At 60.5% G+C, this 113,719-nt stretch carries 103 protein-coding genes and 1 riboswitch (1 of these 104 cut by a window edge); of the genes, 45 read left to right on the top strand and 58 right to left on the bottom strand.

The window, feature by feature from the left end:
- Both ACIQWP_RS26715 and ACIQWP_RS26710 read right to left on the bottom strand, forming a co-directional pair.
- Positions 1-541: the 5' portion of an aspartate/glutamate racemase family protein gene (locus ACIQWP_RS26715; RefSeq protein ID WP_402794010.1), read on the bottom strand. Its footprint begins 182 nt before the window's first position; 541 of the gene's 723 nt are visible here — the first part of the coding sequence; the start codon lies at positions 539-541; its stop codon lies off the left edge, out of view.
- A gap of 14 nt (positions 542-555) precedes the next feature.
- The gene (locus tag ACIQWP_RS26710; protein ID WP_402794008.1) at positions 556-1,191 is read right to left on the bottom strand and encodes a flavin reductase family protein; all 636 of its coding nucleotides are present in this window, start codon (positions 1,189-1,191) and stop codon (positions 556-558) included.
- 136 nt (positions 1,192-1,327) lie between these two features.
- Between ACIQWP_RS26710 and ACIQWP_RS26705 the strand changes: the two genes are divergently transcribed.
- Positions 1,328-2,005 (top strand): GntR family transcriptional regulator, encoded by a 678-nt coding sequence (locus tag ACIQWP_RS26705; RefSeq protein WP_402794006.1) that lies wholly within the window; start codon positions 1,328-1,330, stop codon positions 2,003-2,005.
- A gap of 21 nt (positions 2,006-2,026) precedes the next feature.
- On the opposite strand, the gene ACIQWP_RS26700 is transcribed toward ACIQWP_RS26705, so the two are convergent.
- From ACIQWP_RS26700 to ACIQWP_RS26670, 7 genes are all read right to left on the bottom strand, one after another.
- The gene (locus ACIQWP_RS26700; RefSeq protein ID WP_402794004.1) at positions 2,027-3,004 is read right to left on the bottom strand and encodes an ABC transporter ATP-binding protein; all 978 of its coding nucleotides are present in this window, start codon (positions 3,002-3,004) and stop codon (positions 2,027-2,029) included.
- Entirely contained in the window at positions 3,001-3,984 is a 984-nt protein-coding gene (locus ACIQWP_RS26695) for an ABC transporter ATP-binding protein (protein ID WP_402794002.1), read from the bottom strand. Before ACIQWP_RS26695 ends, ACIQWP_RS26700 begins: the two co-directional genes overlap by 4 nt.
- The gene (locus ACIQWP_RS26690) at positions 3,977-5,467 is read right to left on the bottom strand and encodes an amidohydrolase family protein (protein WP_402794138.1); all 1,491 of its coding nucleotides are present in this window, start codon (positions 5,465-5,467) and stop codon (positions 3,977-3,979) included. Before ACIQWP_RS26690 ends, ACIQWP_RS26695 begins: the two co-directional genes overlap by 8 nt.
- Positions 5,467-6,660 (bottom strand): amidohydrolase family protein, encoded by a 1,194-nt coding sequence (locus ACIQWP_RS26685; RefSeq protein ID WP_402794000.1) that lies wholly within the window; start codon positions 6,658-6,660, stop codon positions 5,467-5,469. The genes ACIQWP_RS26690 and ACIQWP_RS26685 overlap by 1 nt, the downstream gene beginning before the upstream one ends.
- 4 nt (positions 6,661-6,664) lie before the next feature.
- Entirely contained in the window at positions 6,665-7,618 is a 954-nt protein-coding gene (locus ACIQWP_RS26680) for an ABC transporter permease (RefSeq protein ID WP_402794135.1), read from the bottom strand.
- Between the two features lie 26 nt (positions 7,619-7,644).
- Positions 7,645-8,613 (bottom strand): ABC transporter permease, encoded by a 969-nt coding sequence (locus ACIQWP_RS26675; protein ID WP_402793998.1) that lies wholly within the window; start codon positions 8,611-8,613, stop codon positions 7,645-7,647.
- Positions 8,614-9,083: 470 nt separating this feature from the next.
- The gene (locus ACIQWP_RS26670) at positions 9,084-10,649 is read right to left on the bottom strand and encodes an ABC transporter substrate-binding protein (protein WP_402793996.1); all 1,566 of its coding nucleotides are present in this window, start codon (positions 10,647-10,649) and stop codon (positions 9,084-9,086) included.
- 183 nt (positions 10,650-10,832) lie between these two features.
- On the opposite strand from ACIQWP_RS26670, the gene ACIQWP_RS26665 reads away from it, so the two are divergent.
- Entirely contained in the window at positions 10,833-12,308 is a 1,476-nt protein-coding gene (locus ACIQWP_RS26665; RefSeq protein WP_402793994.1) for an amidohydrolase family protein, read from the top strand.
- A gap of 24 nt (positions 12,309-12,332) precedes the next feature.
- Here ACIQWP_RS26665 and ACIQWP_RS26660 read toward each other — a convergent pair whose 3' ends face one another.
- On the bottom strand, positions 12,333-13,031 hold the full coding sequence (locus tag ACIQWP_RS26660) for a GntR family transcriptional regulator (RefSeq protein WP_402793992.1): 699 nt from the start codon (positions 13,029-13,031) through the stop codon (positions 12,333-12,335).
- Between the two features lie 183 nt (positions 13,032-13,214).
- Between ACIQWP_RS26660 and ACIQWP_RS26655 the strand changes: the two genes are divergently transcribed.
- From ACIQWP_RS26655 to ACIQWP_RS26625, 7 genes are all read left to right on the top strand, one after another.
- Positions 13,215-14,249: a 4-hydroxythreonine-4-phosphate dehydrogenase PdxA gene (locus ACIQWP_RS26655; RefSeq protein ID WP_402793990.1), complete on the top strand. Its 1,035-nt coding sequence runs from the start codon at positions 13,215-13,217 to the stop codon at positions 14,247-14,249.
- A gap of 190 nt (positions 14,250-14,439) precedes the next feature.
- A complete protein-coding gene (locus tag ACIQWP_RS26650) occupies positions 14,440-15,477 on the top strand; it encodes a LacI family DNA-binding transcriptional regulator (protein ID WP_402793988.1) in 1,038 nt (345 codons plus the stop codon).
- 20 nt (positions 15,478-15,497) lie between these two features.
- The gene (locus tag ACIQWP_RS26645) at positions 15,498-16,448 is read left to right on the top strand and encodes a substrate-binding domain-containing protein (RefSeq protein ID WP_402793986.1); all 951 of its coding nucleotides are present in this window, start codon (positions 15,498-15,500) and stop codon (positions 16,446-16,448) included.
- Positions 16,445-17,254 (top strand): ATP-binding cassette domain-containing protein, encoded by an 810-nt coding sequence (locus tag ACIQWP_RS26640; protein WP_402793985.1) that lies wholly within the window; start codon positions 16,445-16,447, stop codon positions 17,252-17,254. The genes ACIQWP_RS26645 and ACIQWP_RS26640 overlap by 4 nt, the downstream gene beginning before the upstream one ends.
- Positions 17,251-18,255 (top strand): ABC transporter permease, encoded by a 1,005-nt coding sequence (locus ACIQWP_RS26635; protein ID WP_402793983.1) that lies wholly within the window; start codon positions 17,251-17,253, stop codon positions 18,253-18,255. Before ACIQWP_RS26640 ends, ACIQWP_RS26635 begins: the two co-directional genes overlap by 4 nt.
- The gene (locus tag ACIQWP_RS26630; protein WP_402793981.1) at positions 18,255-19,331 is read left to right on the top strand and encodes a phosphotriesterase; all 1,077 of its coding nucleotides are present in this window, start codon (positions 18,255-18,257) and stop codon (positions 19,329-19,331) included. The genes ACIQWP_RS26635 and ACIQWP_RS26630 overlap by 1 nt, the downstream gene beginning before the upstream one ends.
- 19 nt (positions 19,332-19,350) lie before the next feature.
- Positions 19,351-20,121, top strand: a complete 771-nt coding sequence (locus tag ACIQWP_RS26625; RefSeq protein WP_402793979.1) for a glutamine amidotransferase — start codon at positions 19,351-19,353, stop codon at positions 20,119-20,121.
- A gap of 3 nt (positions 20,122-20,124) precedes the next feature.
- On the opposite strand, the gene ACIQWP_RS26620 is transcribed toward ACIQWP_RS26625, so the two are convergent.
- Positions 20,125-21,027 carry a PfkB family carbohydrate kinase gene (locus ACIQWP_RS26620; RefSeq protein ID WP_402793978.1) on the bottom strand — a complete coding sequence of 301 codons (903 nt, stop codon included), beginning with the start codon at positions 21,025-21,027 and terminating at the stop codon, positions 20,125-20,127.
- Between the two features lie 26 nt (positions 21,028-21,053).
- Between ACIQWP_RS26620 and ACIQWP_RS26615 the strand changes: the two genes are divergently transcribed.
- The 3 genes from ACIQWP_RS26615 (at position 21,054) to ACIQWP_RS26605 (ending at position 23,215) form a co-directional block, all read left to right on the top strand.
- The gene (locus ACIQWP_RS26615; protein WP_402793976.1) at positions 21,054-21,896 is read left to right on the top strand and encodes a BtpA/SgcQ family protein; all 843 of its coding nucleotides are present in this window, start codon (positions 21,054-21,056) and stop codon (positions 21,894-21,896) included.
- 5 nt (positions 21,897-21,901) lie between these two features.
- Positions 21,902-22,546, top strand: coding sequence for a TenA family protein (locus ACIQWP_RS26610; protein ID WP_402794132.1), 645 nt, complete (start codon positions 21,902-21,904; stop codon positions 22,544-22,546).
- A gap of 180 nt (positions 22,547-22,726) precedes the next feature.
- Entirely contained in the window at positions 22,727-23,215 is a 489-nt protein-coding gene (locus tag ACIQWP_RS26605; RefSeq protein ID WP_402793974.1) for an RrF2 family transcriptional regulator, read from the top strand.
- On the opposite strand, the gene ACIQWP_RS26600 is transcribed toward ACIQWP_RS26605, so the two are convergent.
- The 5 genes from ACIQWP_RS26600 to ACIQWP_RS26580 form a co-directional block, all read right to left on the bottom strand.
- Positions 23,198-24,223 carry a mechanosensitive ion channel family protein gene (locus tag ACIQWP_RS26600; protein WP_402793972.1) on the bottom strand — a complete coding sequence of 342 codons (1,026 nt, stop codon included), beginning with the start codon at positions 24,221-24,223 and terminating at the stop codon, positions 23,198-23,200. The two genes, ACIQWP_RS26605 and ACIQWP_RS26600, sit on opposite strands and share 18 nt — an antisense overlap.
- A gap of 74 nt (positions 24,224-24,297) precedes the next feature.
- Positions 24,298-24,714, bottom strand: coding sequence for a cupin domain-containing protein (locus tag ACIQWP_RS26595; protein WP_402793970.1), 417 nt, complete (start codon positions 24,712-24,714; stop codon positions 24,298-24,300).
- 63 nt (positions 24,715-24,777) lie between these two features.
- Positions 24,778-25,530: an SDR family oxidoreductase gene (locus ACIQWP_RS26590; RefSeq protein WP_402793968.1), complete on the bottom strand. Its 753-nt coding sequence runs from the start codon at positions 25,528-25,530 to the stop codon at positions 24,778-24,780.
- A gap of 121 nt (positions 25,531-25,651) precedes the next feature.
- Positions 25,652-26,569: an MBL fold metallo-hydrolase gene (locus tag ACIQWP_RS26585; protein ID WP_402793966.1), complete on the bottom strand. Its 918-nt coding sequence runs from the start codon at positions 26,567-26,569 to the stop codon at positions 25,652-25,654.
- 135 nt (positions 26,570-26,704) lie between these two features.
- Positions 26,705-27,184 carry a carboxymuconolactone decarboxylase family protein gene (locus ACIQWP_RS26580; RefSeq protein WP_402793964.1) on the bottom strand — a complete coding sequence of 160 codons (480 nt, stop codon included), beginning with the start codon at positions 27,182-27,184 and terminating at the stop codon, positions 26,705-26,707.
- 129 nt (positions 27,185-27,313) lie between these two features.
- On the opposite strand from ACIQWP_RS26580, the gene ACIQWP_RS26575 reads away from it, so the two are divergent.
- A complete protein-coding gene (locus tag ACIQWP_RS26575) occupies positions 27,314-28,225 on the top strand; it encodes a LysR family transcriptional regulator (protein ID WP_402793962.1) in 912 nt (303 codons plus the stop codon).
- Between the two features lie 72 nt (positions 28,226-28,297).
- Here the strand turns inward: ACIQWP_RS26575 and ACIQWP_RS26570 are convergent, their stop codons facing one another.
- From ACIQWP_RS26570 to ACIQWP_RS26525, 10 genes are all read right to left on the bottom strand, one after another.
- Positions 28,298-29,101: a hypothetical protein gene (locus tag ACIQWP_RS26570; protein ID WP_402793960.1), complete on the bottom strand. Its 804-nt coding sequence runs from the start codon at positions 29,099-29,101 to the stop codon at positions 28,298-28,300.
- Positions 29,102-29,315: 214 nt separating this feature from the next.
- Positions 29,316-29,642, bottom strand: a complete 327-nt coding sequence (locus tag ACIQWP_RS26565; protein ID WP_402793959.1) for a hypothetical protein — start codon at positions 29,640-29,642, stop codon at positions 29,316-29,318.
- Between the two features lie 314 nt (positions 29,643-29,956).
- Positions 29,957-31,768: an allophanate hydrolase gene (atzF, locus tag ACIQWP_RS26560; RefSeq protein WP_402793957.1), complete on the bottom strand. Its 1,812-nt coding sequence runs from the start codon at positions 31,766-31,768 to the stop codon at positions 29,957-29,959.
- Positions 31,768-35,304, bottom strand: coding sequence for an urea carboxylase (gene uca / locus ACIQWP_RS26555; protein ID WP_402793955.1), 3,537 nt, complete (start codon positions 35,302-35,304; stop codon positions 31,768-31,770). Before uca ends, atzF begins: the two co-directional genes overlap by 1 nt.
- A gap of 1 nt (position 35,305) precedes the next feature.
- A complete protein-coding gene (locus ACIQWP_RS26550) occupies positions 35,306-35,956 on the bottom strand; it encodes an urea amidolyase associated protein UAAP2 (RefSeq protein WP_402793953.1) in 651 nt (216 codons plus the stop codon).
- Positions 35,957-35,971: 15 nt separating this feature from the next.
- Complete coding sequence (locus ACIQWP_RS26545) at positions 35,972-36,790, bottom strand: urea amidolyase associated protein UAAP1 (protein WP_402793951.1); 819 nt, start codon at positions 36,788-36,790, stop codon at positions 35,972-35,974.
- A gap of 2 nt (positions 36,791-36,792) precedes the next feature.
- A complete protein-coding gene (locus tag ACIQWP_RS26540) occupies positions 36,793-37,614 on the bottom strand; it encodes an ABC transporter ATP-binding protein (RefSeq protein WP_402793949.1) in 822 nt (273 codons plus the stop codon).
- The gene (locus ACIQWP_RS26535; RefSeq protein WP_402793948.1) at positions 37,611-38,429 is read right to left on the bottom strand and encodes an ABC transporter permease; all 819 of its coding nucleotides are present in this window, start codon (positions 38,427-38,429) and stop codon (positions 37,611-37,613) included. Before ACIQWP_RS26535 ends, ACIQWP_RS26540 begins: the two co-directional genes overlap by 4 nt.
- A 61-nt stretch (positions 38,430-38,490) precedes the next feature.
- On the bottom strand, positions 38,491-39,564 hold the full coding sequence (locus ACIQWP_RS26530) for a putative urea ABC transporter substrate-binding protein (protein WP_402793946.1): 1,074 nt from the start codon (positions 39,562-39,564) through the stop codon (positions 38,491-38,493).
- Between the two features lie 74 nt (positions 39,565-39,638).
- Positions 39,639-39,752: riboswitch (guanidine-I (ykkC/yxkD leader) on the bottom strand.
- Between the two features lie 175 nt (positions 39,753-39,927).
- Positions 39,928-40,947, bottom strand: coding sequence for a 1-aminocyclopropane-1-carboxylate deaminase (locus tag ACIQWP_RS26525; protein WP_402793944.1), 1,020 nt, complete (start codon positions 40,945-40,947; stop codon positions 39,928-39,930).
- A gap of 143 nt (positions 40,948-41,090) precedes the next feature.
- On the opposite strand from ACIQWP_RS26525, the gene ACIQWP_RS26520 reads away from it, so the two are divergent.
- Positions 41,091-41,567, top strand: coding sequence for an Lrp/AsnC family transcriptional regulator (locus tag ACIQWP_RS26520; RefSeq protein WP_402793942.1), 477 nt, complete (start codon positions 41,091-41,093; stop codon positions 41,565-41,567).
- 167 nt (positions 41,568-41,734) lie between these two features.
- On the opposite strand, the gene ACIQWP_RS26515 is transcribed toward ACIQWP_RS26520, so the two are convergent.
- Positions 41,735-42,472, bottom strand: coding sequence for a L,D-transpeptidase (locus ACIQWP_RS26515; protein ID WP_402793940.1), 738 nt, complete (start codon positions 42,470-42,472; stop codon positions 41,735-41,737).
- A gap of 427 nt (positions 42,473-42,899) precedes the next feature.
- Between ACIQWP_RS26515 and ACIQWP_RS26510 the strand changes: the two genes are divergently transcribed.
- The 5 genes from ACIQWP_RS26510 to ACIQWP_RS26490 all read left to right on the top strand — a co-directional run bounded on the left by ACIQWP_RS26510 (position 42,900) and on the right by ACIQWP_RS26490 (position 46,383).
- Complete coding sequence (locus ACIQWP_RS26510) at positions 42,900-43,355, top strand: ester cyclase (protein ID WP_402793938.1); 456 nt, start codon at positions 42,900-42,902, stop codon at positions 43,353-43,355.
- A 427-nt stretch (positions 43,356-43,782) separates the two neighbouring features.
- Complete coding sequence (gene ada, locus ACIQWP_RS26505; protein WP_402794129.1) at positions 43,783-44,871, top strand: bifunctional DNA-binding transcriptional regulator/O6-methylguanine-DNA methyltransferase Ada; 1,089 nt, start codon at positions 43,783-43,785, stop codon at positions 44,869-44,871.
- A complete protein-coding gene (locus tag ACIQWP_RS26500; RefSeq protein WP_402793936.1) occupies positions 44,864-44,998 on the top strand; it encodes a hypothetical protein in 135 nt (44 codons plus the stop codon). The genes ada and ACIQWP_RS26500 overlap by 8 nt, the downstream gene beginning before the upstream one ends.
- Complete coding sequence (locus ACIQWP_RS26495; protein ID WP_402793934.1) at positions 44,995-45,636, top strand: DNA-3-methyladenine glycosylase family protein; 642 nt, start codon at positions 44,995-44,997, stop codon at positions 45,634-45,636. Before ACIQWP_RS26500 ends, ACIQWP_RS26495 begins: the two co-directional genes overlap by 4 nt.
- Positions 45,637-45,756: 120 nt before the next feature.
- Positions 45,757-46,383: a hypothetical protein gene (locus ACIQWP_RS26490; RefSeq protein WP_402793933.1), complete on the top strand. Its 627-nt coding sequence runs from the start codon at positions 45,757-45,759 to the stop codon at positions 46,381-46,383.
- Positions 46,384-46,636: 253 nt separating this feature from the next.
- Here ACIQWP_RS26490 and ACIQWP_RS26485 read toward each other — a convergent pair whose 3' ends face one another.
- The 3 genes from ACIQWP_RS26485 to ACIQWP_RS26475 all read right to left on the bottom strand — a co-directional run bounded on the left by ACIQWP_RS26485 (position 46,637) and on the right by ACIQWP_RS26475 (position 48,424).
- Positions 46,637-46,921 (bottom strand): hypothetical protein, encoded by a 285-nt coding sequence (locus tag ACIQWP_RS26485; RefSeq protein WP_402793931.1) that lies wholly within the window; start codon positions 46,919-46,921, stop codon positions 46,637-46,639.
- 356 nt (positions 46,922-47,277) lie between these two features.
- A complete protein-coding gene (locus ACIQWP_RS26480) occupies positions 47,278-47,913 on the bottom strand; it encodes a hypothetical protein (RefSeq protein WP_402793930.1) in 636 nt (211 codons plus the stop codon).
- 1 nt (position 47,914) lies between these two features.
- Entirely contained in the window at positions 47,915-48,424 is a 510-nt protein-coding gene (locus ACIQWP_RS26475) for a methylated-DNA--[protein]-cysteine S-methyltransferase (protein WP_402793928.1), read from the bottom strand.
- A gap of 261 nt (positions 48,425-48,685) precedes the next feature.
- Here ACIQWP_RS26475 and ACIQWP_RS26470 point away from each other — a divergent pair, with 261 nt between their 5' ends.
- Positions 48,686-48,928, top strand: a complete 243-nt coding sequence (locus tag ACIQWP_RS26470; protein WP_402793926.1) for a hypothetical protein — start codon at positions 48,686-48,688, stop codon at positions 48,926-48,928.
- Between the two features lie 109 nt (positions 48,929-49,037).
- Here the strand turns inward: ACIQWP_RS26470 and serA are convergent, their stop codons facing one another.
- A complete protein-coding gene (gene serA / locus ACIQWP_RS26465; protein WP_402793924.1) occupies positions 49,038-50,276 on the bottom strand; it encodes a phosphoglycerate dehydrogenase in 1,239 nt (412 codons plus the stop codon).
- Positions 50,277-50,895: 619 nt separating this feature from the next.
- Positions 50,896-51,309 carry a hypothetical protein gene (locus tag ACIQWP_RS26460; protein ID WP_402793922.1) on the bottom strand — a complete coding sequence of 138 codons (414 nt, stop codon included), beginning with the start codon at positions 51,307-51,309 and terminating at the stop codon, positions 50,896-50,898.
- A 368-nt stretch (positions 51,310-51,677) separates the two neighbouring features.
- Here ACIQWP_RS26460 and ACIQWP_RS26455 point away from each other — a divergent pair, with 368 nt between their 5' ends.
- From ACIQWP_RS26455 to ACIQWP_RS26415, 9 genes are all read left to right on the top strand, one after another.
- Positions 51,678-52,583, top strand: coding sequence for a LysR family transcriptional regulator (locus ACIQWP_RS26455; protein ID WP_402793920.1), 906 nt, complete (start codon positions 51,678-51,680; stop codon positions 52,581-52,583).
- Between the two features lie 172 nt (positions 52,584-52,755).
- Positions 52,756-53,700 (top strand): ABC transporter permease, encoded by a 945-nt coding sequence (locus tag ACIQWP_RS26450; protein ID WP_402793918.1) that lies wholly within the window; start codon positions 52,756-52,758, stop codon positions 53,698-53,700.
- On the top strand, positions 53,697-54,515 hold the full coding sequence (locus ACIQWP_RS26445) for an ABC transporter permease (protein ID WP_402793916.1): 819 nt from the start codon (positions 53,697-53,699) through the stop codon (positions 54,513-54,515). Before ACIQWP_RS26450 ends, ACIQWP_RS26445 begins: the two co-directional genes overlap by 4 nt.
- Entirely contained in the window at positions 54,512-56,152 is a 1,641-nt protein-coding gene (locus ACIQWP_RS26440) for an ABC transporter ATP-binding protein (RefSeq protein WP_402793914.1), read from the top strand. The genes ACIQWP_RS26445 and ACIQWP_RS26440 overlap by 4 nt, the downstream gene beginning before the upstream one ends.
- Position 56,153: 1 nt before the next feature.
- Positions 56,154-57,017, top strand: coding sequence for a serine hydrolase (locus ACIQWP_RS26435; protein ID WP_402793912.1), 864 nt, complete (start codon positions 56,154-56,156; stop codon positions 57,015-57,017).
- 29 nt (positions 57,018-57,046) lie between these two features.
- A complete protein-coding gene (locus ACIQWP_RS26430) occupies positions 57,047-58,588 on the top strand; it encodes an ABC transporter substrate-binding protein (protein ID WP_402793910.1) in 1,542 nt (513 codons plus the stop codon).
- Positions 58,589-58,721: 133 nt separating this feature from the next.
- Positions 58,722-60,164: a M20 family metallopeptidase gene (locus tag ACIQWP_RS26425; RefSeq protein WP_402793908.1), complete on the top strand. Its 1,443-nt coding sequence runs from the start codon at positions 58,722-58,724 to the stop codon at positions 60,162-60,164.
- Between the two features lie 77 nt (positions 60,165-60,241).
- Positions 60,242-60,505, top strand: coding sequence for a DUF982 domain-containing protein (locus tag ACIQWP_RS26420; RefSeq protein WP_402793906.1), 264 nt, complete (start codon positions 60,242-60,244; stop codon positions 60,503-60,505).
- 74 nt (positions 60,506-60,579) lie between these two features.
- Positions 60,580-60,831 (top strand): DUF982 domain-containing protein, encoded by a 252-nt coding sequence (locus ACIQWP_RS26415; protein WP_402793904.1) that lies wholly within the window; start codon positions 60,580-60,582, stop codon positions 60,829-60,831.
- A gap of 29 nt (positions 60,832-60,860) precedes the next feature.
- On the opposite strand, the gene ACIQWP_RS26410 is transcribed toward ACIQWP_RS26415, so the two are convergent.
- Complete coding sequence (locus tag ACIQWP_RS26410) at positions 60,861-61,871, bottom strand: LacI family DNA-binding transcriptional regulator (RefSeq protein WP_402793902.1); 1,011 nt, start codon at positions 61,869-61,871, stop codon at positions 60,861-60,863.
- A gap of 171 nt (positions 61,872-62,042) precedes the next feature.
- Between ACIQWP_RS26410 and ACIQWP_RS26405 the strand changes: the two genes are divergently transcribed.
- The 4 genes from ACIQWP_RS26405 to ACIQWP_RS26390 all read left to right on the top strand — a co-directional run bounded on the left by ACIQWP_RS26405 (position 62,043) and on the right by ACIQWP_RS26390 (position 68,149).
- Positions 62,043-64,784 carry a glycoside hydrolase family 2 protein gene (locus tag ACIQWP_RS26405; protein ID WP_402793900.1) on the top strand — a complete coding sequence of 914 codons (2,742 nt, stop codon included), beginning with the start codon at positions 62,043-62,045 and terminating at the stop codon, positions 64,782-64,784.
- Between the two features lie 267 nt (positions 64,785-65,051).
- On the top strand, positions 65,052-66,311 hold the full coding sequence (locus tag ACIQWP_RS26400; RefSeq protein ID WP_402793898.1) for a hypothetical protein: 1,260 nt from the start codon (positions 65,052-65,054) through the stop codon (positions 66,309-66,311).
- 66 nt (positions 66,312-66,377) lie between these two features.
- Positions 66,378-67,271: a carbohydrate ABC transporter permease gene (locus ACIQWP_RS26395; RefSeq protein ID WP_402793896.1), complete on the top strand. Its 894-nt coding sequence runs from the start codon at positions 66,378-66,380 to the stop codon at positions 67,269-67,271.
- Between the two features lie 140 nt (positions 67,272-67,411).
- Positions 67,412-68,149 carry a carbohydrate ABC transporter permease gene (locus ACIQWP_RS26390; RefSeq protein WP_402794126.1) on the top strand — a complete coding sequence of 246 codons (738 nt, stop codon included), beginning with the start codon at positions 67,412-67,414 and terminating at the stop codon, positions 68,147-68,149.
- A gap of 227 nt (positions 68,150-68,376) precedes the next feature.
- On the opposite strand, the gene ACIQWP_RS26385 is transcribed toward ACIQWP_RS26390, so the two are convergent.
- The 3 genes from ACIQWP_RS26385 to ACIQWP_RS26375 form a co-directional block, all read right to left on the bottom strand.
- Positions 68,377-69,621, bottom strand: a complete 1,245-nt coding sequence (locus tag ACIQWP_RS26385; protein ID WP_402793894.1) for an amidohydrolase family protein — start codon at positions 69,619-69,621, stop codon at positions 68,377-68,379.
- Positions 69,618-71,189, bottom strand: a complete 1,572-nt coding sequence (locus ACIQWP_RS26380; RefSeq protein WP_402793892.1) for a gamma-glutamyltransferase family protein — start codon at positions 71,187-71,189, stop codon at positions 69,618-69,620. Before ACIQWP_RS26380 ends, ACIQWP_RS26385 begins: the two co-directional genes overlap by 4 nt.
- Before the next feature lie 447 nt (positions 71,190-71,636).
- Positions 71,637-72,719 (bottom strand): LacI family DNA-binding transcriptional regulator, encoded by a 1,083-nt coding sequence (locus ACIQWP_RS26375; RefSeq protein WP_402793890.1) that lies wholly within the window; start codon positions 72,717-72,719, stop codon positions 71,637-71,639.
- A gap of 187 nt (positions 72,720-72,906) precedes the next feature.
- Between ACIQWP_RS26375 and ACIQWP_RS26370 the strand changes: the two genes are divergently transcribed.
- The 3 genes from ACIQWP_RS26370 to ACIQWP_RS26360 all read left to right on the top strand — a co-directional run bounded on the left by ACIQWP_RS26370 (position 72,907) and on the right by ACIQWP_RS26360 (position 76,529).
- On the top strand, positions 72,907-73,734 hold the full coding sequence (locus ACIQWP_RS26370) for an ABC transporter substrate-binding protein (protein ID WP_402793888.1): 828 nt from the start codon (positions 72,907-72,909) through the stop codon (positions 73,732-73,734).
- Between the two features lie 68 nt (positions 73,735-73,802).
- Positions 73,803-75,332 carry an amino acid ABC transporter permease/ATP-binding protein gene (locus tag ACIQWP_RS26365; RefSeq protein WP_402793886.1) on the top strand — a complete coding sequence of 510 codons (1,530 nt, stop codon included), beginning with the start codon at positions 73,803-73,805 and terminating at the stop codon, positions 75,330-75,332.
- Between the two features lie 69 nt (positions 75,333-75,401).
- Positions 75,402-76,529, top strand: a complete 1,128-nt coding sequence (locus tag ACIQWP_RS26360) for an NAD(P)/FAD-dependent oxidoreductase (protein ID WP_402793884.1) — start codon at positions 75,402-75,404, stop codon at positions 76,527-76,529.
- Positions 76,530-76,618: 89 nt separating this feature from the next.
- Here the strand turns inward: ACIQWP_RS26360 and ACIQWP_RS26355 are convergent, their stop codons facing one another.
- The 15 genes from ACIQWP_RS26355 to ACIQWP_RS26285 form a co-directional block, all read right to left on the bottom strand.
- Positions 76,619-77,941 (bottom strand): NAD(P)/FAD-dependent oxidoreductase, encoded by a 1,323-nt coding sequence (locus tag ACIQWP_RS26355; protein WP_402793882.1) that lies wholly within the window; start codon positions 77,939-77,941, stop codon positions 76,619-76,621.
- A gap of 9 nt (positions 77,942-77,950) precedes the next feature.
- The gene (locus ACIQWP_RS26350; protein WP_402793880.1) at positions 77,951-78,850 is read right to left on the bottom strand and encodes an ABC transporter permease; all 900 of its coding nucleotides are present in this window, start codon (positions 78,848-78,850) and stop codon (positions 77,951-77,953) included.
- Positions 78,851-78,860: 10 nt separating this feature from the next.
- On the bottom strand, positions 78,861-79,811 hold the full coding sequence (locus tag ACIQWP_RS26345) for an ABC transporter permease (RefSeq protein ID WP_402793878.1): 951 nt from the start codon (positions 79,809-79,811) through the stop codon (positions 78,861-78,863).
- Between the two features lie 81 nt (positions 79,812-79,892).
- The gene (locus tag ACIQWP_RS26340) at positions 79,893-81,566 is read right to left on the bottom strand and encodes a peptide ABC transporter substrate-binding protein (RefSeq protein WP_402793876.1); all 1,674 of its coding nucleotides are present in this window, start codon (positions 81,564-81,566) and stop codon (positions 79,893-79,895) included.
- 76 nt (positions 81,567-81,642) lie between these two features.
- Positions 81,643-82,974 (bottom strand): NAD(P)/FAD-dependent oxidoreductase, encoded by a 1,332-nt coding sequence (locus tag ACIQWP_RS26335; RefSeq protein WP_402793874.1) that lies wholly within the window; start codon positions 82,972-82,974, stop codon positions 81,643-81,645.
- Positions 82,975-82,976: 2 nt separating this feature from the next.
- The gene (locus ACIQWP_RS26330) at positions 82,977-83,675 is read right to left on the bottom strand and encodes an SDR family NAD(P)-dependent oxidoreductase (RefSeq protein WP_402794124.1); all 699 of its coding nucleotides are present in this window, start codon (positions 83,673-83,675) and stop codon (positions 82,977-82,979) included.
- Between the two features lie 30 nt (positions 83,676-83,705).
- Positions 83,706-84,188: a MarR family winged helix-turn-helix transcriptional regulator gene (locus tag ACIQWP_RS26325; protein ID WP_402793872.1), complete on the bottom strand. Its 483-nt coding sequence runs from the start codon at positions 84,186-84,188 to the stop codon at positions 83,706-83,708.
- Positions 84,189-84,481: 293 nt separating this feature from the next.
- The gene (locus tag ACIQWP_RS26320) at positions 84,482-86,128 is read right to left on the bottom strand and encodes an ABC transporter ATP-binding protein (protein ID WP_402793870.1); all 1,647 of its coding nucleotides are present in this window, start codon (positions 86,126-86,128) and stop codon (positions 84,482-84,484) included.
- A gap of 231 nt (positions 86,129-86,359) precedes the next feature.
- On the bottom strand, positions 86,360-87,484 hold the full coding sequence (locus ACIQWP_RS26315) for a M24 family metallopeptidase (RefSeq protein WP_402793868.1): 1,125 nt from the start codon (positions 87,482-87,484) through the stop codon (positions 86,360-86,362).
- A 6-nt stretch (positions 87,485-87,490) separates the two neighbouring features.
- Positions 87,491-88,711: a M20 family metallopeptidase gene (locus ACIQWP_RS26310; RefSeq protein ID WP_402793866.1), complete on the bottom strand. Its 1,221-nt coding sequence runs from the start codon at positions 88,709-88,711 to the stop codon at positions 87,491-87,493.
- Between the two features lie 11 nt (positions 88,712-88,722).
- On the bottom strand, positions 88,723-90,366 hold the full coding sequence (locus ACIQWP_RS26305) for a dipeptide ABC transporter ATP-binding protein (RefSeq protein ID WP_402793864.1): 1,644 nt from the start codon (positions 90,364-90,366) through the stop codon (positions 88,723-88,725).
- A gap of 1 nt (position 90,367) precedes the next feature.
- Positions 90,368-91,198, bottom strand: a complete 831-nt coding sequence (locus ACIQWP_RS26300; protein ID WP_402793862.1) for an ABC transporter permease — start codon at positions 91,196-91,198, stop codon at positions 90,368-90,370.
- A complete protein-coding gene (locus ACIQWP_RS26295) occupies positions 91,191-92,138 on the bottom strand; it encodes an ABC transporter permease (protein WP_402793860.1) in 948 nt (315 codons plus the stop codon). Before ACIQWP_RS26295 ends, ACIQWP_RS26300 begins: the two co-directional genes overlap by 8 nt.
- Positions 92,139-92,258: 120 nt before the next feature.
- The gene (locus ACIQWP_RS26290; protein WP_402793858.1) at positions 92,259-93,809 is read right to left on the bottom strand and encodes an ABC transporter substrate-binding protein; all 1,551 of its coding nucleotides are present in this window, start codon (positions 93,807-93,809) and stop codon (positions 92,259-92,261) included.
- Between the two features lie 12 nt (positions 93,810-93,821).
- Complete coding sequence (locus ACIQWP_RS26285; RefSeq protein ID WP_402793856.1) at positions 93,822-95,144, bottom strand: M20 family metallopeptidase; 1,323 nt, start codon at positions 95,142-95,144, stop codon at positions 93,822-93,824.
- Between the two features lie 121 nt (positions 95,145-95,265).
- Here ACIQWP_RS26285 and ACIQWP_RS26280 point away from each other — a divergent pair, with 121 nt between their 5' ends.
- On the top strand, positions 95,266-96,030 hold the full coding sequence (locus ACIQWP_RS26280) for a GntR family transcriptional regulator (RefSeq protein WP_402793854.1): 765 nt from the start codon (positions 95,266-95,268) through the stop codon (positions 96,028-96,030).
- 204 nt (positions 96,031-96,234) lie between these two features.
- Here ACIQWP_RS26280 and ACIQWP_RS26275 read toward each other — a convergent pair whose 3' ends face one another.
- Both ACIQWP_RS26275 and ACIQWP_RS26270 read right to left on the bottom strand, forming a co-directional pair.
- Positions 96,235-96,666, bottom strand: coding sequence for a hypothetical protein (locus ACIQWP_RS26275; protein WP_402793852.1), 432 nt, complete (start codon positions 96,664-96,666; stop codon positions 96,235-96,237).
- A 498-nt stretch (positions 96,667-97,164) separates the two neighbouring features.
- Positions 97,165-98,109: a LysR family transcriptional regulator gene (locus tag ACIQWP_RS26270; RefSeq protein ID WP_402793850.1), complete on the bottom strand. Its 945-nt coding sequence runs from the start codon at positions 98,107-98,109 to the stop codon at positions 97,165-97,167.
- A 131-nt stretch (positions 98,110-98,240) separates the two neighbouring features.
- Between ACIQWP_RS26270 and ACIQWP_RS26265 the strand changes: the two genes are divergently transcribed.
- From ACIQWP_RS26265 to ACIQWP_RS26245, 5 genes are all read left to right on the top strand, one after another.
- Positions 98,241-98,945: a phosphoribosyltransferase family protein gene (locus ACIQWP_RS26265; protein ID WP_402793848.1), complete on the top strand. Its 705-nt coding sequence runs from the start codon at positions 98,241-98,243 to the stop codon at positions 98,943-98,945.
- A gap of 351 nt (positions 98,946-99,296) precedes the next feature.
- On the top strand, positions 99,297-99,869 hold the full coding sequence (locus tag ACIQWP_RS26260; protein ID WP_402793846.1) for an aminotriazole resistance protein: 573 nt from the start codon (positions 99,297-99,299) through the stop codon (positions 99,867-99,869).
- A gap of 19 nt (positions 99,870-99,888) precedes the next feature.
- On the top strand, positions 99,889-101,412 hold the full coding sequence (locus ACIQWP_RS26255) for an ABC transporter ATP-binding protein (RefSeq protein ID WP_402793845.1): 1,524 nt from the start codon (positions 99,889-99,891) through the stop codon (positions 101,410-101,412).
- Positions 101,409-102,089 (top strand): energy-coupling factor transporter transmembrane component T family protein, encoded by a 681-nt coding sequence (locus ACIQWP_RS26250; RefSeq protein ID WP_402793843.1) that lies wholly within the window; start codon positions 101,409-101,411, stop codon positions 102,087-102,089. Before ACIQWP_RS26255 ends, ACIQWP_RS26250 begins: the two co-directional genes overlap by 4 nt.
- A complete protein-coding gene (locus ACIQWP_RS26245) occupies positions 102,079-102,711 on the top strand; it encodes a phosphoribosyltransferase family protein (protein WP_402793841.1) in 633 nt (210 codons plus the stop codon). Before ACIQWP_RS26250 ends, ACIQWP_RS26245 begins: the two co-directional genes overlap by 11 nt.
- A gap of 2 nt (positions 102,712-102,713) precedes the next feature.
- On the opposite strand, the gene ACIQWP_RS26240 is transcribed toward ACIQWP_RS26245, so the two are convergent.
- A complete protein-coding gene (locus tag ACIQWP_RS26240; RefSeq protein WP_402793839.1) occupies positions 102,714-103,184 on the bottom strand; it encodes a hypothetical protein in 471 nt (156 codons plus the stop codon).
- Between the two features lie 178 nt (positions 103,185-103,362).
- On the opposite strand from ACIQWP_RS26240, the gene ACIQWP_RS26235 reads away from it, so the two are divergent.
- On the top strand, positions 103,363-103,809 hold the full coding sequence (locus tag ACIQWP_RS26235) for an HIT family protein (protein ID WP_402793837.1): 447 nt from the start codon (positions 103,363-103,365) through the stop codon (positions 103,807-103,809).
- Positions 103,810-104,045: 236 nt separating this feature from the next.
- On the opposite strand, the gene ACIQWP_RS26230 is transcribed toward ACIQWP_RS26235, so the two are convergent.
- From ACIQWP_RS26230 to ACIQWP_RS26220, 3 genes are read right to left on the bottom strand one after another with little or no spacing between them, the layout of a single operon-like run.
- Positions 104,046-106,331, bottom strand: a complete 2,286-nt coding sequence (locus ACIQWP_RS26230; RefSeq protein WP_402793835.1) for a molybdopterin cofactor-binding domain-containing protein — start codon at positions 106,329-106,331, stop codon at positions 104,046-104,048.
- Positions 106,324-107,691, bottom strand: coding sequence for a cytochrome c (locus ACIQWP_RS26225; RefSeq protein ID WP_402793833.1), 1,368 nt, complete (start codon positions 107,689-107,691; stop codon positions 106,324-106,326). The genes ACIQWP_RS26230 and ACIQWP_RS26225 overlap by 8 nt, the downstream gene beginning before the upstream one ends.
- A gap of 2 nt (positions 107,692-107,693) precedes the next feature.
- Positions 107,694-108,152, bottom strand: coding sequence for a (2Fe-2S)-binding protein (locus tag ACIQWP_RS26220; RefSeq protein WP_402793831.1), 459 nt, complete (start codon positions 108,150-108,152; stop codon positions 107,694-107,696).
- An 897-nt stretch (positions 108,153-109,049) separates the two neighbouring features.
- Between ACIQWP_RS26220 and ACIQWP_RS26215 the strand changes: the two genes are divergently transcribed.
- Together ACIQWP_RS26215 and ACIQWP_RS26210 are read left to right on the top strand one after the other, a co-directional pair.
- Positions 109,050-111,059 (top strand): methyl-accepting chemotaxis protein, encoded by a 2,010-nt coding sequence (locus ACIQWP_RS26215; RefSeq protein WP_402793829.1) that lies wholly within the window; start codon positions 109,050-109,052, stop codon positions 111,057-111,059.
- On the top strand, positions 111,059-111,529 hold the full coding sequence (locus tag ACIQWP_RS26210; protein ID WP_402793827.1) for a chemotaxis protein CheW: 471 nt from the start codon (positions 111,059-111,061) through the stop codon (positions 111,527-111,529). The genes ACIQWP_RS26215 and ACIQWP_RS26210 overlap by 1 nt, the downstream gene beginning before the upstream one ends.
- 927 nt (positions 111,530-112,456) lie before the next feature.
- On the opposite strand, the gene ACIQWP_RS26205 is transcribed toward ACIQWP_RS26210, so the two are convergent.
- Positions 112,457-113,422 (bottom strand): magnesium transporter CorA family protein, encoded by a 966-nt coding sequence (locus tag ACIQWP_RS26205; protein WP_402793825.1) that lies wholly within the window; start codon positions 113,420-113,422, stop codon positions 112,457-112,459.
- Positions 113,423-113,719: the final 297 nt, after the last annotated feature.

The raw sequence follows: 113,719 nt of genomic DNA, 5'->3' as shown, positions 1-113,719 counted from the left end.
AGCCGAGAATGATGGCTTCGGCGCGATCTTCCTTCTTGGCCTTCTCGATTTCATCGACCAGCAGACGCTCAGCCTCGACGGGATCTTCCTCCAAGCCGAGGACCGGCAGGTCGATGGCGCGAACGTTGCGGCAATGGCGTTCGGCACCGTAGTCGCTGACGAGATCCTCGATGATCGGAATGGAGCGGGGCAGGGTGGTGATGATCGAGAACCGGCGGCTGATGGTCATGGCGACCTGGACGGCCGCCTGGCAAATGCCGATGACCGGCCCGCGCGCCACTTCGCGGGCGGCATGCAGCCCCGGATCGTCGAAGCAGGCGACGACATAGGCATCGACGCCAAGGGCTTCCCCCTTGCGGATTTCGGCCAGCATTCCCGGCATGGCGGCCGCCTCGTCGGCGCTGCCTTCGATGCTGACGGGCGTGTCGGTCGGATTGACCGCTGAGACTTGCGTGCCGACCTGCTTGACGCGAAGGGCGCTGTCGAGCGCCTGCGCCGTCATGGATGCGGTCGAATTCGGATTGATGAGACGTATGTGCATTGCGGCGGGACCTTTCATCCATCCTTGTCTTGCGGCGGGAGGAAATCGGCGATCGGCGGGGCCTTGAGGACGAACTGACGATCCGAGACGATGTAGTTGTCTGCGTGCAGGCGGGCGATCGGCTGGTAATTTTCGGGGTCGACGTAGTGCCCCGCGGCATCGAGGCAGTTGCGCCGCACATGCATATGGACGACCTCGCCGAGAACGAGCGTGCGGCGCGGATAGTCGATGAGGCGTTCGACCTTGCATTCGAAGACGCATGGGGATTCCGCGGCGTAGGCTGCGTCGATCTTGCGGCAAGGGGTTGCCGTGAGGCCGGCCATGGCCAACTCGTCGATCTCGCTGTCGAAGCCGAGGCCACAGACCAGCATCTGCTGCGCGATCGCCATGTCCACCATGTTGATCGAAAATTCCCGGGTCCGGCGGATATTGGCGACCGTATCCTTTTCCTCGCCGCTCAGCCGTGGTTGTATGCCCAGGACGACGATCGGCGGATCGTGCGAGAAGACATTGAAGAAGCTCATCGGCGCCGCATTGTTGTGGCCGGCCGGTGAACGCGTCGTCACCAGAGCGATCGGGCGCGGCCCGACGAAGTTCGTCAAAAGCCGATAACGGCTCTGAGGCTCAAGTTCGGCAAAGTCGAATTCCATCGCGCCATCCATGCGTTGATTTATAATTGACAATATCATTCCATATTGTCGACAATTCTGCAATCAAAATCCAATTGTTGCGATTGACTTTTTCCCACGCATCACGCTTCTCTAGCCTCAACGAGGAGTGCAACTCATGACGGATCAAAACGGGACCTCCGTGGAGCAGATTGTCGAGAAAGTCTGGCTGTCCATCGCGGAGCGAAGGCTCAGACCCGGCGTTCAGCTCAAGGAAGAGCAGATGGCCGCGATCTTCAATGTCAGCCGGGCCCGCATCCGCCAGGCGCTTTCGACGTTGCAACGCGATGGCCTCATTACGATCATTCCCAATCGCGGCGCCTTTGTCTCGAAACCATCGGTCGAAGAGGCCCGGGATGTGTTCTTCGTTCGCCGGACGGTTGAGCGCTGCGTGGTCGAGCGGCTCTGCAAGGGGATCTCCAAGGCCGAGGTGAAGCGCCTGCGCGAGCATGTTGCCAAGGAGCGCATCGCCAACGCTGACGATGTCACGACCGATATCATCAAGCTTTCCGGCGGCTTCCATCTGCTGCTGGCAGAGACCGTCGGCTCGGATTTTCTGTTTGCGACAATGCGCGATCTCATAGCCCGTTCCTCCCTGATAACAGCCGTCTACCGCAACACCAACCGCTTCAATTGCGGCCCTGACGAGCACGCCGAGATCGTCGAAGCTATTGTCGGCAATGATGTCAACAAGGCATCTCATCTCATGGCGCATCACCTCGAACATGTCGAATCGGAACTCGATTTGACCGAGATCCGCGATCTTTCCCACGACCTGCGCGCGGCGCTCGCCTGAAGGCGCCGCACGCAGCTTCCGTCAGTCGTCATTGACCAGATGACAGGCGACCCGCGTTCCGTTCGACAATGTCCGGACCGCCGGCACTTCCGCCGAACATCTGGCCGTCGCCAGCGGGCAGCGCGGGTGGAAGGTGCAACCCGAAGGCGGTTTGAGCGGGCTCGGCACCTCGCCACCAGCCAGTTCATGATCGCGTTTTGGCGCATTGATGTTCGGGATGGTGTCCAGCAGCAATTGCGTATAGGGGTGGCGCGGGCGCGCGAACAGAGCCTCGGTATCCCCTTCCTCGACGATGCGGCCGAGATACATCACCGCAATCCGATCCGACATGTGGCGGACCACGCTCATATCGTGGCTGATGAAGAGATAGGTCAGGCCCAGCTCGTCCTGCAGCCGGCGCATGAGGTTCAGGACCTGCGCCTGCACCGAAACGTCGAGCGCGGAGGTGGGCTCGTCGCAGACAAGGAATTCCGGCTCGCTCGCAAGCGCACGAGCAATGGAGATACGCTGGCGTTGACCGCCGGAAAACTCGTGCGGGAATTTGTCGCCGTCAGAAACCGAAAGCCCGACGGTCAGCAATAGTTCCTCGACCCTCTTTTCGATTTCGGCCGAAGTCTTGCGTAGCTTCAGTTCGCGCAGCGGTTCGGCGATGATGTTCTTCACCCGCCAGCGCGGATTAAGGGAAGCATAGGGGTCCTGAAAGATCATTTGGGCCGAGAGTGCCGTGCCGCTGCGCCCGGGCGCGAAGCGGATTTCGCCGCTTGTCGGCTTGTAGAGCCCGGTGACCAGTCGCGCGACGGTGGATTTGCCGCAGCCGCTTTCGCCGACGATGCTGAGACAGCCGCCGGCGGGCACGGCAAAGCTGATCTCGTTGACCGCCTGCAGGAACTGGCGTGGCTTGCGCTCGACCACGCGGTTGAGCCAGGGGGCGGAGACGTCGAAGGTCTTGACCACCCCGTCGACGGCGAGAGCCGGGGTCTTTTCGGAGGAAAAAGTCATGCGGTGCCCCCCGCGTTGAGCCAGCAGGCGCTTGCGCCATCGATGACGGAGATCAGGTCCGGCCGTTCGCGCAGGCAGCGCGGACCGGCGGATTTGCAGCGGGTATTGAAAGCGCAACCATTCGGAATGGCATCCAGCCGCGGCATCGAGCCGTCGATCTGGTTCAGCTTCTCGACGCGTGCGCCAAGCGAGGGAATGGAGGCCATCAGCCCCTGCGTATAGGGGTGGCGCGGCGCATGCAGCACCTGTTCCACCTGGCCGATCTCGATGAGACGGCCCGCATACATGACCGCCACGCGGTCTGCCGCTTCGGCAATGACGCCCATGTCGTGCGTCACGAGCATGACGGCCGCCTGCTTCTCCTTGCACAGCCGGCGCAGCAGCGAGATGATCTGGGCCTGGATCGAGACATCGAGCGCTGTGGTCGGCTCGTCCGCAATGATGAGCTTCGGCGCGGCCGCGAGCGCAAGCGCAATCACGACGCGCTGGCGCATGCCGCCGGAGAATTGGTGCGGATAGTGATTGATCCGCTCGTCGGGAGAGGGGATGCCGACATCGCGCAGCAGCTGGACAGCCCGTGCCCGCGCCTCTGTTTTGCCGAGCGGCAGATGCTGCCGGATCGTCTCCGTCAGCTGCGCGCCGACCGTGAAGAGCGGGTTCAGCGAGGTGAGCGGGTCCTGGAAGATCGCGCCGATCTCGCGGCCGCGAATATGCTCCATCGAGCGGTCATCCAGCGTATCGATCCGCCGGTTGCCGAGCCAGATCTCGCCGCCGGCGATTCGGCCAGGGCGTTCGAGCAGGCCCTGGATGGCAAGCCCGGTCATGGACTTGCCCGCGCCGGATTCGCCGACCACGCCAAGGATTTCGCCTGGGCGGATGGTAAGGCTGACATCCGACAACGCCGTGACCGTGCCGCGGCGGCTCGGAAACTCTACCTTGAGGTTTCGAACCTCGATAACCGGTTGTTGCGCTTCAACCATTGTCTGCCTCGATCGGATAGCTGGGCACGAAGATTTCCGAGACCGGCGGGTGGTTCCAGCTGCGCTCGGGATATTTGGTGATCAGCCCTTCATATTGCGCCTGTGCCTGGTCACGCGCCTTTTCCATGTCGAAGTTTGCCAGTCGGCGGTCGAGCATCGACAGGCGACCATCGACGAAGACGGCACGGGTGACTTTTCCGGAGCCGCCGGTCACCAGCGTCGTGATCGGGTCGACGGACGGGGCCATGATCGTGTCGCTGAGATCAAAGACGGCGATATCCGCGCGCGCGCCCGGCGACAGGTGTCCAAGGTCCGGGCGGCCGAGAGCGTGCGCGCCACCAAGGGTTGCCGCGTCGAACAGATCGGCGCTGCGCACCCTGTCGGGCGCATGATCGTTGATGCGGCAGGTGATGAGGCCGACGAGCAGGTTCATCAGCATATCAGGCGGCGTCGTATCCGTGCCCATGGCGATGTTGATGCCCTGCCGCCGGCATTTGGAAAAGGAGTTGAGCGTCGAGCCGCTGCGAGCCGAAACGAGCGGACAGTGGACGATGGAAACGCCATGCTCCGCATAGAGCCCAAGGTCTTCCTCGGTCGCATTTGTCGCGTGCGGCGCGATCAACCGGTCGCTCAAAAGCCCGTTCTTCGCAAGCCAGACGGGTGCCGTCGAACCATGCAGCATTTCCACGGTGTCGACTTCCATCGTCCCCTGCGCCATATGCAGGCGGAACTTGCAGCCGAGATCGCGGGCGGCGGCATCGGTGCGTTGCAGGAGGGCAAGGGTCGACGTTTCGACCCGATCTGGGGCCAGTATGCCGCGCACCAGGTCTCCATGCGCGCCGTTCTGGCGCTCGATATAGGCAATGGCGTCGCTCAGGCCTCGGAGGCCGCGCTCTTCGTCGAACACAGGCACCATCTTGCCCGGCGCTTCGAGCACCATGCCGCCGGAGCGATAGGCGGGACTCAAATAGACGCGCAGGCCAAGATCGCCAGCAGCATCGGCGGCCGCATCGAACTCGGCGACGGTCTCGCCCCATTCGCGATAAAAGAGCGACGCGATAGGCGCAGCCGTGGTAATGCCGTTCAGCAGCAGCTGGCCGAAGGCGAAGCGCTTCTGGAACGCCAGCTCCTCCGGGCTATACATCTCATAGGGTCCGGCTTCCACATAGGACCGCGGCCAGACGCGGCCCTTGGCCCAGCCGGGATGATTGTCGATGCCGAGGATCGTGCTGTCGAGATCGGAGAGCGCATCGAGATCGATCAGGCCGGGGCTGATGAGCGCATTGCCGAAATCGATGCGGCGGGCCACTTTGCCGGGAAAATTATGCCCGACGAAAAGGATAACGCCATCCTCGAAGACGACCTGACCGTTGCGCAGCAATGTGTGGCCGCCGTCCTTGTGACCGACCACCCAGCTTGAGGTGATCAGGGTGCGCCCCTCCGGCCGATACCCGAGCGAAAGATCTGCGAAATCCGCCGCCATCATGGCATCTCCACCGCGGCCTGCCCTTGGCGCGCGACCACTCGGCCGCGTTTGACGACCAGCGGACGCGGCGCGATGTCGACCACGGCATGGGCAAGCGTCTGACCCGCCAGCAGGGTGAAATCGGCGTCGCAGCCAACCTTCAGACCGTAATTCTCGATCTGCATCACGTCAGCCCCACCCTGCGAGACGATGTGCAGAACATGTTCGAGATCGCGATCGGAACGCAAGCCGTTCTTCATGCCGATGACCTGGGCGCGGTCCAGCATGTCGGGATGGCCCCACGGACCCCAGGTGTCGCGGATGCCGTCGCAACCGCCGCCGACGCGCACGCCCGCTTCCTTGAGGCGCATGATCGACGGCACTGCTGCGGAGGGCGCGCCGGTCGTCAGGATCGCCACGTCGAGCTTGGCGATCTCGTCGATCAGCTTGCCGACGCGCAGATAGTCGTTCATGCCGAGCGCGAAGGCGTGGCTGATGGCGACCTTACCCTGCATGCCGTTGGCGCGGATGCGCTCGAACATCAGTTCCATCGTGAAGGCGCCAAGCTCGCCGGCTTCGTGCAGATGGATGTCGATCGGAACGCCGTGCCTAGTGGCAAGCTCAAACAGAATATCGAGCTGGCCTTTGGGATCACGGTCGATGCCGCAAGGGTCGATGCCGCCAAGCACTTCGCAGCCCTGGCGCAGCGCTTCGTCGAGCAGTTCCACCGTGCCCGGCATCACCATGACGCCGGACTGAGGGAAGGCGACGATCTCGATGTCGATGATGCCTTCAAGCTTTTCCCGGGTTTCCCAGACGCCCTCGACCAGACGCAGGCCGTGGGTCGGATCGATATCGACATGACTGCGAATGTGGCTGGCCCCATGCGCGGCAAGCCCGATCGCATGACGCATGGACTGGCGATGTGGGTCGATGCCGATCTCCAGGCGATGTTCGCGTTCGAAATCGATGCGCTCGCGCAAGATCGCGGCGCGGTTGTTGACATGCCAGGGCATGCCCCAGGTCGTCTTGTCGAGATGGGTATGGGCGTCGATCAGGCCGGGTGCGGCAATGGCGTTGCCGCCATCTTCGACCACCATGCCCGGCTCGGCCTCGAAAGTTCCGAAGCCCGCAATCTTTCCGTCGCGGATCAGGATGTCACAGGTTTCGCCGGCCATGGGCCTGACATTGCGCAGCAGAAGATTGGTCATGAACTTACCTCAGTTTCGGATTGAGCGCGTCGCGCAGCCAGTCGCCGAGCAGGTTGACGGCAACGACGAGCAGGCAGAGTTGGATGACGGGGAAGAGCACGATCCACCAGGCGCCTGAAAACAGGAACTGGTTACCGATGCGGATGAGCGTGCCGAGCGAAGGCTGGGTCGGCGGCATACCGATGCCGAGGAAGGAGAGCGTCGCCTCTGTGAGGATCGCCATGCCGAAATTGAGCGTTGCGGCGACCATGATCGGCGTCAGCGTGTTGGGCAGGATGTGCTTGGCCATGATGCGGCGCGCAGGCACGCCGATCAGCCGTGCCGCCTGCACATAGTCCTTGCCGGCTTCGACGATCGCCTGGGCGCGCACCGTGCGGGCATATTGCACCCAGCTCGAGAGCGCGATGGCAAAGACGAGCACGGCCGAAGCGCCGATCTCGCGCAGGCTTTCCGGCAGCATCTGCCGCACGACTGTCGACACCAGGATCGCAACGAGGATGGTCGGAATGGAGAGCATGACGTCGCCGATCCGCATCAGCAGATTGTCGATGAAGCCGCCGAAGAAGCCGGCAACGAGACCGGCAATCAGGCCGATCGCCAGCGAGAGCACAACGGAAGCAATACCGATGACGATGGAGATGCGCGTCCCGTAGAGGATGGCCGACAGCATGTCCCGGCCTTGCGTATCGGTGCCGAGCAGATAGGGCATTTCGCCGCCATCATGCCAGATCGGCGGCAATTCTGCCTTCCACATGTCGAGCTGCGCGCCGTCATAGGGGTTTTGCGGCGCGATCAGCGGCGCCAGGATCGCGGTCAGGATCAAGATTGCAAGCACGGCCGCCCCGATGATCGCGGCCTTGCTATGGATGAAGGACCACCAGAGGTCGCTGTTGCGCAAGCGCCTGAAAAGCGGGGGACGCGAAGGCTTTTCCGGCTTCGATATGTCTGAGAGTTCCATGGTCATCGACCGGCTCCTGGTTTCGATCAGCGTGCAGTGCGCAGGCGGGGATCGATCACCGCATAGGCGATGTCCACCAACGTGTTGAGAACGACAAAGATGAAGGAGATGATGCAGAGATAGGCGGCCATGACAGGAATATCGAGGAAGGTGACGGCCTGGATGAACAGCATGCCCATGCCCGGCCACTGGAATACCGTCTCGGTGATCAAGGCAAAGGCGATCAAGGCCCCGACATTCATCGCCGTCATGGTGACGACGGGCATTAGACAGTTGCGCAAGGCGTGGCGAAAATAGATGCGCCAGCGCGGAATGCCGCGCGCGCGGGCGAACTTGATATAGTCGGAGCGCAGCACTTCCAGCATTTCGGCGCGTACCAGACGCATGACCAGCGTGATCTGATAGAGCGAGAGCGCGATCGAGGGCAGGATCAGCGCCGCACGGCCCGACGATGTCAGGAAGCCCGTGGACCACCAGCCGATCTGCACGACATCGCCGCGCCCGAAGGCAGGCAGCCAGCCCAAGGTGACCGAGAAGGCGAGAATGAGCAGGATGCCGACGACGAAGCTTGGCAGGGATACGCCGACGATCGACAGGAATTGCAGTCCCTCGGTGTACCATTTGCCGCGTTTGATGGCCGTCAGCACGCCGAGCGGGATGCCGGCTAGCAGCGAAATCAGCGTCGCGACGAAGACGAGTTCCAGCGTGGCGGGAAAACGCTCGGCAATCAGCGGCAACACCTTCTGGCCGTTGCGGTAGGAAACGCCGAAATTACCCTCGGCGGCGTTGACGACGAAGCGAACATATTGCGTCGGCAGGCTGTCGTTGAGGCCGAGCCTCTCGCGCAAAGCCGCGCGGTCCGCTTGCGAGGTCTGTTCGCCCACCATCAATTCGACCGGGTCGCCGGCAAGCCGGAAGATCAGGAATGCCAGGAGAGCGACGGCAAGCATCACCAGGATCGCATTCCCGAGACGCTTGATGATGAAAACCAGCATGAGACCCTCTCGGCTTCGCCTCGTCTTCCGGCAAATCTATGCGCGGAGGAGCTGGCGGAATTCCTTTGGGGGATGAAGAAAGAACGGCTGCAGCGCGCCTGCGCAAATGGCGCATCCCTGTCGCTACAGGCTGCCGAAACCAGCAGCCACTGCAACACGAGCGTCGCTCGCTGCGAAGAAACCTCCCTCACTCCCTATGCGGTCATTAACGCAGATATTTCGAAGTTGTCAACGCGATTGTCGACAATATTGACGGCGCAATGTCGTCGAATTGGCTTTTCCGCCGACTGATCCACCGAGGTTCGGCCATAAGCGGCATCGCTGCCAGATCACTCAATCAAAGCGGGCATCCGCAGGGCGAAGCTGCGCACTGAAGTCTTCCATTCGGTGAGATAGGGCGGCCAATAAAAAGAGCGCTTCGCGATATGCGAAGCGCTCTGTCATCATTCGGTGGAAGGGTATGATGGCGACTATTCGGCCATCTGCGTCAGCCAGAGACGTGGCTTGTTGTCGGCGCGGAAGTCGATGCTCTTCACCTTCTTCAGCACGGCCCAGGCGATGGGCTGCTGGTGAAGCGGAATGAGCATGGCCTGGTCTTTGGCGATCTTCAAGGCCTGTGCTTCGAGCGCCAGACGCTTGTCGTTGTCCGGCTCCTGTGCTGCCTGCGCTACCAGCTTGTCCAGATCCGGATTCGACCAGCCGCCATAGTTGGAGACGCCCATGGCGCCACTGCGCGTCGACAGGACCTGGGAGAGGAGCGAATAGGCGTCGAGCGTCGGCTCGTTTGCCCAGCTCAGATTGAAGACATCGGCCTTGCCATTGCTGCGCTTGGCCGTCTGCACCGCACGCGGTGCGATATCGATGCTCGGCTGGAAACCGCCGCGCTTCAGCATGTTGGCGATGCCGGAGCAGATATCCTCTTCGTTGATGCTCTCGTCGTTCATGCACATGTAGGTGAAGGCAAGGCCCTTCTGGCCGGCGTCCTCCAGAAGCTTCTGTGCGAGCTTCGAATCGGCCTGGTTGTAGGTGTCGAGTTCTTTAGCGTAGCCGGAGATTTCCGGAGCGATCAGCGAACCGGATGGCCGTGCCAGGCCGCGCATCACCTTCTTGTTGATCAGGTCGCGGTCGATGGAGGCTTCAAAGGCCTGACGCACGCGCAAGTCATTAAACGGATTGGGACGTCCGTCCTCCAATTTCTCCTTGCGATTGAAGGCGACGAAGACGGTACGCAGCTCCGTGCGCTTCTTCACGGTAATGTCGGGCGTGGATTCCAGGCGAGGCAGATCCTGGATCGGGGCGGAATCGATGAAGTCGATCTCGCCGGAGAGAAGAGCCGCGACGCGTGTCGCGGCCGAGGTGATCGGCACGAACTCGATGCGGTCGAGATTGTGCTTCTTCTGGTCCCACCAGCCGGCATTGGCGACCAGCACCGTCTTGGCGTCGGGCACGCGGCTTTCGAGCTTGAATGGCCCGGTGCCGTTGGTGTGCATAGTCGTGAAGCCTTCGACCTTCGAGGCGAAGTCGGTCGGCTTCTCGCTATTATTGTCCTTCAGCCACTGGGCGTTGAACATGAAGATATTGGTGATGTCGTTCAGAAACAGCGAGGTCGGCGCCGAGACTTCGATGTCGACCGTGTGATCGTCGACTTTCTGGATGCCGACATAGAGCGGGATGTTGCCGCGCAGCGGCGAGGCCGGATCGGATGCGCGCTTGAACGATGCCACGACATCATCGGCGGTAAAATCCGCACCATTGTGGAACTTCACACCCTGACGCAGCGTGAAGCGCCAGTGCTTGCTGTCGATCTGCTTCCAATCGGTGGCGAGCGCCGGCTCGATCTTGAAGTTCGTATCGTAGCGAACGAGCCCTTCGTAGATATGGTTCAGGAAAGCGAGATTCGATGTGGACGGCACCGAATCCGGGTCCAACGAATAGATGTCTGCCCGGCTGCCCCAGCGCAATGTGGCGGCGTCGGCCGGTGCTGCGATGGCCGCGGCTGCCAACGCGGCAATGATGATCTGTTTGAAACGAAGCATGTGTTCCTCCCTTTGTTATTTCCGGACCCTGATCCCATGAGCCCTGATCCTTTGGGCTGTCCCAATTTGCCCGGGAGTATCGATGCGACATTCAGTATTGTCAATTAAATTGTTGACAATTATCGTATCCAAAAATCACGCAAATCGGCGCCAGGCCGAGTTGCCGAATCACGGGAGGAAAACATGGAAGGCCTGCTTCTGCTGCACGGAACGATCGTCACCGTCGACAAAGAACGCCGCATCATCGAGGATGGTGGGCTGGCGATCTCGGCGGATCGGATCGTCGAGATCGGTGCTGCTGCGGAGCTGATGCCGCGTCATGCGGACAAGAGGGTGATCGACTGCCGCGGGAAGGTGGTCATTCCCGGTCTCATCGATGCCCATGGGCATGCCGGCCATGCGCTGATCCGCAGCATTGCCGCCGACACCAACGCCATCTGGATGCGTGTCGTCACGCCGACCTATTATCATTATGTCACGCGCGACTTCTGGTATGCGGACGGGCTAGTGTCGGGGCTCGAGCGGCTGCACGCCGGTGTGACGACGGGTGCCAGCATCATCACCTCGATGCCGCGCAGCGACGATCCCGTCTTTGCCATCAATCATGCACGCGCCTATGGCGAAATCGGCCTGCGCGAGATCGTCTGCGTCGGTCCGTCGGGCCTGCCCTGGCCGCATCCCGTCACCCGGTGGGAGAGCGGTAGGCCCGAACGCCGGAACGTCAGCTTCGAGGAGATGATCGAAGGCTCGGAAGCGGTGATCGAGGCGCTTGATGGTGGCGCCGGCGGGCGCATTCGCGTCTTCCTGACGCCTTTTACCATCGTCCCCTCGGTCGAGCCTTCCAAAGCCTCGACCCCGGATCAGGCCGTTAGCCTGACGGGGAACGATCGCATGCAAGCCCGCAGAGTTCGGGAAACGGCGCGCAAATGGGGCGTGCGCATCCACTCCGACGCCTTTGCCGGGCAGATCCGCATGGCATTCCAGGACAAGGAAAATGCTCTCCTCGGCCCCGATATCCATCTACAGCATTGCTGGGGCATTTCGCATGAGGAGATGGATATTCTGGCCGAGACCGGCACGAACGTCACTCACGCGCCGCCCGGCCGTTCCACGCCGGCCCTTGAGATGATGGCCAGAGGCATCCCACTGGCGATCACCTCGGACGGCGCCGCCCCAAGCCGCCATTTCGACATGTTCCAGACCGCCAGACTGGCCCAATCGACACAGCATATCCTGCACAACCACGATCGCTATCTGCTGCCGCCGGGCAAGATCTTCGAAATGATCACCATCGATGCCGCCAAGGTCATCGGCATGGATCATGAAATCGGATCGCTCGAAGTTGGCAAGAAGGCCGATATTGCCATCATCGACATGCGCAAGCCGCATCTGATGCCCAACTGGATGCCGGTTCACCGCCTTGTCCATCAGGTGCTCGGAAGCGATGTCGATACCGTGATCGTCGACGGGAAGGTGCTGATGGAAGCCGGCAAGGTGCTGACGGTCGACACCGAAGCGGCCCTCGATTTCGGTCAGCGGGAGGCGCTTGCCCTCGTCGAGCGGGCCGGCCTGCAGGCCCATATGCACGATCCCGGCTGGGGAAAACTGCAGCGCACGTTCACCGAGCCGGTGTTGCCGCCGCTGGCGCCTGACTGCTGAGAGAAATCATATCGCCGGGCGTCCTCAAACGAAGGCTTCGACCCGCTCCCAGGCGGCCGACAGATGTTGTTCGATGATCTTCGCCAGACGATCGGCGTCGCGCGCTTCGAGAGCTGCGATCATGCGTTCATGCTCTTCGATCGCCTTGGCCCAATTCTCTTCGCCCTCGTGCCCAACGAACCGCACCCGTTTCAGACGGCCCTGCAGCATGGCATGGGTATAGGCCAGCGGTTCATTGTCGGAAAGTGTAACGATGGCCGAGTGAATGCTCTGGTTCAGCTTGTAGTATTCCATACGCTTGCGCTCACGGTAATGGCCAAGCATTTGGTCGTGCAGGGACCGGATGCCGGCAATCTGCGCGTCGGTCGCGCGCTCGCAGGCGAGGCGGCCCGCCAGAACCTCAAGGGTCCGGAGGACAAGCAGCATGTCCTTGATGTCCTTGGCGCTGAACTGGCGCACGACCGCGCCGCGACTCGGGACAAGCTCGACCAAACCCTCGCTGGCGAGGAACTTTATCGCTTCGCGTAACGGTGTGCGCGAGACGCCGAGACGTTGGCCGATCTGAGTTTCATGAATGCGGGAGCCCGGCGGCAGTTCACCCTCGATGATCATGTCGCGCAGCCGATTGACGACTGCATCGTGAAGCGACACGCGCGCAATCGGGCCGGAGCCGCTGGCCGATGCAGCCGGTTCGCTCGGAAGCGGGTCGGAGCCTGCAACCATGTCCATCCCCCAGTCTTCAAAAGTGACGACGTCGTTCTGGACGTATCTTTTCCACCCATGGCTGTCCAGTCCAGGATCGCCAATGTGTCGTTTTTTACATTTTGTATTCTGTATACAGAATGCTTGACGCTGCCCCGTCGCTCCGATAGCGTCGCCTCATCAACTCCGGATCGAGTAGCCAAAATGGATGACACGCGCATGGCTCAGCGTCCCCTCATTGCCCTTGCCATGGGCGATCCTGCCGGCATCAGCCCGGAATTGGCGGCCCGGCTGCTTGTCTCCAAGCGGGTGAACGAGGCGGCGCGGCTGGTGGTTATCGGCGATCGTCGGATTCTGAACGATGGCGCGACGGCTGCGGGTGTAATTCCAGAGCTGCAGTCGGTGTCCTTGAGCGATGTCGGCCTGCAGACGGTGACGGCGCACGCCTTCCTGGATCTCGGCAACCTGTCGCCTGCCGATGTGCGCAAGGGCGAGGCGGCTCTGATCGGCGGTCGCTTTGCCGTTGAAAACTTCCGCAATGCCCTCGAGCTTGGCCGTGACGGCAAGGTGGATGCGGTATGCTTCACGCCCTTCAACAAGAAGGCCATGCGCCTTGCCTATCCGGGATATGACGACGAGATACGCTTCATCGCCGACGTCTTGCAGTTTCGGCAGAAGATGCGGGAATTCAATGTGTTGGAGCAGATCTGGAATGCGCGCGTGACGTCGCATATTCCGCTTTCCGCCGTTGCCTCCCACATTTCCGAGGAAGCCATTCTCGCCGAGCTCGATCTGACACGGACATGCCTAATCCAGGCGGGGATCACCGAACCCAAGATCGCCGTTGCCGGGCTCAATCCACATGCGGGTGATGGCGGCAGCTTCGGGATGGAGGAAATCGACATCATCGAGCCGGCCGTTGCCAGAGCCATCGACAAGGGCTGGCAGGTCGAGGGGCCGTTTCCTGCCGATACCGTATTCCTGACGGCATTGAAGCGCGGCTTCCACGCCGTGCTGACCATGTATCACGACCAGGGCCAGATCGCGATGAAGATGATGGGTTTCGATCGCGGCGTGACGATGCTCGGGGGCTTGCCGTTTCCTGTCTGCACGCCAGCGCATGGAACGGCCTACGATATTGCCGGCAAGGGCATCGCCAATGTCGGCGCCAGCGAAGAGGCCGTCCTGCTGGCGGCGCGCATGGCGGCGCAGGGCAAGGCGGCATCCGCCCGGCTTTGATCGATCAAGGCGGGATATGGTATCGGCCACTGACGATCTTTGCCAAACACGTCACGACGTCCCTGGCGTGTTCGCGGACGCTGTTTTCCATCACTGAGTGAATCATGCGGCGTCGCCTCTGCGATGCTTGACAGATTTTGGATTGTCGATCACGATCGGTAAAGCGGTTTACTAAAGCGGTTTACAAAACATGGTGAACGAACGGACTTCGGGTTTGAAGGATGTGGCGAAAGCCGCCGGCGTATCGGTGGCGACTGTCTCGCGCATGCTGAACGGTTCGCTCGATCTGCCGGCCGCCACCAAGCAACGCATCGACGAGGCGATTGCATCCCTCAAATATCAGCCGAACCCGCATGCGCGGCGCCTGAGCCGCGGTCGTTCCGACACGATCGGTCTGGTGGTGCCCGATATCGCCAACCCGTTCTTTGCGACGATGGTTGCCGCCATCGAAGAGGAGGCCAACGACCGGGGGCTGGTCGTGTCGCTCTATGCGACGCTCAACCGCACCGGCCGCGAAGTCGCATATCTCAGATTGATCGAACACAATCACGTCGACGGCCTGGTCTTCGTCACCAACCACCCCGACGACGGCGAGCTTGCGGCGCTCATCAATCGTACGGGCAAGGTCATCGTCGTCGATGAAGACGTACCGCTCGCCGCCGTCCCAAAACTCTTCTGCGACAATTTCCAGGGCGGCCAGCTCGCCGGCCGGCATCTGGCGGAATTCGGGCATCGGCATGTGCTCTACGTCGGTGGCCCCGATGCCATGATCAGCACGCAGCGGCGCTTCAACGGACTGTGCGAGGGGCTGCGGGAACGCTTCGGCGACGACGCTACGGTCCGCCGCTATAGCGGCGAATATACCATTGCCTGCGGACGAGACATGGCGCGGCGCTTCCTTGAGGAGGGTATGCCCGCAACGGCGATCTTCGCGAGCTCCGACGAAATCGCAATCGGCATGATCGAGGTCCTGCGGGAAAAGGGGATTTCGATCCCCGAGGACCTTTCCCTCATTGGCTTCGATGACGTCAGCCCTCTCCACCTTTTTGCGCCGCCTGTGACGGCGATCCGGCAGCCGGTGCGCACCATCGGGCAGCGCGCCCTATCCCTTCTTCTTGAGACCAACTGGCAGGAAAGCGAGGCGCTCGCCACCGAGGAACTCGTGCCAGTCGAAATCGTCGTGCGGAAATCCGTTGCACCGCCTTCGACATATAACAAGCAACGATAACCAAACCAGAGGATGAGAACATGAAGCAGATCAGACGTCGGGCGTTTAACGCCGCCCTTGCCTTTACCGCGCTTGCGGGCATGACCTTGGCAGCGCCGCTCGCGCATGCGGCCGGCAAGACCTATGCACTGGTGCAGATCAACCAGCAGGCCCTTTTCTTCAACCAGATCAATGAGGGTGCTCAGAAGGCCGCAGATGCCTCGGGCGACAAGCTCGTCATCTTCAACGCCAACAATGACGCCAGCGCGCAGAACAGCGCCATCGAGACCTATATCCAGCAAAAGGTCGACGGCCTGATCGTCGTAGCCATCGACGTCAATGGCATCATGCCGGCCGTCAAGCAGGCCTCGGACGCCGGCATTCCGGTTGTCGCCATCGATGCCGTTCTGCCTGAAGGCCCGCAGAAGTCGCAGATCGGTGTCGACAATGGCAAGGCCGGCGCCGATATCGGCGCCTATTACCTCGACTACGTGAAGAAGAACATGGGCGGCAAGGCCAAGGTCGGCATCGTCGGCGCCTTGAACTCCTATATTCAGAATCTCCGCCAGAAGGGCTTCGAGGACGCAATCAAAGGTGGCGGCATTGAAACGGTCGGCGTTGTCGATGGCCAGAATATCCAGGACAATGCCCTTTCCGCTGCAGAAAATCTCATCACCGGCAATCCTGACATGACGACGATCTATGCGACTGGCGAGCCGGCGCTGCTCGGCGCAATCGCCGCTGTGCAGAGCCAGGGCAAGCAGGACAGCATCAAGGTCTTCGGCTGGGATCTGACCGCACAGGCGATCGCAGGCCTCGATCAGGGTTATGTCGTCGCCGTCGTCCAGCAGGACCCGTCCGGCGAGGGCAAGGCAGCCGTCGAAACCTTGGCGAAACTCAGTGCCGGACAAAGCGTCGAGAAGAGCATCTCCGTGCCGATTACGATCGTGACGAAGCAGAACGTCGACCCGTACCGGGCCGTCTTCAAATGATGACGGAAAACCGGCCTGTTTATGCCGGAGCCGGGGAGGCGCAAGCCTCCCGGCATTCCTCCGGCACGTCCGCTCCGACGCCAGCCGTATCGCTGCGCGGCATTCGCAAGACCTTCGGCTCGCATCAGGCGCTGCGCGGCGTCGATCTCGATCTTTTCCCCGGCGAGTGCCTCGGCCTCGTTGGCGACAATGCCGCCGGTAAGTCTACGCTTACAAAAATCATCTCCGGCACCTATCTGCCGGATGAGGGCACCATTTCGCTGAATGGCGAGGAGATCCGCTTCTCCGGCCCGGCGGATGCGCGTGATCGCCACATCGAAATGGTCTTCCAGGATCTGAGCCTCTGCGACCATGTCGACGTCGTCGGCAATCTCTTCCTCGGGCGCGAAATCACCAGGGGCCCCTTCCTAGATCGTCAGAAAATGCTGACCGAGGCCCGCAAGATGCTGGATGCGCTGGAGATCCGCATTCCGCGTCTCTCGGCCAAGGTCGAGAAGCTTTCAGGCGGCCAGCGCCAGGCGATCGCGATTGCGCGAGCCGCCTCGTTCAGCCCCAAGGTGCTGATCATGGACGAGCCGACATCGGCGCTTGCCGTCGCCGAAGTGGAGGCCGTCCTGTCGCTCATCAACCGGGTCAAGGCAACCGGCGTATCGGTCGTTCTCATCACCCATCGCCTGCAGGATCTCTTCAGGGTCTGTGACCGGATCGCCGTCATGTATGAAGGCACCAAGGTTGCGGAGCGCGACATCGGCAAGACCAATCTTGAGGATCTCGTCAAGCTCATCGTCGGGGGAGAAAGACATTGACCGTCTATACCGAACGCAACAAGGGCTCGCCGATCGCGGATTTCCTGGGTGAAAACGCCCAGGTCCTGTCGATCGCCTTCTTTTTCCTGGCGTGCCTGGTCTTCTTTTCGCTGACGACCACGACCTTCATGACGATGGGCAACATCCTCAACATCGTGCGTCAGGCCGCTCCCATCCTCGTCGTGGCGATTGCCATGACGCTGGTGATCGTAACAGGCGGGATAGATCTTTCTGTCGGCTCCATGCTGGCTCTTATCAATGCGGTCGCTGCCATCACATTGGCGACAGGTATACCCTGGCCGATCGTGTCGATTGGCATGCTCGCCTTCGGCGGCATCATTGGCCTGTTGCAGGGTTGGTTCATCGCCTATCAGAACATTCCTGCCTTCATCGTCACCCTTGCTGGTCTTTCCATATTGCGCGGCGTGGCACTCTACCTGACCCAGGGCTATTCCATTCCGATCAACGATGTACCTGGCTTCTTCTATCTGGGGCGCGGCGAACTGGCCGGCTTTCCTGTTCCGGCGCTGATTGCCATCCTGGTGGCGATTGTGGGTTACGTCATCATGGCCGTGACCAAATACGGACGGCAGATCGTGGCGGTGGGATCGAACATGGAAGCGGCGCGTCGCGTCGGCATGCCTGCCAAATGGATCGTCGCTTCCGTCTATCTGGTCTCGGGCGTTGCATCGGCACTGGCCGGTCTTCTGATTGCCGCGCGTCTCGGCTCCGGTTCGTCGAATGCGGCCGTCGGCTTCGAGCTTCAGGTCATTGCCGCCGTCGTTCTTGGCGGCACGTCGTTGATGGGCGGTCGTGGGACGATGATCGGGACAGTGCTTGGCACCATGACCATCGCCGTCATCGGCAATGGCCTCATCCTGATGCATATCTCGCCCTTCTTCACCCAGATCGTCACGGGGGCAATCATCCTGATCGCCATCTGGCTGAACACGCGCATCTTCACCACCAACTTCCGGCTGGCGGGCAGGAGGAAGAGCTGATGGCAACAGATGAGCTTTCTCCCGGTCACGTTCGGTCCGGACAAGTGATGACCGTCTCGGGACCGATACCGGTCTCCGACATCGGCATCACCCTGATGCACGAGCATATTCTCAATGATTGCCGTTGCTGGTGGCATGCGCCGAAGACGCCCGAACGCCAATATCTTGCGGAAAGCTTCGTCTGCATGGAGATCCTTGGCGAGCTGCGGCAGGACCCTTTCGTCAACAAGCACAACATCACGCTGGATGACGAAAAGCTTGCGGTGACGGAGCTCAAGGACTTTGCCGGGCTCGGCGGCCGCACAGTCGTCGAACCCACATGCCAGGGCATTGGCCGTGATCCTCTGGCTCTGCGGCGGATCTCCAAGGCGACGGGGCTGAACATCGTCATGGGAGCCGGCTTCTACCTCGGCTCGTCGCATCCCGAAAGGGTTGCGGGGATGTCGGCGGCTCAGATCGCCGACGAGATCGTGTCCGAGGCAACCGTCGGCGCCGACGGTACGGATGTGAAGATCGGCCTCATCGGCGAGATCGGCGTCTCCTCCGATTTTACCGACGAGGAAGAGAAATCGCTGCGGGGCGCCACTGAAGCGCATGTGCGCACCGGCCTGCCGCTGATGGTTCACCTTCCGGGCTGGTATCGCCTTGGCCACAAGGTTCTCGATGTCGTGGCGTCGGAAGGCGGCGATCTCAGGCATACGGTGCTTTGCCACATGAACCCGTCGCATGACGATCTCACCTATCAGTCGGAACTTGCCGCACGCGGTGCCTTCCTCGAATACGACATGATCGGCATGGACCTCTTCTATGCCGATCAGCAGGTGCAATGCCCAAGCGACGAAGAGGCAGCGCGCGCGCTCGTCAAGCTCGTCGAAATGGGACATCGCGACCGGCTGCTTCTATCCCACGACGTGTTTTTGAAGATGATGCTCAAGCACTATGGGGGCAATGGCTACGCCTATGTCCTGCGTCATTTCCTGCCGCGCCTGAAGCGCCACGGACTGGACGATACAACGCTCGACATCCTCATGCGCGCCAATCCGAGGTCGGTCTTCGAGGCCGCCACAACTCCATAAAATAAGAAATGGAAACATCATGACAAAGAAGGTTCTTCTCGTCGGCGAGAGCTGGGTCAGTTCCGCCACGCACTATAAGGGCTTCGACCAGTTTGGAAGCGTCACCTTTCACCTTGGCGCCGAGCCGCTCGTCAAGGCGCTTGCCGGCAGTGAGTACGAGCTCACTTACATGCCGGCCCATGAAGCCGTCGAACAATTGCCCTTCGACATGGCGGGGCTCGACGCCTATGACGCCATCATTCTTTCCGATATCGGCGCCAATTCGCTGCTGCTTCCGCCGGCGGTCTGGCTGCATTCGAAGACTGTCCCGAACCGATTGAAACTCTTGAAGGCCTGGGTCGAAAAGGGCGGTGGCCTGTTGATGGTCGGCGGCTATTTTTCCTTCCAGGGGATCGATGGCAAGGCTCGGTGGCGCCGCACCGCTGTCGAGGACGTGTTGCCGGTGACGTGCCTGCCCTATGACGACCGTGTCGAAATCCCCGAGGGAACGACACCTGTGATCGTCAAATCCGATCACGCCACCGTCGCCGGTATCCCAAGCGAATGGCCCTTGCTTCTCGGCGTCAACGAAGTCGAAGTACGCAAGCGCGACGACGTCGAAGTCGTCGCCCGCCTGCCGGATGACGAAGGCGGACATCCGCTCCTGGTGACCGGCCGGTTCGGCAAGGGCCGGACAGCCGCCTGGACGTCCGATATCGGTCCTCACTGGCTGTCGCCGGCCTTTTGCGAATGGGAAGGCTACGGGCGTCTTTGGAAGAACATTCTCGGTTGGCTGACGGAGGAGAAATAGCCTTTATTCGCCAGCCAGGATGCGGGCGAGGTCACTGCTGCTGGGGAAGGCCGAGCGCGTCCCCCGGCGGCTGACGGTGATGGCGGCGGCCGCGGTCGCGTGACGGATGGCCCGCGGGTCGAGTGGCGTGCCTCTCAGCGCGGCCGAGGCGAGTGCGACGGCCATGAAGGTGTCGCCGGCGCCCGTGGTGTCGATGACCTCGGTGGAGAGCGCCGGAACCGTCGCAAGCACCCGGTTGCCGTTGGCAAGGATCGCGCCATTGCCGCCAAGGGTCAGGACGATCTGCGCGACGCCGGCTTCGGCCAGGCGGTGAATGGCGGCCTCGCCGGAGGAACCGGTCAGGCTTTCGGCCTCGCCCTTGTTGAGAAAGGCGATGTCGATCAAGGGCCAGAGCTCGGCGAAGTAGGGCCGCAGTGGGGACGGGTTGAAGGCGGTCGTCAGGCGGCGGCGTCTGGCCTCGGCAAGAATGCCGCGGGTGACGTTTTCGCTGAGATTGCCCTGCAGCACCACCAGGTCGCCGGTCGCGGCGTCCTCAAGCGGTGCAAGCGCCTCGGCAAGCGTCATTGCCTCGGCGGAGGCTGTCGTGGTCACGATGGCGTTTTCGCCGTCTGGCGTCGTGAAGATGATGGAGAAGTCGCTGGAGCGGTCGGGATGCCCCAAAAGGCGCGCATCGACCGCTTCTCCGGCAAGCTGGCCGCGGATCGTCTCGGCGCGAAAATCCTCGCCGACGGCCGTGACGAGCGTCGTGGGAAGGCCCGTTCGGCTCATCACGACGGCCTGATTGGCGCCTTTGCCGCCGAGGTCGCGGGTTTCCTCCCGGCCAAGGATCGAGGCGCCCGCTTCGGGCATGGACAAGACGGATATGGTTTCGTCGATGGCGACGTTACCGATGACATAGGCACGCATGGCAGACTTTCAGAAAGGAAAGAGAAATGCAGCAAATATCGGATAGGGCTTCAAGCGCCATACGGGAAATCTTCGGTACTGACAAGGCGCTGATCGGCATGATCCATTGCCCGCCTTTCCCTGGTGCTCCGCGCTATCGTGGTGCGGCGATGGATTCCATTTACGACACCTGTATTCGTGACGCGGAAGCGCTCGTCAAGGGCGGAATTCACGGCCTGATCATCGAAAACCACGGGGATATTCCCTTTTCGAAACCTGAGGATATCGGCCATGAAACCGCGGCCTTCATGTCGGTCGTGACCGACCGTATTGCCCGCGCCGTCGACGTGCCGCTCGGCATCAATGTCCTTGCCAACGCGCCGATCCCGGCTTTTGCCATCGCCATGGCGGGCAATGCGCGCTTCATCCGCGTCAATCAATGGGCAAACGCCTATGTCGCCAATGAAGGCTTCATGGAGGGACGTGCTGCCGAGGCCATGCGCTATCGCTCGCTGCTGCGCGCCGAGCACATCAGGGTCTTCGCCGACAGCCATGTGAAGCACGGCGCACATGCGATTACCGCCGACCGGACGATCGACGAGCTGACGCGGGACCTCGCGTTCTTTGATGCCGATGTGGTGATCGCCACCGGCCAGAGAACGGGCAATAGCGCGACCATCGAGGAGATCGAGGAGATCGGGGCCGCCACGCATCTGCCATTGCTCGTCGGCTCGGGCGTCACCAAGGACAATATCGTCGAGATCCTCAAGCGCACGAATGGCGTCATTGTCGCCTCCTCGCTGAAGGAAGGCGGCGTCTGGTGGAACCCGGTGGACCCGGCCCGTGTAACAGCCTTCGTCGAAGCGGCAAAGCCTGGCCTGGAGGCGTGATGGTTATGGTGCAAACCCTGTCCGAACAGATGCTCGACGAGAACCGCGACGTCTTCGACGCGATGGTTCGCCATCGCTTCGTCGAGGACATCAAGGCCGACCGTCTTCCAAACGACGCGTTCGAGCGTTACCTCGTCTTTGAAGGCGCCTTCGTCGATACCGCGATTGCGATCTTTTCCTACGCCACTGCCAAGGCCGATACGATCGAGCAGAAGCGCTGGCTGATCGGCGTTCTCGATGCGCTCGCCAATCAGCAGATCGCTTATTTCGAAAAGACCTTTGCGGCACGCGACATTGATCCCACTCGATACGACACGGCGCGTGAGGATGTCGCCGCGTTCCGCGAGGGAATGCTGGCAATTGCGCGCGATGGCGGCTTTCTCGATACGATTGCGGCCATGTTTGCCGCCGAATGGATGTACTGGACCTGGTCGACAGAGGCGAACCGGACTGTGATCAGCGATCCCCTGCTCAAGGAATGGGTCGGGCTGCATGCCGAGCCCGATTTCGAGGCCCAGGCGCGCTGGCTGAAGGCGGTGCTGGATGAGGCCGGCAGCAGCATGGTTGCTACCGAGCGCAAGCGGCTGAGCGCGATCTTCGGTCGGGCGCAGCGCCTGGAGATCGATTTTCACGAGGCGGCGTATTCCTAGACACGCAGGGGAGCAGAAGTGCGTATTTGGCCGCTGTCGTCGGCGTCATCGGTCGGGCTGTCGGGGAGCTCCGGTGGCGGAACTGACCCGCCCCTCGGCCTTTGTTTACATTGAGATCGAATAAGGATATTTATTATCCTTGATAGATGTGTCGCAGCCGCCGGCTTCTGGAATGAATTTATGATCTTGAAAAGCCAAGTCGAATGGGCGCTGCATTGTTGCGCCATTCTTGCCGGTCTGCCCGACGGTCGCTATCTCTCCACCAAGGCGCTCGCTGAATTCCACGGCCTTCCCAAGGAATACCTTTCCAAGGCCCTGCAGGGGCTATCCCAGGCGGGGCTGGTCCACACAACGCTCGGCCCATCGGGAGGCTATCGATTGGCCAGGCCGCCGGCCGAAATTACCTTTCTCGAGATCGTCGAGGCGGTCGAGGGTCGGCAACGGACCTTCGTCTGCACCAATATACGCGCGAACAATCCATGCCGCCCCAAGGATTATTGTGAAAGCAGCCCATGCGCGGTTGCCCGCATCATGTGGGAGGCCGATGAGGCTTGGCGCATGAAATTGCGCGATGTCAAACTATCCGATCTGGTTGGTATCCTGTCGCAGGAGATTCCGCCGGAGCTATGGAAGAGCTCGTTTGAATGGGTGCTAGAGCGCGCCGGATGAACGCGGCTTGACGAGGACGACCTCCTCATCGGTTTCCGTGGGTGGCATGCAGACAAGACTTTCGGCCGGCATTGCCAAAGCGAGGCTGTTTGCCCTGCAATGTTCATAGACGAGATCGATGATCTCGTTTTGGGCGGCCATGCGGCTGGCTGCGCTTGCCACGCGAAACAAAAGCTCGACCTCGATGGCGATGGCATCGATCGTCTTCAGTGCGACGGCCGGCGGCGGATTGCCGACGATCCTCTCGCAACTCGACAGGACCCCCAGCATGATTTCCTCGACAAGACGCGGCTTGTGGGTCGCGGCAATGCGCATCGTCAGCGTGATCAGATGTGACTCGTCGGGGCGGCTGCGATTGGTCACCCCCTGCTTTGCAAGCACGCTATTCGGCAGCACGACGACGTTGTGGCTGCCGGTCAAAAGATTGGTGGAGCGCCAGTTCGTTTCCGAAACACGTCCCTCCGTGCCGTCGGCGAGCTGGACCCAGTCACCGATGACATAGGCGCGGCCAAGTGCCAACGCGATCCCGGAAAACACGTCGGCAAGCGTGTTTTGCAAGGCTAGGCCGATGATGACGACGACGACGCCGGAGGTGGCAATCAGCGGGCCGATCGGTGCGCCGAAGACGAAGCCGATGACCGATAGTGCGACACCGAGATAGACGACACCGACAATCAGGTCCTGCAGGAGATGCGCCTCGTGTGGCCGGCGATTGAGGGTGAGGTAGATATGGACGAAGCCTATCAGCGTCCATGCGAGATGAAGCCACCATAGAATTCTCGCGGATTTGGCAAGGAAGATGCCGGCATCCCGAAGTTCGCTGTCGTCGAGATGATAGGGCGAAATTCCGGCAAGCCAGAGCACCAGGCTCATGCCGAGGAAGAACGAGATCTGCACGATCAGGCGCGCGGTCGGACGGCGGCGCCCTTGAAGGTGCCAAATGAGAATGCCGGCAAACCCCAGGAGATTGATGAGGACAAGCGGCAGGACATGATGTTCACCGAACATGGCGGACTTTACCGGCGGGGAGTTGCAACGGAACATAGGAGGGCCGGGCGCCAACGGCACCCGGCTCCGCCCAGCTATTTCTTGAGCGGGAAGGTCAGTTCCTTCTGAGCGCTGTCGACGACGAAGACGGCCAGGAGCTTTGCCGGCTTGGTCTTGCTGGCATTTGCGCTGACTCCGTGGCGATCGCCCGGCATCTCGGAGAAGCTTTCGCCGGCCTTGTAGACCTTTACCGGACCGTCATTGACCTGGCTGCTGATTGCGCCCTCCAGAACCGTCGCATAGATGAAGGCCGAGCTGGGGTGCGTGTGACCCGCAGAGAAGCCGCCCGGGCCATACTCGACCAGGACGCCCTTGATGCTCTTGCCGGGGACGTTCGGCAATTCGTGTTCGTAGACAAGGGTGACCTTGGCGTCTCTTTCGTCGGCGGCGTGGGCCGCCCCGGTAACGGACAAGAGTGCGGTCATGGCAAGGGCAAGGATTGGCTTGGTCATGTGGAAATTTCCTTTCTCTAGGGTTGGGCGACGCGCCACTTGCAGCGGCACATCGTCATCCGGTCACTTGCGTGCGGAGGTCGCAAACCACTGTTCGAAGGTGATGCGGCCCAGGCGGGGATTTTTGTCGGAGACGAGCGAACCATCTTCCAGCTTCGTGCCGAAATACTGGGCGTTGGGGTCCCCTTCGACGTTACGAGCATCGCCCATGGCCTTCAGGTAGCGCGCCACGAGTTCGTTCATCCGCATGCGTTCCGGGCCGGAGATTTCGATCACGCCATTGATGGGCGCCGCCGTTGCGACGGCAGCCATGGCATCGGCGACGTCGTCAGAGGCGATCGGCTGCACATAGCCCACGGGCAACCGTACCGTGTTCCCGCTCGTGCCGGACTGGGCGATCCCGCCGATGAATTCCATGAACTGAGCAGAATGGACGATCGTGTAGGGAATGCCGGATTTCCGGATGATCTCTTCCTGGGCGGCCTTGGCGCGCATGTAGCCGCTGTCAGGCAAACGATCGACGCCGATGATCGACAGCGCGATATGATGCTTGACGCCGGCAGCCTTTTCCGCCGCGATCAGATTGCGGCCCGACGTCTGGAAGAATTCGAGCACCGCCTTGTCCTCGAATGAGGGTGAGTTTGCGAGGTCGATGACGACGGAGGCGCCGGCGAGCGCTTCGGCGAGACCTTGGCCGGTAATCGTGTTGACACCGGTGTTCGGGGCGGCGGCAATGACCTCATGGCCCTGCTTGCGAAGGCGGTCTGCCGTCTTCGAGCCGATGAGGCCGGTTCCGCCAATGATGACGATTTTCATGATTTTCTCCTTTCGTGGCCGCTCAGGGCCGCGCTGTCGATTGGTTTTCAGGGGATGGGCGGTGCCGAGGTCAACACCGCCTAAGATGTTGGTCTGGCCTGTTGCGCAGACCGACAGGCAATCAGTAGTCCCAGAAGACCGGTACCCAGCGGAACACGTCCCCATCGACCGCGACATGGCCGACGGAGGGGAATGGCATGTGCGTGGCCACCAGAAGTCCGCCGGTCTCGGCCAGTTCCCGCAGAAGACGGACACGAACGCGAGCCGCCTCTTCCGGGTCGTGTTCGAAGCCATTGTGCCAATCCGGGTGTTCGAACCCGACCGCGAATACGGCGTCGCCCGCAAACATCAGCCTGTCCTTGCCGGACGTGACACGGACCACGCTATGCCCGGGGGTGTGTCCGCCCGTACGAGAGGCCACCACGCCCGGTGCCACCTCGTATTCATCATCGAACAATTGCAGCTGGCTCCGGTATTCCGCCGCGAACTTCTTCGCAGCCGCTCGGAGTGCGTCCGGAAAGCCGGGCGGCATCGACACATGAGAGAAATCGGGCGCTTCCCAGAACTTGACCTCGGCCGCGGCCACATGGATACGCAGGTCCGGACGCAGCCGATCCTTTACCCCGTCGACAAGCAAGCCGCCGACGTGATCCATGTGCATGTGGGTCAGCACCAGATCGGTTACGGAGCCAAGATCGATACCGGCGGCCTCCAGGCGCTTGATCAGCTGACCGGCCCGCGGCAGGTTCAACTCCGGATCGAGGCCCAGTCCGGCGTCGATGAGGATGGTCTGACTGCCGCTACGCACCACGACCGCGTTCAGCGCCCAGTCAAAGGCATCGGGCGGCAGGAACATATCGTTCAGCCAGGCCGCGCGAGCGGCCGGTTCGGCATTGTGTCCCAGCATCTTGGTCGGGAGCGGCAATACACCGTCGCTGATCACCAGCACTTCAATGTCGCCGATCCGCACCGCATAACGCGAGGGGACGAGTTCGTCGGGGCTTGATTTAACTGCGCGAGAGGTGTTCTCGAGGGTCATATCTGTCTCCTGCTGATTGTCGTTTTGGAACCGCTCAGGCTGGCTCCTTCGATGATGTTGGTTTTCATCGGATGTCGTTGTTCGCGACCACCCACTAGGGCGCGCATGGTTGAAGATGTTCTCGGGTCGAAGGGCTCAGTTGAGCCCGGCCCTGTCGAGGCCGTAGAGCTTGTCGGCCGAGCCCGGCACCGATTTGAAGGCGATGCTGGCGCGGTTCCATGCATTGATGACCATGACCGCGAAGGTGAGATCGGAGATTTCCTTCTCCGAAAGCTGGCCGCGCACGCGCTCATAGAGCTCATCGGAAATGCCGCCTTCCGGCAGCTTCGTCACCGCTTCGGCCCAGGCAAGCGCAGCGCGTTCACGCGGCACGAAGAGATTGGATTCCCGCCAGATGGCGATGTGATAGAGGCGGAGTTCGCTTTCGCCGTGGATCTTCGCTTCCTTCACATGCATGTCGAGGCAGAAGGCGCAGCCATTGATCTGCGAGGCGCGGATCTGCACGAGATCATGGATCTTCTGGTCGATGGCACTGCCCTTCAGGGCCATGCTGAGCTCCGTGAGCTTCTTCACCAGTTCGGGGGATTGCTGGGCGTAGTTCAGGCGCTGTGTCATGGGTTATCTCTCCGTTATTAAGGACATTTAATATCCTTATGGATAGAAAATATCCTTAATTGCTGGACAGTAAAGCCCTCCGAGGCTAAGGTGGTTGCATAAGGCTTATGCCGGAAAGTATGGGGTGGGATGGATATCGTATGTGCGCTGCAGACCTTCATGCGAGTGGTGGAGACTGGCTCCTTTTCCGCTGCCGCCGCGGATCTCAGCCGGACACAGCCGGCCGTTTCACGCCAGGTCTCGGCGCTCGAAGCGCATCTCAACACGCGTCTTCTGCATCGCACGACGACTGCCTTGGCGCTGACGGCGGAGGGCGAGCAGCTCATTCCGATGGCGGTCAAGGTCATCGAAGCGGTCGAGGCGCTGAGCGAGGTCTCATGTCGCGGCGGAGCGACCGTTGCAGGCAAGGTGCGGCTTGCCTTGCCGACACCGCTCGGGCTCTATGTCAGCGATCGGCTGGGGACGTTGCTCGACCGTCATCGAGGACTTTCCGTCGATTTGCTCTGTCGCGAGGAGCCGTCCGATCTGGTGGAGGAAGGGATCGATCTTGAAGTGCGCCTCGGAGTGGTTGCGGATTGTAGCCTGATGTGCCGTCGAATTGGCTGGACGACGGCCTTTCTGGTTGCGACGCCTTCCTACATGCAAGGGCGGGCACCGCTTCAGATACCCGACGATGTCGGCGCTCATGACTGCATCTGTTACAGCCGTGCCGGTAACGGCCGGCTATGGTCGTTCTCCAACGGCGCCGAGGAGGTTAGCGTCAGGGTTTCGCCGCGTCTGATTGCCAGCAATGCCGCTGCCGTCCACCGTTCGGTGCTTGCCGGCAATGGGCTTGCGGTGCTTTCTCACATTGTTGTGGGATCTGATATCGCGGAGGGCCGATTGGTGAACCTCCTGCCGGAATTTCCGCCGAGCCGGCTGCCGATCAATGTCGTCTATCCATCACGCCGCAACCTGCCATTGCGCATCAGGACCGTTCTCGATTTTCTGATAGAGGTGGTCGGTGAGGACCCGCTTATGGCTCCGGCGTTCTCTCATTGATTGCAAGGCCTCCGAGGATTTGCGTCACCGGTAATATAACAGCTGCTGGACGCCGGGGCATGGTCTGGTCGATCACCTTTCCGCCAGCATGTCGGTGAGCGCATGCCGCATGGATGCGCTCGAAATGCCGAAGAGACCACCATAGGGAAGATCCAGATCCAGGATGACAAACATGACGCTTGCCACCGAGATGATGGCGACGGCGACAATGGAGCCTGTGAGCAGGTTTCTGGGAGCTTGAAGACCGAAGCTTAGAAACACCAGCATAAGCCAGAAGATCAGGACGCCGAGAAACGGTGCTGAAAGCGAACCATGCGCATCTTCGATCACAGTCCATCGCGCTGTCAGAAGATTACCGAAGAGCTGATTGCAACGAGTTACAAGCAGCTGATGCAGGGGATCAGTCGGCTGTTCCCGGGCAATGCCGAGCCCCATATCGTTGAGAATTGTTCCAAGAGCAGGCGCTTCACCGGTCAAGGGTAATTTCGATATGTCGGGGTATGTCACATCAGGTGGAGATGGTTCACTCGGCCATGTGCTGGCAATGACGGCTGTTGTGTAGCTGCGTAATAGTTGTCTCTCATGATCCAGCGCCGGGCCGTAGTTCCGCAGACAGCGGTCCATTTCCGCCAGACCGGCGGCGTAGCGGTTGCGATCGTGAGATGCAGTAGTGAATGCTGTCAGTTCCGATGCCAGAAGCAGGCTCATCACGAGTGCGCCAAAGGTCACAAGCAAGGCCGTCACGACCCGAAGGAAGTCCATTGTCTCGCTGCTGCGGTGCGGGGCAGGTAATCTCGCGCGCAATATCGATCCGACTGCGGCGCTCAACACAAGGAGAACAAACAAAGCCAGCGTCCAGACCACTTCGCGTTGCATCGAAAATGCTCCACCTACATCTGGCCGTTGACTATGTCATGTATCTCGATGGAGTGGGAGAGCAAAAGCTCCACGAGCCTTTGAGGGTGTTTGCATAGCGCAGCACGCAAGTAACTCTCCGCGCTCGAAGAGCCGTGAAACCAACGATTGCTTCGGACGACGGTCGAAGCTCCTCACTTTGGAGGGGCCTTCCCGTGCCGTCGGGCGGAACGGCTCAGGCGAATACCGCGACGCAAACGGAGAGCCAGATCAAGGCTACTCCCAGCGCCAGCGCTTGCCTGGCTCCTGCAACTTTATCCGCATCCTCTTCCGCCACAGGTGTCGTAACAATCCAGGGCACGGAACCGAGCGCTGCAAATCCGATGATGGCCAAAACCACCACACAATAATCGGATGCACGCCAGCGTCCCTGTTCATACACTCCCCAGTAACCCAGGAAGGCCATCCCCACTGCAAACATGGTGGCGGATGCGGAGCAAAGCCCGGTTACGGAGCCCGCTGGCGCACGCATCTTGCTTTTTTCCCGTGTCGGCCCGTTCATGACGCTATATCCACGATGGCGAGTTGCCTCTTTGCATATATGTCAGGAATTGAGCATGGCGTGAAGCAATTGTCATCGCCAAAGACCGCTCATGACCCAAGTTGTCCGCGTCCATGCGTGAAGCAGACGCTGGCGGGTTTGAATGGCCAATCCGGTTTGCCGAGATCGATCACTCGCGAGGCGTGCTCCGCCGCGAAAGATGCGAAGGTGGCGTTGGATCATGGCTACCGATCGCGCGTGTTCGCGCGATCAGGCCGTGGAGAATGATCTGCAATGTCCGCAAAAGAAGTGGTCTCATTTCGGCACTCCCTCGTTCAAGCTCCGGCGCCTGCGGCGCGAATGAAATTTCGCCAGCCACCGAATTCGGTGATATCCTTGGCACCGGTTATGGCGTGGGCCTCGCAGAGAAATCCGGAAACCCGGCTTCCATCGTCAAGCAGGATCTTGCCGATCCCCAGCGGTGCGGGGATATTCTGGACGAAGTGGGCAAATGCCGCGGGCGGCAAGGCCCAAACCTCGACCGCGATGCCATCGCCGGCAAAGCCCGGATCACGCACCAACCCCGGCTTCGGCGGTATTGTGCCGGAGAGCGCGAAGAGCCGGTAGCTGCCGTCCGTCCGTCCCGTCTTCAACCTGTATCCGCCTTTCCCGGTGAGTTCATGATTGAGCGGCATATCGGTCAGATGCGCGCCGACGACGACAATCGGAACGACGTCGTTGCCGGTCGACGTCACGCGGCTTGCGTCCGGAAGTTTCGCCGTGCGGTCCTTGCCCATTCCGCTATCCGCCGCTCGATGCATGGCGTCGGCGAAGGGAGCCAAGGCGTCGTCGGTGAAAGCCGGCCCGACGAGCATGACACCGGCTGGCAGATGGCCGTCCGGATCAAAGCCCGCCGGTATGGCAATCGCCGCGCAGTCGAGCAGGTTTGCGAAATTGGTGTAGCGGCCGAAATGACTGTTCCTGGCAATCGGATCGGCCCGCATCTCTTCGATGGTATAGGTCGTGGGCGATGTCGGCAGCATCAAGAAGTCGACCCTTTCCCACTCGGCTTTCGTCTTTTGCCGCAGGGCCTCCAGCTTGTATCGGCCCTCGAAGGCGGCAACCGCATCATAGTTTTTCGCCGCTTCGATGATGGCGCGCACCGTCGGATCGAAATCCTGTGCATTCGTTGCCAGGAAGCCCTTTACCGCCGCCAGTCGCTCGGCGACCCAAGGGCCGCTGTAGAGCAATTCGGCCGCCTGCCGGAAAGGGGCATAGTCGAAGGGAACGATGACGGCGCCGAGCGATCTCGCCCGGTCGATGGCGGCGTCATAGAGTGCTTCGACATCGCGGTTGCCATAAAATTCGCGCTCGGCGCTGTCGAGCACGCCAATGCGCGGGCGATCCGAAGGCAGATGGGCTGGCAGCGCCTGCCGCGAGAACGGATCGCGCGCGTCGAAGCCTTCGATGATCTTGCGAACGGCAATGCCGTCGCCGACGTTTGCCGCAAAGACGGTGACGACGTCGACGCTGCGGCAGGCGGGCACCACGCCGACATTGGGCACCAGCCCCGGCGTCGGCTTGATGCCGACGAGGTTGTTGAAGGCGGCGGGCACGCGGCCGGAGCCGGCCGTGTCCGTGCCAAGAGAGAAGCTTGCAAGGCCCGCGGCAACGGCAACCGCCGAGCCGGAGCTTGAGCCGCCGGAGACGTAGTTGCGGTCGAACACGGATCGCGGCGCGCCATGCGGCGAACGCGTGCCGTTGAGCCCCGTGGCGAACTGATCGAGATTGGTCTTGCCGATGACGATGGCGCCAGCGGCCCGCAGGCGCGAGACCACCGCCGCATCTTCTTGCGGATGATAGGCGAAGGCCGGGCAGCCGGCCGTCGTCGGCAGGCCCGCGACGTCGATGTTGTCCTTGACCGCAAAGGGGATACCCCAAAGCGGCAGGCCGTTTGGCACAGGCGACTTGGCCAACAACTGGTGAACAGTTTCTCGCAAGCTGTCCTCAGAGGTCATCGTGATGAAGATCGCCGGATCATCCGACGCCTTGCATCTCGCAATGATCTCCTCCACCAGGTCGAGCGGCGACAGACCTGCCGCATAAGCCTCCTTCAAGGAGGTGAGGTCGAGAATGGTGGGCAGCATCAGATTTCCTCCAATATGACGAGCACGTCGCCGGCCTTGACGTTACGCCCCGGCCCGGCGCGCAGATCGCGGACGCGTCCGGCAGCGTGCGCGGTCACGTTGATTTCCATTTTCATCGACTCGATGATGGCCAATGTATCGCCGGCGGCAACCGGCTGGCCCTCCTCGACGAGTATTTTCCAGACATTGCCGGGCACGGCGCTTTCGATGCCGAAACAACCCGCTGGTATGTCTCCACCGAGGCTGGCTCCGGAGCCTTCGTCAACCGAAAAGCTGTCGAGGCCGTGCTCCTTCCAGTGTTGTCGTTCGGCTTCGAACGCTGCCTGCTGTTTCGACTTGAAGGCACGGATGGCGCCAGTTTCGCCAATGAGGCCGGCTTCGTAGGCGGCATAGGAAAATTCGGCCTCCTCGATTCTGACCGGATAACCGCCATGCGGGAAGGCGGCGCGTGCTTCGGTCAGCTCCTCGTGACTGACGGGGAAGAAGCGGATCTGGTCGAAGAAGTTGAGAAGCCAGGGCTTGCCCCTGGCAAAGACCGGCGTCTGCCGCCAGCTGTTCCAGACCTGGATGGTGCGGCCGAAAAGCTGGTAGCCGCCCGGTCCCTCCATGCCATAGATGCACATATAGGCACCGCCGATGCCGACGGCATTTTCCGGCGTCCAGGTGCGGGCTGGATTGTACTTCGTCGTGACAAGCCGATGGCGCGGATCGGTCGGCGTTGCGACCGGGGCGCCAAGATAAACGTCACCAAGGCCGAGCACCAGATAGCTGGCATCAAAGACAATATCGCGGACCGCCTGCTCGTCAGGCAGGCCGTTGATACGGCGAATGAATTCGATGTTGGAGGGGCACCATGGCGCGTTCGGGCGCACAAGCTCCTGGTACTTGCGCATGGCAAGCTCGGCATCGGGGTCGTTCCAGGAGAGCGGCAGGTGCACGATGCGGCTTGGGACCTTCACCTGATGCGCGGCAGGCAGGCTCGCTTCTATCTCCGTCAGCAGGCCAAGGAGACGGTTTCGCGTCAGCGTCGTCCCGTCATAATGGATCTGCAGCGAGCGGATGCCGGGGGTCAGGTCTATGATGCCGGGAAGGTGGGCATCGACGATCGCCTGCATCAGCAGGTGAACGCGCAGGCGAAGCGCAATGTCGAGCGTCATCGGCCCATATTCGATGAGCAGGTTGTCATCGCCCTGGCGGCGATAGACAACGGGCACCGGACCGCTCTCGCTCTGGCCAATGATTGCCGATCCGGCTTCATCGCCGATGCGCCGCACGACCGGACCGGCAATGGCGTCCTGGCTGCGTGCCAGCGGATGAAAGCGGATTTTGTCGCCGGGTTTGAACTGGCCCATTTTCCACTGCTCATCGCGGGCGATGACGGCCGGGCAGACAAAGCCGCCGAGGCTCGGACCATCTGGGCCGAGAATGATCGGCATGTCGCCGGTAAAGTCGATGGCGCCCACGGCATAGGCGTTGTCGTGGAGATTGGAGGGGTGGAGGCCGGCCTCGCCACCGTCGCTGCGCGCCCATTTGGGGGCAGGGCCGATCAGACGTACGCCGGTGCGGGCGCTGTTGAAATGCACCTCGTATTCGGTCGAGAACAAGGTCTCGATATCGCCTTCCAGAAAGAAATCCGGCGCACCATGCGGACCGTAGAGAACACCGACCTGCCAGCTGCGGCTCAGCGGCGCGGGCGTATCGGCCGCCTTGACTCGATGCTGCGCTACGCGTGCCAGTCGGAGTACATGACCCGTCTGGAGCGTGCCGGTGGCGTGGCCGCCGAATTTCCCGAGGCCGAAGGTCGCTCTCGATCCGAGCATGATCGAGGCTGCGAAGCCGCCGGCAACGGCGAGATAGGATCGCTGGCCCGCGCCCTCTATCGCGCCGATCGCAAGTGTTTGACCCGCCTTGACGGTGACGGCTTTGTCATGCGGCAGAGGGAGGCCATCGAGGCTCATAGGCATGCGGGCGCCTGCGAGCGCGATGGTGATGTCAGAGAAGACCCTAAGCACCGGGCCGGATACGGTGAGTTCCAGCGCCGCCGTCTCATCGGCGTTGCCGACGAGCCTGTTGGCGTGGCGGAACGAGCGCTCGTCCATGGGGCCGCTCGGCGGCACGCCGACATGCCAGAGACCGAGCCGGCCGGGCAGTTCCTGAATGCTCGACTGCGCGCCGGGCGCTACCACCTCGATGATATCGGGCACGAAGGCGAAATCCTTGAGCGCGGTCGTCGCCATATCGCCGCTCGACAGTAGATCCGAGCCGGCGATCGCCTTGAGATAATCGAGATTGGTCTCGATGCCAGCAATGGAGCTCTCGGCAAGCGCCCGCTGCAGCTTCTGGATTGCGGCCGGCCGGTCTTCGGCTTTGACGATCACCTTGGCGAGCATGGGGTCATAGAAAGGCGTGACTTCCGTACCGGTCTCGATCCAGCCGTCCACGCGCGCACTCGCCGGGAACACGACTTCCGTCAGCAGACCGGCGCTTGGACGGAAGCCGGCATGCGGCATCTCGGCATAGATGCGCGCCTCGATCGCAGCGCCGCTCGGCCTCAGATCTTCATTGTCAGAGATCACATCCTCGCCGGCCGCCTGGCGAATCATCCATTCGACGAGGTCGATGCCGTAGACCGCTTCCGTAACGGGATGCTCGACTTGCAGGCGGGTATTGACCTCGAGGAAGTAGAATTCCTCGCGCTGGGGATCGTAGATAAACTCCACCGTTCCGGCGGACTGGTAACGTGCGGAGGTGCCGAGAGCAACGGCCGCGGCATGCAGGCGTTCTCGCACCGCAGTCGAAAGACCGGGGGCCGGGGTTTCCTCGATCACCTTCTGGTTCCGGCGCTGTAGCGAGCAATCGCGCTCGCCAAGCGCAATCACCCGTCCTTCGTCATCGCCGAAGATCTGCACCTCGACGTGGCGAGCCTTGGAAACGAAGCGCTCGATATAGACGCGCGCGTCACCGAAGCTTGCCTTGGCCGTGCGCTGCACGCTTTCGAAGGCTGCGCCCAGGCTATCGGCATCCAGGCAAAGCTGCATGCCGATACCGCCGCCGCCCGCTGTCGATTTCAGCATGACCGGATAGCCGATCTCCATCGCGGCTGCGAGCGCCGCTTCGCTTGTCTCAACAAGGCCACTACCGGGCAGCAGCGGCACGCCGCTTGCTCGCGCCAGCTCGCGTGCCGTGTGCTTCAGGCCGAAGGCGGCAATGTTTTCCGGCGTTGGGCCGATGAAGACGATGCCTTCCGCGGCCAGCCGCTCGGCAAAGCCAATGTTTTCCGACAGGAAACCGTAGCCTGGATGGACGGCCTCGGCGCCTGTTGCCTTGCAGGCTGCAATGACGGCATCGACGTTGAGATAGCTTTCGGAGGCCGGCGCCGGGCCAAGCCTTATGGCCTCGTCAGCCATCAGCGATGCCTTGGAAAACCGGTCGGCGTCGGAATAGACGACGACGGAGGCGATGCCCATGCGCTTCAGCGTCCGGATGATCCGGACGGCGATTTCGCCTCGGTTGGCGATCAATATCTTCTTGAACATCTCAGGCCTCACCATCCCAGACGAGAACCCGGATCGGCGTCGGATCGAAGCCGTTGCACGGGTTGTTGATCTGCGGGCAGTTGGAGATGACGAGCAGCACATCCATTTCGGCCTTCAGCTCGACATAGTCTCCCGGCGCGGAGATGCCGTCGACGATCGTCATTTCGCCAGTCGGCTCGATCGGCACATTCATGAAGAAATTGATGTTGGGGACGATGTCACGCTTGCCCATGCCGTGCTTGGAAACTTCCAGAACGAAATTGTCGCGGCAGGCATGGAGATATTTCGTGCCGTGGCCGAAGCGCACCGTATTGCTCTCGCAGGAGCAGGCGCCGGCCGAGGTGTCGTGACGACCGCAACTGTCGGCGGTCATCGTCAGCATGACGCGTCCGTCGTTGGAGACGATCCTGGTGCCCGTGGTGATATAGGCGACACCCTGCTCGCGCATGGTGTCCTGGCTGGAATAGCGCTCGGAATAATCTTCGGCGTTGTAGAACAGCGTATCGATTGCCTGCTGGCCGTAACTGTCCTCGATGCGCAGGGTCTGACCCTTGCGGATGATGGTCGAGAAGGGCGCTTCGGCAGCGATCGAATGATCCTGTGCCGCGTTCTCGAGGGTGCGGCTGGATGCCGTCTGGATGAAATTGGTCATGATATCGCTCCTTTCTCAGATCGCAGCCAGCGCGTTGTTTTCGAAGCCGCGCACGGCTTCGGCCGTGGCTGTCCGGCAAAGGTCGCCGGCATCCGGTTCGACCGTGGCGATACGGGTGACGGTTACCGGATTGGGCCGGTAGTCCGGGTTAGGGTCGAGCGGGTGTGGGCAATTGGCGAGGCCGACGATCATCTCCATTTCGGCGCGAAGCTCGATATAATCGCCGTCATTCAGCAACTCGGGCTTCCACCTGAACTTGCCATCCTGATCGACGCGGACGGGGGCGAAGAGCGAAAGTGCAGCCGGGATATCGCGCCGGTCTAGCCCGGCCTTGGTCGCGAGCAGAACGAGGTTGTCGCGGGTATTGCGCGTGCCTTCGCCGTATTTTGTGAGGTTCGACGCAGCCGTCGAGCCGCCCATCAGGCAATCATGTGCGCCGGAGGAATCCTCCGTCACAGAAAGCATCACCCGTCCCATGTCGGAGAAGATCACCCGGCCTTTCGAGAGGGCGGTGGTCCATTGCATTTTTACCGTATCGGGCAGATTCAGCCGCTCGCTGGTATCAGCCGCATTCCATGCGACAAGCGACACGGTCGAGAAACCTTGCTGCAGGGCGATGCGCAGCGTCTCGCCGCGCTTGATGCGGGTCGACCAATGCCAGCCGCCGGGTATGAGCTCCTGATGAACGATCAACGCTGCGTCGATCATCGGAGCGGGAAGGGAGCTTGGCGCTGGCAGTGCCTTGGGTGAAAATTCCAGTCCTTTCCTTTGATGGTCTTCATAGCGCGCGCGATTGGCGGCGATCTCTTCCGGCGAACGTCTGACGTGCTGCATGACTAGATGTCTCCCAATGGTGCCAGGTCGTCCCGGCTGTGCCCCAGGGATGCGACCGGGCCGTCCCGGTCGGGGCTGAAGATCGAGGCTGCGCCGGCGATGCGCGGCGGCCAGATGGAAATGTCCTTGGTGATGGTCGCGCCGTAGCGCTCCTTCTCTTCCGGTCGGTCGCGACGGCGCTCGAAGGCGACGACGCGGGTGGCGAGCGTGAAGGCCTCGCGCATGTCATGGGTCACCATGACGACGGTCATCTGCGTTTCGTGCCACAGCCGCTTCATCAGCGTGTGGATTTCGGCGCGAATGCCGGGGTCGAGCGCACCGAAAGGCTCGTCGAGCAGCAACACCTTCGGCCGCATGATGAGCGCCTGGGCGAGTGCGAGGCGCTGCTGCATGCCACCGGATAGCTGGGCTGGATATTTGTTCTCGGCGCCGGCAAGGCCGACTTCGGCGATCAGTTGACGGGCTTCTTCAAGGGCGTTCCGCCGTGCCGCGCCGAAGAGCCTTGCCTTGTAACGCGAAGCGGTGAGCTCCTTGCCGAGCAGCACATTGCCGAGCACGGTCAGATGCGGGAAAACCGAATAGCGTTGAAAGACCACGCCGCGATCTGCGCCTGGCTCCAAGGGCAGCGCCACGCCGTCGAGAAGGATGTCGCCCCTAGTCGGTTGTTCTTGTCCCAGCAACATGCGCAGGAAGGTCGACTTGCCGCAGCCGGAAGGGCCGACCAGGGCGACGAAGGCGCGGGAATCCACGGTCAGCGACACGTCCTCAAGGACGATCTGGTCGCCATATTCCTTCCAGACCTTTTCAATCCTGAGCTCGCTCATGCCTGCTTCTCCAGTTCCGACCAGGGGAAGACGGCGATGCGGATGCGATCGAGCAGATAGTTCATCAGCACGGCGAGCAGCGTGATCCAGACGACATAGGGAAAGATTACGTCCATCGACAGATAGCGGCGGACGAGGAAGATGCGGTAGCCGAGGCCGGCGTCCGAGGAGATCGCCTCGGCGGCGATCAGGAACAGCCAGGCCGGGCCGAGCTGCAGCTTCAGGCATGTGATCAGCCGCGGCAGGATCTGCGGCAGCACAACGCGAAGGGCGATCTGCCAGGAGGAGCCGCCGAGCGTTTCGGCCTTGACGACCTGCTCGCGCGGCAATTCCAGCGCCTTCAGGGCCAGATCGCGTATCATCGTCGGTGTGACGCCGATAACGATCAGCGCGATCTTTGATGTTTCGCCCAGGCCCATGACGATGAAGAGGATTGGCAAAAGCGCCAGTGGCGGCACCATCGAGATGACAGCAACAAACGGCGAGAGCAGGGCTCTGAGATAGGGGAGCATGCCGATGAGCATGCCCAGGCAAAGCGCGATCGCCGTCGATATGCCGAGACCGGATAGCAGTCGGATCAGGCTTGCCCCTGTGTCCGACCATAACAGGTATTCGCCGGTGCGCGGATCGGCGATGAAGGCCATGCGGTTGATGGCATCGGCAAAGCCGGCAAGATTGGGCAGCAGCTTGTCGTTGGCGTTTTCGGCAAGTCGCTCAGCTGAGCCGATGGTGTAGGCGATAATCAGCAGGGCGAAGGGCAGCAGCATCAACGCAAGCTGCGCGCCCGGATTTGGCCTGGTGTTGATCCAACGCATGGAAGTGCTCCGAGGATGAAGGAATGGGGCGGCGCTATCGCGCCGCCGGTGGGCCTTTTGCTCAGAGCGAGCCGTCGGCGGCGGCCTTCATGTAGGTCTCGGTGAAACGCAGCTTGATGTTGTTGCCATCGCCGAGAACCTTGTCGTCGGGCATTTCGATGCCGATGACATCGGCGGAAGCAGCGCCACTGCCGAGCAGACCCTTCTGGAACAGGAAGTTGCGGACGAGATCCATTGTCTTGGGCAGGCTCGGCGATGCGGTGAAAGCGAGGGCATCGGCTGGCTTGTCGAAGAGTTTCGTGGCGGCAAGCTGCGCCTCGAAGCCCTTAAGGTCAGTACCCGAAGCGGCACCCATCGCCTCGCGGGCAGCCTTGCCCTCTGGCGTGTCAGCCTTCATCAATGCCGCGGTTTCATACCAGATGCCGGCAAGCGCCTTGCCGAAATTCGGGTTGTCCTTGAGCACGTTGCTGTTGGCGACCATCAGGTCGATGATTTCCCCCGGCACCTGCGAGCTGTCGAATACTTTCTTGGCAGTCGGATCTTCGAGAATGGTGGAGACCAGCGGGTTCCAGGTAACGACGGCGGAGACGTCGGGCGTCTTATAGGCCGCGACCATATCGGCGTCCGACGTGTTGACCACCTTCACGTCGCGTTCGGTCAGCTTGATGCTGTCGAGCGCGCGAGCGAGCAGATAATGAGAGACGGAATATTGAACGAGGTTGATATTCTGGCCCTTGATATCGGCAAGGCTGGTCTTGTCCTTGAGGATGACGGCATCGTTGCCGTTGGAGAAGTCACCGACGATGACGGCGGTGGTATCGACGCCGCCTGCCGCCGGGATCGAAAGGCCGTCCATGTTGGTGAGCGTCACGGCATCGAAGGTGCCTGCCGTATACTGGTTCATCGACTCGACATAGTCGTTGAACTGGGTGACTTCGATATTGATGCCGTATTTGTCGGCCCATTTCTTGACGATGCCGTGATCGGCGGCATAGCCCCAGGGCATCCAGCCGACATAGATCGACCAGGCGACCTTGAAGCTGGTCTTCGGCGCGGCGCTGGCAGCGGAACCGAGGCCGAGAGCCAGCGACATCGAAAGGGCGGTTACGGAAAGGATCTTCGAAAAAGTCTGCATTGAAATTCCCCTTTTGCTTATCATCAAAAGGGATCGGCAAAGACCATCGCGCCGCCAATCCCTTGGCTTACGAGGTCTCCCGGGCTTTTATCCCGCCGTGCACCCGGTGGGATTTCTCCCCCAACCGGTGGCAGCTCTCGGACCAGTCACGCCCTATACGAAGCGCCGGAACCCTAGCCACCAACTCGGCAGCTACGAAGCAAGCAGCGTGCCAAGCCGTAACGCATTGATTTTATTCGATGAGGCGGTCGCTCGTTTGCTGATAAAATCAGCAGCGGGTGCAGTTGCGCAAAAATTATGCGCTTCTATGACGCGTGAATCACCAGCAAATTTCAATAGGGACGGCCGGATGGCTCACTTTGCTTAGCCATCCTTGTAATAGTAGCTGTAGCCGTTGAGCGCCGGTGCGCCGCCGAGATGGGCATAGAGCACCCGGGACCCCTCGGGGAAGAAGCCCTTACGGGTGAGGTCGATCATGCCCTGCATGGATTTGCCCTCATAGACGGGATCAGTGATCATCGCCTCGGTGCGGGCCGCAAGCCGGATCGCATCATTGGTCTCGTTCGACGGGACTCCATAGGCCGGATAGGCGTAGTCCGGGTTGATGACGATCTCGTTTTCGCGGATCAGTCGGCCGAGATCCACAAGCTCTGCCGTCGAATCGACGATCTTGCGGACCTGGGCGCGGGTCTGTTCGGGCGTGCCTGACGCATCGATGCCGATCACGCGTTCCGCCCGGTTTTGCGCCGCGAAGCCGACGATCATGCCGCCCTGGGTCGAGCCCGTGACGACGCAGACCACGATATAATCGAAGATGAAGCCGAGCTCCTTCTCCTGCGCCGCGACCTCTTCGGCGAAGCCGACATAGCCGAGCGCTCCATACTTATGCACCGAGGCGCCGGCCGGGATCGGGTAGGGTTTGCCGCCGGCGTCTTTCACCGATTGGATCGCGTCTTCCCAACTCTTGCGGATGCCGATATCGAAACCGTCTTCGACCAGCCGGCTGTCGGCACCCATCAGCCGCGTCATCAAAATATTGCCGACACGATCGTAGACGGCGTCAAAATGCGGCACCCACTTCTCCTGGACCACCACGCATTTCATGCCGATCTTGGCGGCGGTGGCGGCGACCATGCGCGTGTGGTTCGATTGCACGCCGCCGATCGACACGAGCGTATCGGCGCCTGAAGCGATTGCGTCGGGCACGATATATTCGAGCTTCCGGAGTTTGTTGCCGCCCATGGCGAGGCCGGAATTGCAATCGTCGCGCTTGGCGTAGATCTGGACCTTGCCGCCCAAGGCCGCAGTCAGTCGCGGCAAATGTTCGATCGGCGTCGGGCCGAAGGTGAGGGGATAGCGTTCGAATTTCTGGAGCAGTGACATCGATCGTGGCCTCCATGCCGATTGAGTGGCCGAAGGATAGGGGAAATCAGGTGAGAGGTGCTCTCTAACTTGGTTGTCCTTCTTCTTTCTGGGCGATATGTTTGGCGGTATATGATAGAAAAGCTGCATTTGCAGAGAGAAAAATGAAAGATTCTTCTATCGATCGTTTTGACCGCGTCGATCTCAAGATCCTGCGCGTCCTGCAATCCGAAGGTCGGCTCACGAACGCCGAGCTGGCCGAGCGTGTGAATGTCAGCGCCGCCACCTGCCACAGGCGAACACAAAGGCTCTTCGACGAGGGCTACATCACCGGCGTTCGCGCCGAAGTGTCACCCACGGCTGTCGGGCTGGGGGCATTGGTTATGGTCGGTGTCGTGCTCGATCGCTCGACGCCGGAGAGCTTTGCCGCCTTTGAAGGCGCCGTGATGGAGATGAAGGAAGTTCTCGACTGCAATCTTGTTGCGGGTGACTTCGATTATCTTCTGAAAATCCGCGTGCGCGACATGGCGGATTTCAACAAGCTGCACGGCCAGAAGCTGATTGCGCTGCCCGGCGTGCGCCAGACGAGGACCTTTTTCGTGATGAAGGAAGTCAAGGAAAACGCCCGGCTGCCGTTCTAAGCTTCGGTGGCTCAGAGTTCGTGCAAGATGCCGAGCGATGGGATCGCATGGTCGAGCTATTATCAGCGCCGTGACACGCCCTGGAACAGCTCTTGCTCTGCCAACGCAACGAGAAAGGCGACCTGTCGCCGATCTTGGCGGACATCCCCGGCAGCGCCGGGCTGCAATTAGAGCACGACGACCTTTGTGCCCACGCCAACCCGGCCATAAAGGTCCATCACATCCGGATTTGCCATGCGGATACAGCCGGAAGAAACCGCCTTGCCGATAGAGTTTGGCTCGTTGGTGCCATGGATGCGATAGAGGGTGGAACCGAGATAGAGCGCTCTTGCCCCGAGGGGATTGTTGAGGCCGCCTTCCATGTGGTCGGGCAATTCCGGCCGGCGAGCGATCATTTCCTTGGGCGGTGTCCAACCCGGCCACTCCGCCTTGCGGCTGATCGCCTCCGTGCCTTTCCAGGCAAAACCCTGCTTGCCGACGCCGATGCCGTATTTGACGGCGGTTCCGTCGTTGAGCACGAGATACAGGCGCTTTTCCTTGGTGGAGATCACGATCGTGCCGGGCTCATAGCCGGAGAAGGGTACGACAGTACGCGGGATCGGCGACCGCGCCAGGGCGGCACGCCTGTCATCCTTGATGCCAGGATTAAGTTGCGGAGATGTCGCGTCCCGATCGATCGAAGCCCGCCGTTGCGGGCGCGGGCGCGGCGGGTAGTCGCCGTCTTCGTCGTCATAATAGCGATCGGGGCCACTCCGATAGTAATAGCCATCGTCGAGACGCGGATCGTCACGATAGCGTGGCGGCGCCTCCCGCCAATAGCGCGGAGCGACATAGCCGCCGTCCGGATCGTCGCCATAATCCTGCGAATACCTCCATTCCTGCGCATGTACGGAGATACTTGCCATCAACACAGCCATGGCGGGTAAAAGAACAAATCTTACAATCTTCATGTCGTGACCATCATTCCCGAAGAACGCCCGGGACTGCGCCCCGCATCGACGGGGTATGTGTGCCGCCGACAATTCCGGAAACGCCGGGCGTAATTGTGGCAGAGGCAATGGAAAATCGTGATTTTCTGGTCTGTTCCTGCCACCCGTAAAGATGCGAGATGCGTGAGGAGAGCATCGTTCGCGAGCGTGTTTTCGGTCCAAAAAGGGTAAGTCATGCCAAAGCAGGACCTATTGCAACACCTCGGTGAACTTGTCTCGGAGCGAACATTCTTGTTTGAGGATAAGAATCGGAGTTTGGCGCCATGTATAAGCACCTATCCCTTTCGTCAGATCATCGAGCGCTTTCGATGATCCCTCAATATCGATGAAAGGACCCTCCGCTATGAGCAAGGAAGATGATAACAAGGCCGTCGTCGGCCGCTGGTTTACCGAATTCTGGGGCAAGGACGTGAATCTGGCGGTCATCGACGAGATCGCAGCACCCGACATGTTGCTGAAGTATTCCCTGCATGAGCCTCGCCGCGGTCGCGACGATATCAAGGCTTTCATGACGGACTTCCGCGCTGCTTTTCCCGACCTCAACTTCTGGGGCACTGCCGATCTGATAGCAGAGGGTGATTACGTGGTTGGCCAGTGGGAAGGCGGTGGCACTCATACCGCCGCAGCCTGGAACGATGTCCTGCCCGGCTATGAAGGCCTCCCCGCTGCAACCGGCCGCAAGATGCGCTTTACGGGCACGACCGTCCTCAAGGTTATCGATGGCAAGATCGTCGAAGAGATCGGTCTGGATGATGGCCTCACCGCCATGACGCAGCTCGGGCTCGTCAAGGCGGCCTGACGGTCACTGCGCTGCCTGTCACAGGTAGGGCAGGATTTCGGGGAGTGGGGGCCCGCACGGTTGCCGCGCGGGCCTCTTCATTTGCGGTTTGCCGCCGAATCTCATTCAGCGAATTATAGATTCAAGAATAGGAAACGGAGCGTCGAGCCGGATGGGGCACGCTAGCGTTCCACATCCAATCAACTGATTAGAACTGGATCTGCAGCCATGACACGCATCGGTTATGCTCCGCGCTGCGCAGAGCCCTGCAAAACATCGATGCCATGGCGGCCCCTCGTCTGTCGGTGGAGTTTGCGCCGATCATGCACCGAGGCCGCAAGAACCGGGTGGTCTGGAATCCGATTTAAGAGCAAGGATCGGAGTGCGATCGACCGAGTTTGGGGCCACGATCACACCGCAACGATATGAGAAGACGGCAATGACGATTATGACCAAGATCAGGACTTCTTTGCGCTCTCCTGCGTACTCGGTGGCGGATGACCCACGGTGGGCGCGCATTGTGGCACGCGATAAGACGGCGGATGGCGAGCTTTGGTATTCCGTTTCGACAACAGGCGTCTATTGCCGTCCGTCCTGTGCGTCCCGTACTGCGAATCCAAAAAATGTCGCCCTGCACGATACACTTGAGAGCGCACGTGCGACCGGTTTCCGGCCATGCAAGCGCTGCAATCCCGATGGTCTTTCGCTCGAATGCGAGAATGCGGCACTCGTCGCCAGAGCCTGCCGCATGATCGAGGAGAGCGAAGAGGAGCCGTCCCTGGAAGAACTCGCCGAGGCGGTGGATCGCAGCCCCAGCTACTTTCATCGCCTGTTTAAGTCGACGACGGGTGTCACGCCAAAGGATTATGCCGCGGCTGACCGGGCCAGGAAGGTGCGTGAGGGCCTCGACATCGGCAACAGCGTCACGGAGGCGATCTATGACGCGGGCTTCAACTCGAGCGGCCGCTTCTATGAAAAGTCGACGGGCATCCTTGGCATGACACCGACCCAGTATCGCGGTGGTGGCGCCAACGAGGAGATCAAGTTCGCGGTGGGACAAACGTCGCTCGGCGCCATCCTGGTCGCCTCGAGCACAAAGGGTGTTGCCTCGATCCTGCTTGGCGAGGACCCTGACCAGCTTGTCCGTGATCTGCAGGATCGCTTCCCGAAAGCACATCTCATAGGTGCTGATCGAGAATACGAAGCACTGATCGCGCGGATCGTTGGCTTTGTCGAAAACCCGCATATCGGCCTGGATCTCCCCCTCGATGTCAGGGGAACGGTGTTTCAGCGGCGGGTTTGGCAGGCATTGCAGGAGATCCCAGCCGGTCAGAAGGTATCCTATGCCGAAATCGCACGCCGCATAGGCTCGCCGAGTTCGGTGCGAGCTGTTGCAGGCGCCTGCGCCGCGAATAATCTCGCGGTGGCGATACCTTGCCATCGTGTGGTGCGCAATGACGGCACTCTTTCGGGGTATGCCTGGGGTGTCGACCGGAAGCGCGCGCTCCTCGAGCGGGAGGTGTCTGCGAGTGCGTGAAGTCATTCTCGGCGCCCTGCCGGAAAACGTGCGCTTGGTGTCGCCGGTACTCGACGGCGACCTCATTCCTACCATCTGCAACCGGCTGCGCCTCGCGATCGCCGACGAACGCAAGGCATCCGGATGAACCTGTTTTCTCGCTACGACGAATCCGTTTCCTTCCTTTCGAGCCATGACGACGATTGGGCCAGACTCATCGAGCTGGTGGGGCCGTGTCGGCACGATCCCAAAGCTGCTCGCGAACCCTACGAAGCGCTCGTTCGGGCAATTGCCTATCAGCAACTGACGGCCAAGGCCGGCGATGCGATCATCGGCCGCCTCAGAGCATTGTTCGAAGGTCGCGATTTCCCTCATCCGGAGGACCTGATCGACGCCGATTTCGATGCAATGCGGGCTTGCGGCTTCTCCGCCAGCAAGATCGCGACGATCAAGGAAATTGCGGCGGGCACATTGACGGGAATTGTTCCCAGTCGCGCGAATGCGGTTACAATGGACGACGAGACGCTCATCGCGCGGATGATCACCATCAAGGGAGTTGGGCGTTGGACTGTCGAGATGCTTCTGATGTACTCGCTGGAGCGGATGGACGTGCTGCCCGTCGACGACTTCGGTGTGCGCGAGGGTTATCGCGCCCTGAAATCGCTCGCCGAGCAACCTAAACCGAAGGAGTTGCGCAGGCTTTCCGAAGCCTGGTCGCCACATCGCACGGTTGCGGCGTGGTATCTGTGGCGCATGCCCCGTGAACGCGGAAACGTACTGACATAAGCCGCCCGCCCAACTGCGGGTTTGATAGCAGGACTCGGAGTACGGCGGCCCGATGTGTGTTGCATGGTGCCGTCAAACCTCAATTGCGCCGTGGCTCATGCCCGGTAGAGGACGAAAGCCATGCCCCTGCAAAACCGCGTCACTCCGTTCGGCGACATTGTTGCGATCTCGCAGCGCGGCATGTTCACGGGCAATCGCGGCATCATCCATGACCCGTCTACGAAGACATTGCTTAGAAAGCGCTGGGCGTCGAAGGCGTGGCTGATCTGCAGCTGCAGCTACAAGGGACAGCACCGCGATGTCATGGCGGCGCGGAGCTGGACTGAACTGTTCTTCCTCGACGAAGCAATTGCGCTCGCCGCCGGCCATCGACCTTGCTTTCTTTGCAGGCGCATTGCCGCGCAGCACTATCGGAACTGTTGGGCAAGCAGTCATGGCGAAACACCCCCCTCTGCCGTCAGAATAGACGCTGTTCTGCATGCCGAGCGGCTTGAACTCGGCCGCAAGCGGTTGCACCGTGTAACACAGGTGTTGGACCGTTTGCCTGACGGCGCCGTGGTCGCGCGAGGCGATGACGCCTTCACGCTACGAGGAGGCCACGCATATCGTTGGACGAACGAGGGATATGCTTCGCCGCAAATCCTCAAGAGCGCCGACTGGCTGTTGACGCCGCCTTCCAGCCTCATGGTGTTGCAAGCAGGCTATGTGCCGACCTTCCACCCGACGATCAATACGAACTCCCGTTAGGCAGCGCCATGTCCGATTTGTTTGACAATATCGTTCCCCTTGATCCTCCCTTCGTTCGTTTCAACTCCGGGGAAATGTTCGTCCTCGCCGAAACGACAATCCTGCGCCTCGCCTGATCGGTTGAACGGCGGCCCAAGCGCTAACCGGATATCTGCTCGGCTTTGAAGGCAGGATTCGGCGTATCATCGGAGCTGAACCGGTCGTCTTTGTCGAGATCATTCGCCTCGACGTCGTTCGTCCTCGATGAGGCTGCTCACGGCGCGAAATCACTAAGCGAATGGCAATTCACCACCGGGCACTTGCCATTGGCGGCGGGAATGGAGACGCGAACCCCATACAGGCCAGGGCCGCATTGCGCAGGATTGATCACATAGCGATCATAGACAGTTGCCCGGCCATCGCGCGACGGATAGCGCAGGATGGCCTGCCGATCACGCGCAAGAAGCGCTTGAACCTCCTGGCAGCTCCGCGAGCGCGTATCATATCGCTCAATCGCCATGGCGGGCGCGGCAAGACCAATGCTCATCGTTATAGACAATATCGCTTTCCACATCTGCCAGGTGCTCCTAGACGCTTTGTATGCTCACCGCCATGCCCGATTTGAGGTCGATCGGCGCCGGGGGCCAAGCCATTTCGAAATGGCCCTTCGTTTGGCTGGTATGCCTCTTCCAAGGGAGCAGCGTTGCACCCTTCGAGGGGATTTCGTCGCCGGTGCCTGCCGACGGAAAATTGACCGTCGGCAAATCATATATGAGCTCCGCCCTGAGACCAATAAGGCCGAATGCACCGTTCAACGCTCCGTTTCTTGCCTTCGAATCCAACACGTCATTGAATTCTCCCCTATATGAGGGGCGATCAGAGGTGTTCCGTCTGGCCCGTCGCCGACGGCGGCGTCTACCAGCCAGGATACAGTGCGAAGAGACGGACCCAGTCCTCCAGGGCGGACGTCCGCCTCATGCACGCAATGGCGTCGGCCGCATGCCAGGTGCATGGCACACGACGGAGCCATACATTGTCTTTTCCCGCGCGATAGAGCCAGATGATCGAAGCCGCCATCATCTGCCGTTCGTTCGACATGCTTCGATAGTCTGCCCGCCACTGCTCCATGCCGGTCGGGATGACATCATCGCGGTGGAAATCGTAGCCCGTGGGTCTTATCGCGTGGTGATAGGGCGCGTGACCATCGTCGCGAAAGAGCGTTTCAAGTCCATAGTGACCAATGACATATCGCAAGTGATAGTCGAATGGTCTCGCCATGCCCCGCACCGGCCGCAATAGTGAACTGCCGAACACGATCGCAAGCTGTGCGATATCTGCGTCGTCGAGTTCAAGCCGCGCGCTGATCAACCGTGTAAGCCGATAGTCCGGAAATTGTTGTTTTGCCGCATCGGTGGACTGGAGCGCCAATGCGATGATGTGAAGCGGCTCGGGAAGCGGATTGCGCGTTCCCGGCAATGAATTGACGGCATGTGGCGCCACGGGGCGGTTCCCCGGGGCCTCTTCGGTCTCGATTGCGGGAACGAATGCCATTTCAGCGTCCCGCCAGACGCTGTTCGCGCTGGAGAAGAGACCGTTTGCGCCGAACGCCCCAACGATAGCCGGAAATCGAACCGTCCTTCTTGATGACGCGATGGCACGGCACGATGACAGCGATCGGGTTGTTGGCAATTGCCTTAGCGACCTCTCTTGCGTCGCGCGTACCGAATGTGGCGGCGAGTGCGCCGTAACTCGTCGTCTGGCCGGCAGGGATGTCCCGCAGCAGGAGCCAGATCCTTACCTCGTCCGGTGTCCCGCGCAGGTCGAGCGACAAATCGCAACCGGCGGCCGGGTTCTCGATCGCGCCGGCCAGTGCCTCGATCATGTCCTCAAGGGCCTCCTGATGGCACTCAAGGTCGGCATCCGGAAAGCGGATGCGCAGCGCATCCTCCATCGCGCCGCGCATCTCGTTGAATTCGAGGGCCACAATGCCCTTGTCGGAGCTTGCCGCCACAAAGTCGCCAAGGGAGCTGATCCCCCAAGCAAAGCGAATGAGTTCGCGCATCGTCTTCACCTTCCAGGTTCGTTGTCGTCCGAACATAGAAGCCGGCCCGATGCGGCTCTCTCCGGTCCTTGCTTTCAAATCGAATATTGGTCCCGGACCGGCGATTTTCGATTTGAAAGCAAGATTCAGAGCGCTCGCCGCCGTCCGCGATCCTACACCTGCTCCATCGCCAGCCGTCGGATATGGGCTGGCCGCGGGTCGCTCAGACGCGTGAACGCGGTCTAACGCAGCATTTGTGCAGCCTCGAAGGAGAACATCGCAATGAAGACGCTGCTGTACGGTCTACATTCGATTGCCGCGCAGCGCGGCGATGGACTGCGTCCGGAGTTTCTCGAATTGGCCACGTTGATGCCAGCATGGCCTGTCGGCCACGCAAAACCCGAGAGGGTCTCTTCCAATGACGAGAATGGGAAACTGGGCCTTGAACAGGGTGACGATTCCGCTGCAACCGGAAAAAGGCGCGCCGTCTGTTCGCATCAAGTGCCCGCTTCATCAGGAAGTTGAAGACCCAAAGCATCAGATGCATCGCTCGAAATTTCGCGCTGAATTGGGTTCGCGGCTCGTTGTGAAACCGGTCATCGGCCAAATGGCGGATGACCGGGGAAGCCGTGCGTCAGTAAAGCAATCGAGTTCGTATCGTTCCTGGGATCTGACGAAGGGCATCATGTATCTCATCCGCCTTGTCGCCTACGCCTTCGGCTTCGATGACCACATAACCCGTCTCGCCATATGTCTGCAGGAACTCGCCGACGATATTAAGCCCACGCGACGAAAAGATCGTATTCAGACTGTTTAGGATACCAGGCCGGTTTTCATGGACATGAATGAAGCGCGTGCCGTTTGGACGCGGCGGCAGTTGCACTTGAGGAAAATTGACCGCGCCCAACGTTGAGCCGACATCGGAGTATTCCACAAGCTTCCTGGAGACTTCCCTGCCGATGCGCTCCTGGGCTTCCTCGGTCGAGCCGCCGATATGCGGGGTGAGGATGACATTGTCCAACCCTTGCAGCGGCGTTTCGAAGCGCTCGTTGTTTGCTGCCGGCTCCTTGGGGAACACGTCCACCGCCGCGCCTGCGAGATGCCCGTCCCGCAGGACCTTCGCGAGCGCTTCGAGATCCACGACGGTTCCGCGCGAATTGTTGATGAAAATGGCGCCCTTCTTCATCCTGCGCAGCTCGGCCTCAGTAATCATGTTCTGTGTCGATCGGGTCTCGGGAACATGCATCGTCACATAGTCCGAAATTTCGAGAAGCTCTCCGAGCGAAGCCATGGACTCCGAATTGCCGTGGCGGAGTTTGTCCGAAGGATCAAAATAACGGACATTCATTCCCATGCTTTCGGCAAGAACGCTAAGCTGCGAGCCGATATTGCCGTAGCCAACGATACCGAGCGTCTTGCCGCGCACCTCGCGGCTGCCGACGGCCGATTTTTCCCATCCGCCTTTATGGGCGGAGGCTGAGCGCGGGAAAATCTGCCTGGTCAGCATGATGATTTCACCGATCACAAGTTCCGCGACCGAGCGCGTGTTCGAATAGGGAGCGTTGAACACGGGAATCCCGCGGCGTCGGGCGGCATCGAGGTCGACTTGATTTGTCCCCACGGAAAAACAGCCGACGGCGAGAAGCTTTTTGGCAGAGCTGAAAATTTCCTCTGTCAGCTGCGTGCGTGAGCGAATGCCGACAATATGAGCCTCGGCCATGTGGCTTTTGAGATCCTTATCGTCCAAAGCCTTCGGCAAATGGGTCAGATTGACGTAACCGGATGACGAAAAATAGTCCACGGCGGTTTGACTGATGCCTTCAAGCAGAAGGACGGAAATCCGATCGCGCGGCAGGGAAAGATGTAGGGTCATTGAATTGTTTCCGATTTCGAAGTCCGATCGAGCCGAAGACACTCGGCGCTCACAGAAACTTACTGATATGGCATGAAGAGTTAGCGACCATCCGATGGACAACGCAAGACCAAAGTCGGCGGTATCGGGCGGCTAAAGACCACAGCCACGCCCGACTGCATCGCGCTTGAGCTGCGAGTGCGAATGCCCATCCGCTGCCGCTCGGAGTTCGAGACCGGTCGCGATGACCTTCTGCAGCGGTAACCCACGGCGCAGAACTTATCGACCCTGGCATCGCTAAACTGATCATCCATCGAAACCTGGGCATAGCCAATCGGCCGTTGCGGCTGGGGAGGAGAGCTGACGTCTCGGCCCTCGGTGTCAAATATGGCTCGTTTTTGTGTGTTTGCTCAGACGTTGAATGCGCCAGAAGAAAAGGGCGCATAAATACAGTTATGATTGAAATGCGAACCGCAGCGTTCACCGGAACAAGACGGGGAGAACGCTGCAGGTAGTTTCTAAAAATCGCGCCGGCAACAGCGGCTACGCAAGCAGAGGTGATTGAGCTCAATCATTGTCACGGCTTTGCTGGGGTAAGCAGCCGGCAATCCGTTAAATCGTCCCAGTCGTCCAGCTGAACTTACTTGATGGAAAAGTCGACGGTCTCCATCACCTTGCCGTCCACCGACAGGACGGCCTCATATTTGCCGACGGGGAAACCTGCGTTAGGTTTGCTAAGCGACGAGTTGACGTGGTTTTCCAGCGAGCCGATATCGAAACTGGCTTCGTCTATCTTATAATTCGCTGGCGCCACACCGTTGGTATCAACAGCGATCCAGGAGACGGTGATTTTCGAACCAGAGTCAATTTCGTCTGTAACGTCCGCCGACAAATAAATGGCAGCGCTGTCTGCCGGAAGGGTTGTCTGTGTCTCATCGGCATCCTTGGTGTTCGAGATGATGATGTTCTCGAATCCTGACGCCCAAGCTGCTGAAGTCGAGGTGAACGCTGCGATGAAAGCAATCGCCCGTACCGTCTTTACGATGATGTGCATTTTGAATTCTCCCAATTGGCAGGGTTCTTCTTAGGCTGGTTCCATGAATTCATTGTTAGCTGGCGAGCTGCTGCAGCAAACTATTGAGCGTTATTATCCATTGAACCAAAAATAGTCATGGCACCGAGTGAACGTTACTTTCCGGGAGAGCAAGAGCCTTCAAGGCCCATTTTTGCTCAGCGATGCAGACCGTCGTGAACGACGCCAATCGTCAAGGAAGAGGCCGAAAGCGCGACAATGCTTGACCTTCACACGCCGAACGGAGAAGACCGTAATTGGATGGCAGGTGACAACAGGCTTTTATGGCCGCAACCGCGGCCGACTTTACAGGCTTGGCTGGAGTTGCCTAAATTAGGGAGGAAGGGGTGATGAACATCAAGCAACTGGAAGTGTTGCGCACGCTTCTTGCCACCGGCTCCACGATCGCAACGGCAAAGGCCATGGGGTTCAGTCAGTCTGGTGTGAGCCGCATGCTGCAGCAGCTGGAAAGTGATCTCGCGATCACGCTCTTCGTTCGCGACAAGGGGCGGCTGATCGCGACGCCGGAGGCGATGGTTCTCGCCAGGGATGCGGAAAATGTCCTGCTCGCCGTCGAGCGCATGTCCGGTCATGCCGAAGATCTGCGCAACGGCGCGGCGGGACCGGATGTCGTCCGCATCGGGCTGCCGAGCAGCATGTGGGAAAACTTTGCCCCCGCCATGCTGATCGATTACGCTAGGGATTTCCCCGGCGTGCGCATCGAAACATTCTTCGAAACGACAATTGCCATCAACAAGCTGGTCGAGGAGCGGGTCATCGATCTCGGGTTTCTGAGGATGGAAGGCGAGACGGGGCCGGGCATCGAAATCGAAAAAGTCGCGAGCGGCGAAAGCGTCTGCGTCATCCCCAAGGATCATCCGCTGGCCGAACTCGACGAAATCACCGTCAAGAACCTACGCAACATACCCCTTATTCTGATCGGGCGGCAGAGGCCGAACCGCATGGCGCTCGACCAGGCCTTCACGCGGGCGGGGGTGAAGCAGATGGTCAAGGTGGAGACCCACACCAACAGTTCAGCCTGTTCCTATGTGGCGCATGGTCTGGGGGTTACCATAATCAGCAGCTTCTATGCCAATCTCTATCGCCATCTTCCCGTCGTGCATCGTCCTTTTGTGCCACGTTCCACACAGGCGTTCGGACTGGCCAAGGCTGCCGGTGTTCCGCTCTCCATCGCTGCTCAGGCGCTGAGCGACGCGCTGAAGAGGCAGATCCTGCTTTCCCAGAAGGACGGATAGAATTCTCACCGGGTCATGCCGGTGCCTGAAATCGAGCCGGAAATACGTCAGACTCTGCATAATCCTATGACAAAATCGCATAATATTGCGCCGGTTTCCGCAATCCGTCATAGTTCCATGCAATGAAGTCGATGGCGGTCGAAGAAAAGCGACCTCCAATCGTGGGGAAAGAATGCTGAGATTTATCCTGAGCCGTCTGGTGATGGCGCTTCCGACGGTCGCGCTTGTTGCCGTGACCGTATTTGCGCTGATCCGTTTCATTCCGGGCGATCCCGCCGCGCTGATGCTCGGCGACATGGCGCAGCCCGATCAGATTGCGGCGATGCGCACCGAGCTCGGTCTCGACAAGCCGATGCCGCAGCAATTCGTCATCTGGGCCGGCAACGTGCTGCAGGGCGATTTTGGCAAATCGATCGTCAATGGCGAGCCTGTACTGCCGCTTGTCGCGTCGCGTTTTCTCGTCAGCGCCGAGATCGTCGTCGTCGCCGTCTTCCTGGCGAGCCTGATTGCTGTGCCGGCGGGCTTGATCGCGGCATGGCGGCAGAACAGCGTGACGGATCTGGCGCTCGTCGGGACCGCGACGCTTCTGCTCTCCATTCCCACATTCTGGCTCGGTCTGCTGCTTCTCCTCTTCTTCGGCCTCAAGCTCGGCTGGCTGCCGGTCTTGGGCTACGTGTCGATCGGTGACAATATCGTCGGCGGACTGCTCTATCTCGTGTTGCCGATCATGACGCTTGTCATCCATGAGATGGGCGTGCTGATCCGCATGGCACGCGCCTCGACGCTGGAAGTCCTGCGTCTCGACTATATCACCCACGCACGCGCCAAGGGGCTCTCCGAAAGTGCAGTCCTCTGGCGCCATGCCTTCAAGAACGCCTTCGGCCCAACCTGGACTATGATCGGTCTCATCCTCGGCAACCTGCTCGGCGGTATCGCGGTGATCGAGACGGTGTTCACCATACCCGGTCTCGGGCGCCTGATGGTCGACAGCATTTTTGCGCGCGACTATCCGGTCATTCAGGGCTGTCTGCTGTTCGTGTCGCTATCCTATGTCCTGGTCAATGTCGTCGTCGACCTTCTCTATTCTCTCTTTGATCCGCGTGTGGTCGCCGAATGAAGAAGCTCACTCTCAACGGCCTGGTCGGCGGCATCCTCGTCGCCATCCTGCTCATCACCGCCGCCGTCGGCCTGTTTTGGACGCCCTTCGATCCGACGAAGCTCTCGTTTTCCGCGCGGCTTGCCGCACCGAGCGCCGTCCATCCTCTCGGAACCGACGAGTTCGGTCGCGACGTGCTGAGCCGACTGATGGTCGGGGCGCGCGCAAGCGTCTGGATCGGCGCGCTCACGGTCGTACTGGCAACCGTCTGCGGCACGCTGATCGGGCTTGTCAGCGGCTATGCCCGCGGCTGGGCGGACGGCGTGATCATGGCGGTCAACAATGCGCTGCTCGCATTTCCGGGCATTCTCCTGGCGCTTGGTCTTCTCGCAGTCTTCGGGGCCAATCAATACGGCATCATCTTCGCGCTTGGCATCGCCTATACGCCGTCCATGGCGCGTGTCGTTCGCGGTGCGGTTCTTTCGCTGCGCGAGCGGGAATTCATCGAGGCCTCGCGGGTGATGGGCAATGGCGAACTCTATACGATGTTCCGCCATGTCCTGCCGAACTGCCTGGCGCCGATAACGGTGCTGGCGACCTCTATGTTCGGTTGGGCCATTCTGTCTGAAAGCGCGCTGTCCTTCCTTGGCCTCGGCGTGCCGCCGCCGGCTCCGACCTGGGGCAATATGCTGGCCGCCGGTCGGCCGCTCATCCAGCAGGCCGTCTGGCTCGGTCTCTTCCCCGGCCTGTGCATCGCATTGACGCTGCTCGGCATCAATCTTCTGGGCGATGCCCTCCGTGACAAGCTCGATCCGCGCATGAGGGGCCTGAAATGACATCTGAAACGACAGGGGCCACGCTTCTGAGCGTCCGCGGCCTTTCGCTCGAAGTCGTGAGAACGGGGCACAGGGTGGTCAAGGACGTCGGTTTCGATATAGCGGCCGGCGAGATCTTCGGCATTGTCGGCGAGAGCGGCTCCGGCAAGACGCTGGCGACACGGGCGTTGATATCGCTCCTGCCGCAGGCGATCGGCGTTGCCGGCGGGTCCGTAATTTACAAGGGGCGCGATGTGCTTGTCATGAAGGGTCGGGACCTTCGTGAGCTGCGTGGTGCCGAGATCGGTGTCGTCTTCCAGGAGCCGATGACATCGCTCAATCCGTCGATGACGATCGGACGACAGCTGGAGGAGGGGCTTGTTCTCCACACCAAGCTTTCGCCGGATGAGCGCCGTCAACGCATCTTGAGCATGCTGAGGCGTGTCGGGATTCGCGATCCGGAGGGCGCGCTCACCTCCTATCCCCACGAATTTTCCGGCGGCATGCGCCAGCGCATCATGCTTGCCTCCGTGATGCTGCTGAAACCGGCGCTGCTGATTGCAGACGAGCCGACGACGGCGCTCGACGCCGTCATCCAGCGCGATGTGATGGAGCTGATGGTCGAGCTGACGCGGGCCGAAGGAACGGCCGTTCTCCTCATCAGTCATGACCTGCCGATGGTGGCGCGATACACGGACCGTATCGTCGTGATGGAAAAGGGTGCGGTCGTCGAAGAGGGACGGACGGAGGATCTGCTGGAGGCGCCGCAGCATCCCTATACGAAGAAGCTGCTATCGTCCCTGCCTTTCCGCACAGAGACCCGCCACATCGATGCATCGCGGGCGCCGATGGTCTCCGCCCGCAACGTCGTGGTCGACTATGCCGGCCGCAAATCGCTTCTCAAGAAGGGCAAGCCGAAGCGCGCGCTGCATGGTGTCAGCGTCGATATCCACGAGGGCGAAGTCGTCGCGCTCGTTGGCGGATCGGGTTCCGGCAAGACGACGCTTGGCCGGACGATTGCCGGTCTCGTCAAGGAGAGCGGGGGCGAGATCCTGTTCCAGGGGCGGTCGCGTAACGAAGATTGGCGCGATTATCGCCTGAACTGCCAGATGGTGTTCCAAGATCCCTATTCGTCGCTTGACCCGCGCATGACGATTCTCGCGCTGGTCGAAGAGGCGCTCAGGCTGGTGCAGGGCCTCGATGTCGGCGCCAAGCGCAAGCGGGCACTGGAAACGCTGGAAGAGGTCGGCCTCGGCGGTGATTATGCAAACCGCTATCCGCATGAACTGTCCGGCGGCCAGCGCCAGCGCGTGGCCATCGCCCGCGCCATCGCCAGGCGGCCCCGCTTTCTGATAGCCGACGAGCCGGTTTCCGCGCTCGATGTGACGGTCAGGGCGCAAGTGCTGGAGCTCTTTTCCAACCTGCAGAAGCGTTACGGTTTCTCGTGCCTGTTCATCAGCCACGACCTCGGCGTCGTCGAACAGGTCGCCGACCGCGTCGTCGTCATGCAGGACGGGCGAATCATCGAAGAGGGCGACCGCGATGAGATTTTCGACAGCCCGAAGGAGGCCTATACGCGCCGGCTCCTCTCGGCCATTCCCGCCCTCGACCAGAATGAAAAGGGCGGCGTGACACTCAAATGGCGCCTGGAGAATTGATGTGGGTAGTCTTTCCAATTCCGCTTCGGTTGCCGAGCGGCTCGCAGAGATCTGCGACGCACAGCCCTTCGTTACCCGCTTTGCGATACGCAACCTTCTGACCGGCGAGACGATCGAACGCGGCGCCGACGATGAAACCCCTTCGGCAAGCACCCGCAAGACCTCGATCATGATGGCCGCTCTGAAGGCGGTGCAGCAAGGGCGGCTCGATCTCGACGAGCCGATCACCTATGAGGCCCGCTTTGCCGAGGACGTCGCAAGCGGCATGTTCCGCTATCTGACCCCCGGCATCGTCATCTCGCTGCGCGACGCCATCACCGGCATGATGGTGCTGAGCGACAATGTCTGCACCAAGATGGTGTTCGAGCGACTGACGCTGGAAGAGGTCGACACCTATTGCAAGTCGATCGGCCTTGCCGGCACGCATCACCGCTTCCTGATCCCGCCGCTCGCCCTGTCGCCGGATCACGCGTTGAAGTCGGTGACGACAACAACGGCCCGTGACCAGGCCGTGCTCTTGCAGATGATCCTCGATGCACAGACGTCGCAGGAGGTGCGGGGGAGGCTCGGCGTCTCGGCCGAATTCTGTGCCTATGCGCTGCAGACGCTGAAGAACCAGATCCTGCGCTACGCCATTCCGTCGCGCCTGCCATTCGGCACGGTCGTCGCTCATAAGGGCGGCACCGGCAAGCGCGGCCGCATGAATGCCGGCATCGTCTATCGTGACGGTACGCCGTTCTACATCATCTCCGCCTATACCGACGAAGTGCCGCTTGCCATGCCGGATGGCACGCCGGGATATACGGTGGCGCTGGAGACGATCGGCATGTTGTCACGCACCTGCTGGGATGGTTTCGCATCATGACGAAGAAAGACACAAAAGAGGGTAGAACAGTGAAAAAGCTTCTTCTCGCAGGCGCGGCCCTGCTCGCACTGGCACATGTCGCGGCGGCGCGCGATATCACCGTCGCACAGAGTTCTGACCTGCGGAGCAGCAATCCCGGCGTAAACCGCGACGGCAACACCGATGGCGTGATTTTGCATATCGTCGAAGGGCTCGTCGGCTACAACAATGGCGGCGAAGTCAAGCCGTTGCTCGCCAAGAGCTTCGAGGCCTCGGCCGATGGCCTGACCTATACGTTCAAGCTCAGGACGGATGTCAAATTCCACAATGGCAAGGCGCTGACGGCAGACGACGTCGTGTGGAACTGGACGCGCTATCTGAAGCCCGAGACGAAATGGACTTGCCTGTCGGATTTCGCAGCCGGCGGTGCAGCGCATGTGACCGGCGTCAAGGCCGTCGACGCATCGACGGTCGAAATCAAGCTCGAAAATCCGTCAGCCGTTTTCCTCGGCCTGATGGCGCGGCCGGAATGCGGCTATACCGGTATGATCTCACCCGATTCCGTGGCAGCGGATGGCAGTTTCATCAAGCCGATCGGCACCGGTCCCTTCATGTGGGACGAATGGAAAAAGGGCGAATATATTCACCTGAAGAAATTTGCCGATTATGTTTCGCCGGCAAATGATGGCAAGCCCGACGGCATGGTCGGCTCCAAACGGCCGCTTGCCGACGGTATCAAGTTCATGGTCATCCCCGATCCTTCGACCGTGAAGGCGGGCTTGGAATCGGGCGTGCTCGACACGGCCGAGCTTTCGCCGGATCTGATCCCCGAATTCAAGTCGAACCCGAAGATGCAGCTGATCGTGGCGCGCAACAACGGCAAGAACCTCTTCTACATCCAGACGCGCGACAAGGTGATGGGCAAGCCGGGCGTGCGTCGCGCCATGGCGATGGCGCTCGATCTCGATGAGCTCGTTGCTGCCGCATCCAATGGAACGGGTGAGGCGAACGGTTCGATGGTATCGCAGGATTCCGTCTATTTCGACGCGGTGCAGAAGAAGCGTCTGCCCTATGACCTGGAGGCGGCCAAGAAGGAGTTGGATGCGTCAGGCTACAAGGGTGAGCCGATCTCGATCATAGCCAACAAGCGCGGCAACGTGCCGAGCTTCCCGGTCGCCGTGATGGCGCAGGCCATGCTGCAGCAGATCGGCCTCAATGTGCAGATCGAGGTGCTCGACTACGCGACCCAGGTCGATCGCCGCCGTTCCGGCAATTATCAGATCATTTCGCAATCGGTTGCGCCGCGTCTCGATCCGGCGCTGATGTATTCCTTCTACGTCGGCGACAAGGACAAGAACGCCTCGCTGATGTGGGATGACCCGAAAGCGATCGAACTCATGAAGGCCGCCTATGTCGAGGCCGATCAGGCCAAACGGCAGAAGATCTTCGACGCGTTCCACGAGCTGATGCTGAAGGACGTGCCGGGCATCTTCCTCTACGACATGGTCGATGTCTGGGGCGCCACCAAGAAGCTGAAGGGCCAGCCGGTCTGGCAATCGAATGCCCGTCTTTGGGAGGTCTCGGTCGACTGACCCGTCCATCCGCGCCCGCTCGCAGAGCCTGGCGCGGAGGAACTCATCCCTCTTCAGCTCTATCCGGCGGCCGTGTCGCCGGGCGATACGCCGTGCCCTGCCGATCGGGCAAACCGCAATGTGAGGACTTGTTATGCAGCATGACGCCATGATGTCGATCGCCGAGGCGATCGAGGTGATGAAGCCGGATTTCACCAAGCTTAGCGACGATATATGGGACTTTGCCGAGCTGAAATTCGAGGAGGCGCGCTCGTCCGAACTTTTGGCCCGGACGCTCGAAGACAATGGCTTCTCGCTGCGCCGTGGCGTGGCGGGCATGGAGACGGCCTTTATCGGCGATTTCGGCGCAGGCAAGCCGATCATTGCCTTCCTGGGAGAATTCGATGCATTGGCCGGCATGAGCCAGGTCGCGAATGTCGCCGCGCATCAAGCTCTGATCGAGGACGCCACGGGACATGGGTGTGGCCACAACCTGCTCGGCGTCGGTTCACTGATGGCGGCAATCGCGCTCGCCGGGCATATGAAGGCGAACAATCTTCCCGGCACGGTGCGCTACTACGGCTGCCCTGGCGAGGAGGGTGGTTCGGGCAAGACCTTCATGGTGCGCGCGGGCCTATTCGATGACGTCGATACCGCGCTGACCTGGCATCCGGCGCCTTTCAACGGCGTCCGCTCGACCAACAACCTTGCGGTCATCGAATACTATTATCGTTTCAAGGGCGTCGCTGCCCATGCCTCGAACGCGGCGCATCTCGGGCGGTCGGCGCTCGATGCGGTCGAACTGATGAATGTCGGCGTCAACTTCCTGCGCGAGCACATGCCGCAAGATTGCCGGGTGCATTATGCGATCACCGATACCGGCGGCAAGGCGGCGAATGTCGTCCAGGCCAAGGCCGAGGTGCTCTATCTGATCCGCGCTCCGGAAATGCCGCAGGCGCTTGATCTTGCCAAACGCGTCGAGAAGGTCGCTCGCGGTGCCGCCATGATGACGGAGACCGAAGTGGAGATCGTCTTCGATACCGCCTCCACCAATCTTCTGCCCAACATCACGATCGAGACCGCCATGCACGAGAACATGGTCGCGCTCGGGCCGATCGCCTTCGACGAGGCGGATCTCGCTTTCGCCAGATCCATCCAGGAGACGTTCACGGACGAAGCCATCAAGAGCAGCATCCGGCTCTACCAGATCAAGAACGATGTCTTTTCCAACACCAGGATCGACGGATCGACGCCGCTGCATCTGGGCTTGCGCGAATTCGAGGGGCACTCGCATTTCCGCGCCGGATCGACCGATGTCGGCGACGTCAGCCGGGTGACGCCGACGGCGCAGTGCTGGACGCCGGCCTGGGCGATCGGCACCAATCCTCATACCTGGCAGGTCGTGGCGCAGGGAAAAAGCGCTGCCGCCCACAAGGCTATGGCGCATGCCGCAAAGGCGCTGGCAACAACCGGGCTCTCGCTGATGACGTCACCATCGCTCCTCGCCGAGGCCAGGGCCGAATGGCTGGAGAAGACGGAAGGCAAGCCCTACGTCTGCCCTATCCCGATGGATGTCATGCCGGGGAGCGGCGTTTGATTTCGTGGGGTCGCCTGCTGCCCGATTAATAAAGTTAAATGCGTCTGCATGTCATATGGCCCAAAAAGGCTGCTGTCATGGAGACCTCGACGATGAAGGCGATACCGCGCTTCCCTCCAGTCCGCGTCTTCTGCGGCTGCGCCGGTGAAATGAAATCCGTGGGAACGGCCGACGAAGCCTGGAAGACGCTTCTTGATGACTGGCCGTTGGACGAAGGAGACTGTTTTCTTTTCGCGCTTCTTATCTGCATGGACGTGCGGCGCGGCGAACGGGCGCCTGAAGAAGCGCGCCGAGCCTTCATAGCCGCGGCCGCCGAAGCAGGCGTTCCCGTTCTGTCGTGAGGATGGTGGCTCTGCCAAAGCCTTCCCGGAACATTCCGACAGACGGCACGTTGACGGCATGAAGGAGAACGCCCATGGCCCAATGGTGGAGCAAGCCCGTCATCGTCGAGACGCGCAAGACCGGCGCCCGGCTGACAATTTCAAACGCAGAGCGTGCGGCCGAATATATGCTCGAGGAGTGGCCGACACTTGAGGATGGCAGCGCCTATCATGCTGGCAAGAAAGCGCTGTTGGCCACGCATGAGGGAAAGATGGACGCCGAGGAGGCCAGAGCGCTGTTCATCATGGCGCTGAAGGAAGGCGATATCTATATTTTTGACGAGTGAGATCATGTCTCCCTGAACGCCGACAGGCCTTAACGAGGCGGGGCGATGGAATCGCGCAGGATCAACTGGCATTCCATCTTCAGCCGTACCGGCGGCTTTTTCGGCTGCGCCACCTTTTCCAGGAGTTCGGTCACAGCCCACCGGCCCATGTCCTCGTGCGGCAGCTTCAACGTGGTGAGCGGCGGCAGGATTTTTCGGGCAAGGCTTTCATCGTCGAAACCGACGACGGAAATGTCGTCGGGAACCTTGAGGCCGCGCATCCTGATCGCATCATAGGCGCCCATCGCCACCCGGTCGGAAAAACAGAAAACCGCCGTCGGCGGCGACGGCAGGTCGAGCAGCTGCAGCATCTTTTCCCGCCCGAGATCCAGCGACCAGGCTTCCGAAAGGATCAGTTCGGGATCGACGGCGATATCGTAGGTCGTCAGCGCCTGGCGATAGCCGCTCAGGCGATCCCGGGCCGCTTCCAGCCGCTGTCTGCCGGCATCGATCATTGCAATGCGGCGATGCCCGGCCTTGATCAGCGCTTCCGTTGCTGCAAAGCCGCCGGCGTGATCGCCTGGAATGATCGACGAGAATTCGGCCCGCTGCTGGTGGCAGTTCAAAAGGACGGTCGGATAGTTGGCGAGCTTGGAAGGCAGCACCGGCGCCAGCTGTGTAATGAGCGTTGCATAGATCACGCCGACGATCTGGCGCCGCCCGAGATAGTCAAGAATGGATTCAGCGAACTCGACCTGTCCGCCGGTAACGACGGTGAGCGCCGCCAGGCCCTGTTCTTCCGCCGCGCCCCGCACGCCTTCGATCAGTGGCGCGGCATGCTGCGAAGCCATGAGATCGTCGATCAGGAGGACGATGATGCCGCCGATGGGGTCATTGGCAGGCGCGGTCTTTTGATAGCCGAGCTCCTCGGCCACGGCCAGCACGCGCTCGCGTACCTTCTCCGAAACCCGCTTGCCGGGTGCCTCGTTCAGCACCAGCGAAACCGTCGCATGCGAAACGCCGACCTGCGAGGCGATATCGGACATGGTCGGTCGTTTCATCGTTTTGTCGTTCACTCAGTTTCTTTCTCGGACTCAAAGGCAGTCTGCACGCACGTTAGAAAATCTGACGGACAATGTGAAGCTGCGGCCCTTGCGGAAGTTAAGTTTATAAGTTACGAAACTTGTATGTAACTTATTTTGTGACTGAATCCAACCGGAAAGCTCGCGGCTATGACCCTCGCCTCCCGCCGTTTCGCCGACACTCATTCGGAGCCGCGTGCGCGCCTGTCTCTCGACGGAACCTGGGACTTTCATCTGGAGGGGCAGACGCCGACGAGGATTGCCGTGCCGGCCCCCTGGCAGGCCCATTTTCCCGATCTGCGCGCCGCGGCTGGAGTAGCGACCTATTCACGCGCCTTCACCGTGCCGCAGGAGTGGCTAAGTCGTCAGGTCATCGTGCATTTCGGTGCCGTGAACTATTTCGCCGAAGTCTCGGTCAACGGCCGTGCTCTCGGTTCTCACGAAGGCGGCTATCTGCCGTTCGAATTCGCCATTCCCGCCGATCTGCTTGCCGGCGAAATACGGCTGGACGTGAAGGTGACGCTGCCGAGTGCCGACGCCCGGGCCTTCCCGGATTTTCCATTCGACGAGATCCCGCACGGCAAGCAGAGCTGGTATGGAATGCTGGGTGGCATCTGGCAGTCGGTCTGGCTCGAATGCCGCCACGAGGCGCATATCGCCCATCAGGCCATTCGCGCCGATCTTTCCACGGGCGGCGTCACCATCGATGTCGAGCTGGCGGCGGCTTTTACCGGCGCCTTGAGGGTCACGCTTGTCGACCGGAACGGGGCGGTCGCGGCATCCGCGGAACTGGGACTCGAAGAGGAAGCGCAGGCTTCGGTGGTGCTTAAAGTCGCTGATGTGGAGGCGTGGTCGCTCGATGATCCCGCGCTCTATCGGGCAGTTGTGGAGCTGTCTCGGGGTGACGTCGTTATCGATGCCGCCGAGCAGAATTTCGGCTTTCGCACCTTCGAGGCGAAGGACGGCAAGTTCTTCCTGAACGGCCAGCCGTTCTACATGCGCGGCGCGCTGGACCAGGATTACTATCCCGAGGGCATCTATACGCCGCCGTCGCTGGAGTTCCTGGAAGATCAGGCGCGCAAATCGAAGGAGCTCGGCCTCAACCTCCTGCGCTGCCATATCAAGGTTCCCGATCCGCGCTACTATGATGTGGCCGATCGGTTTGGCCTGCTGGTCTGGTCGGAAATCCCCAACATTCAGACCTTCACGGAGAAGTCGGCAAAGCGTCTGCTCGACACGATGGAAGGCATCCTGCGCCGCGACGGCAACCACCCCTCCATCGTCATCTGGACCATCATCAACGAGGACTGGGGGACGCGCCTTGTCGAAAGCGCCGACCAGCGATCCTGGCTGGAAAACGCCTATCATTGGCTGAAGAAGAAGGACCCGATGCGGCTGGTGGTGGACAATTCCGCCTGCATCCCGAATTTCCATGTCGTCTCCGATATCGACGATTACCATTATTACGCCTCGGTTCCCGAAATGGCGCGCGAATGGACCGACTGGGTATCGGCCTTTGCCAAGCGGCCGGATTGGTCCTACTCGCCGAACGGCGATGCGAAACGTCGGGGCGACGAGCCGCTCGTCGTCTCCGAGTTCGGTGTCTGGGGCCTTCCGCATCCCGACAAGCTGAAACAGGACGGCAAGGAGCCCTTCTGGTTCATCAACGGCCTGGAATGGGATAGCGACGGCGCGACCTACCCGCATGGCGTCGAGCAGCGCTTCCGCACCTATCAGTTCGACAAGGTCTTTGCGTCCTTCGGCTCCTTCATCGAGGACGCGCAATGGCATCAGTTCGCCGCGCTCAAGTTCGAGATCGAGGAAATGCGCCGTCATGCCTCGATCCAGGGCTATGTCATCACCGAGCTGACCGACCTGCATTGGGAGGCCAATGGCCTCATGGACATGCAGCGCAATCCGCGCGCCTATCACAACCGCTTTCACGAGATCAATACCGATGTCGTCATCGTGCCGCGCATGCAGCGCTACGCGGTCTGGGCAGGAGATACCGGCAATGTCGAGCTCGAAATCTCGACCGGCGGCAAGGCGCTTCCGGCAGCCGAGCTGAGCTGGAGCATCGACGGTGCGATTGCCGGAAGGATGGCGATCCCGGCTCAGAACGCGACGTCGGTGCATCATCTGCCTGCACTGCCTCTGTCCTTTGCGACTGACATGGCCGGCAGACAGGTCAGCATCCAGTTTACGATCACCGCCGGCGGCAGGGAGGTTGCGCGCAACAGTCTCGAGGTCAGCGTCTATCGGCGCCGGTCAAAACCCACACTTTCCGTATCGTCGGCAGAACCCGAAATCGCGCGGTATCTGACGGTGCTTGGCTACGAGGTTGTCGAGGCCGGCAAGGCGGATGTGCGGGTCGCCTCGACCCTTGGCCAGGCGGATATCGATGCCATGGAGCACGGTGCCCATTGTGTGTCGCTGGCTGACGTGGCACCCCTGCCGTTCGCCAATCTGCGCAACGACCAGCCGAACTGGAACTACCCGACCGGAGGCGATCGCGGGCAGCCCATGCCGCAGATGCGCGTTACCGAGCGCAACGGCACCATCTGGAAAGGCAATTGGGTCACCGGGTTCAGCTGGGTGAAGCGTTCGGGGATATTCGAACGTTTGCCGGGCGGCCCGCTGACCGACCTTTCCTTCGTCGGCGTCAACCCGAACCGCGTCATCACCGGCTTCCGGCCGATCCATTTCGATGGGCTCGTCCATGCCGGCACGATGGTGGGCTGGATTCACAAGCCATGCGCGACCATTGCGGAACGGCAGGTCGGCGCCGGCCGCATCGTCGCCACGACCTTCGGCCTGATGCGCGAAGCCGCCGGCATCGATCCGGTCGCGGCGACCTTGCTTGATTGCATCATCGAGACGGCGGCCGGATAGGCCACGAACAGAATTGAACCGCCGCGCATGACCGGGAGGAGGTCCAGGTGACTCAGGCAGATGCGGGCGTGTCCGTGGATATGGATGCCCGGTGCGCATCTGCTCCGTCGCTCGATTTGTGGGCTCGCCGCCGATGGTTCGAAGGCGATGTCCTTCGATGAAGCGGGCAGGGGATATCACGCGGCGCATGAGCTGCGGCGCAGGGCATAAGGACCACCCCGCAACGGGCGGCCCGGGAGGAAAACAGAAAAGCCTGGAGGAGAGAAAATGCGTAGCCTGTTGAGAACATCGATCGCAGCGTTGGCCCTGATGACCGCCTTTCCGGCATTTGCAGTCGAAAATGTCGTCTGGTGGGACTTTCTGTCGGGAGGCGACGGCGTGCGGATGAAGGCGCTGATCCAGCGCTTCAACGACGAGCACAAGGACAAGATCCAGATTACCGGCACGACGCTCGAATGGGGCGTCCCTTACTATACCAAGCTGCAGACCTCAGCCGCAGTCGGCCAGGGACCCGACATTGCAACCTACCACCTGTCGCGCCTGGCAGGCGCCGTTTCGGCCAAGACGATATCGCCGATCGATCCGAAAGAGCTCGAGGCCGTCGGCCTGAAGGACAGCGACTATCCGCCAAATGCAATCGCCGCCTCGACCGTCGACAATGTGCGCTACGCCGTTCCGTTCGACGTGCATGGAGAAGTGCTCTACTACAACAAGAATGTGCTGAAGGAGCTGGGCGCGCTTGATAACGATGGCAAGCCGACCGGCATCGACACGCTGGAAGGCTGGCGCGCGCTGCTGGCCAAGGCCAAGGAAGCCGGCAAGAACGGCGTCGTCATAGCCTCGTCCGGCGGCGATCTGCGCGATATCTACACCCTGTTCGGCCAGCTGGGTGGTCAACTGACCGCCGACGGCAAGTTCCTGCAGGGCGACAATTTCGACAAGATGGAAAAGGCCTATCTCGAGGTCACCGATTGGGTGAAGCAGGGCTGGGCGCAGCCCTATATCGATTCCGAAACCATCACGCCGACCTTCCTGGCCGGTCAATCCGCTTTCTTCCTCAACGGCAACTGGGAACTGCCGACCATGGAAACCGAAGTGGCCAAGGGTAACGGCTTCGACTACGGTATGGTCAACATCCCGGCCTGGATGGGCAAGCCCGCCAACTGGGCAGACTCGCACTCCTTCGTGATCCCCAACAATGTCGGTGTCACCATGACGCCGGAAAAGCGCGCCGCGGTTCTCGAAGTCATCAGGTGGATGAATACGAACTCGCTGGAATGGGCTGCCGCCGGCCATATCCCGGCCTATCTGCCTGTTAGCACGTCTGCGGCCTACAAGGCACTCAAGCCGCAGTCAGATTACGCCGCCATGGCGCTCAACGCCTTCTACATGCCGAAGACGCCGCTGACGGGCGCGGCTTCCAAGTTTGATGATGACTGGCAGAACATGGTGTCCGGCCCGCTGAACGGCGAAGGCGATGTGAAGGAAACACTCGAGAAGTTCCGCGATCACATGAACTCTCAGTGACGTTTCTTTTCACTGGTCCCGGGGCTTCTCCCTGCCTCGGGACTGGATAAACGAGACAGGTGACGGATGGCCGCAGTCAGCAGCAGGAAGCAGGATAACATCGTTGCGGCGCTGCTGGTCGCGCCGGCGGTCATCGCGTTTCTGGTGATATTTGCCTACCCGACATGGCGGATGGTGGCGATGAGTCTCACCAATGCACCGCTGATAGGCCCCGGCGAGTGGGTCGGCCTGGACAACTACATGCGCCAGCTCTCCTCGCCTCAACTTCAAAGGGCGCTTCTGAACACGCTGTACTTCATCGCTCTGACCGTCATCCCCGGCACATTTCTCGCGCTGTTCATTGCCATGGGCATCAATCGCCTGATCGGGCGCATCCAGATGCTGGTTCTGGCGTGTTTTTTCCTGCCCTCCATTCTGCCGGTTTCGGTGGTGACGCAGATCTGGACCTGGATCGCAAACATGCAATATGGCGTCATCCAGAACGTCCTCGGGCTGTTCACCGGCGGGCGGCCGCTTCCCGTCCTGCGGTCGCCAACCTATTTCATGCCCTCGGTTGCCGTCGTCACGATCTGGTGGACGATCGGTTTCAACATCCTTCTGTTCCTCGCCGCCCTGCGCAGCATTTCGCCTGATGTCTACGAGGCAGCCGCGCTCGACAATGCCAGCCGCTGGCGGGTGTTTTCGAAAATAACCTGGCCGCTGATCTGGCCGGTCACGGCGCTGGTGCTGACGCTGCAGCTGATTGCGCAGTTCAAGATCTTTTCGCAGCCCTATCTGCTCGGCTATTTCGCCCACACGCCGGCCGACGCGCAATCCGTGGTCATGAGCGTCATCTATGATCTCGCCTTCAAGCAGAACAAGGGCGGCGAGGGGGCCGCCGTCGCCACCATCCTGTTCGCCATCATTCTGATTGCCTCCGTCCTGCAGTATCAATTCCTGCGCGCGCGAGGCGAAAAGTGAGCGTCGTGGCAACAAATTCGCAAACGGATCTGACGGCGGCGGGCAGCCACGCGGCCTCAAGGGGCTGGAGCGGTCGCGCGCTGACCGCGCTGACGGCGTTCGGGGCGCTGATCTGGTTCTTCCCGCTCTATTGGGCGATCATGACGTCGCTCAAATCGGACACCGAGGTGGTAAGCCGGACGCCCGGGCTTTTCCCGAAGGCGCCGACGCTCGAGCCCTATCTCTATGTGATCGGGCGCTCCAGCATCGTGCAATGGTATATCAATTCCGTCGGCACATCGGCAATCATCGCGGTTCTGGTGCTTGTGATGAGCGTCTGTTGCGCCTATGCGCTCAGCCAAATTCAGTTTCCCGGCCGCCGGGTGATTTACGGGGCACTGATCGCCTCGGTAATGGTGCCGTCGGAAGCGCTGATCATCAACCATTTCGTGCTGATGAACTCGTTCGGGCTTATCAACACCTGGGGCGGCATCATTCTGCCGCAGCTCGTGGTGCCCTCGGTCATCATCATCCTCAAGCAGTTCTTCGACCAGATCCCAAAGGAATTCCGCGAGGCGGCGATGCTCGACAATGCGGGTCATTTAAGAACGCTCTGGAAGATCTATGTGCCGATGAACTGGGGCGTGATCACCGCGCTCGGCATCACCACCTTCATCGCGGCCTGGAACAACTTCCTGTGGCCGTTCCTGGTCGCGACCTCGGATGCGACGATCACCATCCCCGTCGGCATTACCCAGGTGAGAGATGTCTTTGGCGTGCGCTTCGCCAAGGACATGGCGGCGGCGGTGCTGGCCGGTCTTCCCGTCGCCATCCTCTATCTCCTCTTCCAGAAGCAGATCACGCGCGCCATCATGCTCTCCGCCGGAGTAAAGGGATAATCGCTCGATAGGGCGTTATGAGGCATCGCAGCTCGTTCCGGCGATAACTGCACTCCAGCCGGCAATTTATCTCCAGGCGCAGCGACCTTTTCAAATTGCCGGGCTGGAGGGCTTCTATTCAAATCACTATCAAGGATGCTGGTCGCTGCTCTCAGGCAGGTGTCGGTTCAGCGAAAGCGCGGAGTTGGAAGTTCAGGCTGGCCCCAGCGATAAGATGACTGGGTGTTTCAGACCGATTTGTGGAGCACGGGGCGGCCGTTGTCGAAACTCTTGCGCCCCCTTTTCCAGCCGGCAATCACGCGCGCAATCTCGCGCACGGCGGCACGAGGGCCGGGGCTGTCGAGGAGCACGATGGTCGCTTCGCCACCTGGCTGCAGACCTATCTTGTTGTTGAGCTGGTTCGCTGCCATTTCGCTCACCATGCCGAAAATCAAGGCCATCTCGTCGTCGCGCCCGAGCTGGGCGACATTGGCATAGAGATTGGCCATGCGAATTAACGAGGCGTCGCCATAGGGCGTGAAGGGATTAAGCAGATTGTTGGTTGCAATGGAGGTAACGACGCCCCTTTTCGCCAGCAGATGGGCCGGCGCGACGCCACGCGGAACCAGACGGTCATGCTCGCGCCCCATCAGGAACAGATCGGTTGCCGGAAGCACCGATAGCGCGATGCCGGCCTTTGCCAGGCTATCGGCGATGGCAAGGATACGGGCTTGAGGCATAGCCGACAGATTGGTGACATGGCCGATCGACACGCGACCTTGCCAGCCATGACGCAGGGTCGCGTCTATCACCTTCGGTAGATCCGCTCGATCAGGATCAAGACTGAAGTCGAGATGGAAGTCGACCGAAACATTGTGTTTTGCCGCCAGAGCGAAAATCATGTCCACATGCCGACCCGGCGAGGGGTCCGTATAAGGGCAACCGCCGACCAGATCCGCACCATCCGAAAGTGCCGCGTCGAGCATGTCGTATGTTTCGGGCTCGTTCGTAAGCCCTTCCTGAGCGAAGGCGCAGATTTCGATGTCGATCGCGAAGGCATAGTCGTTGCGGATACGCTTGATCGCTTCGAAGGAGCGGAAGCCGGCGCGCGGATCGATTTCGACGAAGCTCCGCATCCGCGTTGTGCCGTGGGAAACCGCTTGCTCGACGACGCGTGCGGCACGTCCATAAACGTCGTCTTCGTCAAAGCCCGCCTTGGCTTTGGCCGTTTGGTGGACGGCTTCGGCGAGTGTGCCTTCGCAAATGGCGCAGCGGTCGAGAATGCAGGCTTTGTCGAGATGAATATGCGTGTCGACAAATCCGCCGAAGGCGAAGCTTCCCTGGCCGTCGGCGTCTGATATCGCATCGCACCGAATGCGGGGTTCGATGGCGGCGATGCGGTCGCCTCGCACTGCGATGTCCACGAGACGGCCATCTTCCTCGATACGAACGTTTCGAATGACGAGATCGAACGGCGGGTCCACGGCGCTCACAGCAAGACAGCGCCTCCGTCGCTGCGCGGATCATGCGCGCCGTCGATCACTCCGTCTTCCCCGATGCGGATCACGCCTGCTTGCCCGCCAAGCGGACTGAGAGCGTCGATGGTCGAGATTTCATGCCCCATCACCGCGAGGGCGGAAACCGTCTCGGCGCCAATATTTTCCTCGATCTTCAGGCTGTCCCGGCTGTCGGAGAACGTGCGGCCGAGCAAAAAGCGCGGACGCGCGAGCGCTGCGGCCGGATCAAGACGGTGGTCGATGAGGAGACTGAGCAGCAGCGACAGCGTCTGAGGCTGGCCGTCCGCGCCCTGCGTGCCGTAGAGCAGATGCGGACGCCCGTTCTTAAGCGCCAGACCTGGATTGAGCGTGTAGAAAGGCCGCTTCCCAGGTTGGATGCAATTAGGGCTCGCCGGATCAGTGCTGAAGGCCGCTCCCCTGTTTTGCCACAGGAGGCCAGTGTTGCCGATGACCACGCCGCTGCCCCAATCGAAATAGAGGCTTTGCAGTAGCGACGCGCATCTCCCATTGGCATCCACGGCGGCAAGCAGCGCCGTATCGCCGTGTCGATAGTCTTGTGGCCAAGGCGAGGCTCTTCCCGGATCGATTGCCGCAGCCTTGGCCACAAGGCGCGTCGGATCGAGAAGCTGCTTCGAGACGTCGGCGGCAAAACGGGGATCGGCGATTGCATGACGGTCGAGGAAAGCCTGTTTTACGGCCTCGACCAGCGCATGATAATAGGTCGCGCTGTCGGGCGGAAAATCCGCCATCGGCAGATGGCCGAGCACACCCATGATTGCGAGGGTGGTTACTCCTTGGGTCGGTGCGGGCGGAGCAAGAAGCATCGTGTCGCGATACGTCTGCTGGAGGGGAGCTGTGATCTCGGTTCGCGTGGCGGCAAGATCGGCGGCGGAAAGAGGAGAGCCAGCTTCGGCAAGTCCGTTGATGATGCGACGGGCGAGAGCACCCTCATAAAATTCGCGTGCGCCGTGACGGGCTATGGACTGGAGCGTCTGGGCCAATGCCGGTTGGTGCTGGATGCCGCCAGGTCGGAAGAGCCCCGCGAAGCTGGGCCAACCACTCAGCTCAGCGCGCCGGAATTCATACCAGAATGCCTGCGACCGGCTGACCTCAAAGCCACCGTCTGCTAGCGCGATCGCGTCGTCGAGAAGGCCCGGCAATCCTTCGATGCCTCCCCATTCGGCGACGGAATAGGCAAGCACCTTTTCCCAGCTGTCCACGAGGCAAGCTGTTGTCAGTGTGGAGGCTGCACCACGCAAGGGTATGTCTCCGCGCGGCATAGCTGCCGCCGCCTGTCCGATGCCGACAAAGGTCTGTGCGTTGCCCGTCTTGTCGGCGACCAGCCAGATCGCGTCGCCGCCGAGCCCGCAGAAATGGGGGTAGGTGACCGACAGCGCAGCTCCGGCGGCCACCAGCGCCTCGATTGCGTTGCCGCCGCGCTTCAGCACCTTTGCGCCTGCTTCGCTGGCGAGCCAATGCGGGGTCACGATCATGGCGCCGGCAGATGACGAACCGGTTTGAGTGGTCTGTTCGGTGAACGTCATTGGCGGCTTGTTGCGGCGCTGACGGTTGCGATGCGACCCTGTTCTGAAGCAAGGATCATGGCTTTCGACGGAGATCTGGTCGTCCAGCTCACGAAATCGGCCCGCCTGCCAATGGCGATAATATTGTCTTCGGCATGAAAATCCTCGCAAGATGATCCTGGGGTCAGGCATGCAATACCGATGCCACAAGGGAACGTCACCATACGGCGTCGACGCCCTCACGCTCTAAGTATTTGTGTTCATTGAAAAGAAAGTTGCGCGCTGCCGCCCTGACTCAAGCGATGTAGGTGACATTGGAGAGTTCGCTGCGACTTAATGCCTGCGAATTTCCATGGTCTTCTGACGGTGCCGGAAAAAGCGGCGTTTCAGCCTGTAGCGCGTTCCCGGAGCATTCCGTGTCGGCGGTGCCTTCGCAATCGTGTCCGCACTACCATTTGGAATACGGGGTTATCGGTCGCTGCCGCGAGGTCGTGAGGCGACTGATCCGCGCTGGATCAGGCCCGTTTTGACGGCAGTCCGCTCGACGGGCAGATCTTTACCGTTCAGCCGCGAGATTAGCCGTTCGGCCGCCTTCTTGCCCATTTCGTAGACCGGCTGATCGACGACGGTGATCGGAGGCGTCGTGACGGTCGTCCAGTCTGCATCCAGGAAGGAAACCATCGATATATCGCGAGGTATGGACAATCCCAGCGCCTGCAATGTCTTGAAGACCCGGAGGCCGACGAGACTGTCCGACGCGATGAGGGCGGTCGGAGGCGCCGCATCCCGCAACAGGCTCTCGACGACACTATCCGTTCTCGGCTGGTCGGTCGCGCCGAGCCGCACGTAATATTGAGCCTTCTCTATGCCGGCGTCAGTCTGCTCTTTCAGCACGCCTTCGATGCGTTCGCGCACGGCCGAATTGGAAATGCTGCGGCTATCGTCAAGGAATTCGCTCTCGGCATTCATGGCGGATATATAGGCGATCCGGCGATGTCCCATCTCGAGAAGATGGCGGGTGGCCATCTTGGCAGCATCGAAATCATCGCCGGTGACAGCGTCGACGCCGAGTTCCGGAATGCTGCGGTCAAAGAGAACGAGCGGCACGCCGACGCGGCGTATGTCCCGGAGATGCTCCATCCGGTCGCAGCGCGCCGGCGTCACGATCAATCCGTCGACGCGCTTGCCGATCAGCAGATCCACCGCCGATTTCTCGGTCTCCAGCTCCTCGCCGGAATTGGCGATGATCACATTGAAGCCGGCCATGCGCGCGACGTCGCTGATCCCGCGCACGGCGAGGCTGAAGAAGGCATTCTCGATATCGCCGACGACCACGCCGATGATGCCGGATTTGCCTGTCGTCATGCTGCGGGCAAGTTCGTTCGGCCTGTATTCGAGGGCGGTCGCAGTGGCGAGCACCTGCTCGCGAACCTTGTCGCTGACGACGCCATAGCCGCCGAGAACGCGCGCTGCGGTCGCCTTTGAGACATTCGCTGCCCTGGCAACATCGGCAACGGTAACGGAGCGTTTCGGAGCTAGCGGTTCTTCCATGGGACGAGGACTACAAGAGTTGTTGACGGGCGGTCAATCTCAAGTTAACAAATATCAATTGAGACCGGTCTCTTTTATATGTGAGACCGGTCTCCTGTCCAGATATCTCTTGTCGACGTTCGATCGGAGATCCGGGCGCGCATGCATGAATGCCGATAAGAGCATCCTTTCAGAGCGGAGAACGAACATGAAAATATCTGGCATCTTCTCAGCCATTGCCGCGCCCTTGCGCGCCGGCGTACTGGCCTATCTCCTCACGGCAGGCGTCAGCCCGGCTGTCGCGGCCGACAATCCTTATAATCTCATCGATCCGAACGTCATCAGCGTCGGCAGCATGGGGGACGCCAAGCCATACACCTTCACGACTGCGGACGGTCAGTTCACCGGTTTCGATATTGAACTCTTTCTGAACGTCGTTTCACGGATGGGCTTTCCGAAGGACAAGGTAACCTTCACCGGACAGGAGTTTTCCGCCTTGCTGCCGTCGGTCGCCAATCAACGGTTTGACGTTGCTGTAGCCGCCATCGGCACCACGGAAGCCCGCAAGAAGACGGTGGATTTTTCCGACGGCTATCTCGCCGGCTATCTTTCGGTTTTGACATCCGATGCTGCGATCAAGGACTCTGGCGGCCTCAAGGGCAAGCGGCTTGGCGTCGTGCAAGGCACCTTGCAGGAGATCTACGCGACGAAGAATTTTACCGGAACGGATCTCGTAAAGTTCCCGGATAACAACTCTGCGGTCGCCGCCCTCAACAACGGCACTGTCGATGCGCATTTCCTCGATTATGAAGCGGCCAAGCAGTATGGCGAGCGCTACCCCGGCCTGAAGATTGCCGTGAATATTCCCTCCTTCGATGCGCCCGCCGGCTTCGTCGTCCACAAGGGCAATGATGCCTTCCGCCTGGCGCTCAACAAGGCCCTGCATGAGGCGATGCAGGACGGCACCTGGAAGACCCTCTACGAGAAGTGGTTCCCGGGCTCGCCGATGCCGGATCAGTATCTTCCCAAGAAGTGAGGCTGCTCGCCGCCCGGCCCGCCGGGCGGCGGCACTTGTCTGCCCTCGAGAACTTCATGGGGAATTGAATGGACTGGCTAGAAAATCTCCGTCGCAGCTTCCTTGACTGGGATGCGATGGCGGAAGTCCTGCCGAGCATGATCACCGTCGGGTTGAAGAACACGCTGATCCTGGCGGCTGCCTCGACCGTGCTCGGCGTCGTCATCGGCATGGTGCTGGCGGTAATGGGCATTTCGCAATCGCGCTGGCTGCGGCTGCCGGCGCGCATCTACACCGACGTCTTTCGCGGCCTGCCGGCAATCGTGACGATCCTGATCATCGGTCAGGGCTTTGCCCGCATCGGTCGCGAACTCTTCGGGCCGTCGCCGTTTCCGCTTGGCATCATCGCGCTCAGCCTGATTGCCGGTGCCTATATCGGCGAGATCTTCCGCTCGGGCATTCAAAGCGTCGAACGCGGCCAGATGGAGGCTTGCCGCGCGCTCAGCATGAGCTACGGGCAGGGGATGCGGCTGATCATCATCCCGCAGGGCGTGCGGCGCGTTCTGCCGGCGCTCGTCAACCAGTTCATCGGCAACGTCAAGGATTCGAGCCTCGTCTACTTCCTCGGGCTGTTGGCGTCGGAGCGCGAGATTTTCCGCGTCGGCCAGGATCAGGCAGTCGTAACCGGTAATCTTTCACCGCTGCTGCTGGCGGGTATCTTCTATCTGGTGATTACCGTTCCGCTCACGCATCTCGTCAACTTCATCGACAACCGTTTGCGCCTCGGACGGCAGGGTCGCGGCTCCGGCGCCACGAGCGGCCTCGTCGAAGTAGGCGAGCTTGAAGCGGCTTCGGGTTCGCAAGCCTCCGGCGATAGCGGCACTTTCCGTTTCAAGGGCGGAGCCGTCCACATCCGCGATCTCAGCATGTCCTACGGTGATCTCGAAGTGCTGAAAGGCATCGATCTCGATATCGCCCGCGGCACGGTGACCTGCATCATCGGGCCATCCGGCTCGGGCAAGTCGACGTTGCTCCGGTGCCTCAACCGGCTGGTAGAACCGAAGCGCGGCGACATCGAGCTCGATGGCGACAGCATTCTGTCGATGAAGCCGGAAAGCCTGCGCCGGCGTGTCGGCATGGTATTCCAGCACTTCAATCTCTTTCCGGACCACACCGCGCTCGAAAACGTCATGCTGTCGCTGACCAAGATCAAGAAGGTGCCGAAGAGCGAGGCGCGCCGTATCGCCGAGACACGTCTTGGCGAAGTGGGACTTGCCGGACGCAAGGATCACCGTCCGGCCAGCCTTTCCGGCGGCCAGCAGCAGCGCGTCGCAATCGCCCGTGCGCTCGCCATGGACCCGGAGGTGATCCTCTTCGACGAAGTCACGAGTGCTCTCGATCCTGAGCTGGTGAAGGGCGTTCTCGATCTGATGGCCAAACTCGGACGTCAGGGCATGACCATGGCCGTCGTCACGCACGAGATGGGATTTGCCCGCAGGGTGGCCGATCAGGTGGTCTTCATGGATGAGGGCCGCATCGTCGAGGCCGGCTCGCCGCAGCAGATTTTCGATCATCCCCAAAGCGAGCGGCTGAAGCGCTTCCTCGCCGAGGTTCTCTGACAGACAGAACCGGCGGGAATTCCGGCGGCTTCTTGATCACAACACCCACTACTGACAAGGTTTTCCAACATGCATGCTCCCACTCGTCCTTCGAAAGTTATTGTCGTCGGCGGCGGTATTTTCGGGGTTTCCACGGCCGTTCATCTGGCGCGGCTCGGCGTTCAAACAACCCTGATCAACGACGGCCCGCTGGCAAATGGCGCATCGGGCCGCTCGCTTGCCTGGCTCAATTCGGCTCGGCGTCGCTCCGATGCCTATCATCGGCTGCGTCTGGCCGGCATCGACCGCTATCGCACACTTTCCGCCAGATATCCGGATGCGGCCTGGCTGCGCTTCGACGGAGGCCTGACGTGGGACGCCGACGCTGCGGGAAACGACATTGCCTCGGTTTTCGACTATGAGCGTGACCTTGGCTATCACGCGCAATTGCTGATGCCGGATCGAATTGCCAGGGCGACGCCGGGCATCGATGCCGGCTCCGTGACGAGGCAGGGCGCGATCTTCAATCCGGGCGAGGGCTGGGTCGATCTGCCATCGTTGATTGGCGTTCTTGCCGAGGAGTTCCAGGCGTTGGGCGGTAAAATCGTCACCGATGCCGGCCGGGCCGCGATCAATGTACGGGATGGTCGTGCCCGCGGCGTCACGACCGCGAACGGCGCCAAGTGGGATGCCGACGCCGTGCTCCTGGCAGCCGGCGGAGACGTGCCGGCGATCGTGGCGGAAGCCGGCCAGCATATCGGCGACGATACGCCGATCGCACTACTCGTCAGGACGAAGCCGATCAAGCATCCGCTGAAGGCTGTGCTGAACACACCGCGCGTTGCCATCCGGCCGACCCCGGATGGTGCCTTTGCGCTGGATTCGGCCTGGTCGGAAGAGGAGGTCGTCGTGAAGGCCGACGGCAGCTACGAGATCAAGCCCTCCACCCTTGAAGGGCTGCTGCGGGAGGCTTCAAAGGTGCTGGAAGCAAACCCGAAACTCGAAGTCGGCGATTATGGTGTCGGCCCCAAACCTATTCCGGGCGATGGCGAGCCTGTTTTCGGCGAGTTGCAGGCCATACCAGGCTATTTCGTTGCCTTCAGCCACAGCGGCGCCACTCTCGGCTTGATCGCGGGCGAGCTGCTTGCCGACGAGATCGCCACCGGCAAGCGCCACCCGCTTTTGGCCGCCTTCCGGCCGGAACGCTTCGCCAGATAGTTTGATCGGAAAGGCAGCCAGATACGGTTCGAGGGTATTCGTGAACGCGAGCTTTTATCTTCTCTTGGTGCTGAGGACGTTGGCAGCGGTCAGGCATGCGGCGGTAGGGGAACACCGGCCAGTTTTGTCTTGATCCAATCCGAAATACGGTAATAGCGCAGAGTAAGCTTCGGACCGTAATTCATGTAGAAGGGGGCCGCTGAAAGCGGCTCCAGCTTCAGCGACAAGTCCTTTTCCGGCATGCCGCAAGCCCATTCCGACAGGATGCCGCCGAGCATGCTGCCCGTCGGCACACCACGGCCGGAAAGGCCGGTCAGCGCCACGATGCCCGGCGCCAGATCGTAGAGGCGGGGGATCGTGCGGTACTGCATGTCCAGCTCGCCGAACCAGAAATAGTCCCAGCGGATCTCCTGTCTGATCTGCGGATGCAGCCATTTGAGCCGATCGCTCATGACCTGCCGCGTATACTCCATGTCGCTGCCGCGTCGCCCCATCGGAAACATGGAGGCGACGATCCGGCCTTCAGCATTGTATTTGTAGACATAGATATCGCCGCGCCCGTCATGGATAGTGGTGTTGCGTGGTAGCACCGACCGCCGCTCGTCGTCGGAAAGCGGCCGGGTAGCGGCGACAAAGACCCGCTGGATCTTGAAGGTCTGGTCCAGTTTCGGCCAACCGCCAACGGTATAAGCGCCCGTTGCGAAGATCACCTTGTCGGCGATGACCTTACCCTTCGGCGTGCTGACCGCCCAACCGCCCGCCTCGCGCTCGCATCCGGTCACCGGCGAGTTGGTGTGGATGACGCCGCCTTCCTGGAGGACCGCGCGTGCGAGACCGCGGGAATAGCCGAGGGGATTGAGATGGCCCGCCTCCTCATGCAGCCAGCCGCCGTGGAAGCGCCCACTGCCGGTGATAGCCGCGACCTCGTCCTTGTCGAGCGCTCGCGTCCTGGCGCCGACGGCATTGTAGGTCCGTACCTTCTCCTCGATCGTCTTCATCGCGCCGGGGTAGGGGGCGCCCATGACATAGCCGTTCTGCTGCCACTCGCATTGGATCTGGTAGCGCTGGATCATGCTGGAGACCTGGTCATTGGCGCGCGTCTGCCGGGCGATCAGCCGTTCGGCCCAGGGCTCGCCCAGCATGGAGCGCAGCTCCGGCAGGGTGTAATGAGTAAAAGTCGGCGTGCAGTGCCCGGCATTGCGGCCGGAGCCGCCGAAGCCGACTTCCTCCTTTTCGAGAAGCACGACGCTCGCGCCGCCGCGCGCAAGCTCGAGAGCGGTGGTCAGCCCGGTATAGCCGCCGCCGACAATACAGACATCGGCCTTGATCGTGCCCTGCAGTTCTGTTGTCTCGGGTGCGGGCGCTGCAGTCGCGTACCAGAGGGTCGTCTTGAAAGGCGAGAACTTCGTCATGCCACCCCCTCAGCTCAGATCGCTGCGGGCATCGAGCGCGTCGCGCAGGCCGTCACCGATGAAGTTGAAGCTTGTGACGGCGAGCGTGATGGCAATGCCTGGAACGATGGCGAGCCATGGTGCGCTGGCGAGATATTGCTGGGCGCCGTTCAGCATGTTGCCCCAGCTCGGTAACGGCGGCTGAATGCCGTAGCCAAGGAAGCTGACATAGGCTTCGAGCAGGATGGCGCGCGCCACCGTCAGGGTCGCCGCGACGATGATCGGGCCGATGGCGTTCGGCAGCAACTCGCGGAACATGATCCATCGGTTGGAAAGACCAAGCATGCGCGCGGCAAGGACGAAATCGCGTTCGCGTAGCGACCGCACTTCCGCCTCGACGATGCGCGCGGTCTCCATCCAACTCGTCACGGCGATGATGACGGTGATCATGAATGGGCTCGGCTTGATGAAGGCGGCCAGCGCCAGCAGCAGGAAGATGCCGGGGAAGGACAGGAAGGCATCGACGAAGCGCATCAGCAACGTGCCGAGACGACCGCCATAATAGCCGGCGACCACGCCGATCACCGTACCGATCAACGTGCTGAGCACCATCGCGAAGAAGCCGACCAGAAGCGAAATCCGACCCGCCATGAACAAGCGTACGGCAACATCGCGTCCGAGCGGATCAGTGCCGAAAATATGGTAGCCAACAGTAAAGGGCGGCGCGAAACGGGCGCGCAGGTCGATATAGAGCTCGTCATAGGGAAGCAGCGACGGCCCAAGCAGGCAGGCCAGCACGATGAGCGTGATCATGGCAACGCCGAGAAGCGCGAGCCTGTGACGGACGAAGCGGCGGAGCGTGCGATTTTGCCACCATCGCGAACGGGCGAACATCGATCCGGAAAGGGTTGCGGGGGAGGAGGAAGTCATGGCGTTTCTCCTAACCAAGCCGGACGCGCGGATCGACGAAGGCGACGAGCAGATCCGCGAGCAGATTGCCGATCAGCACGAAGATTGCCGAGAACATCAGGAGCCCCATGACGACGGGGTAATCGCTATAGCCGAGGCTATCGAGAAAAAGTCGCCCCATTCCCGGCCAGGTGAAGACCGTCTCCGCCACCAGCGCGCCACCGAGGATGGTCGGCAATTGCAGGCCGGCAAGCGTGATCATCGGCAATAGCGCGTTGCCGACGACATGGCGCATCAGGACGCGCCGGGGCGACAGGCCCTTGGCCTTGGCGGTGCGGACGAAATCCTGGTTGATGACATCGAGCGTCGCGGTGCGCATGTATCGGCTCCACACGGCGATGTTGACGAGGGCAAGCACGAGGCTCGGCATGATCAGATGGATCGCATAGTCGCCGAGCGAGCCGTTGCCGACCGTATACATGTTGCCGGCCGGCAGCCATTTCAGTTTCAGCGAGAAAATATAGATGGCGACGAGACCGAACCAGAAGGTCGGGATCGACAGCGCCACCATGGCGCCGATGGTGGCGCTGTAGTCGAAGATCGAATAGCGCTTGGTCGCACCCTTGATGCCGATCCAGGTGCCCACCGCGATCGAGATCACCATCGAGGTGCCCATCAGGAGCAGCGTCGCGAAGAGGTGGCCGAATATGATCGACAGCACCGGTTGATTGTCGCGATAGGAACGGCCCCAATCGCCCATCAGCAAATGCCTCAGCCAATCGAGATATTGGATCGGCAGCGGCCGGTCGAGACCCATTTGTGCCGCGATCCTGTCGAGTGCTTCCTTCGTCATGCCCGGCGTCAGCGTATACTGCGACAGCGGGCCGCCGGGAGCGAGGGTGAGGACGGCAAAGCCGATCATCGATACGAGGAGCAGCAGTACCAGGCTCTGCCACAGGCGGCTCAAGAGATAGCGCAACATGGCATTCGTCTCCGATGGTTGCGAGATAGAAAGCAGCCAGCCCTCCCACCCCTAATGGATCGGAAGGCTGGAGCGGAGCGATCAGGCCTTGGCCCAGTACCAGGTGCCGACATTCCATGTGTCGATGCGCACGTTGATGTTGGGGATGACGTTCTCTACCCCCACCTTGTGGCCGCGCACGGTTGCATACTGGAACAACGGCAGGAAGGGCAGGTCGTGCCGCATGATCTCCTGGATCTTCTGATAGACCTTCTTGCGCTCCTCCGGCACGAAGATCTGGCCGCCTTCCGCCAGGAGTTTGTCGACTTCCGGGTTGGCATATTGCCAGGAGTTCTGACCGGCTCCGCCCTTGGCCGTGATTGCGGTGGAGCGGAAGTAGTCCGACGTGTCGGGATCGGAGCCGGTCTGGAAGTTGATGCCGACGACGACGGAATCGAACTTCGACATTGTCCAATAATCGCCCCACATGACCGCCGGCGGCAGGTTGGAGATGGTGAGCTCCACCCCGATATCCTTGAAGGTCTGCTGCATGAACTGCTGCACCTGCTCGCGGATATGGTTGCCGGCGGTGGTGGAGTTGGTGAAGGCAAGCCTGACCCCGTCCTTCGTGCGAATGCCATCCGCGCCGGGCTTCCAGCCAGCGTCGTCAAGGATCTTCTTGGCCTTGTCGGTGCTGAATTCCTGCTTCGGCAGGTCCGGATTGTAGTAGAAGGACTGCTGCGGAATGTAGCTCTCCGTCGGTGCCGGCAGGCCGTAATAGAGCGCATCGATGATCGTCTGCTTGTCGATTGCATGATAGAGCGCCTCGCGTACCGCCGGGTCCTTGAACTGGGGGCGCTCCATGTTGAAGCCGACGGATTCGACGGTGGCGGCCGGGACGACTGCGACGGCCTTGCCATCCAGCCCCTTGGCCTCGTCATAGTGATCCGGCGTGATCCATTGCAGGCCGGCCACGTCGATATCGCCGGTCTTGAATTGGGTATAAAGCACCGTCAGATCGGGAATATATTTATAGACCAGGGTCTCGAGGTAGGGGCCTTCCCCGTAATAGTCGGTGTTGGCCGCAAGCGTGATGTGATCGCCGGCGATGCGTTCGACCCATTTGAACGGGCCTGTGCCGATGGGTGCGTTGTTGAAGGGTGCGCTGTTTTTGTCCTTCTCCGCGCCGAGGATATGCTTTGGCACGATGAAGGTCATGGCGAGGATCGACGGGTAGGGCGCAAACGGCTTTTCCATCCGCCAGGTGATTTCCGTCGGCGAGACGACGGTGAGATCGCGCACCAGTTCGTGACCGGTCTTGCGCCAACTGCGGAAATCCGGATCGACCATGAGTTCAAGCGTGAACTTGACGTCTTCGGCGGTAAACGGTGTGCCGTCATGCCACTTCACGCCGTCGCGCAGCTTGATCTTCCAGTTGAGGCCGTCAGCCGAGATGCCGCCGTTCTCAACGGTTGGGACTTCGGTTGCAAGCGAGGGAGAAAACTTGCCATCCGGTGTCACGAAGAACAGTGGATCGAAGACGCTGAAATGGATGCCTTCATCGACTTCGATATGGATCAGATGTGGATTGAAGACGGTCGGCTCCTGCGAAAAGCCGATGACGAGCTGGCCGGTCGGCTTGGCGGGCGGTGCCGCGAACGCTTCTCCGCGACCGAGGATGTTGGGCATGACCAGCCCGGAGGCGCCAAGCGCCATCATGGTCAGCGCCTGGCGGCGCGTTGGTTTCAGGAGGATAGTGTCGTTTGCATTGGACATGTTGATTCCCCTTTTTGTTGGTAGGATGTTGGCTGTTCTTCCCTCTTATTGTCTTTGTCTTCTCTTGGCGGGCAGGTCAAAAACCGCTGATCAGTTCGATCTTCGAACCATCGCGGAAGCGGGAGAAGCGGAAGTTCTTGCGGTCAACGATCGGCGGCTTGCCGGTGACGATATCGGCCATCAGCCGCCCGGCGGCCGGACCGATCCCGAAGCCGTGGCCGGAAAAGCCTGTGGCGATGTGGAAGCCTGGAATGCTGTCGATTGCGTCGATTACCGGCACGGCATCCGGCGTGACGTCGATATAACCGGCCCAGCGCTGGGCGATCTCGGCCTTTTCGAAAACCGGAAAGGCTTCCTTGAGGTTGGCAAGCGCCATGTTCGAAAGCTTTGTCGACGGCTTTGGATCGAGGACGCGGCAATATTCGAACGGGCTTGCCTCGTCCATCGCCCAGCGGTCGGGAATGCGGAGCTCGTCAAAAAAGCGACCGGAGAGACGGAAATTCAGCGAGCGCCATTCCTTTTTAAGCGCCGGAAAGAACTTGCCGGCATGCCGGAAGGATTTCGGCACGATGTCGACGATGTTCTCGTGACCGGAGGCGATGGTGTAGCCGCCATCCTGTCGCTTGCGCAGAGCAAAGCCGCTCGCCCAGATCGCCTGCTCGGGGCCGCCTTCCAGCGGCTTGGTGCGCAGCACGGAGTTCATCACCTTCAATTGCGGGAGGTCGAGCCCGAACATGCCGGCAAACAGGCTTGACCAGGCGCCGCCGGCAAGAACGACGGCCTTGCAGGCGATCGGGCCGCGCTCGGTGATCACGCCGGAAATCCTGCCGCCCGCCGTCTCGATGCCGCGCACGGCGCATTCGGTCAGGATGGAGGCGCCCTTGTCGCGGGCGGCTTCGGCAATCGCCGGCGCTGCCCGTTGTGGCTCGGCGCGACCATCCGCGGCCGTGTAGAGCGCGCCCTTGATGTCCATCCGCGAACCGGGAACAAGGTTCCTGAATTCGGCGCCGCTGACCATGCGGCTTTCGAACTGATAGCCCTCGAGATTGCGGTTCCAGCGCTCGTGGTCGGCATATTCCTTGTCGTTGGCGCAGGTGAAGATGATGCCGGCGCGCTTGTAGCCGGTGTCGCGGCCGGTGCGGGTGTCGAGCGTGCTCCAGATGCGCAGTGCCTCCGCCATCAGCGGCACCTCGCGCGGGTCGCGCCTGGAAATGCGCACCCAGCCCCAGTTGCGGCTCGACTGCTCCTGGCCGATGCCGCCCTTTTCACAAAGCGCGACACGCAGACCGCGCTCGGAAAGTTCGAGCGCCGTCGAGGTGCCGATGATCCCGCCGCCAATGACGACGACGTCGACTTCCTTGGGCAATTCCGCATCCCCGTGCACGGGGACTACATAGGGGCCGGGCATGGTCAGAAGGACTCCTCTAGCTGGCAATTGATGGCGAATTCGGCGACGCTTGCCTCGTTCGGCAGCTCGATCAGCATGGAAATGATCCGGGCGAGGTCGCGCGGGTCGGTCATTTCGTCATCGGATCTCGCCGTGACGCCACGCGCCATATCGGTGGCGACGAAACCGGGGCAGATGGCGGTGGCGCGAATGCCCAGGTCGAAGCCTGCATGGCGCAGGCCATGCGCAAGCGCGACGGCTGCGAATTTGGAGACGGCGTAGAGCCCGGATTTGGCGGACTTCACCCGCTTGCCGGAGAGCGAGGCGACGATGACGATCCGGCCGCGGCCACTGGCGGACAGCGCCTGCCAGGTGGATTTCGCCAACCGGCGCGGCGCCTTCACATTGATTTCGAGCAGTTCGTTCATGTCGCTATCGTCAGCCTCGATCACGGTCTTCGCGATCATGATGCCGGCATTGGCGACGACCGCATCGATGCGGCCGAAGATGCGAAGCGTTTCCCGAGCCCAGGCATCGGCTGCATCCACATCGGCGGCGTCATAGGTAAAGACGCCGACACGGGACGGGTCCGCCCAGGCGGGCATTTCAGGGCGACGCATGCCGAGCGAGAGCCGCCAGCCCTTGGCGGCAAGTTCCTCGGCGAGCGCGGCACCGATCCCCCGGCTGGCTCCGGATATCATTGCGACCCGTTCCTCGTCCATGCTCATGCCCGCTCTCCCATGTTCGCTGGCTTACGATTGCGCGATGATGCGTCGGTAGGTCCTGCGCAGTATGTCGATCAGCAGCTTGTGTTCTGCGTCGGTGATGTCGGAAAAGAACTCGCGTGATTGTTTGGTGACGATGGCGCGCACGCGCTTTGCCAGCTCGTGACCCTTTTCCGTGATGTAAAGTTCCTGCGCGCGGCTGTCGTCTGCCGACGTCTCGCGGGAAAGAAGCCCATGCTCTTCCATCTGCTCGATCAACCGACCGGTCGCCGACCGGTCTTTCAGGATGACTTGCGCGATGGTGGAGGGGCGGATCCCAGGATTGTCGTCGACCAGAAACAGGGTGGTGATTTTCCCCGTTCCCCGGGCGACGTCCAAGCCTTCCAGCTTTTCATCCAGATCGCGCGAAACGGCGAGATTGATGCTGCGGATGTAAAAGCTCAGCGTATCCTCCAGGACATCTATATGGATGTCCTTCACGGAAGTCGGTGGGGCCCTGGTCGGTGGCATGGTTCGAAACCTTCGAAAGGCAACGAAACACCGTTCCTGCCATCGTCATCTCATGGCGGGTTCATGGTCTTCTGCGGTGGATCATCGCTGAAATCTTCACCGTCATGAAAGGGCAGATAGTGGACAAATGCAACTATTTTTTCGCTCGACCTGATGAAAATTAATCAGCCTGGAAAGTTGCCTGTTTCTCAGGCATACGCCGCCACTGTGGCGTGCACGAGTGGTGGCAATTGGGCAGAACGAGTCGCCTCCGGCGCCCGCGCTTGTCTTGGTGGGACATCCGCAGGATGATCTCAGCCGACCGCCTCCCAATCGCTGCCGGGAATGGCGGCCAGCAGGCGTTGGGTGTAGGCGTGTGCCGGCGCACGGAAGATCTGCGAAGGCGGCCCGCATTCGACGATCTCGCCCTTGTACATGACGGCGACCTCATCGCAGATCTGGCTGGCGACGCGCAGGTCGTGGGTGATGAAGATCATCGCGACTTTGCTATCCTGCTGGATTTCCGCAAGGAGCTTGAGGATCTGAGCCTGGATCGACACGTCCAAAGCGGAAACCGCCTCGTCTGCCACCAGCAGCACGGGGTCGAGCATCAAGGCCCGGGCGATGCCGACGCGCTGACGCTGACCGCCGGAGAATTCATGTGGAAAGCGGTCGAATGCGCCTTCGTCGAGACCGACACGCTTGAGGAGGCGGAGAGCCTTCGCCTTGGCCTCGTGCATCGGCAGGCCATGGGCCATCGGTCCGACGGTGAGAATGCGGCCGATCGTATGGCGCGGGTTCAGCGAGGCGAAGGGGTCTTGAAAGATCATCTGGATGTGGGAACGCAGCGGCCGGAACTCCTCCTCCGACATCGGGGCGATGTCACGGCCGTCGAAGAGAATCCGGCCGCTGTCGGAACTCAGGAGCTTCAGCAGCACACGACCCAGCGAGGATTTGCCGGAGCCGGATTCACCGACGACGCCCAATGTACGCCCCTTGCTGATCGAGAAGCTGACGCCGTTCACCGCCTGCACGGTTCTCGATTTCGACAGGAAGCCGCCGCCGGACCGATAGGTCTTGCTGAGCCTGTCGACCTCCAGCACCACGGGCGCTTCGGCGACGATTTCGCGTTCCGCGGTCGTCATGCGGGGAACAGCCGCGATGAGACGCTGCGTGTAGGGATGGACCGGCGCATTCAGCACCTGCGCCGCCGGTCCCTGCTCGACGAGATGACCCTTTTCCATGACGATCACCCTGTCGGCAATCTCGGCCACCACCCCGAAATCATGGGTGATGAACATGACGCTCATCTTCTTGCGCACCTGGATCTTGCGGATCAATTCGAGAATCTGGGCCTGTGTCGTCACATCCAGCGCCGTGGTCGGCTCGTCGGCGATCAGCACGTCCGGATCGAGCGCCAGCGCCATGGCGATCATCACGCGCTGCCGTTGCCCGCCGGATAGCCTGAAGGGATACTGATGCTGGAGCAGATCCGGATCGGGCAGGCCGACTTCGCCGAGCAGTTCCTTCACCTTCTGTCGCCGGCTTTCTGGCGTGCCGATCTTATGAGCATCGAGAACCTCGACGATCTGGTCTCCGATCGTCATCAGCGGATTGAGCGCCGACAGGGGGTCCTGGAAGATGATCGAGACGGCTCGTCCCCTGAGGCTTCGGAGCGTTGCGTCATCGGCGCTTATCAGGTCCGCGCCCTTGAAGCAGATCGTGCCGGCTGTGACTTTGATGATGGACGGCAACAGACCCATAATCGCGTTCGCCGTCACCGATTTCCCCGAACCGGATTCGCCGATGATGCAAAGGATCTCACCTCGCATCAGGTCGAAGGAGATGTCTTGCACCGCATGCGCGCGTTCCATGTTCTTTGGAAGACTGACGGTCAAACCGCGTACCGAGAGTACTGGATCGCTGGGCAGGACTATGTTTTGGATATCGGACGGGGTCATGGAAGGCCTCCTTGCTCTGAACCAGCGAACACGCCCTCGCAGCGAGAGCTCATGAATTGTCAGAAGCAAGAAGAATGCCGGTATCGCGGCACGTAAAGCAAGCAGGGGAAATTCCCAAAGGGCGGATTTTCGCTTTCCATCATCCGCGCCTCAAGCGGTCAATGATACCAGCCTTTAGAAGAGGGTCGCGCGGCAGCTTGATTGCGGCGCGAATGGCTGGAATTGGGACCATCAACTCTTGAAACTGAGAAGGCCTCGCGCTGTCGTGGTCAATCGTCTTCCACCCTCCGGCGTAACCACGACCGTTTCGCTGAATCCAAGCCGGGCGGCGGTCGCGTAGACGTGGAAAACCATGCCTTCCTCCAGCGGCCAATTCGCATTTGGCAGAAAAACCCGGGAGAAATCGCTGCTGCGTGGCGTGCGAGTATAAAGACCGAGCGTATAGGCCGTCACGTTGTCGTAGCTCTGCCTCAATCCGGACGATATGAGACCCTGACGAACAATAGCGTCCACCTCGCAAGCAGGGACACCAGGCTTCATGGCTTCGATTTGCTCGTCCTGCAATGCGACGATGCGCGAGGCGATATCCTGAAGCCTCGCTGACGCGCCGCCGATGACGATCGGCCGCATGAGACGGGCGCTATAACCGCCCACGCGCGGAATAAGTTCCACATGCAGGATATCGCCGGCATTGAGCAATTCGCTCTTGAAGGAGCCATGCAGGAACTGGTGGTCGCCGCTGGCCTTGACGATCGGACCGGTCTCGCCGCTGTCCGCACCTTCAAGCAGGAAGGTTGCAGCCGCAGTTGCGGCAGCCGTACGGGTCGAAGAGCCGACCCACATACTCTGTACTATTGCCAGCATGGCGATGTCGGCGATGTCGGCCGCTTGCGTCAGAACGGCAATCTCGCGGGCCGATTTGACCCATCGCAGACTGTCGCTGATACCGGGAAGTGCGACGAATTGCGCCTGGGGCAGGTGCGCCCGAAGCTTGACCGCCGTATCGGCGCTGAAGCTATAGGAGGCGAAGTCGGCCCCGATGCGGGCATTGGCGAAACCTCGCGCATGAATGCTGTCGGCGATGGCCTCGTACGGATTGATCGCGTCGGCAAAGCCGACGATATCGGAAATCCAGGTCTTTTCCCTGCACGGCGCTTCGTCGAGCTCTCGCAGGACGAACCAGGGCATACCGTGTCGCGGAAGAAAAGCGGCACGATACATGGTTTCCGAAACGGTATAGCCGGTAAGCCAAGCAAGAAGCTCGCCGCTGTCGATCAGGAGCAGATCGACAGCGGCGGCATCCATGGCGGCATGCGCCTTGGCGATGCGCCAGTCATATTCGTCACGAGGAAACATCTGGCCTCAGGCAGCCTCGCAGATGTCGAGAATGGCGAGCATGTAGACGCGGATCATGTCGAGATAATCGATGATATCGACGCGTTCGTCCGGCATCGTGTTGTACCGGCCGCCCGGCCCGCAGACGATGCCTTCCATGCCGAGTTCATGGTAGAGGTGACCGGCATCCGTTCCGTAAAAGCGTGTGGGGGTGATGGCGCCGGTTGGCTGTTTTTCTCCACGGACAGCCTCGTAGGCGGCGTTGATCGAGGTTACGATGCGCGACGTCGGCGAGACTTCGAAGGGAGGCATCAAGGGACGGCCCTCGATCATCTCGGGCACCAGCTTGGCTTTCAGCCCGGGAAAGCGCCTTTCGAGCTCTGTCAATTCCGCAGCGATATCGGCAAGGACGCCTTCCTGCGTCTGGCCGGGTGCATAGCGGGCCGAGCCTCTGATGCGAACGAAGTCGGCGACCTGCGGCGGCCGCCATTCCTCGAGGTCGCGCCCGAGCGCACCGTGGACGACGCCGACATGGCCGCGATTGATCGAGCGATGCACCTCGCTCCTGGCGTTGCTGAACGTCATCGAGTTGATGCGCGGGATGAGATCGCACGCGGCGGCAATGGCGTCGACCGATTGCTCGCGTTTCGACAGGTGCCGCGTGTCGCCGGTCAACTCGATCACGAAGCTGAGCGCCGCTGCGTGCATCGTCACGGCGGCAAGATCGCTCGGCTCGCTGTTGATGAAATAGTCGGCCTTGACGCCGCTACGGATGGCGGCGAGCGTGCCGACGCCGCCCTGAAGCTCGCCGACCACATAGGTCAGGATCACGTCGCCCTTCAGCTTGACGCCGGCGTCGAGCAAGGTCTTGACCGCGCAAAAATAGGCTGCATCCCCCGCCTTCATGTTGGAAACGCCGATGCCGTAGATAAACTTGTCATCGACGAGGCCACCCCAGGGATCGACGGTCCAGCCCTCGGTGACCGGGTTGGTGTCGAGATGGCCGTTGAACAGCAGGCTCTTGCCGCCGCCCGTACCCTTCAGCCGGCCGATGGCATTGAAGCGCTGGCCGCTGTCGAATGGCTGCAGTTCGGACTGGAGTCCGATCGCTTCCATCTCGCGCGCCATGACGCGGGCAAGTTCCCGTTCGCCCTCGGTCTGCGAGTGGCTCTTGTGGCGTGCCATCATCGACAGGAAGTCGAGGCAGCTCTTCTCATCGACTTTTGCGACGAGCGATTTCGGGTCCATGTTGTTGCTCCTTAGGTCTGCAATGAAGCGCCGGCCGGCGTCGGAACAGCCGCAAGCAGCCGCCGGGTATAGTCGGCACGCTCGGGGCTGGTGATATCGTCAGTCGGCACGATCTCGAGAAGATCGCCGCGATACATCACCGCGATGCGGTGGGCGATCTGGCGGATGAGGTTGAGGTCGTGGGTGATGAAGAGAAAGGCTGTGGAATGCTCGCGGTGCAGTTCCAGCAGCAGCTCGATGATGGAAGCCTGTACCGAGACGTCGAGCGCCGAGGTGATCTCGTCGCAGATCACCAGCTTCGGTCTGGATGCGAAGGCGCGGGCGATGGCGACGCGCTGTTTTTCGCCGCCGGAGAGCTGATGCGGGTAGCGATCGGCATGGGTGCGCGGCAGGCGCACCTGCTCGAGCATGTCGCCGATCCGTTGCGCTATGGTGCCTTTCTCGCCTTCGCCATAGAGTTTCAGCGGCCGCGCCAGGATTTCGCGGATCTTCTGGCGCGGATTGAGCGAAGCGTCCGGATGCTGGAAGATCATCTGAACGTTCTTGCGATAGGCCCTGTCCATGTCGGCAAGGCCCGCAATCGTTCGCCCGGCGAACGTCATTTGGCCCTCGAAGGGATTGAGCCCGGTCATCGCCTTGGCGAGCGTCGATTTGCCGGAGCCGGATTCCCCGACGATGCCAAGGATTTCTCCCGGCTGGACGCTGAGACTGACGGCGCGATTGCCGGCGAAGCGTTCGAAGGACCGGCCAGTCAGCGCCGACAGGAACGGCTTGCGACCGTAATGCACGCTGATGTTCTCGACCTTCATCAGCGGCTGGTCCTGATAGGACGGGCGTGTCTGCGTCAGGCGATCGCTCGGCCTGGGCACGGCGGCGATCAGCTGGCGCGTATAATCGTGCTGCGGCGTATTGAAGATCTCATCGACCGCCCCTTGTTCGACGATTTCGCCACGGCGGATGACGGCGACCCGTTTTGCGGTGCGCGACAATAGCGCAAGGTCGTGGGAAATATAGAGGCAGGCAACACCCGTTTCGGCCTGCAGGTCGAGGAAGAGATCAAGAATCTGACGGGACGTGATGACGTCGAGCGCGGTCGTGGGCTCGTCGAAGATGATGCATTCCGGATTGCAGGCGAAGGCGGTGGCGATGACCACGCGCTGCTTCTCGCCGCCCGATGCTTCGTGCGGCATCCGCTTCATCATCTCCGCCGGGCTCTTGAGGCCGACGCGATCCAGCATAGCTTGCCCCTCGCTCCAGGCCTGTCTTGCCGTCAGGCCGCGATGGCGCCTGAGGGTTTCCGTGAGCTGGGTGCCGAGCGAAAGCGTGGGGTTGAGCGAGGTGCCGGGGTCCTGGAACACCATACTGATCCGCTTGCCGCGCATGCGGTTGACCTCGGCCGGCGATTTTGCCGTCAGATCCTCGCCGCGAAGCCGGATTTCACCGCCGGCCTCCCGGGCGTTTGCCGGCAGGTAGCGCATGATCGACCAGGCCATCGAGGTCTTGCCGGAGCCGGACTCGCCGACGAGGCCGAGAATTTCGCCGGCACCGACTTCGAGATCGATATTTTTCAACGCGTGAAACGTGCCGCCCGCCATCAGATAGTCGAGCGAATAGTTGCGGACCTGAAGGACGGTATTGTTTGCAGTTTCTGTCATCTCAGCCTCCGGTGCGCGGGTTGAGCGCGTCGCGCAGGCCGTCGCCAAGCAGATTGAAGCCGATGGCGACAATGGCGATTGCGAGGCTTGGCCAGATCAGGATGCCGGCGCTGATGTGCATGTACTGTCGCGCTTCCGAGACCATCAGGCCCCATTCGGTGGCAGGCGGCTGGGCGCCGAGCCCAAGGAAGCTCAGCGTTGCGAACAGCATGACCGCGAAGGAAACGCGGATCGTCGTTTCGACCACGATCGGGGCGACGACATTCGGCAGCATCTCGCGCAGGATGATGTAACGGGAGCTTTCGCCACGGGCGATCGCGGCGCTGACATAGTCCTGCTTGCGTACGGAAAGCGCGACGCTGCGGGTAATGCGCGCCATGCCCGGCGCGAAGGCGACGGCAACCGCGACAAGTGCATTGATACTGCTGGACCCGAGCAGATTGACGATCAGCAACGCGAACAAGAGGTTGGGGATCGCCATGATCGCGTCGATGGTCCGCATGATGAACTCGTCGGCACGCCCGCCGAGAAAGGCCGATACCGTACCGAGGAAGGCTCCGGCAAAGGTGCCGGCAAGCGTGGCGAAGACAGCCATCGTCACTGTCGAGCGCGCACCGATCAGCAGACGGCTCAGGATGTCGCGGCCATACTGATCCGTGCCGAGAAGGAAGCTCGTGCTCGGCCCTTTGTAGCGGGCAAGTATCGACATGGCTTCCGGATCGCGCGGAGCAAGAAAGGGACCGAAGACGACGACGATGAAGACGAGGACGACCAGGACAAGGCCGACCGCGCCCTGCGGCGTGCGCAGCAGCCGTTTGAGAAGCTCAATCATACTGAATCCTCTTGTCGAGCCATGCGTAGAGAATGTCGGCGGCGAAATTGACGACGGAATAGGTTGCCGCCATGAGCAGAACGCCGGCCTGGATCGCCGGCAGGTCGCGCGTCTGGATGGCGACGATCAGCTGTCTGCCGATGCCGGGGAGGGCGAAGATTTCTTCGACGACGATGATACCACCCAGCAGATAGCCGACATCGAGCGCGACGACGGTAATGGTCGGCAGCAGGGCGTTGCGCAGCGCATGTCCGAACAGCACTCTTGATGTGGAAAGACCCTTGAGCCGCGCCGCGCGTATGTAATCGGTATGCAACACGTCGACGAGCTCGGAACGCACCATGCGGGAGACATGCGCGATGAGGATGATCGACACCACGCAGACCGGCAATACCAGATGGGCGAGGCCATCGAGAAAATTCTCGGTCAGCGGCACATAGCCCGTTGGCGGCAACAGCTTCGCCCAATCGGCGACGAAGAGCACCGCAAGCGTCGCCGTCACGAATTCCGGCAACGACACGCCCGCATAGGAGATGAGGCTGACGATCATGTCGGCGAGCTTGCCGCGCCGGATGGCTGCGAGGATACCGAGGGGTATGGCGAGCACGAGCATCAAGGCGATGGACAGGACGGCGAGCAGCAGGGAGCGGCCGAGTGCCTGGAGCATGACCGGCCCGACGGGCTGGCCGGTGCGCAGCGACTGACCGAAATCACCATGCAGGATACCGCCCAGCCAATGCAGATATTGCAGCCAGACGGGGTCGTTGAGCCCCATCTGCTGGCGCAGCGCCTCGAGCGCCTGATCGGTGGCGTTCTCCCCCAGCATCATCACGGCGGCATCCGCCGGCAGGACCTGGGTGATCGCGAAGACGACGAGCGACACGATGAAGAGCGTGTAGACGATCATCAAGAGCCGCTTCAGAAGATAATTCGGTGACAAGGGCCGTTCCCTGGCTTTGGAGTGACCGGCCGCGCGAAAAGGCGCGGCGGTCTTCTTGCTACGGGATGCGTCGCGAACACAGCAGCGCGCCGCGACGCTCGTTGAGCTCGGTCAGCGCCGTCAGCTCCGCTTCGGCGCCTTGTCCGTCAGGGAGACGTAGTCGAGGCGGAAGACGGATGCGCGGGGATGGACCTCGAAGCCGGCAACCCAATCCCGCCGGGCCGCGAGAACGTCGAAGAACACCGGGATGATGGAGGGAACGTCTTCGTTCATCAGCGTTTGCGCCTGCGCGTAGAGCTCCTTGCGCTTGGCCTCGTCGGTGATGCCGCGAGCCTCGTTGAGGACCTTGTCGAAGGCGGCGTTGTTCCAGCGCGTTTCGTTCCAGGCAGCATCGGACGTGTAGAGCAGCTTGAAGATCGCGTCCGCCGTCGGCTGCATGTTGTAGAAGCCGACATAGAAGCTGCCCTTCTTCCATACCTGTTCCAGATAGGTCGCATGCGGCATGGTCTGGACGTTGATGTTGATGCCGGCTTCCTTTGCCATTTCGCGCAAGGCGACGGCGAGCTGGGTGCGCTGGCTCGGCTTGTCCGATGCGATCAGCGTTGCCTCGAAGCCGTTCGGGTAGCCTGCCTCGGCAAGCAGCTTCTTCGCTTCCTCGATATTGGCCTGGCGCAGCGGCAGATCGGCGTAGAAGCGATAGGAGGAATTAAGAGCGGTGTCGTTGCCCGGCGTGCCGAAACCCTCGGTGACGAAGTCGACCATCGCCTGCCGGTCGACGGTAAGCGCCAGAGCACGGCGCACGCGCGCATCATTGAAAGGCTTGGTGTCGCAGCCAAAGTTGATGTTGCAGAACTGGCCTGACGGCACACGCAGCGGATTGACCCCTTGCGCATCCTTCATCCGCAGATATTCGGTCGGCTGCACGGTCGAAATGATGTCGATATCGCCGGCAAGCAGGGCGGAGGTCTGCGCCGAGGTATCCGGGAAAACCTGGATTTCGACGCGGTCGAGATAGGGGCGCTTCGGATCGTAGTAATCGGGGTTACGCTCGACGACGATCAGACGGTCCGGTTCGTAGGAGACGAGCTTGAATGGCCCTGTGCCGACGGCGGTCGTCGAAAGCTTCTTGAAATCGCCGGTGGCGATGGATGCCGGGATGATGCGCGCGACCGTATAGGCCATCGCCACGGGGAAGTCGGCATAGGGGGTCGAAAGCTTGAAGACGGCCGTCAGTGGATCGGCCGCGGTCACGTCGGCGATCGGGCCGACATTGTTGAGTGCCGGCGAAGCGTTCTTCGGATCGAGGATCGCCTTGAAGGTGTGGACGACATCATTGGCGGTCAATGGCGATCCGTCATGGAACTTGACGCCGCTGCGGAGCTTGAAGGTCCATTCCGTCAGCGCATCGTTGGCGCTCCAGCTTTCGGCCAGATCGGGCTCGACCGACATATCGACCTTCAGCCGGGTCAGATTGCTGTAGAGCAGTTCGGTGACCATGTATTCCGGGTTGACGCGCGTCAGCAGCGGGTGAATCACGCTTGCGGCCTGATCGACGGAAATGCGCAACGTGCCGCCTTTGGCGGGAGCTGCGGCTTGGGCAAAGCCAATGGCAGGCGCTGCCAGAATGGCGGCGGTACTCGCCAGGAAATGACGTCGATTCAGCTTCAGCATTGCAATGTTCCCTTATTTTGATGATGCGCGTTCTGGAATGAGGTCGGTCGCAAAGTCGCGGGCGAGATAGGCAAGGATGCTTTGCGCCAGCGCGACGATATCCGTGGTCGTCGTATGTTCGTCGGGGCTGTGGATGCAGCTCTCCGGACGGCCAAGACCGCCGAGCAGGACTTCCTGCATGACGCCCGTTTGCTGCACGTAACCGAAGTCCGAGCAGCTTGCGGCACCCCATTTGCGGAAGTCGGAATCCTGATAGCCGAAGCCGAGACTGAGAGCCTTCTGCCAGCGGGGCCAATGCGGACCGTCGGGGTCGGAGGTCGGGATGAGATGACCGACGAGATCGATTTCGACATGCAGTTCCGGCGATTTCGCCATGACGATGCGAATGTGCTCTTCGATCTCAGCCCTTGCCGCTTCGTAATTCTCCTCGGGAGCATAGCGGCGGCTGACGAGGATTTTCAGCTCCGCGGGAACCTGCCCGCCGGACGTGCCGCCGTTGACGGCCGCGATGGAAAGCTGCGGCCGCAACGGTCCGCTCGCATGCGGCGGCGCCGGCAAGGCGGATGCGAAGGAGGCCACTTGCGGCTTCAAAGCATGAAGGGCATTGAGAAGGGGAAGAGCTCCGTCGATGGCATTGATGCCAGAGCCGGTGCGGTTGCCTTCGCCTGCGTGAACGGCATGGCCGCGAACGGTGATCTGGAGATTGAAGACACCGAAGCAGCCCGCCCAGATGCGTGGCGCCGCCGAGCCGTTGAAATTGACGATGTGTCCCTTGAGCATGCCTTGCTCGGCCAGATAGCGGATGCCGGGATAAAGGCCGCCTTCCTCATCGGTGCAAAGGAGCAGCATCGGATCGTAGGCGAGTTCGACGCCACAGGCGTCGGCGGCACGCAGCGCAAGCAGCGTCGCCGCGATGGTGCCCTTCATGTCCGCAGCGCCAAGCCCGAAGAGGCGTTCGCCTTCCCGTCGCAGACACAACGGGTTCTGTTGCCAGGCGGGAGCGGCCGGAACCGTGTCGACATGATAATACAGTCCGCAAACCGGCCTGCTGCCCGATCGCTCGGCAATCAGATTGACCCGCGGCCCTTGGGCCGGGCCATTCCTGACCCGCCATAGTTCTTCCGGCAGGATCACCTGCCGGCAATCGAAACCCATCGGCTCGAGCAGGCTCGACATCAGCTCCGCAAATGCCGGATAGCCGTCTCCAGGCGGAAACGAGGTGTCGATCGCGATCATTCGCGCGAGATCGTCGACGGCGCTCTCGACGTTCTCTTCGATGGTCTTCAAGGCGCTTGCAAATGGCTCCTCGAAAGATGACAAGACTTGATCGCGCATGCTCGAATTCCGAAAAAACGCGCAGAAACACACGGAGGCTCTGCACTCGTATTTATATAAACTATATAGTAATGATGCTGCCACTCAGGCTTCGAGTCAACTCCAAAGAAGAGGCAAATAATTGCGCGAAGTGCCTAAATTTTCAGCAGATGTACCGCGTGCATCCGAACTCTCGGTCCCTCTCTACGAGGTCGTGAAGCGTCAGGTCACGGAAGCGATCATGATGGGCAAATGGTCAGCCGGGACGGTGCTGCCGAGCGAGATCGCACTGTCGCAAATGTTTGGGGTTGCTGTCGGCACCATCAGGCGCGCCCTGCAGGATCTGACTAATGAAGGCCTGCTCAGCCGCCGGCGCAAGACGGGGACCGTGGTTACGGGCCGCACGCCGCAGCATAGCCTGCGCTTCTTCTTCCAGTATTTTCGTCTGCACGGACTCGACGGCTCGCTGCAAAATTCGACATCCGACATTCTTTCGCTGAAACGGCGTCAGGCGAGCGAAGAGGAGCGGGCGGGATTGCGGCTCGACGACGCGGCTGAAGTCATCTCGATCCACCGGCTGCGCAGCGTCGGGGGCCGGCCCGTCATGCATGAAGTGATGGCTCTTCCGGCAAGGATACTGCCGGAGTTTCCCGATAAGAGGGAGGATATCCCTTCGCTTCTTTATCTCTTCCTTCTCGATCGCTATGGGATTCGCATTTCCGCCGTGCGGGAGCAGATTGCCGCCGATATGGCGACGCAGGAGGATTGCCGGCTGTTGCAGTTGGACATGCCCAGCGCCGTACTGACGATTGACGAAGTTGCCTATGATCAGTCTGCCGTTCCGGTTCTTGTCGCAAAACATCGCGCGACGACCAGAAGTCATCGCTACGTCCACGAGGTTCAATAGCATTCCAATCGACAAATAGCCTGCCGTTCAGGGACAATGCTAACATAGCGATGGGTAGTCGCCTCTTGGCCGGTATTATGGAAGCCGACATGAACGAGTTTGGTTGGTGTTGAACTACGTGTTGATCTAGCAGGTGCTGCTCGAGCCAACGCAGCTCTCGTGCCTGTCGTTCGGCACTTAAACGGGAGATGTCGCGTTCCTCGGCTACCCGATGATGTTCGGAGCCGACCGCTCGATACGAACATCCAGGCGAATGACACGAACGCCGACGGTTTGAGATTCGCATATCGTCTCGAAAACCGGCAGGAAAACTGGGCGAATTATGGTGAACCACGAAGCAACATCGTCAATGCTCGCGCTAACGCTTGCGGGCTTGCTACTTTCGTCGTTGCCAACGATCAAAAGATTGCCGGCGAACGGCGAGGGGTGGCCCTTCAAGTCCGTGACGCTGGGAAGCCCGTCGGCAAGGCGGTTGTTATCGGCATAAACGAGATGAGAGTCCTCGATGCGAACGACATCGACCATGCTGGAGCCGACCAGTTCGTGAATATGTTTGGTCCGGTTGTGTGTGGGAAGCATCACCGTCCGGATCGTTCCGTTCGCCGTGTTTAAGAGATAAGATTTAGCTTTAGACATACGGATGTCTCCAATTTGCCGATCCGCGCAGCACGGTTTTTGCCTTCAGTGGAGCTGACGACCCGCCTCTGCTCTTAAACGGGGAATTCACCAGCCTTGGAGGGTGTGGCCGGAAACCGCTGCGGCTACCGGCGTCATCTTCTTGGCCTGTTGCCAAGCAGCTGGAGTGCAGGGCAACGGCCTTGTCCCTGCTGGATAGAGGGGATGACGCGGATCTCCTTGGCGAAGCAGAATTGGCGACGAAATCCCATGAGGGATCCAGATCACCAGCCAGTGTGAAGGACTCCTTTGGGTTAAGATCAACAGCCATTCCATCGTTGCCTCAAGAATTAGCATTAGAAGATATTGCCTCTATAGGCATGACGTCCTACAACTTTTACAAGCATTAATATTCGTGCGGTCTGTTTCCTTTTTTTCAACGGGAAGAGAGGTTCAGGAGCTCGCTGGCAAATGGGTTCCATGGGCGTCGATTGAGTATTTTCAGCTTATAGAACCTATCTATTCAATTGAATTATCTTGGTCTTTTCCTGTTCGAAGTGCGATTTCGTCGAGATATTCCTCGAAGTATCTGCGTGCGATGATCGACGTCATCGAAAGGCTGCGTCGCGGATCAACGATCAGGGAAAGCACCATGGGCGGCAAGCCGTCATCGTCTATGCGGGCATAATGCAATCCACCCTCATGTTCGAGAGGCATGCCCGAAGCTACGGCTGTCACACCGAAACCGCAGCCCTCGCGCACCATTGAGCGCATGAGCGCCAGGCTATTGGTGGTCAAGACGGGCTGAAATCTGGTGTCGCTACGTGCCGCGGCGATGTCGACGACATCACGTAGATGACTACTGGCATCGGGAACGATCGTCGGCTTCATGAAGAATTCGTCCATGGATATGCGATCCGGCTGCTTTGCAGCCGCGGCGGCCGGCAGGATGGCTATAAGATGGAAGTCCGCTGAGCGCGTAACGATGACCCCCGGTAAGGGCAGGGGGCTGAACGTCAGTCCGAAGTCTGCGCCTCCCTCCCTGACCAGCTGGCGCACGCGGTCGGAATCCACCACGGCGACCGAGTTGCGAATGCGAGGATGATCCTTCATGAACCGCGCGATCGCCGCAGGCAGAAAGTCGGGCACCGTTTCCTGCGAGGCGGCAATTTTAACCTCGCCGCGGCGAAGTCCCTTCAATTCCTCGATCTCCGACTTGATCCGCGACAGATCCTTGTTCCATTCCCTATAGCCGTTGACGAGCAATTCGCCCGCGGAGGTCAACCGCATCCCGCGCGGCAGGCGCTCGAACAGGGCTACGCCGAATTCTTCCTCTGCGCCGATGAGCTGCTTGTTGATCGCTGAAGCCGACACATTCAGCTTCTCAGCGGCCTTCCTGATCGAGCCGCGATTGGCGATCTCGTCGAGGTAATGTGCGAAGCGGGAAAACAGGAGCCTGCTCATTCGGGAGGTATACCTCGTTGAAGAAAAGGAAACGCACCGGACGAATTTTTCTGTTTGTAAAAATTGTGTGACCTAGTGTCTACTAAGACAGGAATTTGAATGCAAACACCGATGGCACGAGGGCCGCGATCATGTATCTGGAGACCCCGCAAACCTATCAGATCAAGATTGCCGGCGAAAACTTCAACGTGCCGATTATCCAGCTGAATGCCCGGCGCGCGATTGCATTGCTGATGGTCATCGATATGGGAATCCGGTTTGGTGACATTGTCGGCGATGCGCTTGCCCATCATTTTGCACAGGCGCGACCCGACATTGTGGTTGGCAGCGCCACGCTGGGCGTGCCGGTCGCCATCGAGGTCTCACGTCGTCTTGGCATCGACAAATATGTCGTCTTGCAGAAATCACCGAAATTTCATCTTGCCGACGCCTTGGTGGAGGATGTCCGTTCGATCACGACTGCGGTGCCGCAGCGTCTTCTGCTCGATCGCCGTTCGATAGCCCTGCTTCAGGGCAGGCGCGTTCTCGTCGTCGATGATGTCATCGCCACCGGCTCCAGCATGGCGGCGGCAATCAGACTCGTGCGGCGTGCAGGGGCGAACATCGTTGGTGCGGGCGCTATTCTGACCGAGGGTCACGCTTGGCGAACACTGCTCGGCGATGACGCCAAACTGGTGACCAGCCTAGGCCATATTCCTCAGTTCGATATTATCGACGGAGTGGCGACCCCCGATATCACGACCGAGAAAGATGCTTGGACGGACGCCCAAGCTTTGCTCACAAAGCGGCTGCCGCAGGCGCGCTCCGCAGCCGCCAAAAGCGCTGCAGGGGTGTAAGTATGGCGTCGGCTATTTGCTTGCGCCATCTTGCCGTGGCCGCCGAACGACCTGGGTATGATTAGATTGGCCCGCTGAAGTTCAACATGCTAGATCATGCTTAAAATACAATCTGGAATGGTTTTCGTGGTTTGCATTTCCCATCAGTCGCTTCAATCTTGGAAAGAGCGTTCCTTGGGTCGGCAATCGCGTCCCATCTCTAAAGAAACCCGGGGAAGCCGGGGCGTTCTAGGCGGAGGAATTCCCAGGGTGTCGCATCGGGACCAAATGTGCGCCTGAACCATCGCGGAGAGCCGTTCCAACTGGTTCTTCAAAAATTTCTGGAAATGACTTTTCAAAGGGGCAAAAATCATGCAGCAAGCGACCGCGTCTCAAACTGACGGCAATACTCTCTTTCCCATCGTGCTCTCGATCGTGGCGGCCGCCGCCACGGGCGTGCTTTGGGCTTATGCCAATCCAATCCAGCTCGTACCCGGCGTCATCCAGTGGCGCATTTTCGCCTTCCTGCCACCGGTAATCGGTATCCTGCTCGGCTGGCGCAGCGGCTTCATCTGCGGCTATCTCGGCACGATCGTCTGGTCGCTTCTGGCCGGCACTTTCATACCCGCGCATTCGCTCATCGTCGATGGGGTCATGGTCGGGCTGACGGGCCTTGTGCCGGGCCTCCTCTTCGATCCCGCCAAGACTGTCTTTGATCGTCTGGCGCTGATCAAGATCGCTGTGGTTTGCCTTGTAATCGGGCTGATTATGGTGGTGGCGGTGTCCGCCAGCCTTGCCTATCTCGGCATTTTTCCGTTCTGGTGGGGCTTTGGTTATCTCGGCCTGTCCGATATCGTCCCGATGGTCGTTGGCACGCCGCTTCTGATCATCCCTGCAATGAAAATTCTAAAGAGTGCGCATCCCGCCGGCTTCAAGCGCTTCTGAAGACGATCTGGATCAACAAGTGCTCAATATTGCAAATCTGACGATCGGTTTCGGCGGTTCCGCATCGGTGCTTGCCGAAGCCAATTGTACACTTGACGAGGGGCAGCGCCTTCTCGTCTGTGGCGAAGCCGGCAGCGGCAAGTCGACGTTGCTCGGCGTTGCCGCCGGTCTTATTCCGCGCCTCGTCCACACCACCGAGTTCTCGGGCCGCGTGGAACTCGGCGGTCGTCCGCTAATCTCTTTCACGAAGAAGGAATTGTTCGGCACCATCGGCTTCGTGTCGCAAAATAGCGAAGACCAGCTTTGGGACATCTGTGTCGAGGATGTCATCGCCTTTCCCTTGGAAAACAAGGGCATCGAGCGGAGTGCAATCCGGAACCGGCTCGCCGAACTCATCGCGGAATTCGAGCTGGAGGCGCTGCGTGGCCGCCGCGTTCTAACGCTCTCGGGCGGAGAGCGGCGTATGGTCACCATTGCCGCAGCGCTGGCTTCGAACCCGAAAATCCTGGTGCTGGACGAGCCCACCACCGGGCTCGATCCCGCTGCCCGCATGCGGCTTTCCAATATCCTGCGGAAGGTGTCCGGCAGCGTTTCGACCCTGCTGATCTCGGAGCAGGACCCTTTGGCCCTCTATTCCGTGATCGACAGCATCGCCTTGTTGCGCGCGGGCAGCGTTTCTCCCAGCATGCCGCCAAAAACTGTCCTGACGCAGGACGGCGCCTGGATCGAAGCCGGCATTCTGCCGCCGATGCGCTCGCGGCCCAAGCGACAGACCAGCGAGACGGGGCGGTCGCTGCTGACTGTTTCGGGGTTGACGAGCCAGCTTGCCCGCTCCCGCGGAAATCCGGTGCTGAAGGATGTGAGTTTCGATGTCCGGGCTGGAGAGGTCCTCGCGCTCATCGGGCGCAACGGCGCCGGCAAGACGACGCTGTTCAAATCGATCCTCGGGCTTCTGAAATCAACCGCGGGCTCGGTCTTCTTCGACGGCACGACGGCAGACGACTGGTCCGTCGCCGCAAGAGCCCGCAAGATTGCCTATATTCCCCAAAACATGCGCCATATTCTGTTCAACATGAGCGTACTCGGTGAAGTGATCTTTGCCATTACGGCTTCCAGCGCTTCCTCGAACGATCCGGTGGTGATCGAACGCGCCAAGGCGGCTCTTGCGCGCTACGCGCTTTCCGACCTCGCCGAGGCCAATCCCTTTGCTCTTTCAGCTCGCCAGCAGGCGTTGCTCGGCCTGGCCTGCGCCGATGCGACCGGCGCACTTGTCGCCATCATCGACGAGCCTCTTTTGAGTAGGGACATCAAAGGCCGGCAAATGTTGGAATTGTTCATCTCGTCAATGCAGTCCTCGGGACGCGCGGTCATGTTGATCTCGCACGATCTGGAGCTGGTCGACGATCTCGCCACCCGTCTGATGATCCTGGATAATGGCTCGATCGCATTCGAGGGAACCTCCGAAGACGGATGGGAAAGCGACACTTTCCGTTCGCTTGGCTGGCAAGCACCCTATGATATGGCTGCCTGGAGCATGGCATGACCCGGCTTCACGCGCTCAATTTTTTCATCAAGCTGGGAATTGCCTTCATCATCATGCTGGCTGCCTGGTTTGCTCCGGACTGGCGGTTCGGTGTGCTCCTTGCGCTTGTTTGCCTGCTCCTTCTCTGGGTGCTGAAGGTTCCCGGTCTTCGCGGCTATCTCAAGGGCGCCACTTTGCTTACCGGCATGGTCATTGCGAGCTGGATGGTCAACCTGTGGCTACAGGGCCTTTCGACACCTCAGGCCCTGTCTATCGCCATGGCGATGGCGGCCAGGCTGGTCACGACGACCGCAGCCTTCTACTTCGTCATGGAGACGAGCTCTCCGGGCTCGATATTGGCAGCGGCAAGCGCTGCGCGGCTGCCGCCGATCGCCACGCTTGTTCTCTCTCTGACCTTCGGTGTTATCCCGATGTTGCGGGATGATTTCGAGCGCATTGCCGATGCCCAGCGGTCGCGCGGCATGGAGATAGATGACGTCAGTCTGCCCACCAAAATGCGCTTCGCGCTGGCGCGCGGCGTTCCGCTGCTCGTCCAGGCGATCCGTATGGCGCACGCCATTTCATTTTCCCTCACCCTCTATGGGTATGATCTGAAACACAAGCGAACAACCTGGCGCCAGGTCGGCCTGATGGTCGAGCAGCGCCTCAGCATGAAGGATAGAGCCGATGACCTCTGAGACCATGGAGCCGAGAACGGGACAGAACTGGAGAGTCGATGTTTCCGGCTATGCCGTCGACCTGCCGATCGTGGCGATCAAGCCGGATTTTGCTATTTCCCTCATGATGGTCATCGATCTCGGCGTGAAATTCGGCGAGCATGTCGGGCTCAAACTTGCCGCCAAATTCGCATCGCTCAAGCCCGATATCGTGGTCGGCACTGCGACGCTCGGCATTCCCGTCGCCATCGAGGTCACCCGGGCGCTCGGCCTCAACAATTATGTCGTCCTGCAGAAGTCGCCCAAAATCCATCTGGCAAATGCCCTGGAGCAGCGCATCTCTTCCATCACCTCCAAGGGTGAACAGCGCCTGCTGCTGGACCGCGCTGCGATCCCTCTTCTTGAAGGCAAGCGCGTGTTGGTCGTCGATGACGTGGTTGCCTCTGGATCGAGCCTCAAGGGGTCGCTGGAGCTGGTGCGCAAGGCCGGAGCCGAGGTTGTCGGAATTGGCGTCATCCTCACGGAAGCGCGCGATTGGCACGAGACGCTGGGCGCTGACTGTGATCTCATTCAAGGTCTTGCGCATATTCCGCAGTTTTCCAAGACCGACGGTTTGACCTGGGAGCCAATTCCAGGCACCTGATGCTATCCAAGCCAACCACGCACTGCCGCGATGACGCTTTCCTTCGTCTCGGCGATCCAGTCTCGAACAGTCTCAACGCGATCCATAATCCATTTGAGCCAGCCGTAGGTCAGAAGCTTGTCGCGGCCCGCGTGGAAAAGGCGCTCGACCAAAAGGAAGCTCATCAGGTAGGCCAGTGCGATTATGACCAGCCCCGAGATCACGTGGCCCCTGGCAATAATGAACAAAGCATAGACCTTCAGAGGCTCGGCAATCGCAAGCGGCACGACAAACAGAACGAGAATCACGGCTCGTGGCAACGAGCCGACAATCTCGCCAAAGTGCTTTACGATCGTGAGCGCGGAGAACCAGTTCACCAGCGGCCGGTAAACCGGTCGGGCGATCTCGCTGATGATGACGAGCAGGGCTATGACGAGCCGCAGGGGAAGCAAAAGGAATTGCCAGGCGGGGCGGCGCCGGTGTCTGATGACCATCTATAAATGCCTCGAATCGCCGTCAATTGGTCGACGGCTGCTTGGATATGCTTGCCCTTCGAATTTGTGTTGAGCAAGATCAACAATTCAAGCATGGCATAGGATGCTCAGGGTTGAATGTCGCGCTCGCTGCTCGATATCTTTCTCTGCGTCGGCAAGCTGGACGGATCGAAGAATTATGAGAGAAAAGATTTCTTCTTGCCTCTTTTGCGACATCGCACATAGCCGCGTTTCGTGCATCCCCGTTTTCGAAAGCACCGAGCTAATTGCCTTCCTCGATTCCTCTCCAATCCGTCGCGGTCATGTTCAGATCATTCCTCGCGATCACTTCAACTACTTCGACGACTTGCCAGCCGACCTTGCAGGCGAGATCGTTGGCACAGGCCAGAAGATCGCTCGCGCCCAAAAGAAAATTTACGGCGTGGATCGTGTAGCCTTCCTCTTTTCGGGCGGAGATGTTCCTCATGCCCACGCGCATATTGTGCCCATGCACGATAAGACTGACATTACATCAAGACTCTATATCGCTCAGGAAGTGCTCACGTTCAGGTCAATGCCTGACGCTTCACTAGAGGAATTGGAGGCGGTGGCCGACGAGCTGAGGTCGGCAATCAAGCTGGTTTGAGCATGGAATCAACGCAAAGGATCGCGGCGGATTTGCCCCAGGTCGCTTCTGCATCGGTGATGTCGGCGGAATGGTTCGGGCCGGAGCTTCGTTTCGAGCGCGAAGTTCTCAATCCCGATACGCCTAAGTTCACGTCCTCTCCATGTGCGGTCACGCCCGATGCCTGCCTTGGAGTGCCCTGCAAACATGGAGAGCGTGTGGACCACCAAGAATGTACCGCGCGCATAAGGCATGGGTCAGATCGCCAGCGAGTAGCCGAGGTCACGCAGCGGCAGGCGGCGCACCCGCTCTCCCGTTGCGGCGAATATGGCGTTGCCGAGAGCCGGGGCCAGTGCCGGGAAGGCGGGTTCGCCCATGCCCGTCGGCGGGTTGTCCGACTGGATGAAATAGGCATCGATCGCCATGGGCGCAAAAGGCATGCGCAAAATCGGATAGGCATTGTAGTTCTGCTCCCGGATGCGGCCGTTTTCGATGGTGATCTTGAGACCCATGGCCGTGGAGAGGGCGTCGGTGGAGGCGCCCTGCGCCTGCGCTTCGGAGCCGGCCATATCAATGATCGGCCCGACATCAAGCACCACCACGATGCGATCGATCTTGATCTGCTTCCGGCCATCGACACTCAACTCGACCGCCTGGGCAACGTGGCCGGCGTGGGAATAGCACCAGGCCAAACCGAGCCCGCTGCCTTTGGATAGCGTTTTGCCCCAGCCTGCCTTCTCGGCGCACATCCGGATCACGTCGCTTGCCCGCTTGGGGCTGAAGTTGACGCTGTTGTCCTTGGGCGCCAGTTCAGGCACGTCGCGGTTTACCGCGGCGATCAGGAACTCGACATGGTCGCGACCCGATGCGAGCGATAGTTCATGCATGAAGCTTTGCGCTGCGAAGACCTGGGCATTGTCGCCCGGCGCGCGCCAGGCGCCGGTGGGGATCTTCAGTGGCAGCATGGTCTTGCCGCGGCGCAGGTTGGGTGCCTTGATGGAATATCTCAGATTGTCGGTGAGGCTGGCGCCCGAGGCCTCTTTCTTGCCGTCGGCGGTAAAGGTGATGAAATGTTCCTGCCAGGCGTCGAGCCTGCCATCCCCGTCGATCGCGCCTTTGAACTGATGGTAACCGGCGGGACGGTAAAAATCGTGGCTGAAATCGTCTTCCCGGGTCCACTGCAGCTTGACCGGTGCGTTGACCTTCAGCGCGATGGCTGCGGCCTCGCAGGTATAATCATTGACCAAACGGCGCCCGAAACCGCCGCCAACGCGGGTCTGGTGCATCACGATCCTTTCCTGCGGGATGCCGGCCACCTTCGCAATCAGGGGCAGGCCGCGATCCGGCTGCTGGGTCGGCACCCACATTTCCATCACCCCGTCATGCCAGTGCGCCGTGGTGTTCATCGGCTCCAGCGGCACATGGGCGGCGAAGGGATATTCGTAATAGGCTTCGACGGTCTTCGTGGCATTGGCGAAGGACTTGTCCACGTCGCCGACATGGTCATCAGGTTTTTCAGGGAAAGCGGTCGCCAGCTTCTTGGCCTCGATCGAGAATTTTGAGCTGGAATCCGTCGATGCCTCGCTCAGATCCCAATCCACCTTCAGCTTGTCCTTCGCCTGGAATGCACTCCAGGTGTCCTTGGCGATGATGGCGACGCCCGGCATCACCTCGACCAGTAAACCCGTTCCGCCCACGGCAAAGGCGTCGAGCACGCCGCGCTCGGCCTTGATCTCATCGACATTGAAGGATCTGACCTTGCCGCCCGCTGCCGGACATTTCGTGTAGCTCGCATAGACCATGCCGGGACGTTGGACATCAATACCGAACAGCGGTTGGCCGCTGACGACCTTGGGATCGTCGACGCCGCGATAGCGCTTGCCGATCAGGCGATATTCGGCGCGGGTCTTCAGTTTCAGGCTCCGGGGATCAGGCACCGGCATTCTTGCCGCTGCCACCGCAAGCGACCCGTAGGATGCGGACTTGCCGCTTGCTGCGTGGGTCAAGACTGAATCCTGAGCGCTGATCTGTGACGCATCCACGCCCCATTGCTCTGCGGCGGCGGCAATCAGCATCGCCTTGGCGCTGGCCCCGGCCTGACGCAATTGATCCCAGGCGTGGGGGATGGAGGTCGAACCTCCGGCGCCCTGGCTGCCATAGACCTTGGGATTGATGTCGGCTTGCTCCATCACGACATGGTTCCAATCGGCGTCGAGCTCATCGGCAACGATCACGCCAAAGGAGGTCTTGATGCCCTGGCCGATCTCCGGGCATTTGGAATAGATGGTGATCGTATTGTCCGGAGCGATGCGGATGAATGCATTCATCGCCTGGTCTTCGCCGTCCGTTTGCTCGGCCGCGAACGCCGCGTCTCCCAGGTAGAAACCCAGGATCAGCCCGGCAGCGCCCCCGCCGGCCAGCTTGAAGAGCGTACGCCGTCCCATGGTGAGCAAGCTATTGTCTGCCGGCACAGAACGGACCTCACGCATAAGCGCCGAGAGATAAGCATCGGACTGCGTAAAATTCGGCTTGGTGTCAGCCATTGTGTGCCTCCGGAGAATTGGGTTGCTGGGTCGCCTGCTTTCGCAGATTGGCCACATCCTTGCCCGTCAAATGCGCGCCCTTGGCGCCGAACCGGGCGGTGATATAGTTGGCGACAGCAGCTATATCGTCGTCTGAATAGCCCTCACCAAAGGCCGGCATGAAGATCCTGCCCTCGGCGGTGGTGCGATCGACGCCATTGATGACCGTCTGCGCCACGTTGGTGGCGCTCGGATCGTTGACGGCGCGGACGCCTGTGAGTGTGGCATAGCCGGTGACCGGGCTCACGCCGGTCCAGTCATGGCAGCTCGCGCAGGCGCTGGCGAAGATCTTTTCTCCGCGCGAATCGACATCCGCCACGCCCTCCTTGTGCGATGCCGGCGCAGCCGTCGTGACGGTGCGGGGAAGATCGCTCGCATGGGCGGGGATGCTGCGCAGATAGGTCACCAGGGCATGCACGTCGTCCGGCACGAGATAGCTGAGGCTGTCGTCGGTAGCTTCTCCCATCGGGCCGGCGGCGCCGCCATGTCCGTTGGCGTGTCCGGTCGAAAGATAGAGATAGATGTCCTCGTCGCTCCAGTCGCCAATGCCGGAATCCTTGTCGCCGGTGATATTGTAGGCGCGCCAACCGGCCGTGACGGCGCCGGCGAACTTGTGGTGATTGTCCAGCGCATAGGCGAGGTTGCGCGGCGTGTGGCACTCGCCGCAATGGCCCAGAGCCTCGGCAAGATAGGCGCCTCGATTCCATTGCTGGCTCTGGCCGGTATTGGGACGGAAGCGTTCATCGGTATTGAACACGACACTCCACAGCGACAGCAGGCTGCGCTGGTCGAAGGGCCATGAAAGCTGGTCGGGCTTTGCCGGGACATGGACCGGTGCCAGCGTGAAGAGATAGGCCTTGATGGCGAGCACGTCGGCGTCCGTCATGTAGGTATAGGACGGATAGGGCATGGCGGGATAGAGTTTTTCGCCGTCGGCGCGAATGCCCTTATGCACGGCCGCCAGGAATTGCGCGTCGGTATAATTGCCGATCCCGGTTTCCTTGTCCGGGGTGATGTTGGTGGAATAGATGGTGCCGAACGGCATGTTGAAGGCGAAGCCGCCGGCGAGGGGAGGGCCTCCGGGGGCGGTGTGGCAGGCCTGGCAATCTGCGGCATGGACGAGATATTCGCCGCGCTTCACTAAATCCGCACTGGCAAGCTGCGCTGGAACGCCGGTCACATTGGTGCCCGGGTAATCTGCAAGTGCCACGGTCGCGCCGCCGGCGAAGGAAGTCGGATTGCGGCCGAGAAGCAGCCATCCCGCAAAACCAAACGTGATGATAACAAGGATCGCTATGACAAGACCGATGATTTTTTTCATGGTCAGGCCGGTTTGGCGGCGGCGTTCTTGATCGCGCGGCGGATGCGGATATAGGTCCCGCATCGACAGAGATTGCCCGCCATGGCCGCGTCAATATCGGAATCATCGGGTTGCGGATTGCTGTCCAGCAGGGCTGTCGCCGACATGATCTGGCCGGCTTGGCAATAGCCGCATTGCGGTACGGCGGCCTCGACCCAGGCCCGCTGAACCTTGCTGCCGTTGGGCGTCCTGCCGATTCCTTCGATGGTGACGACGGCGCGGGTGCCGACATCGCCAACGGTCAGCTGGCAGGAACGCACCGGTTTGCCACCGACATGCACCGTACAGGCGCCGCACTGGGCGATGCCGCAGCCATATTTGGTGCCGACCAGGTTGAGGTGGTCCCGCAATACCCACAGAAGTGGCATGTCCTCCGGAACGTCGACCTCGCGCAACTGCTCATTGATATTCAGAGTGAGCATGTCTCCATCCCTGCCTGACGGTGAAATCGACACATCAACGGAACTGCCCTATCGATCGTACGCCGGTATCACCGCCGGGTAAACTTCAACAATGTGTTATCGCTGTCGCTGCACCCCGCCGTTCCGCAGCCGTAATCCCGTTTTGGAGAAGCTCACCCAAGTGTATCACGCCGACGTTTTATAGCCGAGGCATCTTCGTGGCCGATCGTTGAGGTGGCGGGCAAGGCAAATGAGGTCTCGCCGAGAGATGGCTGCAAGATCCGTACCGCCTGGCATGACGCGGCGAATGCGCTTTTGCATTCTCAGCAGCACCTTTCCCCCAGGGTGCGCAGGGATCGCAGAACCAGCGGCCTCCCATTCCAAGAGCGCTTCGACTGGCGATTCAACTGATAGAGGAGAACTGAGCGACCGAACTGGTGCGTAGAAAAGACCGTGTCCAGCTGTCTCGACACGCTGACGCGCTGTGACCCCGATATCTCTTTGTCAAGAACGCGAAACACCTATCCGTTTTGCGCACGCAAAATCCGGGGGGCAAAAAACTTAAGAAACCGGTTAATCTTTCCGGGCATTTATCGGGAATGCATGGGCACTCACCGCACATGTTTCGCGACAATCGGCGCGTTGTCTGGGATCTCAGACTAGGCTGGAATTGTTCGCATAGCTCAAATGATTTGGGCGCCTCTCAACAAGATCGCATCGCAAATGCCACGCCCTCCTGTGTCTATCACGGGAGTATCAGGAATTTTCATTCACTTAGATAGGCAGCTGTATTCCGGTTGCCCCAAGAGATCGGAGATCAAGATACTTCGCCAACTTCGCGCGCTTTGGTGCCGCTCAAAGGCGAATTAGACCTCCACACCCCGAGCACACCCTTCTAAATTTTGGAAAGTATTTTACATGCGCTCCTCTATCAAACTAACCTTGATATCGTTGTTCATCCTGTTGTCGACCGTGGCGGCAGGACAGGGCATTGTAAGTATTGTCAAGCTTATCGCCATCAGGAACAACGTCGCAGACGTTTCCAAAAATTGGCTCCCGTCCATTGATGTAGTTAATCGTATCAATACAATCACAGGTGACTACCGTATTCTTCAATTCGCTTTGGTCACCAACTCAGCTGATTCAACAAGCCTAGTTCGCAATATTAGTATCTTTCGACAAAAGATGCAGGACTTGGACAATGCTCGTCGCGAGTACGAGCCTATGATTACTCCCGGTGAAGAGCGGCAGACATATGATGCATTCTCAAACCTGTGGGCGCGCTATCAGGAGACAAGCGAAGAGATCCTCCAGCTTATGGGAGCAGGAAAGAAAGATGAAGCTTTCGACCTCCTGACCAGCCCAAGCACGGCCAAGACCTACGATGACAGCGGTGATCTTCTCGACCGGGATGTTGCGATCAACAAACGCGGTGGCGATACCTCCGTCGGCAATACAATGGACTATATTTCCTCGACAGTCATGATCGCGATCGCCGCAATGGCGCTTGCGATCGCAACTGGAATCGGTGCTTTGGCCTATAGCATCGCTCGCGTGATCAAGCCAATCAGCTTGCTGACAAGCACGATGGGTGTGCTGGCGGCCGGCAAGCTTGAAACGGACATTCCTTTCGCTGTGCGTCCTGACGAAGTCGGCGAAATGGCCCGTGCAGTGCAGGTCTTCAAGGAAAACGGTATCAAAGTGCGTGAGCTGAATGCACAAGAGGCAGCGCTGCAAGCAAAGAGTGCCGACTTGCAGTCGAGTATTGCCGCTGTGGTCTCAGCGGCGGTGGCCGGGGATTTTACTCAGCGTATCACAAAGGATTACGACAACGCCGATCTCAACCGCTTTGCTGCAAGCGTCAACGAGCTCGTGACGTCCGTCGACAATGGTATCGCAGAGACCAGACGAGTGGTGTCGGCGTTGGCCGAGGGCGATCTGACCGAAAACATGCGCGGCAACTTCCAGGGAGCTTTCTACGAGTTGCAGCAGAACGTCAATGCAACGATGACCAACCTACGTTCAGTGTTGGGTGAGGTTCGCGCGGCGATCGACACGATCAATGGTGGCGCTGGCGAGATGAGGATCGCCTCAGGTGACCTGTCGCAGCGCACGGAGCAGCAGGCCGCGTCGCTCGAGGAGACCTCGTCTGCGCTCGAGGAAATCACCGCTGCTGTAAAGAATTCTACGGAACGGGCATTGGAGGCCAGTCATATGGTTGATGAGGCCCGCCATAGTACCGAGCAATCCAGCGCCGTTGTCAAGGATGCGGTATCAGCCATGGGCCGCATCGAGCAGGCCTCCGGTGAGATCGGCCAGATTATCAACGTCATCGACGAGATCGCTTTCCAGACGAATCTGCTGGCACTAAATGCTGGCGTCGAGGCAGCGCGGGCAGGCGAAGCGGGCAAAGGATTTGCCGTGGTCGCACAGGAAGTGCGTGAACTCGCACAGCGTTCGGCGACGGCCGCCAAGGACATCAAGAGTCTGATTTCGCGTTCCGGAGACGAAGTAAATTCTGGCGTCAAGCTGGTAACCGCCACCGGTGAAGCGCTCGGGTTGATCCAGGGGCATGTGATCAAGATCAATGAACATGTGCACTCGATCGCAACGGCCGCCAAAGAGCAGTCGACTGGCCTGTCTGAGGTCAGCACCGCCGTCAACCAGATGGATCAGGTCACCCAGCAGAACGCGGCAATGGTCGAAGAGTCGACTGCGGCGACCAGTCGATTGGCTGATGAGGCGACAAATCTCGCTCGCCTGATTGCTCGTTTCAAACTCAATGATGGCGTCTCGGCACCACGCGCAACTGATCGCGACAGCAAACCGGTTGCCTCTCCGGCGCGTGTGCTTGGCCGCCAACTCGCAAATGCCTTCGGTCGTCGCACCGCAACTGCCGCTGCAGCCTCTTCCTGGGAGGAGTTTTGATGAATAGCCAAAGCCTGAGCGCAACCACAACGCTGGAAATCATAGCGTTCCATCTTGGTGATCAGCAATTTTGCATCAAGACGACATCAATCCGAGAGATAAGAGGGTGGGCGGCGGCAACGCCGCTACCTCACGCGCCACCGCATGTCCTTGGTGTCATGAATCTGCGTGGCTCGGTTATTCCCGTGATCGATCTTGCCGCCAAACTCGGTGTGCGGGGTGCAGTGAGCACGGATCGGAGCGCCATCGTTGTCGCCGAGATCGGCAGCAGTGTCGTTGGCCTTGTCGTTGACCGTGTCTCCGATATTCTCTCGATTGGCAGCGACCGCATTCAACCCGTGCCGGACCTTGGCACGTCCTTTGATCCGGCTTTCTCCTACGGAATTATTCCGCTGGAACAGGGCATGGTCTGCTTCATCAACCTGGACTACATGTTCGCCAGTCTTGAACAAACGCCGACTGCCGGCTAGCGGTGAGGCCCAGCTTTGGCCACCGATTCCAAGGGTACTGGTGACGGTGTCACGCAATCAGCCAAAGTAAACAAGATGTCCAACATTATTGAATTTGTATCTCGAAGGCAGTTTTCATCAGGACGAAGCAAGCGGGGCTCACCGTCAACAACCGATAGGAGATGCCGAGATTGAGCAGGCTGTTGAATTCTGTACAGAATTCACCCAGGATTTGCCATCTTGGCGTGACCCCATCGCCCGATGAAAAACAATGTTTTCCATTGCCTCGTCTCAAGTCGAGACCGGTCAGCACCGAGCAGAAAAGTGGCTCAATTCGTGACGGAACTCAAAACGGAGTCAATACCTATTCTCAGGTATATGCAGGGCAACGCTGATATGACTGGTCTCGTGTGCGACGGGTGATTTGCTAGGGTCGAATGTGAGTTGTCAGGCTCGCGCAGGGTGCTGTCACGTTGTTTGACTTCTGGGCGCGCGAAGGCACTGGTGCTGTTTCATGCAAGTCGTAGCGCAGCAACCTTCCACTCGTTGGACACCTGACGCCGGAGAGATCGACTTTTCGATTCCGAAGGAGATTTGGCACGCATCTTAAATCGGCCGAATTTCAAAGGATCGCCATGTTCGCATGTGCCAAACACGGCTTCCGCGTCATCGGGCAAATGAGCAATCGCATCGCGAACGTCTTTTGCGGCCAGCGGGCCTCAGAGCTTCCGAAGATCATGGCTCCCAACGCCCCGCGTCGATGATTGTAGTTAACCTCGCTCATTGCGCTGTTTTCCTGCTTAACTTATGTCTCTCTGCAAGCTCTATCGCGCCAGCCCGTTGGCAATAGCGGAGATATAAGAGCGTCCCGCCGCTAATATGTTTGCAAACCCGCTTTGAAGAGAGAATGGGCGGCTATATCGTACCGTTCTGCGGTTGCAGCAAGCGTCAGAACCAACCCTTCACCTTGAACCAAACCAGTGGAATGATGGTGCTGAGTAGGATGACTGCCCAGCCATATTGATAACCCCAGGCCCAATCATATTCCGGCATGTTCTTGAAGTTCATGCCGTAGATGCCGGCGACAAGGGTCGGTGGAATGCCCGCGATCGACACGATGGTGAGAACCTTGAATATGTCGTTTTGAGCAATGCCAATCAATCCGACGAGAGCGTCCAAAACAAACTGAACTTTGTTGGCAAGTTGCTCTTCGTAATCAACCAAAGAGTGTATATCGCGACATAATCCTGCCAGCCTTGGCTCAAGGCTGTCAGACCATCCCTTGGCCTGCTGCTCTGCATAGGTCACAACGCGCCCGAGACCCTGTAAACCGTCTCGAATCTGTGAGAGACGGTCTCCTAGACGCCCCACTTGGCGCAGTTGCGCTCGCAATAGTCGGTTGGCGCGGGCTGCGTGGTGGCCACGAGGGTCCTCTGCTCGAAAGGCGCTTGTTGAAAGGCCATTGAGCTCTCCCGCCAGGTGCTCAAGAGCATCGGCAACGCGGTCGACAATGTCTTCACAGAGCAAGGTGAAGACCTCGAGACTCGATTTCGGGGCATCCTGTCCGGCAAATCCAGCGGCCACGGCATCAACAGCCGGCAATGCCATGAACCGGACGGTGACGAGACGATCCATGGATAAAACAAAACCAAGGGGAGGTGTCGTATCAGCCCCCTCCGGATGTCGTGCCGCCGACGGCGTACTCATGTAAAGAACACCGTGCTGATTTCTCAAACGGCTCGACGTTTCGATTTCACTGAGCGCCCCAAGCGAAGGGAGAGGTGCTCCGATGACCTGTTCCACCTCCCTTAGTTCAGCACCGCTGGGACTCAGGAGGTCGATCCATAAGGCCTCTGCAAACGCTTGCGGCTGGCCCTTTTTATCGCCTTGCGGCACCGGGAAAACGCTTAACATTTCCTGTGGTCACTCCCTGCGTATGGCGAGAAACTCTCGATTCGTCCGAGAATGGCACTCTGTCGACCGAACGGCAATTGGCGAGAATGAGCGCCGGAAGCAATGATATATTCCGGCGCGCCTCGATTTTGAAGCCTAGCAATCCTTCAAGGATTGGATAAGACTTAAAGATCAAAACTCTTCCCATGATGCCGATGCGGCTGACTGACGTGCCCCCGTTAAATTAGGCCATTTAGAACTGGAATTTTCCACTTATGATCCCTGCGGGGAAGAGAGGAGAATTCGATGAAGGCCTCG

This window comes from Rhizobium sp. NPDC090279, from assembly GCF_044769665.1.
Lineage (GTDB): Bacteria > Pseudomonadota > Alphaproteobacteria > Rhizobiales > Rhizobiaceae > Rhizobium.
The sequence above is the reverse complement of the archived record's forward strand: the minus strand, read 5'-3'. Positions and strand labels throughout refer to the sequence as shown.

Excerpts from the sequence above, each read along its gene's own strand:
- ACIQWP_RS26390 (WP_402794126.1), top strand. The coding sequence starts at position 67,412 with ATGACGTCGCTCAAATCGGACACCGAGGTGGTAAGCCGGACGCCCGGG.
- ACIQWP_RS26250 (WP_402793843.1), top strand. The coding sequence starts at position 101,409 with ATGACCCGGCTTCACGCGCTCAATTTTTTCATCAAGCTGGGAATTGCC.
- ACIQWP_RS26535 (WP_402793948.1), bottom strand. The coding sequence starts at position 38,429 with ATGCGTTGGATCAACACCAGGCCAAATCCGGGCGCGCAGCTTGCGTTG.
- ACIQWP_RS26470 (WP_402793926.1), top strand. The coding sequence starts at position 48,686 with ATGAAGACGCTGCTGTACGGTCTACATTCGATTGCCGCGCAGCGCGGC.
- ACIQWP_RS26680 (WP_402794135.1), bottom strand. The coding sequence starts at position 7,618 with ATGGAACTCTCAGACATATCGAAGCCGGAAAAGCCTTCGCGTCCCCCG.
- ACIQWP_RS26625 (WP_402793979.1), top strand. The coding sequence starts at position 19,351 with ATGACAAAGAAGGTTCTTCTCGTCGGCGAGAGCTGGGTCAGTTCCGCC.
- ACIQWP_RS26345 (WP_402793878.1), bottom strand. The coding sequence starts at position 79,811 with ATGTTGCGCTATCTCTTGAGCCGCCTGTGGCAGAGCCTGGTACTGCTG.
- ACIQWP_RS26670 (WP_402793996.1), bottom strand. The coding sequence starts at position 10,649 with ATGCTTCGTTTCAAACAGATCATCATTGCCGCGTTGGCAGCCGCGGCC.
- ACIQWP_RS26395 (WP_402793896.1), top strand. The coding sequence starts at position 66,378 with ATGGCCGCAGTCAGCAGCAGGAAGCAGGATAACATCGTTGCGGCGCTG.
- ACIQWP_RS26685 (WP_402794000.1), bottom strand. The coding sequence starts at position 6,660 with ATGACCAATCTTCTGCTGCGCAATGTCAGGCCCATGGCCGGCGAAACC.
- ACIQWP_RS26405 (WP_402793900.1), top strand. The coding sequence starts at position 62,043 with ATGACCCTCGCCTCCCGCCGTTTCGCCGACACTCATTCGGAGCCGCGT.
- ACIQWP_RS26415 (WP_402793904.1), top strand. The coding sequence starts at position 60,580 with ATGGCCCAATGGTGGAGCAAGCCCGTCATCGTCGAGACGCGCAAGACC.
- ACIQWP_RS26315 (WP_402793868.1), bottom strand. The coding sequence starts at position 87,484 with ATGTTTCCTCGTGACGAATATGACTGGCGCATCGCCAAGGCGCATGCC.
- atzF (WP_402793957.1), bottom strand. The coding sequence starts at position 31,768 with ATGCTGCCCACCATTCTCGACCTCACCTCCTTGAAGGAGGCTTATGCG.
- ACIQWP_RS26705 (WP_402794006.1), top strand. The coding sequence starts at position 1,328 with ATGACGGATCAAAACGGGACCTCCGTGGAGCAGATTGTCGAGAAAGTC.
- ACIQWP_RS26245 (WP_402793841.1), top strand. The coding sequence starts at position 102,079 with ATGACCTCTGAGACCATGGAGCCGAGAACGGGACAGAACTGGAGAGTC.
- ACIQWP_RS26220 (WP_402793831.1), bottom strand. The coding sequence starts at position 108,152 with ATGCTCACTCTGAATATCAATGAGCAGTTGCGCGAGGTCGACGTTCCG.
- ACIQWP_RS26440 (WP_402793914.1), top strand. The coding sequence starts at position 54,512 with ATGACATCTGAAACGACAGGGGCCACGCTTCTGAGCGTCCGCGGCCTT.
- ACIQWP_RS26595 (WP_402793970.1), bottom strand. The coding sequence starts at position 24,714 with ATGACCAAGCCAATCCTTGCCCTTGCCATGACCGCACTCTTGTCCGTT.
- ACIQWP_RS26445 (WP_402793916.1), top strand. The coding sequence starts at position 53,697 with ATGAAGAAGCTCACTCTCAACGGCCTGGTCGGCGGCATCCTCGTCGCC.
- ACIQWP_RS26695 (WP_402794002.1), bottom strand. The coding sequence starts at position 3,984 with ATGGTTGAAGCGCAACAACCGGTTATCGAGGTTCGAAACCTCAAGGTA.
- ACIQWP_RS26565 (WP_402793959.1), bottom strand. The coding sequence starts at position 29,642 with ATGAACGGGCCGACACGGGAAAAAAGCAAGATGCGTGCGCCAGCGGGC.
- ACIQWP_RS26675 (WP_402793998.1), bottom strand. The coding sequence starts at position 8,613 with ATGCTGGTTTTCATCATCAAGCGTCTCGGGAATGCGATCCTGGTGATG.
- ACIQWP_RS26275 (WP_402793852.1), bottom strand. The coding sequence starts at position 96,666 with ATGTCTAAAGCTAAATCTTATCTCTTAAACACGGCGAACGGAACGATC.
- ACIQWP_RS26240 (WP_402793839.1), bottom strand. The coding sequence starts at position 103,184 with ATGGTCATCAGACACCGGCGCCGCCCCGCCTGGCAATTCCTTTTGCTT.
- ACIQWP_RS26310 (WP_402793866.1), bottom strand. The coding sequence starts at position 88,711 with ATGGACCCGAAATCGCTCGTCGCAAAAGTCGATGAGAAGAGCTGCCTC.
- ACIQWP_RS26330 (WP_402794124.1), bottom strand. The coding sequence starts at position 83,675 with ATGGACGAGGAACGGGTCGCAATGATATCCGGAGCCAGCCGGGGGATC.
- ACIQWP_RS26700 (WP_402794004.1), bottom strand. The coding sequence starts at position 3,004 with ATGACTTTTTCCTCCGAAAAGACCCCGGCTCTCGCCGTCGACGGGGTG.
- ACIQWP_RS26585 (WP_402793966.1), bottom strand. The coding sequence starts at position 26,569 with ATGACCCTCGAGAACACCTCTCGCGCAGTTAAATCAAGCCCCGACGAA.
- ACIQWP_RS26205 (WP_402793825.1), bottom strand. The coding sequence starts at position 113,422 with ATGTTAAGCGTTTTCCCGGTGCCGCAAGGCGATAAAAAGGGCCAGCCG.
- ACIQWP_RS26270 (WP_402793850.1), bottom strand. The coding sequence starts at position 98,109 with ATGAGCAGGCTCCTGTTTTCCCGCTTCGCACATTACCTCGACGAGATC.
- ACIQWP_RS26350 (WP_402793880.1), bottom strand. The coding sequence starts at position 78,850 with ATGACTTCCTCCTCCCCCGCAACCCTTTCCGGATCGATGTTCGCCCGT.
- ACIQWP_RS26260 (WP_402793846.1), top strand. The coding sequence starts at position 99,297 with ATGCAGCAAGCGACCGCGTCTCAAACTGACGGCAATACTCTCTTTCCC.
- ACIQWP_RS26580 (WP_402793964.1), bottom strand. The coding sequence starts at position 27,184 with ATGACACAGCGCCTGAACTACGCCCAGCAATCCCCCGAACTGGTGAAG.
- uca (WP_402793955.1), bottom strand. The coding sequence starts at position 35,304 with ATGTTCAAGAAGATATTGATCGCCAACCGAGGCGAAATCGCCGTCCGG.
- ACIQWP_RS26360 (WP_402793884.1), top strand. The coding sequence starts at position 75,402 with ATGCATGCTCCCACTCGTCCTTCGAAAGTTATTGTCGTCGGCGGCGGT.
- ACIQWP_RS26540 (WP_402793949.1), bottom strand. The coding sequence starts at position 37,614 with ATGAGCGAGCTCAGGATTGAAAAGGTCTGGAAGGAATATGGCGACCAG.
- ACIQWP_RS26665 (WP_402793994.1), top strand. The coding sequence starts at position 10,833 with ATGGAAGGCCTGCTTCTGCTGCACGGAACGATCGTCACCGTCGACAAA.
- ACIQWP_RS26460 (WP_402793922.1), bottom strand. The coding sequence starts at position 51,309 with ATGCACATCATCGTAAAGACGGTACGGGCGATTGCTTTCATCGCAGCG.
- ACIQWP_RS26510 (WP_402793938.1), top strand. The coding sequence starts at position 42,900 with ATGAGCAAGGAAGATGATAACAAGGCCGTCGTCGGCCGCTGGTTTACC.
- ACIQWP_RS26615 (WP_402793976.1), top strand. The coding sequence starts at position 21,054 with ATGCAGCAAATATCGGATAGGGCTTCAAGCGCCATACGGGAAATCTTC.
- ACIQWP_RS26590 (WP_402793968.1), bottom strand. The coding sequence starts at position 25,530 with ATGAAAATCGTCATCATTGGCGGAACCGGCCTCATCGGCTCGAAGACG.
- ACIQWP_RS26320 (WP_402793870.1), bottom strand. The coding sequence starts at position 86,128 with ATGACCCCGTCCGATATCCAAAACATAGTCCTGCCCAGCGATCCAGTA.
- ACIQWP_RS26305 (WP_402793864.1), bottom strand. The coding sequence starts at position 90,366 with ATGACAGAAACTGCAAACAATACCGTCCTTCAGGTCCGCAACTATTCG.
- ACIQWP_RS26355 (WP_402793882.1), bottom strand. The coding sequence starts at position 77,941 with ATGACGAAGTTCTCGCCTTTCAAGACGACCCTCTGGTACGCGACTGCA.
- ACIQWP_RS26575 (WP_402793962.1), top strand. The coding sequence starts at position 27,314 with ATGGATATCGTATGTGCGCTGCAGACCTTCATGCGAGTGGTGGAGACT.
- ACIQWP_RS26420 (WP_402793906.1), top strand. The coding sequence starts at position 60,242 with ATGGAGACCTCGACGATGAAGGCGATACCGCGCTTCCCTCCAGTCCGC.
- ACIQWP_RS26600 (WP_402793972.1), bottom strand. The coding sequence starts at position 24,223 with ATGTTCGGTGAACATCATGTCCTGCCGCTTGTCCTCATCAATCTCCTG.
- ACIQWP_RS26480 (WP_402793930.1), bottom strand. The coding sequence starts at position 47,913 with ATGGCATTCGTTCCCGCAATCGAGACCGAAGAGGCCCCGGGGAACCGC.
- ACIQWP_RS26410 (WP_402793902.1), bottom strand. The coding sequence starts at position 61,871 with ATGAAACGACCGACCATGTCCGATATCGCCTCGCAGGTCGGCGTTTCG.
- ACIQWP_RS26605 (WP_402793974.1), top strand. The coding sequence starts at position 22,727 with ATGATCTTGAAAAGCCAAGTCGAATGGGCGCTGCATTGTTGCGCCATT.
- ACIQWP_RS26495 (WP_402793934.1), top strand. The coding sequence starts at position 44,995 with ATGAACCTGTTTTCTCGCTACGACGAATCCGTTTCCTTCCTTTCGAGC.
- ACIQWP_RS26545 (WP_402793951.1), bottom strand. The coding sequence starts at position 36,790 with ATGCAGCACGTCAGACGTTCGCCGGAAGAGATCGCCGCCAATCGCGCG.
- ACIQWP_RS26285 (WP_402793856.1), bottom strand. The coding sequence starts at position 95,144 with ATGCGCGATCAAGTCTTGTCATCTTTCGAGGAGCCATTTGCAAGCGCC.
- ACIQWP_RS26235 (WP_402793837.1), top strand. The coding sequence starts at position 103,363 with ATGAGAGAAAAGATTTCTTCTTGCCTCTTTTGCGACATCGCACATAGC.
- ACIQWP_RS26425 (WP_402793908.1), top strand. The coding sequence starts at position 58,722 with ATGCAGCATGACGCCATGATGTCGATCGCCGAGGCGATCGAGGTGATG.
- serA (WP_402793924.1), bottom strand. The coding sequence starts at position 50,276 with ATGACCCTACATCTTTCCCTGCCGCGCGATCGGATTTCCGTCCTTCTG.
- ACIQWP_RS26550 (WP_402793953.1), bottom strand. The coding sequence starts at position 35,956 with ATGACCAATTTCATCCAGACGGCATCCAGCCGCACCCTCGAGAACGCG.
- ACIQWP_RS26215 (WP_402793829.1), top strand. The coding sequence starts at position 109,050 with ATGCGCTCCTCTATCAAACTAACCTTGATATCGTTGTTCATCCTGTTG.
- ACIQWP_RS26610 (WP_402794132.1), top strand. The coding sequence starts at position 21,902 with ATGGTGCAAACCCTGTCCGAACAGATGCTCGACGAGAACCGCGACGTC.
- ACIQWP_RS26455 (WP_402793920.1), top strand. The coding sequence starts at position 51,678 with ATGAACATCAAGCAACTGGAAGTGTTGCGCACGCTTCTTGCCACCGGC.
- ACIQWP_RS26570 (WP_402793960.1), bottom strand. The coding sequence starts at position 29,101 with ATGCAACGCGAAGTGGTCTGGACGCTGGCTTTGTTTGTTCTCCTTGTG.
- ACIQWP_RS26225 (WP_402793833.1), bottom strand. The coding sequence starts at position 107,691 with ATGAAAAAAATCATCGGTCTTGTCATAGCGATCCTTGTTATCATCACG.
- ACIQWP_RS26645 (WP_402793986.1), top strand. The coding sequence starts at position 15,498 with ATGAAGCAGATCAGACGTCGGGCGTTTAACGCCGCCCTTGCCTTTACC.
- ACIQWP_RS26655 (WP_402793990.1), top strand. The coding sequence starts at position 13,215 with ATGGATGACACGCGCATGGCTCAGCGTCCCCTCATTGCCCTTGCCATG.
- ACIQWP_RS26290 (WP_402793858.1), bottom strand. The coding sequence starts at position 93,809 with ATGCTGAAGCTGAATCGACGTCATTTCCTGGCGAGTACCGCCGCCATT.
- ACIQWP_RS26400 (WP_402793898.1), top strand. The coding sequence starts at position 65,052 with ATGCGTAGCCTGTTGAGAACATCGATCGCAGCGTTGGCCCTGATGACC.
- ACIQWP_RS26230 (WP_402793835.1), bottom strand. The coding sequence starts at position 106,331 with ATGGCTGACACCAAGCCGAATTTTACGCAGTCCGATGCTTATCTCTCG.
- ACIQWP_RS26300 (WP_402793862.1), bottom strand. The coding sequence starts at position 91,198 with ATGATTGAGCTTCTCAAACGGCTGCTGCGCACGCCGCAGGGCGCGGTC.
- ACIQWP_RS26490 (WP_402793933.1), top strand. The coding sequence starts at position 45,757 with ATGCCCCTGCAAAACCGCGTCACTCCGTTCGGCGACATTGTTGCGATC.
- ACIQWP_RS26375 (WP_402793890.1), bottom strand. The coding sequence starts at position 72,719 with ATGGAAGAACCGCTAGCTCCGAAACGCTCCGTTACCGTTGCCGATGTT.
- ACIQWP_RS26630 (WP_402793981.1), top strand. The coding sequence starts at position 18,255 with ATGGCAACAGATGAGCTTTCTCCCGGTCACGTTCGGTCCGGACAAGTG.
- ACIQWP_RS26265 (WP_402793848.1), top strand. The coding sequence starts at position 98,241 with ATGTATCTGGAGACCCCGCAAACCTATCAGATCAAGATTGCCGGCGAA.
- ACIQWP_RS26475 (WP_402793928.1), bottom strand. The coding sequence starts at position 48,424 with ATGCGCGAACTCATTCGCTTTGCTTGGGGGATCAGCTCCCTTGGCGAC.
- ACIQWP_RS26520 (WP_402793942.1), top strand. The coding sequence starts at position 41,091 with ATGAAAGATTCTTCTATCGATCGTTTTGACCGCGTCGATCTCAAGATC.
- ACIQWP_RS26335 (WP_402793874.1), bottom strand. The coding sequence starts at position 82,974 with ATGCCCGGCCCCTATGTAGTCCCCGTGCACGGGGATGCGGAATTGCCC.
- ACIQWP_RS26380 (WP_402793892.1), bottom strand. The coding sequence starts at position 71,189 with ATGACGTTCACCGAACAGACCACTCAAACCGGTTCGTCATCTGCCGGC.
- ACIQWP_RS26525 (WP_402793944.1), bottom strand. The coding sequence starts at position 40,947 with ATGTCACTGCTCCAGAAATTCGAACGCTATCCCCTCACCTTCGGCCCG.
- ACIQWP_RS26620 (WP_402793978.1), bottom strand. The coding sequence starts at position 21,027 with ATGCGTGCCTATGTCATCGGTAACGTCGCCATCGACGAAACCATATCC.
- ACIQWP_RS26210 (WP_402793827.1), top strand. The coding sequence starts at position 111,059 with ATGAATAGCCAAAGCCTGAGCGCAACCACAACGCTGGAAATCATAGCG.
- ACIQWP_RS26660 (WP_402793992.1), bottom strand. The coding sequence starts at position 13,031 with ATGGTTGCAGGCTCCGACCCGCTTCCGAGCGAACCGGCTGCATCGGCC.
- ACIQWP_RS26710 (WP_402794008.1), bottom strand. The coding sequence starts at position 1,191 with ATGGAATTCGACTTTGCCGAACTTGAGCCTCAGAGCCGTTATCGGCTT.
- ACIQWP_RS26530 (WP_402793946.1), bottom strand. The coding sequence starts at position 39,564 with ATGCAGACTTTTTCGAAGATCCTTTCCGTAACCGCCCTTTCGATGTCG.
- ACIQWP_RS26450 (WP_402793918.1), top strand. The coding sequence starts at position 52,756 with ATGCTGAGATTTATCCTGAGCCGTCTGGTGATGGCGCTTCCGACGGTC.
- ACIQWP_RS26690 (WP_402794138.1), bottom strand. The coding sequence starts at position 5,467 with ATGGCGGCGGATTTCGCAGATCTTTCGCTCGGGTATCGGCCGGAGGGG.
- ACIQWP_RS26515 (WP_402793940.1), bottom strand. The coding sequence starts at position 42,472 with ATGGCAAGTATCTCCGTACATGCGCAGGAATGGAGGTATTCGCAGGAT.
- ada (WP_402794129.1), top strand. The coding sequence starts at position 43,783 with ATGACCAAGATCAGGACTTCTTTGCGCTCTCCTGCGTACTCGGTGGCG.
- ACIQWP_RS26640 (WP_402793985.1), top strand. The coding sequence starts at position 16,445 with ATGATGACGGAAAACCGGCCTGTTTATGCCGGAGCCGGGGAGGCGCAA.
- ACIQWP_RS26370 (WP_402793888.1), top strand. The coding sequence starts at position 72,907 with ATGAAAATATCTGGCATCTTCTCAGCCATTGCCGCGCCCTTGCGCGCC.
- ACIQWP_RS26365 (WP_402793886.1), top strand. The coding sequence starts at position 73,803 with ATGGACTGGCTAGAAAATCTCCGTCGCAGCTTCCTTGACTGGGATGCG.
- ACIQWP_RS26325 (WP_402793872.1), bottom strand. The coding sequence starts at position 84,188 with ATGCCACCGACCAGGGCCCCACCGACTTCCGTGAAGGACATCCATATA.
- ACIQWP_RS26340 (WP_402793876.1), bottom strand. The coding sequence starts at position 81,566 with ATGTCCAATGCAAACGACACTATCCTCCTGAAACCAACGCGCCGCCAG.
- ACIQWP_RS26650 (WP_402793988.1), top strand. The coding sequence starts at position 14,440 with ATGGTGAACGAACGGACTTCGGGTTTGAAGGATGTGGCGAAAGCCGCC.